This is a genomic window from Olsenella urininfantis (assembly GCF_900155635.1).
In the GTDB taxonomy this organism is placed as follows: Bacteria; Actinomycetota; Coriobacteriia; order Coriobacteriales; family Atopobiaceae; genus Olsenella_G; species Olsenella_G urininfantis.
In genome coordinates this window covers 371,479-486,456 of record NZ_LT732540.1, presented here as the reverse complement: position 1 = coordinate 486,456, position 114,978 = coordinate 371,479, and the positions used below count along the sequence as shown (strand labels likewise).

Genomic DNA, 114,978 nt, shown 5'->3' with positions numbered 1-114,978 from the left:
GGCCCCAACACGAGCATCCACGCCGGCGAGCGGGAGGCGATGCAGCGCAAGCGCTACCAAGACGTGACTGTGCGGCGATACCGCCCTGTCACGATTGACAACGAGCCGTCTCCCACGAGGGGCGACGACTGGCTCGAGTTGTGAGCGTCGGACAAAGCGTGAGAACCTCCCCCGGAGGAGAGGAGGCCCGGCATGTGCGTGAGGGTCAGCCCGCTCACGGAGGACAAGGCGCGGTCCGTGCTCGCCACGCGCGGCATCAGCAGCGGCCGCTCTATCCGTTACATAGAGGCACCGGACCCCACCCGCAACGCACGGCCGTCCGGTGCGCGGGTGCCTATCTATAATCCCGCTCCTGCCATGGGCACGGCCTCCACGCCCAACTAGCGATGCCTTGATTGGCTCGAGTGCGGGAGATCGTCATCAACGTCATCGCGAAAGCACACCCTGTGGATCCTCTTCGGATTCCCGATTCTGTACGAAATACCGAAGGGGGTCACCATTGTCTCGCTGATCCAGACGCGCCTGTGCTGCTTGAGTCCTGGACCGCACGCCTGATTCCTCCAGTGCCCACGCCGGTAGTGAACGGTTGGGGGCTCATGATGCCCGGCTCCGCGCGCTTCGTGCTCGCCTGCATCCCCAATTGTGACTCTCGAGACAGGGGTGACCGAGCGCACCGTCTTGCGCGGACGCGATTCGCTTCTCCGAGGAGCTCGCCTCTCCGGAGAAGCGTCTCCCCTCGTGACAAATCTGTCCGGACCGCTTCCTCGGACCTCTTTGCACGCGTTGACAATAAAGGACAGGAGCCTCCTCGCCCCCTCAACGTCGGCGCAATCCGTAAGGGAAGCCGTCTTGATAGAGTCCCCGTCCTCGAAGAACACGACATCCTCCACAATACAGACCGGGTAGGGAATCCTCGTGAGCGGCTCGGTGCAGCCCCTGCCCGCCCACCATACATTGTCATCGAATACAAAGAGGTGGGCCCGGTCCATGAGGTCCTCGAACCTGTCTTCCTTACGATGCAGGTAGATGTTGGCGAGCGCTGTCACCTTGCGCAGAACGCCCTGATAGGGCTTCACCTCCGCGTACCTGCCCGGATGCCTCGATACCTCCCTTTCGACCTCCTTGTCAACGTCCTTTTCGAGGAGCTTCCCCCTGACGTACTCGCGCACGTCCTCAGGATAACCTGAGAGGTACCTCTCCTCAAGCCCAGCCCTCCTGTTAGCGTTATGGTCGTCCGTGACGACCCCTCCGACGTTCCCTTGGGAATGAGAGAGTGACTGCTCGAGGGTGCTCTTCATGCGAGCGATATCCGGTTTTTCCTTTTTTGACTTACTGTTTGGCATGTGGGCGGGAGGGACAACGTACTCGATGGCCCTTCTACTCGGACGAGTGTGCTTGACAGTCTTTCCACTCGGGCGTATGCCATCGGACGACGTCTCGCGACGATCAGAGCCTTCGACGTGCTTAGGTGATCTGTTAGTCCTTATGCCGTCGAGGTAGAAGGTCCACTTAAGGTCATGCGCCCTCAGGATCTGGAGCATGGTCCGGTCACCCACATACTTGCCGTCGGTATCGTAGAGGTGGTAAACCTCGTCGAAAGGCTTGAAGGCATCCCACCGTGTGGGAGTACGTGGGGAAACCTCCCCCTCCGGTAGATGCGCAATATCCCTCGCGGTGACGTTGTGAAGCCACACCGTTCTGATGCCGTCGGTTGGCTCGACGGCGTCCCAGGGTAGAGAGGACGTTTTGCGCGCAGCGACCCTTGCCTCGAGGGAATAGCCGTTTTCGATCTCGTCCCACGTCATCCAGCCGAGGGAGCTCCCGTCCGAGTCGAGAAGCTCGTACTTATCCAGGCGGAAGAGCTCCTCCGCCGTGGTGTCATACCCTGCCGCCACTAACGCGTCACGTATCGAAATCAAGTTCGTCCCCCCGAATTGATGGTCCGAGCATTTCGTGCTTTTATTTTAGCTCTCACAGATTGCTGCTGGTCCATCTCGAGACCCGGGACGAGTCCACATGCTCATCCAGTTTAGCCGCCTTTGAACAGTAGTGTCGACGCCGGTCCTCAAGAGCTGTCCGCTCAGATGGGAGGTCAACATATGCATGAGGATCAACCCGCTCACGGAGAACGAGGTGCGATTCGTACTCTTTGCGCGCGACATGGAAGGCGACCAGGTCATCCGTTGCGTCGAGGCGTTGAACCCCACCATCCTGCAAACCCACGCGCCACGGAATTAACGCATGGCGGCACCAGGCACACGTGCAGGCCGCAGTCTTACGGCAATCAGACTCGCGTTGCTGCTGCGCATGGGGCTAAATCGCGATAAAACAAAACCCCGCATCCGCATTTCCGCAGATACGGGGATTATTTGTGGTGGGCGTTATAAGATTTGAACTTATGACCTCTTCCGTGTCAGGGAAGCGCTCTCCCCCTGAGCTAAACGCCCGAACATGTACCGCTGCACTTGGGGTCTCGCGCAGCGCGTTAGCTACTATAAACGATAGATTCGCCCCATGCAAGGGAGAATTTCGAGATCCGCGCAGATCGTCTTCTCTCCCCTGCCAGGCCGCCCGCAGCCGAGCCCTACAGCCCGGCCCACATGCGGTACATGCAGCGGCTGACCTGCTCCTCCCTGAAGCGAACCGTCAGGGAACAGGGGAACAGCCTATACAGAAGGCTCGCCAAGCTCAGGCAGTGCCAGTGACGCATGCGCCTCATTACTCTTCCCCACATTCCCTGAAGCCGGGACCCCCACCTCGAAGGGGAAGGTCCCAACACGGTTGAACGCGGCGATAAACATCCGAATGGCATTCGAGGGTGTAGTCCCGATCTGCTCGGTCGCCTGGAAGAAGCGGTCCTTCTCCGTAGGCATGACCTTCGCGACGATCGGGGTCATCTTGTCCTTCATGCGCTTTCCTAGATCCGTTTATGGCCCTGAGCCCACCCTCGGCGGGCTTCGTGCTGCGTTTAGAGTACGACTTAGTATAACTAGGTATTCTTTTGTCTTACCGCTCAAACCAAAGATAATCTACGACGCACGAATATGGAGAAGGTATTTCCGCACGCCAGCAAGCGGTAGCAAAAGAGGGACGAACGGCACGGCCCCTTGACCGACGTTCGTCCCTCGCATATCGGCACGCCTTCGGGGCTTGCCCCCTCCGGGCTCTACCTGTGCCTCTGTTGCCCCTGCTGGTGTCCCATGGGAACGCGTATCTCGCCCGCATGGACCTTTGTGCCCGACTTGCCCGCGCGCAGCCCTCCCAGACGCCTCACGAGGCGCCACCAGCGGTCGTGCAGAGTGCCATGCCCGCCCGAGCGCAGGCCCAGCAGGGGCACCGTCACCAGCGTGGGCAGGAAGTACTCCAGCATGCGCCACACCACGTATCCCGCCGCCACCGCTCCGTTGAACATCCCCGCAAAGAGGAAGGCGAAGCCCCCCTCCGCGCCAAAGGTCCCGCCCGGAAGGGGCACGGCCGAGGTGAGCAGCTCCAGCATGGACCCGCAGGCGAGGCAGGTCAGCAGGTTGGCAGGCTGGCCAAAGGCCCTCAGCACGAAGTACGGCAGCGCATAGAGGCAGCCCAGCTGCACCAGGGTGAGCGCCAGTGTGAGCAGCATGCCCGCCACGTTCTTGGAGGCTGTCTTGAAGCCCTCCGAGAAGTCCATCACCTGGCCGTTGATGACCTCATGCCAGTGATCGTAGTTCTTGAGCCTGCCGCGCCTGTTGAGGAAGTCCAGGATGGAGTTGCCCACCCTGGCAACGAAGCGCGGGCTGAGGCAGGCAAGCAGCAGCGCGCCAACCTCCAAGATCTTGAAGCCAAAGAGGAAAGCGCCCACCAGGAACACGTCCCCGTAGGTGTCCACGAAGTAGCCGTAGCGGAAGACCAGCATGATGGCCGCGAAGATGCCCTCGGCAGCCTCGTACACTATGAAGCGCGTGTACTGCAGGGCGCCGGCCCCTCCCACAGAGAGGCCCGCCCTGGTCAGGCGGAAAATCTGCGCGGGCGCGCCGCCGGCGCCGTTGGGCGTGAGGTTGGAGAAGAAGATGCCTGCCGCCTCCACGCTCATGAGGTCCCGAAGGCCCACCGGACAGCTTGGGTCCCCCACCACGGGCGTCACGTAGGCCAGGACGCCCAGCACGTAATACACCAGGTAGCAGACCATGCCAGCAACCACCCAGCTGCGGCTGATCCCGCCCAGGGCGGTCACGAACTCGTCTATCTGCCCCGTGAAGACGAGGTAGGCAAGGTAGGCCGCCGCGACCGCTGCCAAGAAGGCCACGCTCTTGCGCACGGAGCCGAAGCTCTCCCTCTCGGCATCGGCCTGGGCCTTGGGAACGGAGGCGGTGGCGGCGACCTTGACCTTGGGCACGTGCGGCTGAGAAGCGGGCCCCGCAGGTGTCGCGGGCGCCGGCCTGGCGGTGACGTCCTTGGGCGCCGCACTATGGGAAGACTCAGCCACGCTGCCCCTCCTTGGAGACGAAGCCACCACCTAGGCAGCGAAGTCCATCGTACACGACAACGCTCTGCCCAGGCGCCACGCGCCGCCGCTCTCGCTCAAACTCCAGGCTTGCCCAGGGGGCGTCGTGGCGCGCGTCTGGCTCCTGCGGAGAGACCCGCGCGTCCATGAGCTCGCCGGTGTGCCGGCAGCGCACCAGATAGTCGCCAGGCTCGGGTGCCTCCCCGGCTATCCAGCGCACGTCCTCCAGCTCGAGCGTGCGGCAGAGCAGCTCAGGGCAGTCGTGGTCTGCGCTCACGTAGACTCGGTTCTCCTCCACGTCCGTGCGCACCACGTAGCGCTTGGGGCCACCCCCCAGGTCAAGGCCCTTGCGCTGGCCCAGAGTGAAGAGGAAGGCCCCCTCGTGCTGCCCCAGGACCCTGCCCGTCTCCCACTCGACGACCTCACCTGCGCGCCTCTCGAGCGAGTCCAAGAGAAAGCTGCGGATGCCCACCTCCCCCACGAAGCAGATGCCGTCGGAGTCCGGCTTGCGCTCGATTCCCAGGCCCCTCTCGGCGCACATGCGCCTGACCTCGGCCTTGTCCCGTATGTCGCCCACGGGAAAGAGCGTGCGAGAGAGGACCTCCTCACCCACGCGCCAGAGGAAGTAGGTCTGGTCCTTGTGCTCGTCCTGCGCACGCAGAAGCCGTGTGCGCCCGCCCTCCGCACGGGTGCGGGCGTAGTGGCCCGTTGCCACGAGGTCCGCCCCCTCGGCAAAGGCCCGCTGGGCGAAGGTCCCAAACTTCACGGTCTGGTTGCACATGACGTCTGGGTTGGGTGTGTAGCCGCGGGCATAGGAGTCAACCAGGTAGTCCACCACGGTCTCCTTGTACTCCCGCTCGCAGTCCCAGACCTCAAGGGGAACTCCCAGCGTCACGGCCACACGCTCCGCGTCCGCAAGGTCGTCCGCCCAGGAGCACCTGAAGCCCGGAAGGTCCCGGCTCCAGTTGCGCATGTAGATGGCCCGCAGTTCATAGCCCTGCTCGATGATCAGGGCGGCCGAGAGGGCCGAGTCAACGCCGCCGCTCATCCCCAGAAAGACCGTCTGGCTCATCGCGCGCCACCCTCGCGGCGAAGGCGCGCGGACTCTGCGGCCATCCGCGCCTCCGTGAGCCCCAGCCTTGCCATCTCCCCAGAGACAGCGTCCTCGAGCGCCTCGGCCGCAAAGTCCAACTCCTCCTGGGTGCTGGGACGCCCCAGGGTGATGCGCAGGCTGCCCATGGCAACCTCCTCGGGCACCCCCAGGGCCGCCAGGACGTGTGAGACTCTCATGCGGCTGGCCGCGCAGGCAGAGCCCGTGCCCACGCTCACGCCGCGCCTCTCCAGCAGGATCACCAGGCGACGTGCCTCCAGCAGGGGGAAGCTCACGTGCAGCAGGTTGGGCAGGCGCCACTTGTCCTTGGACGGCCCTGCCACCCAGGCCCAGGGGAAGCGCCCAAGCAGGCGTACCTGGAGTCGGTTGCGCAGGCCGGAGAGTCGGGCAGCCTCCTCCTTGCGCAGCTTCTGGGCAAGCTCCAGCGCGCAGGCGAAGGCCACGGCCCCCGCCACGTTCTCGGTGCCGGAGCGCACGCCACCCTCCTGCCCCCCGCCCAGCACCAGGGGCCTCAGCACCACGCCGTCTGCGGCCCAGAGCAGGCCCACCTGCTTGGGACCGTAGATCTTGGCGGCAGAGAGCGTGAGCAGGTCCGCACCAAGGGAGCTCACGTTCACCGAGAGGAGCCCCGCCGCCTGCGAGGCATCCACGTGAAGCCAGATGGGACGACCCTCCCCTTCCCTGAGGCGGCGGGCCCTCTCGTCGCAGACGGCACGAGAGACCTCCCTCACGGGCTGTATGGCACCCACCTCGCCGTTGGCGAGCTCCAGGGAGACCAGGCCCACGCTGGCGTCCAATGCCGAGGCCACGTCCTCTGCGCGCAGGCGCCCGTCTGCCTGCACACCCAGAATCCTGTGCTCGCGAGAGCGCGCGCAGGCAAGGACGCTCTCGTGCTCTATAGAGTCCGTGAGGATGGCACCCTGCGACGAGGCCAGGGCCAGGTTGTTCGCCTCCGTGGCGCCGGCCGTGATGACCAGGTTGTCGGCGCGTGCGCCCAGGGCATGCGCCAGGCGCACGCGCGCGTCCTCGAGGTCTGCCTTGGCGGAGCGCGCCAGCGCGTAGGGTGCGGACGGGTTCCAGAAGCGCTCTCCCAGGTAGGGAAGCATTGCCTCTGCCACCTCAGGGGCCATGGGCGTTGCCGCGGCATAGTCCAGGTAGGACTCCATCAGCGCGCGTTCCCCTCGTCCATCAGGTCATGGCCCACCACCAGGTTCTGGAAGCGGTTGGCCATGAACTCGTCCGTGTAGTGCTCGTCTATCCAGCACTCGAAGCCGTTGCGGGCAGGGGCGCCCGCCTCGCGAGCTGCCCTGCGCTGGAAGCTGCTCACCGTCATGAACACGTCCAGCGAGAGATAGATGGCCAGCATGACCACGAATGCGACCTGGCGGTGCGTGAGCGGCTCCCCTACGAGGTAGAGAAGCTCCGGCATCACGTGCTTGGCCCAGACCAGCCCCAGAAGTCCCCACATGAGCAGGAAGCGCCAGGCAACCCATTGCGTTATGTGGTCAGGGAGGCCCAGGTAGGTCCAGGACTGGGCGTCGAAGAGGGCTTGCATCCCCCAGCCCGTGAGCTGCTCGAGGCCGCCGCCCACCAGGACGGAGGTCAGGAAGAGCTGGAGGTCAGTGGCACGGCTGCGGCGCTGGCAGAAGCTCAACAACGTGAGAAGCACCGCCCCCACCCCATAGAGCGGCGAGAAGGGGCCCCACACCAACCCCACGCGGCTCTGGGTGAGCCCCGCGGTGACGAACATCCAGACCTCCTCCAGGACCAGCCCCGCCACGGATCCGGCAACAAAGATGAACACCGCCTGATACCAGCCGAAGTCCATGCGGTCCAGGTACTCCTCCACGGCCAGGGCACGGGCGCGGTGCACCTCCTGGCGATACGTCCTGCCAAGACGCTCCCCGCGTAGGCGCGCCGCAACCGCCTGCTCGCTGAGCCTCCTGTGGTCAACGGCGTTCTGGAGGTCCCTGCCACGCCCAAGCCAGATCCAGAAGCTGCGCGCGGCCAAGAAGCCCAGGCGCAAGACCAAGAGCAGCACAAGCAGGGTGAGAACGCTGTAGAACATGCCACTCCTCTCCCGCATGGAAGGTCATCTTGAATGCCCAACTAGGATAGCGCATGGCCCCATGGGGCCCAAAAGGGGCGTCAGCTCTCCTCATTTGATGCACGACACCTACCTTGAGCTGGCAATTCCCAATAATTTCAAATTATTGGGAATTATTGCTTGCATCCTCGCTGAGCCTCACGTATATTATTCCTCGCGTTCGCGGGCTTGGCGCAGTTGGTAGCGCGCCACCTTGCCAAGGTGGAGGTCGCGGGTTCGAACCCCGTAGCCCGCTCCATGCGAACTCAAAGGCCGGTTTCGATCGGCCTTTTTCATACGGCGAGATGGCCAAGTGGTAAGGCAGAGGCCTGCAAAGCCTTTATCCCCGGTTCGAATCCGGGTCTCGCCTCCAACGAACGCAACAGGGACGCCCACTTCGGTGGGCGTCCCTCATTTTGCGCGGCGCATTGGCGTGGGGCCTAGGGCCAGGGGGCCTGGTCAGGATCGGTAGGGCCGGGCCCCAGAAGCTTCACTATGCGCACGCGCGTCCCGCGCCCGGCGGCGCGCCTCTCTATGGTCACGGAGTCTGCCAGCAGGCGCATCAGGCGTATGCCACGCCCACGCTCGCTGTTCTCGGACACGTCAGGGATACCGTCACCATCCGTCAGCTCAAACCCGCAGCCACAGTCCGTGACGTCCACCAGCACGCGGTCCGCATAGCACTCGAGCGCCACCAGGGCGCAGTCACAGCCGCCGGAGTGGTCCACGGCGTTGCCGATGGCCTCCCCCACCGCCAGCGTGAGGTCGAAGAGGGCATCAGGGGAAAGCCTCACGCGGCCCAGCAGCTCCTCGACGCGCGAGCGCGTGGCCGAAAGGTCATGGGGGTCTATGCGCACCACCCGATACCACAGGGGTACCGCGGAGGGGTCAAGCTCCTGCACGGCGGGGCGCGTCCCCACCCCCGAGACGGGTGCGAAGTCAACCAGGCGAGAGAGACGCAGGGAGCGCAGGACCCTCTCACTGGCATTGGTGATGGAGATGAGGCCGCCAGCCGCGCGCATGCGGCGGACCTCCCTGAAGACGAGGCCCATGCCCGCGGAATCTATGTAGCTGGCCTGCGCCATGTTGAGCACGATGCGCTTGCAGCCGCCGTCTATGATGCGGTCAAGCTGGTCCCTGACGCGCGCCACGGAGGCAACGTCAAGGTCCGCGTCAAGGGGAACCAGGGCTATGTCTGGACTGACGTTCATGCGGCTGTTGTACCCAAATGCCCGGACGCTAGTCGCATGCGGGCGCGTCCGCGGCGCCCAGGGCGTCAAAGCGCAGGCAGACCATGGCAACGTCGTCTTCCAGGCTGCGCCCGGTGAAGCCGTCAAGGACGCCCAGCATGCGGTCGAGGAGGCCGTCGAACCCTCGTGGCGCCTGGCTCATCACGGCGTCCCTCAGGCCATCCTCGCCAAAGAAGCTGCCATCCTGGGCACGCGCCTCGGTGGTGCCATCCGTGTAGAGCAGGAGCATGTCGCCCTCAGAAAGCCTCACGCGGCCGTTGCGGTAGCTCATCTCGTGGAAGGCGCCAACTACGCCGGACTGTACGTCCAGTGCCTCTATCTCGCCCGTGGAGGCCCTCACCAGGATTGCGGGAGGATGCCCTGCCGAGCAGTAGCTGAGCGTGGCCGTGCCCAGGTCCACCACGCCCACGAAGAGCGTGGCAAAGGTCTCCATGCGGGAGAAGCCCAGGAGGAAGTCGTTCAGCAGGCGCACCATGCGCGCGGGAGAGAGCCCCTGCCAGGAGTACGCCCCCAGCGCCGTCTTCACGGCCGCGGAGACCGAGGCCGCCTCGACCCCCTTTCCCGAGACATCGCCCATGATGACGCAGGCCCGCTGCCGGGGAAGGCGGATGAGGTCGTAGAAGTCGCCCCCGATGACGGCGGTGGCGGTGGCGGAGGAGTAGATGCCCTCCGCGGAGATGCCGGGCACCTTCTGGAGCTCGTTGCGCATGCCGGTCTGAAGCGCCTGAGAGATGCGCTGGTCCTGCCGGCGGGCCTCCTGGCCCAGGGAGAGCTCGCGCACGTCGCGCACCACCTCGCGCAGGAAGGCCAGCTCGAGGTCATCCAGGGGCTCCGCGTCCTCCGCCCTCAGGAGCAGGCAGCGCCTCCTGGCCCCCTGGAGCATTCCCAGGTCGAGGTAGACGCCCGCGTCAGGGACATTCCGCTCGCGCAGCCAGCCAGAGAGCTCCGGGCGCTCCGTGACGGGCTGCACCACGGACTCGGGGCCATCCTCCTCTACCGAGGCGGGCAGCAGCGCGGCGGGCAGGTCGAACGTGCGCCCGCCCAGCTCGAGCTCCAGCTGGGAGCTGCCACGAGAGGAGCGACGAAACACGCCCGGGATGACCTCCAGCTCCTGGCAGACGCGAGAGAGCATCTCCTCGAAGTGGCTGGCGTCAGCCCCGTCCTGGCCCATGAGCGCCTCTCGCAGGGAGGAGGCCACGTTTGCCAGATGGTGCTCCTTGCGCGAGCGCAGCGTGGAGAAGGCGCCGGCAAGCTGCACCGAGAGGTACTGGGCCACGGCGTCCAGAAGCTCGCTGTCCTCCCTGCGCGTGGGGTGCAGCTGCTCCCAGCCCACCTCCATGAGGGCAATGACGTGGCCGCCAAACCAGATGGGAACGACCACGAAGCTCGCGAAGGGCGGAAGCACCGAGGCGCGCACCCGATGCACCTCTTGCGTGCCCTCGTCCACCACGCTGCGCCAACTGAGCCGGCCCTGCCTCAGGTCCTGGCCCTCGGGCGGCAGCACGCGCGCCCTGAGGGCGCGCCCCGCACGAATGGCAAGTGCGTCTATGGTGCCACCCAGAGGTATGAAGCGGGGCACGCGGGCGCCCTTGAGGGAAGAGCTGGTGCCCCTCAGGTGGTAGCCATCGCGTTCGGCTATGTAGAAGACGGTGCCCGAGGCCTCCATGGTCTGGGTGATCTCCTCCAGCACACGCTCGAAGAGCACGCCCACGTCGCTGGAGTCCAGGGTGTCAAGGACTATGCCCAGGGTCCCCGAGAGCCGCCTGTTGGCGCGCGAGAGCTCCTCCACCAGGCGGTCACGCTCGCTGCGAGCGGCCTGGTCCATGTGGGTCTCGTGCGCCAGCAGAAGGTAGGTCTCCCCCGCCGAGGCTATGAGGTCGCACCTGAAGGTGAGCTCGAGCAAGCTGCCGTCTGCGCGCGAGAGGGAGACCCTGGATACCTGGCCGTCCAGGAAAAAGGGCAGGGACCTCAGGTCGTCCACCGAGAAGAGCGCGAGCACGCTTTCGCCCACGAGGCTCTCCCCCGCCACAAACAGCAGCGCATCGGCGACCTCGTTCGAGAGGAGGATCTTCCCCGCGGCGTCAAAGGCCAGCGCAGCATCGCTCGTCATGGCGAGGAAGCCCGAGAGGGCCGCGCTCACGCTGCGCTCGCCGATGCCATCCACCCTACGCACGATCGAGTTGCCTGCCATGGCAGTCGCCCGCCTTCATATAAGAAGAGGGCCTCCCGCAGGAGGCCCTCGAACCATCGTGGTGTCGGAGGCGGGACTTGAACCCGCACGACCTTTTAGTCAGTCACTAGCACCTCAAGCTAGCGCGTCTGCCAATTCCGCCACTCCGACATGGCTTGCTGCGTTGCAGCAAGGAGTACTATAGCATCCGCCTCTGGCCCGTGGCAATAACTTTTTTCGCCACTTTCCAAATTGGTTCTTTGCCCAGCTCAGATGGGCAGGACGGATGCACGGGAAGCTACTCCTTGGCCCAACCGATGTTCTCGGAGGGAGTGGTCTGCAGCAGCGAGGGACCCCAGTTGGCCAGGCCGGCCTTGCAGGCGATGGTGTCTGCGCCTGCGAACAGGGGGATGAAGGCATAGGACTTCAGGGCCTCCTTCTCGGCGGCGTTGAAGGCCTTCATCTGCTCCTTGTGGTCGGCCATGCCGGTGACGGCGAGGAACTTGGCGTCAAGCTCGGGCGAGCCGCAGTGGGTGAAGTTAGAGGAGCTCTCGGAGCCGAAGATCTGGCCGCCATTGTTGTAGGTGGCAGAGCCCGAGGACCAACCAAAGAGGAAGATGTCCCACTCGCCGCCCGTAAGGGTCTTGGAGAACTCGGAGGCGGGCTTGTTGTCGATGGTCAGGTTGATGCCTGCGTCCTTTGCCATCTTCTGGATCGCTGCGGCACGGTTCTTGGTGACGTTGGAGTCACCGATGGTCATGAAGGCGAAGGTGACCTGCTTGCCGTCCTTGGCGTAGTAGCCGTCGGAGCCCATCTCATAGCCGGCTGCCTCAAGGGTCTTCTTGGCGGCCTCGGCCTGGGCCTCGGCGGTGGTGTTGGCCGCGACGTCCTCAGGCAGGTTGTTGTCGTAGCCATCCATCCAGGGGCTGATCATCATCGAGCCCATGCGCTCCTCGCTCCAGTTGACCCCCTGGTAGACGATGCCGACGATGGTCTCGGTGTTGATGCACTGCATGAAGGCCTTGCGCACGGCCTCGTCCTTCAGCCCCTCGCGGGTGGTGTTGACCTCGATGACGGCGATGGACTTGGAGTGAGCGCGACGGATCTCGGTGTTCTCCATGCCCACGAAGTTGGAGAGCATCTCGCCAGAGCCAGAGGCACCCAGCTCGGTGGCGTCGATCTCGCCGTTCTTGAAGGCGTTGAACATTGCCTGGGAGTCCATCTGCTTGAAGGTGATGGACTCGAGCTTCGCCTCGTCACCCCACCACTTCTCGTTGCGCTTGAAGGTGATCTGGGTCTCGTCGAAGGTGTCGACGACGAAGGGACCGGCGCCCCACTCGTTGTGGACCTGCATGTTCCAGCCGTTGTTGAAGGTCTCGGGGTCCGCGGCGCTGGGGTGCATGAAGGCGACGAGGGCCTCGTAGGGGTAGTAGGGCTGGGAGAAGGTGATGATGGCCTGCTTGTCCGTCTCGCCCTTGACGACGCTCTCGATCTGCTGGTAGCCATCGGTGGTGGAGGGGGTGTAGGCCTCGTTGGTGCCGTTCGAGCACTTCCACACGGCCTCGATGGCGCGCCAGTCGATGGGGGTGCCGTCGTTGAAGGTTGCCTTCTCGGCAATGTTGACGGTCACGACCTCCTTTCCGTCAACCATCTCCACGGAGGAGGAGTCGATGAAGTTGGGGTCGGGGGTGAACTTGGAGCCGGTGGCGTCAAGCTGGAAGTTGCCCGGCATGTAGAGGCTCCAGAACCAGTTGATGTAGGTGGTGTTGCCGTTGACGCTGTAGTAGTTGAAGTCAGGGCCGACCTCGGTGACGGAGAGCGTCAGGGTGCCGCCGTCCTTGACCTTGTCACGGCTCAGGGGGTTGTTGTAGGTCTTGCCCTCCTCGGGCAGGGGAAGCTTGTCAAGGGGCGTGGTTGCGGGCGAGCCGTTCTGGGGCTCGACGTCAGTGACCGGGGCGCTCGTGCCGCCAGAGCCGTTGGATCCGCCGCAGCCGGCGAGCCCCAGTCCCGCGAGGGCGGCAGCGGTGCCGGCCATGCCCACAAACGAGCGACGGCTGATGATGTTCGAAATCATGTCTCCTCCAATGTTTCTGCGTTGCTTACGCATGCCATCGAGCATGCACCCCATCGGATGCTTGCTCTATTTTATTTCAAAAAGTTACAAAATGCCCGAGAGTTCTGTGAGCTGCATTCAAGTTGAAACGTTTTCGGCCAAAGCTGGCGGCGCGATTGGTAGCAATCGCGCCGCCAGCGGCAGTTCCTAGATGAGGGCGTCCAGCTCGTCCACGATTTGCGCAAGTCTTGCCAGCGCCTCGTCCACGGCCCTGCCCGAGGCCATGTCCACGCCAGCGCCGGCAAGAAGCTCCAGCGGAGGCTTGGAGCAGCCGCCGGAGAGGAAGCCCAGATAGCGCTCGCGGGCAGGCTCGCCCTCCCTCAGGATGCCCTCCGAGAGGGCCACGGCCGCGGCGAAGCTCGTCGCGTACACGTAGACGTAGTAGTTGTAGTAGAAGTGCGGGATGCGCGACCACTCCAGCGCGATCTCCTCGTCGGTCTCGAGCGCGGGGCCGTAGTAGAGGTCGTTCAGCGCACGGTAGCGCCTGCTGAGCGCGGCCGCGCCCGAGCCCTCCCCTGACATCGAGGCGTTGTTCGCGTCACGCTCGAACTCCGCGAACATGGTCTGGCGGAAGAGGGTGCTCTTGAACTTCTCGCAGAGGCTGTCCAGCAGGTAGGCGCGCTCGGCGTCGCCCTGGGCGTGCTCCAGCAGGTGGTGCATGAGCAGCATCTCGTTGGTGGTGGACGCCACCTCCGCCACGAACATCTCGTAGGGCGCGTAGCGCTGGGGCTGCGCCTTGCTCGAGAGGTAGGTGTGCATGGAGTGGCCCATCTCATGGACCAGGGTGAAGACGTCGTCCAGGGTGCCCATGAAGTTGAGCAGGATCAGGGGCGTGAGGCCACGACCGCCTGAGGAGTACGCGCCGCTGGCCTTGCCGGGCGTCTCGTACACGTCGATCCAGCGCTCGTCTATCGCCTTGCGCACCACCGAGAGGTACTCCTCCCCCAGCGGGGCCAGGGCCTCGAGCATGAGGTCGCAGGCCTCCTCAAAGCTGTAGTGGCGCTCGGGCATCTTGACGATGGGCACGTAGACGTCCCAGTAGCGCATCCTCTCCAGACCAAGGGCGCGGGCGCGCAGGGCCATGTAGCGGTGCATTGCCGGCGCGTTCCTGTGCGCGGATTCGATGAGCGAGTCGAAGACGGCCAGCGGCACCTCGGTGGGGGCAAGCGAGGCCTCCAGGGTGGAGACGTAGTTGCGGGCGCTGGCGAAGAACTCGAGCTGCTTCATCTGCGCCGTGAGGATGGCGGCGCTAGTGTTCCTCATCTTGCCGTAGGTGCCGTAGACGCTGTGGTAGGCGCTCTCGCGCAGCGCGCGGTCTTCCTTCATGAGCAGGGGCCCGTAGCTGCCATGAGTGACCTCGTGCTCCTTGCCCTCGGAGTCAAGAGCGGGCGGGAAGCTGAGGTCCGCGTCGTTCAGCATGGAGAAGCAGACCTCGGGGCTGGCAGCCATCTCCTGGGCCTTGGCCAAGAGCGCCTCCCGGGCAGGGTCCAGGACGTGGTCTGCCAGGGCGCGGACCTTGTCCAGGGCGCGGCGGTAGAGCGAGAGGCCCTCGACGTCCTGGCACCACAGGTCGAGCTTGTCCCCGTCAAGGGACAGCAGCGCGGGCTGGAACCAGGCGGAGGCCTCCTCCATGCGAGCGTAGAGGGAGCGCATCTGGCCCATCAGGTCCTGGAAGCGGCTCTCGCGCGTGTCCTCGTCCGCACGGCGTGCAACGTACTCGTAGAGGCGCTCGAAGCGCAGGGTCTGCTCGTCCTCGAAGCGCAGGTAGGAAAGGAGGTTCTCTCCGCTGGAGAGGGCCTTGCCCTCCCAGCCGGCGATGAGGGCCGGGATCTCCTGGGCCGCCTCGAGCTCGGCGACGCACGCCTCCTCGCTCGCGAAGTAGCTGCTGGTGTCCCAGACGTACTGCTGGGGGATGTCAGCACGGGACTTGTACTGCTCTGCCATGTGAGCCTCCGTTCGCGCAAGCTGCGCAGTCAAAAAGAGAGGGGGGCGGCCCGCGCGTGGCAGGGCCGCCCCCAGCTTATACCCAGAATGAGGGCACCCCTGCCCTACTTGCCCAGCGAGGGAAGGAGGCTGGACGAGGAGACCAGCTTGCCGTGCTGGTAGACCAGGCGCTCGCGGGAGCGCTCCACCTTGGGGTCGGGGATGGGGATGGCCGAGAGGAGCGCCTTGGTGTAGGGGTCCTGAGGGTTGGTGAAGACCTCCTCGGTATCACCCTGCTCCACGATCTTGCCCAGATGCATGACCGCGACGCTGTCGGAGATGTGACGAATGACGGCGAGGTCGTGGGCGACGAAGAGGTAGGAGATCTTGAGCTGGACCTGCAGGTCCTCGAGCAGGTTGATGATGCCGGCCTGGATGGAGACGTCCAGCGAGGCGATCGGCTCGTCGAGCAGCAGGACCTTGGGCCTGGTTGCCAGGGCGCGCGCGATGGCGATGCGCTGGCGCTGGCCGCCCGAGAACTGGCTGGGGAAGCGGTCTACGTAGTCGGGGTTGATGCCCACGAGGTGCATGAGCTCGCCGATGCGGCTGTTGATGTCCTTGGAGGACCACTTCTGCGCACGCAGGGGCTCGGCAAGCACGTCATAGATGGGCATGCGGGGGTCGAGCGAGCTCATGGGGTCCTGGAAGATGACCTGCAGGTCCTTGCGAACCTCGCGCCTCTCGCGGTTGTTCCTGAGGTCCGCGGTGTTGCGGCCCAGGACGGTGATGCTGCCGTGCTCGGGCTTGACCAGGTCCATGATCTGCATGAGCGTGGTGGACTTGCCGCTTCCGGACTCGCCGACCAGCGCGAGGGTCTCCCCCTCGTGCAGCCTGAACGAGACGTGGTCCACGGCCGTCATGGTGCCCCTCTCCCTGCGGATGAGGCCCTTGCCCTGTACAGGGAAGGTCTTGACGAGGTCCTTGACCTCAAGCACCACGGGACGCTGGTCGCGAGGGACCTCGGCCCACTTGGCGGGCAGGGGCTCGAGTTCGGGATAGACCTCCTGGAAGCTCAGGTGGCGGTCACGGATCTCTGCAAGCTTGTGGCAGCTCACCAGGTGACCCTCGGAGGCGTCGATGGGCTCGAGGGAAGGCTCCACCTCGAAGCACTTGCCGCTGGCCATCGGGCAGCGCGGCGAGAAGGGGCAGCCCTTGGGGATGGCCGCCAGCGAGGGCGGGTTGCCCTTGATGGGAACCAGGCGGTGCTCGGCGGCCATGTGGGGCTTGGGCACGGCGCCCAGAAGGCCCATGGTGTAGGGCTGGGAGGGACGCGCGAAGACGGTGTCGATGCTGGAGCGCTCGACGGCGCAGCCGGCATACATGACCAGCACGTCGTCTGCGGTGCCGGCGATGACGCCCAGGTCGTGGGTGATGAGAACCACGGCGGCGCCTGTCTCGCGCTGAGCCACGGCAAGGACGTCCAGGATCTGTGCCTGGATGGTCACGTCAAGGGCCGTGGTGGGCTCGTCGGCGATGATGACGTCAGGGTCGTTTGCGATGGCGATGGCTATGACCACGCGCTGGCGCATGCCGCCGGAGAACTCGTGGGGATAGGCGTCCAGGCGATCCTCGGGGTTGGTGATGCCGACCATGCGCAGAAGCTCGATGCAGCGGGCGCGCTGCTCCTGCTTGGTCATCTGGGGGTTGTGGATCAGCAGGGTCTCCGCCAGCTGCTCGCCGATGGTGAACATGGGCGTGAGGGCAGACAGCGGGTCCTGGAAGATCATCGAGATGGACTTGCCGCGGAAGGCGGCCATCTCCTCGTCGGACTTGCCCACGAGCTCCTCGCCGTCGAACTTGACGGAACCCGCGACGCGAGCGTTGTCGTCAAGGAGGCCGATGAGCGAGAGCGCCGTGACGGACTTGCCGCTTCCGGACTCCCCAACGATACCCAGGGTACGGCCGCGCCAAAGGTCGAAGTTGACACCGCGGACCGCGTCGACCCTGCCTGCCTCGGTGGCGAAGGAGACCTTGAGGTTGCGGACGCTCATGATGGGGTCGCCCTCGGGCGCCCCCTTGGGTCCGTTGCCCTCAAGCAGCTCGTAGCTGAGGATCTGGTCCTGGGGAACCCAGCTGCCCCTCGTGCTTTCGTTTGCCATCTCGGCCATATCTTGCTCCGTTACTTGTCGTCTGACGTTGCGACGCCGTCGAAGGTGGGGCGCCGGCCTGCTGTGCCTGGGCTAGTTGCTGGAATCATCCTCGTCTGCGTCATCCTCGACGCTGCCGGCCGCACGTGAGTACGGGTCGAGGGCGTCGCGCAGGCCGTCACCGATGAGCTGCATGCTCACGCAGAGAACGATAAGGACGACGGAGGGGATGAGGACGATCCAGGGAGCGGAGAGCATCGCCGAGGAGCCCTGGCTCAGGAGGTAGCCCAGGGAGGTGTCCGGCGCCTTGATGCCCAGCCCCAGGAAGCTGTAGGCGGTCTCGGAGTTGATGCCGCCGATGACGCCCAGGACGGTGTCCAGGATCAGGATGGAGCCCAGGTTGGGAATCAGGTGGCGGACGATGGTCTTGAGCGGGGAGACGCCCATGTACTTTGCGGCGCGGACGTAGTCCCTCTCGCGCAGCGAGAGGGCCATGGTGCGCAGGGTCCTGGCGTAGCCGATCCATCCGAAGGCGGTGAGGCCCACGATCAGCATGGCCCAGCCCTGGGTGCCACTTGCGGCACGGACGACCATGGCCACCAGCAGGAAGCTGGGGATGATGAGGAGCATGTCCAGGAGCCACATGCCTATCTTCTCTGGGATGCCGCGCACGTAGGCGATGGAGGTGCCCACCACGGCGGCGATGATGGTGGTGAGGATGGAGTAGATGAGGCCGATGGCGAGGGAGCGGCCCAGGCCATGGACGACGCTGGCGAAGAGGTCGAAGCCGCCGCCGTCGGTGCCAAACCAGTGCGTTGCATTGGGCGGGACGTTGAGCGCCGTGAAGTCCGGGTCCGTGTAGGTGAAGGGCGCAATGTGGGGGCCGAAGATAGCCAGCAGCGCCAGAAGTGCGAGGATGACAAGGCCCGTCATGGCGCTGCGCTGGCGCACGAAGCGCCTGCCGATGAGCGAGAAGTAGCCGATGCGCTTGACCTCGCCGATGCCCGAGGCGCCCATCTCATCCGCGAGAAGCTCGAGCTCCGCGTTAGTGAGCTGAGCCTTCTTGGGCTCACTGTCGGTAGAGCCTTCCTGCATGCCTTTTTCCTCCATGGGAGCGTCCTGCCTGATTTCGTCTGACATCGCGCTCTCCTTAGCTCATCTTGATGCGGGGATCGAGCGCTGCGGCGAAGAGGTCCGCCAGGAGCGCGCCCACCAGCGTGCAGGCCCCGCTGAACGCCGCTACGGCAACGGCGCCATGGATGTTGTTGTTGTTGATGCAGTTGATGAAGTACTCGCCCAGGCCATGGATGGCAAAGATCTTCTCGGTCATGACGGCGCCCGTGAAGATGCCGGCGATGGAGAAGGCCACGCTCACTGCTGTGGGGATCAGGGAGGCGCGCAGGGCGTGCTTGCGGATCGCCTGCTTGCGCGTGAGCCCCTTGGCACGGGCGGTACGCACGTAGTCGGCGTGCATCTCGTCAAGAAGGTAGGTGCGCTGGCCCAGGTGGTATCCCACGGAGCTGATGATGGTGAGGACGACGGTGGGAAGTAGGATGTGCTGCAGGAAGTCGAGCAGCGCCATGAAGGGGTTGGTGCCGTCGTAGCTGGAGAGGCCCGTCACGTAGAAGAGACGCGTCCCCGCAAGCTGGTTCACCTCTATGGCGAAGAAGACTATGAGGATGGCGAGGACCACCGTGGGCACGACCATGAAGAGCGAGGCCATGCCACCGAAGAAGCGGTCCTGCCACTGGTACTGCCGCTGCGCCGTGTAGACGCCCAGGCTCACGCCAACCACGATGGAGATGACGGTCGCCAGGGTCATGAGCTGCACCGAGGCAGCGAGGCGAGAGGACATCTCCTCGTTGACCGAGGAGCCCGTGGGGGTCTTGCCCCAGTCCCAATGCGTGGCGATGTTGCCCAGCCAGGTCTTGTAGCGCTCCAGAATGGGGGTCTTGTCATTGAGGTTGGTCGCGTTCAGCGAGGCCTCGATGGACTCCTGGGGAGGCCTGGGGGTGCGGGACTCGTAGTTCGAACGTGGACTCATGAAGGCAGATGCCAGGAAGTACGTAAGCGAGGTGGCCACAAAGATCATCACCATGTAGCTCAACACACGCTTGGCTATGTACCCGACGAATCGCGCCATGGACGCTCCTCACACTTCGTTTCGCGCGCCAAAGGGCATGCGGAGAACGTGATGCAATGCGCACACGTCCCTCTCCTCAAACCGCGCCACCGCCGTTCTCAACATTGGCAAAGCCCAACAGGGGCGCAAGCAGCGCGCCTCCCCTCCCGGGCCCCATGCAGACTGCAGGGGGACGGGCGGGCAGACACGCACGACAACCTACAAAATGTTACCACTTATTGAATGCCGGCAACATTTGGAGACATTCGTAACGACTTTCAAGGCCATTCGTGGGTCTCCCAAAAACGCACAGAGCAGGTGCTGAGGTCCTAGATGATCCCCACGGGGAAGGTGAGGGCGAGGACGCAGAGGCAGAGGCCGAAGGCGACGGCCGTGATGATGGTGAGGCGATCGAGGTTCTTCTCCCAGACGCCAGAGCCGGCGGCGGAGTTGTAGAGCGAGGAGGCAATCATGTCAGAGACGCCCGTGCCTTTGCCCGAGTGCATGAGCACCAGGATGATCGTCGCTACGGCAGACAGCGCCATGATCACGAGAAGGATTACGTTCAAAACGCCCACGTTGTAGCTCCTTTTACCGGGGATCTGCCCCACATGGGGACAAATCCGCTTCCACACACAGCGAAAAAGCATATCACAGCGCTCGCGGGCACAGGGCTAAGGCAACGCGCCCTCCCTGCCATCTCCGCAGGAAGAGCGCGTTGCGCAGGCGTTTGTGCCGAAGCGGGCTACATGACGACCTTCACCATGGCGGCGAAGGAGTCTGCCTTGAGGGAGGCACCACCGACGAGGGCGCCGTCCACGTCCTCCTTCTCGAGGAAGCCGGCTACGTTCTCGGGCTTGGCGGAACCTCCGTAAAGGATGCGTATGCCATCGGCGGTCTCCTGGCCGAAGACCTCGGCGAGGGTCTTGCGGATGGCCCCGCAGACCTCCTGGGCGTCATCTGCCGTGGCGGTCTTGCCCGTGCCGATGGCCCAGATGGGCTCGTAGGCGATGACGTACCGAGAGGGGTCGTCAATGGTCAGGCCGGCGGTGTCGGCCTTGATCTGCTCCACGACGAACTCCACATGCATGCCGGCCTCGCGAACCTCGAGGGACTCGCCGCAGCAGCTGATGGGCACGATGCCGTGAGCCATGAGGGCCTTGGCCTTCTTGTTGATGTCCTCGTCAGTCTCGCCGAAGTAGCCGCGACGCTCGGAGTGGCCGATGATGCAGTGCGTGGCGCCGATGTTGGTCAGCATGCCAGGGGCGGTCTCGCCGGTGAAGGCGCCCTTCTCCTCCCAGTAGACGTTCTGGGCACCCAGGGCAAACGGGGCGCTCTCCTGCTCGATGACCTCGGACACGCCCTTGAGGTCAACAGCCGGGGGGCAGACGACGACGTCCACGTCGCCGGTGCCGGCCTCGAGCTCCTTGGCGAGGCCACGGGCCAGGACGACGCCCTCGCTGTAGGTCTCGTTCATCTTCCAGTTGCCAGCGATCATCCTCTTACGCATCGAGAAGCGCCTCCACTCCGGGAAGGGCCTTGCCCTCGACGAGCTCCATGGAGGCCCCGCCGCCCGTGGAGATCCAGCTCATCTTGTCGGCCAGGCCAAACTTGTTGATGGCGGCAACGGAGTCGCCGCCGCCGATGATGGACGTGCAGTCGGAGGCCGCGATGGCGCGGGCCACGGCCTCGGTGCCCTTGGAGAACTGCTCGATCTCGAAGACGCCCATGGGACCGTTCCAGAACACGGTCTTGGCGGCCTTGACCGCCTCGCAGTAGAGCTCGACGGTCTTGGGGCCGATGTCCATGCCCATGCGGTCCTCGGGGATGGAGTCGGAGGCGACGACCTCGCCCTCGGCGTCCTCGCCAAAGTGGTCGGTGACCACGTTATCCACGGGAAGCAGAATCTTGCAGCCCCTCTCCTCGGCCTTCCTCAGCATCTCCGCCGCGCGCTCGATCCAGTCGGGCTCCTGCAGGGAGGTCCCGACGGTCTTGTAGCCCTTGGCGAGGAAGAAGGTGTAGGCCATGCCACCGCCGATGACGAGGGTGTCGGCGGAGTCGATCAGGTGGTCGAGGACACCGATCTTGGAAGAGACCTTGGAGCCGCCGACGATGGCGACGAAGGGACGCTCCGGCTCGGCGAAGATGGAGGTGAGGGTGTCGACCTCCTTCTCGAGCAGGAAGCCTGCCACGGCTGGTATGTGGGCGGCGGGGCCAACCACAGAACCCTGGGCGCGATGGGCCGTGCCGAAGGCGTCCAGCACGAAGACGTCACCGTAGCTGGCAAGCCTCTCGGCGACCTCGGGCTCGTTCTTCTTCTCGGCCTTGAGGAAGCGGACGTTCTCCAGGACGAGGATGTCACCGGGCTTGACGGCGGCGACGGCCTCTGCGGCCTTCTCGCCATAGGTGTCGTCCACGAACTTGACGTCGTAGCCCGTGAGCTCGGCCAGCTTGTCGGCCGCAGGCCTCAGGGAGAGCTCGGGCTCGGGGCCATCGCCCTTGGGGCGGCCGAGGTGGCTCATGAGCACGATGCCGGCGTTGTGCTCCTTGAGATACTGGATGGTGGGGATGGCGGCACGGACGCGGGTGTCATCCGTGACCACGCCGTCCTTCAGGGGGACGTTGAAGTCAACGCGCATGAGCACGCGCTTGCCGGCGACGTCAATGTCGCGGACGGTCTTCTTGGTGAAAGCCATGTGCACTCCTTCTCGGTGCTGGGAGGACAGAAAAGGGGTGCGACCACGGCCCTGGGACCTGTGGCCGCACCCCCTGGATGCCAAGTGGCTAGCTACTAGGCAACGAACTTCTCGAAGTACTTGATGGTGCGGACCATCTGAGAGGTGTAGGAGTTCTCGTTGTCATACCAAGAGGTGACCTGAACGAGGCTCTGGCCGTTGCCAAGGTCCTGGACCATGGTCTGGGTGGCGTCGAAGATGGAGCCGTGGGTCTCGCCGATGATGTCGCGGGAGACGATCATGTCCTCGTTGTAGCCAAAGGTCTCGGGGATGGTCTCGGCGTAGGCCTTCATGGCAGCGTTGACCTCGTCGGCGGTGACCTTCTTGTCAACGACGGCATAGAGGTTGGTGAGCGACCCGGTAGGCGTCGGGACGCGCTGGGCGGCACCGATGAGCTTACCGTTGAGCTCGGGGAGGACCAGGCCAATGGCCTTTGCGGCACCGGTGGAGTTGGGGACGATGTTCTCGGAGGCAGCGCGGGAGCGACGCTTGTCGCCCTTGCGCTGGGGGCCGTCGAGGGTCATCTGGTCGCCGGTGAAGGCGTGGATGGTTGTCATGATGCCGCTGACGATGGGCGCGAAGTCATTCAGGCCCTTGGCCATGGGAGCGAGGCAGTTGGTGGTGCAGGAGGCAGCAGAGATGATGTTGTCATCAGCGGTGAGCTGCTCGTGGTTGACGTTGTAGACGATGGTGGGGAGGTCATTGCCGGCAGGAGCGGAGATGACGACCTTCTTGGCACCGGCGTTGATGTGGGCCTGGGCCTTCTCCTTGGAGGTGTAGAAGCCGGTGCACTCGAGGACGACGTCGACGCCGAGCTCGCCCCAAGGCAGATTGTTTGCGTCCGCCTCCTTGTAGATGGTGATCTTCTTGCCATCGACCACGATGGAATCCTCGGTGGACTCGACCTTGTGGTCACGAGAGTAGTTGCCCTGGGTGGAGTCGTACTTCAGAAGATAGGCGAGCATGTCGGGCGAGGTGAGGTCGTTGATGGCGACGATCTCAGAACCCTCATGGCCGAACATCTGGCGGAAAGCCAGACGACCAATGCGACCGAAGCCGTTGATAGCAACCTTAACTGCCATTCTTTCTCCTTTCGCAAGGCCAACCGAGGCCGATCCCCAGACTGGCCATACACTTGCATGCGATTAGTTTACCCTCTTTTCGCTGAGTGGTATCCAACGCGGCGCATTCGGACCGAATTTGAGGCCCCGGGGATGAATTGACCACTCATGCGTGTGCAAATCGGGGTTATGGGCGCACGGTTGGGCACGGCGCGGCCAAGCGCGCACAACAAGATTCTGTCAGCAGCGAGCCAACTGGGCTTTTGCGGCTGAGGCAACGTCTTGTTGTCAAATACGGCCCAAATACGACAACAAGATGTCATGCGCCTCTCCCCCAACTGGAGTCTTGCAGACGGACGCGAAACTTGTTGTCACTGGCACGCCGAGAAGCGACAACAAAGCAACCGCAGGCATCAATCAACTGGGGCTTTATGGGTGGTTACAAAACTTGTTGTCACCAGCCACCCGAGAGGTGACGGGCTGTCGCACCAAGCGTGGCCGACAGGACCCCAAGAGGAGCTATCGATGCTTTCCGGGGGCCTTCTTTCCACCGCACGCCTCGTCGACGATTCTCTGCAGCCTGAGCACGCGATGGTACATAGCGCTCTTCGACGCCGGGGGAGTCAGCCTTGCGCCCAGGGCGGCAAGCGACATGTCTGGGTTTGCCCGCCTCATCAGACAGAACTCCCGCAGCGCCGGCGGAAGCGACCTGAAGCCCACGAAGCGCTCCGCATCGCTTATGAGCTGCAGCTGGTCCACGGCCGCCCCGCTCGAGCGTGCCTGGTTGGCAAGCTCGGCGTTCACCCTGCGGTTCACGTCGTTCTTGAGGGACTTCATGTGACGCACCCGCTCCACCACCTGAGCGCACCTGGTGGCGCCCATGGCCCTGAGCAGCACGACTATCTCGTCGAAGCTCTTGAGGTAGATGGCGTACGAGCCCCTTCGGTGATTGAGGCGCGCGCTCACGCCCAGGCCATCGAGCAGGCCCACAATCCCCGCGGCCAGCTCCTCCCCCGTCACGGCGATCTCGAGGTGGAAGTCTCCACGGGGGTCCGCGATGAAGCCCCCCGCCATGAAGGCGCCGCGAACGAAGGCCCTCCGGCAGCACTCCCGCTCCAGGAGCTGCATGGGAACGCCCGCCGAGAGTCCCTTTCCTGGAACGAGGATCCCCAGCCTCACCAGGTCCTCCTCGAGTTCGTCCTGCTCGGGGATCTCAATGAGGTAGTTCCTCGTGCGATGCAGGTTGGAGTGGCGCACCGTGAGCGGGGTCTCAAGGTCGAAGAGCTCGTGGGTCAGCTTGATCATGGTGCGCGCCACGGCGCCCGTCTCGGTCGATATGCGGATGGAATAGCGCCCCGAGCCATGGAAGGACATGGTGCCACAGACCCTCGTGATCGCCGAGAGCTGCGCGTATGAGCACTGCTCGCAGCTTCCTCCCACGCGGGAGAGCTCGTCTTTGACCTCTGCGGTGAATGACATCCTGGCCTAGCTCCCGTTCGCAAGGGAAAGGTCGCGGTGGGAGAGCGTCACGCGATACCCCCGCTCCTTGAGGTGCGCAGCCGTCGCGTTGGCAATGGCCACGGAGCGGTGCTGGCCGCCGGTGCAGCCCACGGCAATGGAGAGCTGGGACTTCCCCTCGGCGACATAGCCGGGCATGGCAACGTCCAGCAGCTGCTCCCAGGCCTTGAGGAAGGAGGCGGTCGTCTCGTTTCCCAGCACGAATTCACGTACCTTCTCGTCGTTTCCCGTGAGGGGTCGCATCTCGGGGTCGTAGAAGGGGTTGGGCAGGAAGCGCACGTCGATCATGAGGTCCGCCTCCACGGGCAGCCCATGCTTGAAGCCAAAGCTGAAGACGCGCACGTCCATGAGCTGCTGGTCCGCGAGCTCCGAGAAGGTGCGCCGGATTCGGTTCCCGAGCGCGGAGCTGCGCATGCGGCTGGTGTCTATCACCAGGTCGGCGTGGTCGCGTATTCCCTGGAGCTGGGCCCGCTCGCGCCTGATGGCGCTTTGCGTGCTCTGCCCCTCGACGGCCGCTGGGTGACGGCGGCGCGTCTCGTCGTAGCGCCGCATGAGCACCTCGTCGGAGGCGTCGAGAAACACCACCTTGCAGCTGATCTCGTGCTCCTCGAGGGAGCGGATGGCGTCTGACATCTCGTCGAAGAGCCCAAGGCTGCGCAGGTCGCAGGCCACGGCAAGGTGGCGCCCCACCCCAGAGTTGATGCCCACGACGCGCGCGAGGTCAAGCAGCAGTCGCGGGGGGAGGTTGTCTATGCAGTAGTAGCCCATGTCCTCGAAGACATGCAGCGCCTGCGTCCTGCCGCTTCCGGACATGCCGGTGATGATGACCACGTCAGGCACGCGGTCAAGCTCCGCGGCCGCGCGCATCTGCTGCTGGTTGGCATTTCCCATGAGCTGCTCCCCCACCGCGGCTAGCAGAGGCGCGTGCCGTTGGGTACGGGCCTCTCGAGCGTGGCGATGACGGAGGGGATGCCGTCGTCGTAGCCGATGTCCAGGAGCATGCCCTCGCTTGTCATCCCCGCCATCTTGCGTGGGGCCATGTTCACGAGGAAGAGGGTCTGCGTGCCCTGGATCTCCTTGGGGTTCTCGCGCTCCTCCTTCAGGCCCGTGAGGATGGTGCGCTGAAAGCTGCCGAAGTCCACCTGCAGCGCCACGAGCTTCTTGGAACCCGGCACGTCGTCCACGCTCACGATGGTGCCCACGCGCACGTCGAGCTTGTCCCAGTCGTCGTAGCCGATGTTGTCCTTGACGGGAGCCGCCATGGTGCCTCCTTTAAAGCGGGCGGGCGCGCGAGGTGCCCTCACGCCCGCCTCCAGCGTTAGCTCGATTGTACGGCTTTGGCGCGGCCTAGCCCTCGACGGCAGCCTTGAACCACTTGGTGAGGCTCGTGGGATGGGTGATCCCCGTGCCCACCACGGTCGCCCAGGCGCCCGCGGCCATCGCGGCGGCGGCGTCTGCCGGGGTGTGCACGTGCCCCTCGCAGATGATGGGGAGCCCTGGGAACTCGCTGGTTGCCTGCTGGAGCAGGGCGATGTCCGGGCCCTCGCCCAGGGTCGTCTCGATGGCGGGCTTGTTGTGCGAGAGCGTGGTGGAGACGAGGTCGCAGCCGCACGCGACGGCATCTCGGATGTCCTCGATGGTCATGCAGTCTGCCATGACCAGGGTCTCGCATTGAGCGCGCAGGTCCGCCACGGTCTGGGCGAAGCTGCGGCCGTCAGGCCTGGGCCTGCTGGTGGCGTCGATGGCCACCACGTCGGCGCCCGCGTTAACGCAGGCCACGGCGTGGCGCAGCGTGGGCGTGATGTAGACCCCCTCGTGGCCCTCCTTCCAGAGGCCGATGACGGGAACCTCCACGCGGCCCTTGATGGCGGAGATGTCGGCCAGCCCCTGGCAGCGGATGGCGGCGGCACCGCCCTCCTCGCAGGCCTGGGCCATCTGGGCCATGGTCTCGGGATGGCGCAGGGGCTCGCCGGGATAGGCCTGGACCGAGACGATCAGCTTCCCCTTGAGCGACTGCACCAGAGGTGATACGGGCATCGTGCCTCCTAGTTGTTGGCAAGCTCGGCATAGCCCGAGCGGATGACGTTCTCTGCGGCCCCGACGAGGGGGGCGTTGCCGCCAAGGTCCCCGGAGACGACGGGGGTCGAGGACACCGGCGGCATGACAGACTCGTTCCAGCCGCGCCTCATGGCGTCCTTCCAGGCGGATCCGCACTGGGAAACGGATCCGGAGAGGATGATGCGGTCGGGGTCGAGCATGTTGCACATGCTGCCGAGAACCTCTCCGATGGCGTGACCCGAGCGGGCCTCCGCGGCGATGGCCCTCTCGTCGCCCTGAGCCGCCAGCTGGTCGATGACGGCACCGTCCGCGGGGGTCCCGTCGGCACAGCTGGCGTCTCCTCCCAGCTCGATGAAGTGCTCGATGATGCCAGGGCCTGCGGCTATGGGCTCGAGGTGGCCGGTGGCCCCGCAGGAGCAGGGCACGCCCCGGGCGTCAGAGCAGGAGACGTGGCCGATGTGGCCAGCCTCGTTGTGGGCGCCCAGGAGTATGTGCCCATCGAGCACGAAGGCGCCGCCTATGCCAGTTCCGACGGCAACCACCAGGCAGCTGGAGCCACCCCTGCCGCCGCCCCAGCGAGCCTCGCCCAGGGCGTGGGCGTGCACGTCGTTCAGGACGCGGGCGGGAAGCCCGCAGGCGGTCTGGAGCTCCTGGCCCAGATGGGTCCCGCCCCAGCCCGGCATAATCTCGTTGGCATAGGTCACGTCGCCCGTGGCAGGATCGATGACGCCCGCGCTGGACACGCCGATGCCTTCGATTCGCACGTCACCCGCCGCCTCGATCACCCTCCTGGCGGAGGCGATGGCGTTGGCGAGGACCTGCGCTCCCCCCGCCTTCGCCTCGGTGGGCACCTTGGCGAAGTGCTCGATGGTAGGCTCGCCATCCTCGTGGATGGTGACAAGGGCGGAGGCTATCTTGGTTCCTCCGATGTCAAGCGCGACGACCCTCTTTGCTCCCATGTCGTTTCTCCCCTCTCGCATGTGCGACTACGCCTGGATGACCCCCGTGCTGACGAGCACCTGCCTGACGGCCTCGCGGTTCTCGCCCTCGAGGGGCTTGACGGGACGGGGCATGATGTCGTGGTCAATGACGCCCATGAGCTTGAGGGCGCACTTGAAGGCTCCCACGCCGCCGGCGTATCCCTGCACGCCCGTGGTCACGTCGAAGATGTGGGAGACCTCGTTGATCTGGTCCTGGATGGTCCTGACCGTCTCCCAGTCGCCAGCCTGGTAGGCGTCCCACTGCCTGACGTAGGGCTCGGGAATCACGTTGGAGAGGCCGGGGACGGAGCCATCCGCGCCGGAGAGGTACGCGCCATCGACCACGATCTCGTGGCCGGTGAGCAGGCTCAGGGGGTGCCCGGCCTTCTCGTTCTCCTGCACGAGGTAGCGGAAGCCGACGTCATCGCCCGAGGAGTCCTTGACGCCGGCCAGAACGCCCTCGCGCCCCAGCTTGACGGCGAGCTTCCAGGGGATCTTGGTGTGGACGCAGACGGGGATGTCGTAGGCGAAGATGGGCAGGTCTATCTCGTCGTGGAGAATGCGGAAGTGCTCCTCGACCTCGGCCATGCCGCCCAGGGCGTAGAAGGGGGCGGTTGCCACGATGGCGTCGGCTCCCAGCGCCTTGGCGCGCCGGGCATGCTCGACCACGCGGTCGGTCTCGGTGTCGATGCAGCCCACAAGCACGGGCACGCGGCCAGCGGCGATGCGCACTCCCTCGCGGACGATCTCGTCGCGGTGGGGGTCGCTGGAGAAGGCGACCTCGCCCGTGGAGCCCAGCAGGAAGAGACCGTGGACACCTGCGTCCAGCATGCCGTTGATCAGACGCTCGAAGGAGGGAACGTCCAGCTTGTGGTCAGGGGTGTCGGGGGTGACGAGGGGAGGGATGACTCCGCCGACCTTGAAGTCTGCCATGTGTGTCTCCTTGACTGTTGTTCGTCGTGCCGCCCCAGGGTGGAGCGCACACGAAATCATACGCGTGTCCTGAAGGGGCGTGCCCGAGCCAACCCGGACACGCCCCTTCATACGAGCCCGCTACTGGCCAAGCTTGGGATGCAGCAGCGAAGGGGCGGCTCCCAGGAGCGTCTTGGTGTAGTCGTCCTGGGGGTTGTTGAAGACCTCCTGCGCCGGCCCCTGCTCCATGATCTGGCCGTGGTTCATCACGATGATGCGATCGGATATGTAGCGCACCGTCTGGATGTCGTGGCTGATGAAGATCATGGAGAGGCCAAGCTCCTTCTTGAGGTCCGTGAGCAGGTTGAGGATCTGCGCGCGGACCGAGACGTCAAGGGCCGAGGTGGGCTCGTCGGCAATGATCGCGGAGGGCCTGAGCGACATGGCGCGCGCGATGGCGACGCGCTGGCGCTGGCCGCCGGAGAGCTGGCCGGGAAGCGCGCGCAGGGCGCTCTTGGGGAGACCGACCAGCTCCACGAGCTCGCCGATGCGCCTCTCCTGCTCGGAAGGGTCGCCCACACCGTGGACCAGCAGCGGGTCGAGCAGCTGGTCATGCACGACCATGCGTGGGTTGAGTGCCGTGGCGGGGTCCTGGAAGACCACGGAGACCACGCGGCCGATCTTCTTGCGCAGGTCTGACGTGCGCTTGGTCACGTCCGTGCCCGCGAAGTATACCTTGCCCGACGTGGGGGACTGCAGGCCGCACATCACGTTTGCGGTGGTTGACTTGCCGCAGCCCGACTCGCCCACGATGCCGATGGTCTCCCCCGGCATGAGCCTGATGGTCACGCCCTGGACCGCATGCACCAGGTTGGGATGGAAGATGGAGCCCGTACGGGTTCGGAAGGTGACCGAGATGTCATCGAGGAAGATGATCGGCTCCTGGGAGCTTGCCTTCTCCTGGGACATCTACCTCACCTCCTTGAGGGCCTCGAGGTACGGGGTGATGCCGTGTGACTCGAGGTAGTCGTCGGGAAGCTCGGAGAACAGGTGCGGGACGTCTCCGGGCAGCTGCTTGAGAACGGGGTGCACGTCGAGGCCCAGCGTGGGGTGGCTCGAGCGTGGCGCGAAGCGGTCTCCCTTGGGGAAGTCCTCGGGAGAGGGGACGGAGCCGGGCACCTGGTGCAGGCGCACGCCGGTCTTGGCGCCCTCCTCGATGGAGAGGACCGAGCCGAGGAGGCCGCGGGTGTACTCGTGGATGGGGTTGGTGAGCAGCTCCTTGGTCGGCGCCTGCTCGATGACCTGGCCCGCGTACATGACCGTGATCTCGGAGGCGACCTCGGCCACGAGGGCAAGGTCATGGCTCACGAAAATCATAGCGAAGCCAAGCTTGGCCTGGAGGTCGTTCAGCAGCTTGATGACCTGCTTCTGGACCGTCACGTCCAGTGCGGTGGTGGGCTCGTCGCAGATGACCAGGGATGGGTCGCGGGTGAGGGCCATGGCGATGAGCACGCGCTGGCGCTGGCCGCCGGAGAGCTCGTGGGGGTAGGACTCGAGGGTGCGCTTGGGGTCCAGGCCCACAAGCTCGAGGAGCTCCTCCGCAGACCGGGTGCCACCACGGTCAGTGAGCTGCTTCATCTGGGCAGAGATGAGCATGGAGGGGTTCAGGGACGAGAGGGCGTCCTGGTAGACCATGGCCAGCTCGGTCCCCAGGAGCTTGCGGTGCTCCTCGGGGGTGAGCTTGAGCAGGTCCTGCCCCCTGTAGATGATCTCTCCGGTGACGGTCTCCTTGGGATCGACCAAATTCATGATCGTCTTGGTGGTGATGGACTTTCCGCAGCCGGACTCGCCCACCAGCGCCATGCACTGGCCGGGGCGCACATCGAAGCTCACGTTGTCCACGACGTGCACGTCACCGTGGCTGAGGAAGCTGATGGCCAGGTTCTTGACCTGCAGCAGCGGCTCCACGCCATGGTCGGGGGCATGACGGTCCGTGCGGGCGAGCTCGACCTCGCGCAGGGCAGAGAGCCTACGCTCCAGCGAGTCCGCCTGCTCCGCATAGGCGCGCACGGGATCTGCCGCCAGGATGTCGTCCTCGCGGCGGCTCTCGGAGTCGCCCGTATCGACGGGGGCGCCGGGGGCGGCCGCCATGGCGTCTGTCAGGCCCTCGGAGAGGATGTTCAGGGCCAGGCAGGTGATCATGATGGCAAGGCCCGGGAAGAGCGCCTGCCACCAGCGGCCGGCAAGGACTCCTCCGCGGGCGTCTGCCAGGATGTTGCCCCAGGTGGGCGTGGGCTCGGTGATGCCAGCGCCGATGAAGGTGAGCGACGCCTCGAAGATGATGGCATCCGCCACCAGCGTCACGGTGAAGACCATGATGGGGGCGATGCAGTTGCGAAGGACGTGCTTCCACAGGATCCAAGGCGCACGCGCACCGGAGACGATGACGGCGCGCACGTAGTCCTCGCCGTACTCGCTCACCACGTTGGCGCGGACGATGCGCGCGATCTGGGGCGTGTACATGAAGCCTATCGAGAAGATGATCGACGGCACCGAGTTGCCCAGGATGGACACGAAGACGGCGGCCAGGGCGATGCCCGGGAAGGACATGATGATGTCCAGGATGCGCATGATGACCTCGGAGACCGCCTTGCGCGAGACGGCGGCAACGGCGCCGATGATGGACCCGAGGACGAGCGCCATCAGCGTGGCGCCAAATCCGATGATGAGCGAGTAGCGGCCACCATAGAGCATGCGCGAAAGGATGTCACGGCCCTTGTCGTCGGTGCCGAAGGGGAAGCCCCCGCCGGGCGCCTGGCGTGCCGTGAAGATCTCGATGGGGTCATAGGGCGAAAGCAGTGCGGCGAGGACCGCCGAGAGGGCAACCACCACAAGGATGACCAGGGCGATCTTGGAGCTCGCGCTCATCTTCTTCCAGCCGCCAAGGCGAGAGCCGCGCTTGGCCATCTCCTCAAGCTGCTGGGACTGTTCTCTTCTCTGGGTCAGCATGGCTACACCGTCCTGATCCTGGGGTTGATGAGGAGGTAGAGCATGTCAACCACGATGTTGATGATGATGAAGGAGAGGGCCACCACGATGACGACGCCCTGGACGAGCATGGTCTCGTTGCCCTGAATCCCCTCGAGGATGGCCATGCCCATGCCGGGAAGGTTGAAGATGGTCTCGATGACCACGGCGCCGCCCATGAGGTAGCCGATCTTGAGACCCAGCGTGGTGACGGGCGTGATGAGGGCGTTGCGGAGCACGTTGCGGCCGATGACCACGGCATGCGGGAGGCCGGCACCCTTTGCGGTCTTGACATAGTCGCGGTCGAGCTCCTCGACCATGGCGGTGCGCACGATGCGGGTCATCTGGCCCGTCAGGGGAACCGCGAGCGCCACGGAGGGCATGAGCATGCGGGCCATGTAGCCGCCGGGGTTGGCAAAGGGGTCGGGCAGCGGGCCCGAGGAGGGCAGCAGCTTGAGGTAGAACGAGAAAACCAAGATCATGAGGACCGCCAGCCAGAACGAGGGCGTGGCGAGGCCTGCGATGGAGAAGACGCGGATGACCTGGTCGGGCCAGCCATCGCGGTAGAGGGCAGCAAGCACGCCCAGCAGGAACGAGACAATCGCCCCGATGAAGAGGCCGATGAAGGTCAGCTGCATGGTCACGGGCAGGGCCTTCGCGACGCGCTCCCCCACGGAGTATCTGGCGGCGCCATAGGTGCCAAGGTCGCCGTGGAGCAGGCCGCCCATGTAGCGGACGTAGCGAACGGGCAGAGGGTCATCAAGACCGTGCGCCTCGTGGTACTGGGCCACCGCCTCAGGGGTCGCGCTCTCGCCGAGGGCGTTGTACGCCGGGTCGACCTTCGAGAACGACATGAGGAAGAACACGAGAATCGTGACACCAAGTGCCATGATCGGCAACGCGACCAGGCGACGACCGATAAGTCGCAGCAAATTGTTCACGAGCCCTCTCCCCTCTCATTGCTCCGGAACACTTGTAATGACAAAAACAGTATCTCACCTGAGAAGAAGGGCCCGGGCTTCTTTCGTGGATGCCCGGGCCCTCCCTTGCTGTCCGTGTGACTACTTGACGGTGGTGACGCCCGTGAGAGCGATGCCGGTGGTGCCGATGCCGGCGAAGTCAGCGGAGACCTTGACGCCGTCGCCGTTGGCGGTCTCGCGCCAAGAGGCGGTGGAGGTCTTCACCTGGAGAACAGGATACAGCGGCACGTTCTCGGCAATGAGGTCGAAGCAGCTGTTCCAGAGCTTCTGCTGCTCCTCTCCCTTTGCGGCGAGGGCGGAGGCCATGGTCTCGCTGAGCGTCTTCCACTCCGCGGACTCCTTCCAGGGGCAGCGCTTCTGCATCCAGGTGTTGTCGCCGTACCACCAGTTGAGCAGGAGGTCGGGGTCGGCGCCGAAGCAGGAGGGGTCGCCAGGGGCGAGCAGAAGGTCATAGGCCTCGCCGCCGTCGATGGCGGCGTAGGTCGCCGCGGAGGTGTCGGTCTGGATGGTTACCTTGAACCCCAGGGCGTCGAGGTCGTTCTTGATCTGCGTGGACATGGCGACAATGTCGTCCTTGTCCGTGGTGCGCAGGGTGACCTCGCCAGGAGTGACGCCGGACTCGGCGATGAGCGCCTTGGCCTTCTCGAGGTCGTACTTGTACACGACGGAGGCCTCGTGGTAGTTGGGGAACGCCTTGTCGTTGGGCAGGTAGCAGGAGGGTGCGGCGGCCATGCCGTTCATGGCGTTGGTGATCATCTGGTCGTAGTTCAGGGCGAACATGACGGCCTGACGCACCTTGACGTTATCCCAGGGAGCCTTGGCGACGTTGAACATCATGAAGCGGGTGCCGAAGCCCTGGACGGTGTCCACGCTCATGCCGGCGCTCTTGAGCTGGTCGATGGAGTCGGCGGGGACGGACTCGGAGATCAGCGTGGTGCCCTGCTGGGCGGCCGTCACGCGGGCGGTGGCGTCCTTCAGGACGTCGTAGCGGATGCTGTTGTCCTTGGCGACGAGCTCGCCGTTGTAGTTCTCGTTCGGGACGAGGGTGACGGTCGCGTCAGAGACCTCGCTGAACATCCAGGGGCCGGTGCCGGTGGGCTTGGCGGTGAGCTCCTCGTCGGTGGCGGCGGTGGGGACGACCTTGACGATGGCCAGGCGCTCCTTGAGCAGCGAGAAGTTGGGGACGGCGGTCTTGATGGTGACCGTCTTCTCGTCCTTGGCCTCGACGGAGGCGATGGGGGTCAGCATGGAGACGTAGATGTTGCCACTGGCGCTGGAGCGCTTGAAGGAGCTGGCAACGTCCTCGGCGGTGACGGCGGAGCCGTCGGAGAACTTGGCGCCGTCGCGCAGGGTGACCTCGAAGGTGGTGTCGTCGACCTTGGTGGGGTCGCCGGCGGCGAGGGCGGGGCGCGTGCTGTAGTCGTGGAAGTCAAGCTCGTAGAGCCCCTCGACGACGTTGAGATTGGCGCTCAGGGCGAGGGCGGAAGAAGTGGTGGACGGGTGGTAGTTCTGGGTGGCATAGGCGGTGCCGACCGTCAGCTCGCCACCACCAGCGGTGGCTGCCGCGCTGTCGGAGCCCGCCTCCTCCTTCTTGCCGCAACCGGCGAGGCCAAGGCCCGCCAGAGCCGCAGCGCCGCCGCCAAGGCCGAGGAACGAACGACGAGAAAGGTTCATGCTCATGAAATCCTCCATGTCTTGTGGTGCACTCCACGTATACGTGCCTTCGTGCGCCGCCCTTGCGGCACACCCCTTCACCGAGAAGGGTATGACATCCGCGCAACATGTTCGAAACCTTCTCCGCCCAGCGGCATGCAAGGCGGCACGGACGGACAAACTTGTAAAGTCAACTATCGAGTGATAGCGCTTTCTGAAACCGTGCGCACCCAGCCGTCGTCTCCAACTGCGAATATTTAATTTAGATTGTGAATAGAATGACCCGCGAGAAAAGCGCTCCCTACTCCTGGGCCGTCTGTGCCCTCTCGCCCTCCCAGGCGCGCAGCACGTCGAAGATCTCCTGTGCCATGCGCCCGTTTACGCCCCTCACGGCGGCAATGTCCTCGACGCTTGCCATCCTCAGGCGCTTCAGCGAGCCGAAGTGGGACATGATCGCCTTGCGGCGCTTGGGCCCCACGCCTCCCACCTCGTCCAATATGGACACGGTCTGCGCCTTGGTGCGAAGCTCACGGTGGAAGGCGATGGCGAAGCGGTGGCTCTCGTCGCGCACCTGCTTGATGAGGTAGAGGGAGGGAGACCCCGAGGGAAGGACGACGGGGGTCTCGTCCCAGGGCACGAAGACCTCCTCGTCGGACTTCGCCAGGCCGCAGACGGGGATGTCCAGGCCAAGCTCCGACAGCTGATGCAGCGCCGCGGAGAGCTGCGGCTTGCCGCCGTCAACCACCAGAAGGTCCGGGGCGGCCGAGGCGAAGCGCCCGTCTGCCATGTTCTTGGGGCTGTACCTGCGGCCAAGCACCTCCTCCATGGACATGAAGTCGTTGGCCTCGTCGAGCTCGGCACGGATCTTGAAGCGGCGGTACTGCGCCTTGTCGGGCCTCCCGTTGGTGAAGACCACCATGGAGGCCACCGTGAAGCTGCCATGCAGGGTTGAGATGTCAAAGCACTCGATGCGCAGGGGCAGCCGGTCCAGGGCAAGGGCGCTCTCGAGCTGCAGGAGCGCCTGGTTGGTGCGCTCGTCGGCGTATCCCGTGCGCACCATGTAGCGCATGAGCGCATGGCGGGCGTTGCGTGACGCCAGCTCGAGCAGGTGGCTCTTCTCACCGCGCCGGGGACGATGGATGCGGCAGAGGTGGCCGCGCTTCTCGCCGAGCCACTCCCCCAGAAGGCCCGCGTCCGCAAGCTCCACCGCCACGTCCACCTCGGCAGGGACGTCTGCGGTCTCGTCGTAGTAGCGCTTAATGAAGCCCTCCGTGAGCTCCTGCTCGTCCACGTCCGCGCCCTTGTTGAGGATGAACTCGCTGGAGCGCACCGTACGGCCCTCTCGGACCACGAAGACGCAGGCGCACGAGATGGTCTCCTCGCGGTAGATGCCCACCAAATCAAGGCTCACCTCGGAGGAGAACATGACCTGCTGGCTGTCGTCGAGCCCCTCGATGACGTCCAGGCGGCGCTTGATGCGGCCCGCCCTCTCGAACTCCAGGGCCGCCGCGGCATCGCGCATATGCCCCTCGAGCTCGCCGACTATGGCAGACCTTCTGCCCGAGAGGAACTGCTCCACCTGCCGGACGTTCGCCGCATAGCTCACGGTGTCTATCTCGCCGCAGCAGACTCCGGGCCCGCGGCCCACGTGGTAGTCGAAGCAGGGGCGGCCGCGCTTGGCGAGCACCATGTTGGCGACGGCCGCCTCGTCCGGATGCGACTCCAGGTAGCGACGCGCCCTCTTCCACTCCGCGCAGCTTGCGCTGCAGACGGGAACTGCCTTGCGCAGGGTGTCGATGGTCTCCCGTGCCGCCTGGGCGTCCGTGTAGGGACCGAAGTAGCGCGTGCCCTTGCGGTGGCGCTCGCGCGTGTACTTGATGGCCGGGAAGACGTCAGACATGGTGAGGGCGATGTAGGGGTAGCTCTTGTCGTCCTTGAAGTCCACGTTGAAGTAGGGGTGGTACTGGGCTATGAGGTTGCGCTCCAGGACCAGCGCCTCGTGCTCGGACTCGACCACGATGTAGTCGAAGCTGCGCACCACCTGCATCATCAGGGGGATCTTCATGCGGTCGTCGGTGAGGTTGACGTACTGGAACATGCGCGAGCGCAGGTTCTTGGCCTTTCCCACGTAGATGACCTCGTCGTGCGCGTCCTTCCACAGGTAGCAGCCGGGCTCCGTGGGCACGAGGGCCACCTGCTCGGCGAGGGTGGGCGCGCCCTCAGGGCCAACGCCGCCTTGGGGAAGGCTGTCCAGGGGAGGCACGGGAAAACCTACTCCCGACCGGTGACGGAGCGCAGCCAGCCACGCAGCGACTTGGCTCGCACGAGGGCGGCATAGCCCAGCTCCTTGAAGGCGATGTCCCTGTCGGGGGCCACCGGGGTGACCTCCTTGGCGAACTTCGTCTTGAAGGTGTTGAGACGAGCGAGCTCGGGGGTGAGGTCGCTGCCGATGCCCATCTGGTCGTAGCTCACGCAGCCCATGCGTCCCAGCTCGCAGCATTCGTAGTAGATGAGCCCGTCGGTCGCGAGGGCACGAGCCGCCTCGCCGCGAGACGCCCCGTAGTAGCGCACCGCGCTTGAGCCCGAGATGGTGGCGATGGTCCAGGTGATGAGCCTGCCGTCAATCCTGCCGGCAAAGAGGCGGCAGCGCCCGGGACCCAGGATCCGCAGCATGTTCTCGTACTCCGCGCAGGGCGCGGGCACGAAGTCGTCCCGCTCGGCGGTCTCGACCATGACCTCGTAGTACTCGTCGAAGGAGGCGCTGGCCCTCTCGGTCTCGTCCGCGAAGACCGCCTGGCACTCGCGCAGCGACTTGCGCACGTCACGACGGCCGCGAGGCTTCATGCGCGAGAGGATCTGCTCGTCTCCCCCGGTGAGGTCGATGACCACGGTCTGGTCATAGGGGTAGCTGGAGAGCGTCTGGTGGGTCTGGGGCAGCTCGCTCTTGACGCAGAGGCGGGCGAACACCTGGCGCTTGTCGCGCCCGCGCACGAAGTCCTGGATGGCGAGGATGGCCTTGCGCTCCTCTTCCGGGCCGGGCTCCTCGACCCAGACGGGTCCATGATGGGAGCGCAGGTAATGGTAGCCGTGGGTCTTGTAGTCCACGAACGAGATGAGCGCCTTGACCCTCTCGTCCTCGCCCTCGATCACGCAGCAGCCCCAGGGGGCGCGGCCCTCGACGGTCTCCTCGAGGCGAGACCACGCCTCGGTCTGCTCGATGGGAAGCGTGACGCCCAGCTCGAGCGCGACTTCCTCAAAGCGCTTGAAGGTGACCTGTCTCAGCTGCATGCATCGCTCCAAACCAACGTGGCCATATCTGTGGCACCGGGCACCGGACGGGCCGCAGGAGGCGGCCCGTCGGTCAATTGTACGACTGCGCCTGGGCGCGTCGGCAAATGCGCGGTAGCTCCAAAAGCTCCAGCGAGTGCCACGGGCTCTAGCGGCGGCGAAGGACGCGGGCGAGCATGGCCCGCATCGCCTCGCTCTCGGGAAGCCTGAGCAGTGCCGCCAGGCCATAGGTGACCAGGACCGCGGGCACGCCGGCACAGACGCAGTACAGGAGGCTCAGCTTCACGGACACGCCCCAGGGGCCCACCAGCTGGTTGAGGACCGCGAAGATGCCAGCGCCGGCCATCACGCCCGCCATGCCCAGAAACGTGGAGCGCAGGGTTGAAAGCAGCATGGACCTGAGTCCGAGCGCGCCCACCTGAGAGCGGACGTGCAGGAAGGTGACCACGTCCACCGCCAGGTAGAACAGGGTGGTTGAGAAGGCGACGCCGGCGAGGCCGAGCGCGTCCGTCAGCGTCAGGCAGAACACCACCTGCATAACCGACGCGACCACGATGGCAAATGCGAAGAACTTCATCCTCCTCAGGGCGGAGCATATCTTCTGGAGGTAGGTGCTGATCCCATAGAAGGGCAGGGAGACGGAAAGCCACTGCAGGTAGATCGTGGTGTCCGCAAGTCCCTGGGAGTCGAACTTGCCCGCCGCCATGATGGTGATGAGGCAGGGGGCGAAGAACACCAGATAGAGTGTGAACGGCACCAGCATGAAGATGATCCTCTCGCTGCCGTAGCGCACGCCCTCCTTGAAGGAGGCCATGTCGTCCGCAGCGGCGAAGTCAGAGAGCTCGGTGAACATCGCCACCGTGGTGGGGATGGCGAAGACCGAGTACGGCAGCACGTACCAGAGCCTGGCGTAATAGGCGATGGACGCCCCCGCGGCGCTCACCTGCAGCGAGCTGGAGGTCTGCACCGCAACCGTGGGAAATGACGCAATGGTGGCCACGAGGGTGGGGACGCCGATGGCGAGCGTCTCCCTGAGGGCCGGGTCCCGCCAGTCGATGTGGGGCCGCAGGACTATGCCATGCCTCCTCAGGCTGGGAAGCTGCATGACCACCTGAACCGCCACGCCAAGGGGGTTGCCGACGGCAAGCAGAAGCATGGCCAGGGCCGGGTTGCTCTGGGCGAAGACCGCATAGAAGACGAAGGAGAGCGTGCAGATCACGTTGTTGAAGATGGGCGCGGCATTGCTCCAAAGGTAGTCCCTCTCGGCGTTGAGGACCCCGGACACGATGGAAGAGAGCGCATAGAGCACGATCTCTATCACGAAGAAGCGGAAGAGGTAGACAGAGAGCCCGGCGTCGAACTCCGCGGTGGCCGAGAAGGACTGGGTCCAGATGATGGGGCCGGCCAGGACGAACGAGGCCACCGTGAGGACGCCCATGAAGAGCGTGACGATCGAGAGCAGGTTGGAGGCGTAGCGCGTTGCGCCATCCTGTCCCAGGCGCTTCTTGACCGACATGTACACCGGCAAGAACGCGGTCATGATCATGCCGCCCATGACCAGCTCGTACAGCTGGTTGGGCATGCCGTTGGCAACGGTGTAGGCACTTGCCAGGGCCGTTACGCCCAGCGCGTACGCCTGGCCCCAGGTTCGGAAGAAGCCCGTGATGCGGCTGATGATGACCAGGACGCTCATGAGGGCGGCCGAGCGGCTCACCGACTGCTGGTCCTGGGCCTTAACGGCGACGGGCGCCGCATCTGCGCGCGTCTCTGCCGCAAAGTGCCTACCGTAGCGATTGCCTATAGCCTGTGACATCTCAACCTCGCGAAGGCGCCCGCAAGGCCCGCAGGGGCCCGCATCAGGCACCAAGAAAGACCATGAGACGGCAGAGGGGCTCATCCATCTCGCAGCGGACATGCGTGCCTCTCGCGCGGCGCGGCCGCCACGAGGCTCCTCTGAGAGCCAGTCTATTGCATGGGCGGCAGACATGCCCCTCGGTGAGCCAGTTCATGGAAGAAGCAGCGGCCGCATGGCAAGGTGCGCGGCGAGCCGCTACCCTAGGGCAAAAGGTCCTGACAAGAGACGCGAGGTGGCACGCATGCGGGTTGACACGGTCCTTGAGGCAGACGTCCTGGTGGTGGGCATGGGCCTGGCGGGCAGCCAGGCGGCGCTTGCCGCGGCTCGGGCCGGGGCCCGCGTCCTGCTTGCCGGCAGCTTCCATGACTTTGGGGGCGCCAGCTTCCGGGGCGGCACCTGGGGCATGGGCCTGGTGGGACCCGAAAGTGAGCAGGACCAGGAGGAGTTTGCGCGCAGCATAGAGGAGGTGGGCTGTGGCATGGCCGACCCGGAGCTCGTGCGCACGCTGGTGGCGGGGATCCCCCGGGCCATACGGCGCCTCGAGGGCATGGGCGTCAGGCTGCGCAGGCCCACAAACGCAGGGGAGCGAGAGTATATCCCCTGCTTCGACCACAAGAGCCGCCTGTGGCGCGGCATCGAGCGGCCCTCTCTGCGCGAGGCGAGCGGGACGGCGCTTCGCGAGGCGGGCGTCGGCATCCTGCCCTCGTTTGAGCTTGTTGACCTCGCCTGCGAGGGCAACAGGGTGCAGGGGGCGCTGTTCCTGGACAAAGGGGCAAGCCCCGCGCGGCTTGTGCAGGCAAGGGCCGCCAGCACGGTTCTGGCCACGGGCGGCATGGCGGGCCTCTGGCGGGACAGCTTCGCACCCTCGGACAACAACGCAGCCGTGCAGGGGCTGGCACTCTCGTACGGCGCAGGCCTCGTAAACCTTGAGTTCGTCCAGATGATGCCCGTGATGCTCGAGCCGAGGCGCGGCATCGTGATCAACGAGAAGGCCCTTCGCTGGGCCAGGCTCACGGACGACGGAGGGGAGCTATTGGGCCCGTGCGCCCAGGCCGTACTGGACCAGCGCGCGACGCACGGCCCCTTCACCTCTCGCCTGCGGTCCAGGGAGTTTGACCTCGCCGTCTCTCGCGCGCACAATGTGCGGCTGCGCTACGAGGGCCTCCCCGATCCCCTGCCAGAGCTCATGCAGACCTACTGGGACTGGCTGAAAGGCCAGGGGGTGGGAGTTGACGACGAGCTGTCCATCGGCCTCTTCGCCCATGCGAGCAACGGTGGGGTCTCCATCAACCCTGATGCCTCCGTGCGGGGGATCGAAGGCCTCTTCGCCTGCGGGGAATGCACGGGCGGCATGCACGGCGCAGACCGCATTGGGGGCCTCTCGAGCGCAAACTGCCTGGTGTTTGGCCATGCCGCCGGCCTCTCGGCGTCCGCATGGGCAAACGGGCACCCGCTGGCCCGCGCGGGCCAGGCCGCCGTGGACGGGAGGGCCTGCCCACAGGCGGCAGAGCTCGGGGAAGGCATGAGGGCCCTCATGCAGGAAGGCTGCATGGCGCTCAGGAGCGAGGACTGCCTGCGGTCCACCATGGAGAGGCTCCTGGATCTGGGAGAACGGCTGCGTGAAGGCCTCCGGCCCAGCACCGACCTCCCGGAGATCGCCAAGGCCCAGGCGCTGCGCGGACAGCTTCTGGCGGCGCGCGCAAGCGTCCTTGCCATGCTACTCAGAAACGAGAGCCGCGGCCCGCACTACCGGGAGGACCATCCCGGCCAAGACCCCCGGCAGGCGCACGCCCGCACGCTGACCCTCAAGGACCTCCCCTCCCGCTAGCCTCTCGCCCGGCATGCGAAAGGGCGGGTGCGACTTTCAAAGTCGCACCCGCCCCGATCTTGCGCCTGGGCTTCTCGTCCCTAGATGGGAGAGCCGCCGCCGCAGAAGCCGTAGCACCAGTCGATGGAGCGCACGGTGACGCCCACGCTGTAGCCCTCCGCATGGACAACCTGGCTGCCACCGATGTACATGGCAACGTGGTAGGTGGTGTTGCCGCCATCGTACGAGTAGAAGACGAGGTCGCCGGGCTGCAGCTGGCTCACGGAGCTGACCCAGCGGCCGCTGGAGCGCATCCACTGGAACTGCCCGTAGCTATAGTGACCGGAGGTCAGGGGAATGCCCACGCCCGCCTGCCCCCAGGCGTAGTTGGTAAGGCCGTTGCAGTCCCAGTTGCTGCCGTCGTTGTCATGGCCATAGGGCTTGCCCACCTGGGCCAGCGCCGCGTTGACCGCAATGCTGCGCTGGTCGGAGGTTGCCGAGGAGGATCCGCCCCCACCCCAGTCGTCGGAGGAGCCGTTGTCGTTGCTGGAGCTGCCGCCGCCATCGTTCGAGGAGCTGCCACCGCCGTTGCCCGAGCTGTTGGAACTCTCGCCGCCGTTCGAGCTGTTCGAGCTGCTGGATGGCGAGTTGTCGGAGCCGTTGGGCTGCTGCTGGGCCTGCTCTGCGGCGAGAGCCGCCTCGGCCGCCTTGCGGGACTCCTCGGCAATGCGGGCACGCTCGGCCGCGAGGGCCTGCTTGACGTCATCGGAGAGCTGGTTCACGTAGGCGGCCATGTCGGACTCGGCATTGCGGGCACGCTGGGCCTCGTCGGACTTGCTGGCCACCAGCGCCTGCTGCTCGGCCTCCTTGTCCTTAAGCTCCTTCTGGTTTGCCTCGAGCTCCGCCTGGAGGTCCTGCACCTTCTTGATCTCCGCGGCCTCGTCCTTGGCAATCTTGTTGGCATAGAACAGGTTGGCGACCAGCTTGTCGAAGTTCTCGGAGTTCAGCACCAGGGAAAGCAAGCTGTTGCCCGTGTCGTTCTTGTACGAGCTTGAGATGTGCTCCGAGAGCGAGGACTGCGCCTCGGCAAGGTCCTTCTTGTTCTGCTCGATCTGGCCGGTGACCTCAGAGATCCTTGCCTGGGTCTGGTCAAGGTCATAGCTGGTCTTGCCCAGCTCGGCCTCGGCCTGGTCAAGGTTCCTCTGCAGGGAGTCGAGCTGCGCCTGGGCCGCCTCGAGCTTCGACTGGAGCTCTGCGGTGGACTCGTCAGCGTGGGCGAGGCGGGGGGCGATGGCGGGTGTGATTGCAAGGGCTGCGGCAAGCGCCACGGCAAGGGACCTATGTATCTGCACGCGGTGGTGATTATTCTGCATTTGCGCGCTCCAATCCAATCATAGTCGTCGGATATGCCTCATTTCCCGTGCATGTCTAGCCTAAAACGTACATCTTGCGAATGCAAACGGAATCAGGCCGGAAAGTGGCAGGTAATCCGCAGAACAGCAGCACGGATCGCGCGACTGTTCCTCGCCTTTTCGTACCTTGAGACGCTACCCGCCCTGCCTGGCGCAACTCACGGGCGCTGGCGCGAACACATTCGATGCCCACAAGCACCAAAAAGACTTTAAGATTTCTGCACCACCCTTTCCCCTGCAGGGAAAGGCCAGCTCCTGCCGCCCGCTCCCTCATGGGCGAGATGACTGAGGGAGAAGCTGGCGCACATCATTTCGCCCGAGGGAGGCTCGGAAAAACGAGGTTACGCGGCAAGGCGCTAGAATAAGGCCCGCATTCCCGCACGCACCTCCCTGGAATGGAGCGCAGGTTGAAGACGAATCAGACACGCACGGACATCCAGCCCGTGATCATAGGTGGCGACATCTCCTCATACCCCCTGGCCCGCGAGTTCCATGAGGCCTTTGGCGTCACCAGCATCTGCGTGGTGCCCGAGCCCCTCAAGATCATCGAGTACTCGAGCTTCATCGAGCACTACCGCACCAGGGACCTCAAGGCACAGGACATTCTGGGCGCATTGGAGGACATCGCCTCGAGGGACACCCACAGGCACGTCATCCTCATGGCCAACTCCGACGCTGCGGTGGCGGTGCTCGAGGAGGTAAAGGGCCTCCTCCCCGCAAACGTCATCTGCCCTTTGCCCCCGCATGACGTGATGGAGAGGGTCTCCAACAAGATCAGCTTCGCGGAGCTCTGCCGCGAGCACGGGCTGGGGACGCCCCACTCCGAGGTGGTGCACTTGGCCGGAGACGAGCCCATCTCCCCCACCAACGTGCCCTTCCCGCTCATTGCCAAGCCTGCCGTATCCTCGGCGGAGTACACGAGCCTCTACCAGAGGGGCTTCAAGAAGGTCTACTTCATCCAAGGCCAGGCCGAGCTCGACGAGCTCTGGGCAAACCTGCGAGCCGAGGGCTTTGTCGGGGACTTCCTGGTGCAGAAGCTCATCATGGGCGATGACAGCTACGTTGACATGATCACCGCCTACGTGGACCAGCGAGGCGAGGTGACCATGTTCGCCTCCGCACAGGTCCTTCTGGAGGACCACGCGCCCACCCTCTTCGGCAACCCCGTGGGAATGATCTGCCGTCCCATGCCCGAGCTCTGGGAGAGGGTGGGCGGGCTGCTCAAGGACATCGGCTGGCGGGGCTTTGCAAACTTTGACATGAAGCGCGACCCCGACACCGGCGAGGTCCTCTTCATGGACTTCAACCCACGCATCGGCTGCAACTCCTACTACATCTGCGCGGGCGGCATCAACCCCATGGAGGTGCTTGTCTCGGACCTGGTGGACCACAAGGGCGGAATCTCCCGCATCAGCCGCAAGGCCATCTACACGCGCACGCCCACGTCCCTTCTGCGCAGCTACCTCACCGACGGCACCCTCACGAAGGAGTTCGATGGCCTGGTGAGGGATGGCCTGGTGTTCAACCCCATGCGCTATCCCGGCGACGGGCTCAAGGCGCGCCTGATGGGGCTGCTCATGACGGAGAACTTCAGGCGCAAGTTCGCGCGCTACTATCCGAAGGTCACCGACACCGCGTTCTAGGAGCACGGCAGGGCCCCCCTCGATGTCTTCCCGCTTTGTAACGGCGACTTGCTGCCTAGCGGCGCAGGATGCGGTGCGCCAGCTGCTTGGCGGCGAACACCAGGGGGCGAACCGGCAGCGTAAAGGTACCAACCATCTCCTCCACGAAGCCGCCGAAGCCCTGCTTGAACTCAAGCAGGCCCCGGCCTGGGTCTTGCGGGTCGTCGAAGACGCCGTTGATGCCGTAGAAGTTATAGCGCGCGCACCCGCGCTCGATGCAGGAGAGCATCTGAGAGTGCTGGATCGCGGTGGCGGCGTAGAACTTGGCGTACTTGGGGTCGCTGCCCGAGAAGAGGTAGACGCACTCCCTCTCGTGCCAGGCGAAGGCGGCTGCTGCGGCTGGGATCCACTCGCCATCGTCTCTGATATAGGCCTTTGCGTCCTCGACCCGCCTGAGGGACGCCTCGTGCTTGGAGCTCATGTCGTCGAGCTTCTTCTGGACCTTCTCGGGCGTGCGGGCGGTCTGGAGGGACTTGGAGAGGGCCTCGCACTCCGCCTGGTACTCGTCGCGCTTCTGGATCCAGGACTCGAGGTACTCGCGCGAGTCTATGTAGGCGATGTTGAACTCTACGGCATCCGCCAGAGCATCGAACATGGCCTCGTAGTAGGAGGTCTCGTGGTTCTCGAAGCCCTGCTTCTCGCAGCTCAGCTCGCAGATGTCATGGAAGGTCCCCAGCTGGTCGCGGGTGGCACGCTGGACCTTCACGCCACTCGACAGCGCGATTCGAACGTTGCGCTTCGTGCTCTTGGCGTAGCTGGCAACAAGGCCCTTCTCGTCTTTGATGCCAGACAGGTCCTTCACGAAGCGCCAGCGCGGCACCGCGCCGTAGCCCGTGGTGAGGCCCTCGTGGATGTAGCCGGCAAGCGTCAGGGAGCTTACCGTCCGGTCGTCTGCCGGGCTACCCGGGACGGGCCGTCCATCAGCATTGCGCAGCTGGTAGACGACCTCGGGCGTGAGCTCCAGCTGGGAGGCGCCGGCCTCGCGGGCGCGCAGCCTGAGGGCGCGCAGGAAGAAGGAGAGGAGCTCCTGGTCGTGGTAGTCGCAGAGGGGACCGTCGTGCACCACGGCGAAGGTGGAGAGCCTGCTCTTGTGGACCTCCAACATGCCGGCTGCAACCAGCCTGCCCCCCTCACGCACGCCAAGGTACTCAAGCCGAGCGCCAAGGCTGGCCCTGAGCTGGCCCATCGCACTGCTCTGCTGGAAATTTCCCTGGGGGTGTTCCGAGCTGAATTTGTCGAAAACGGAGCGCTCGAGCGTCTCCAGAGTGAATGTTCGCATAATCTGTGTGCAGTGCCCTTTCCTTTGGGGTGCATTCATAGCACGAAGCGTAGCATGCGCCTGTGATATGTCTGTGCATGCTGGTTGGGGGAGCCCATGGCTTACAAGCTCGGTGTCATAGGGGGCATGGGCCCTGAGGCGACGCTCTACTTCTACGACGGGATCATCCGTCACACCAAGGCCCATGCCGACCAGGACCACATCGACATGGCCATACTGAGCCAGGCCTCCATGCCAGACCGCACCCGCGCCATACTCACGGGCGATGACGCGCTCCTGCTTGAGACCATGCGCTCAAACGCGGAGGCGCTCGAGCGACTGGGATGTGCCCACATCGCCATCCCCTGCAACACCTCGCACTTCTTCTTCGACAAGATCCAGTCGTTCACCAAGGTGCCCATCCTGCACATGCCACGCGAGGCGGCATGCGAGGCGGTTGAGACGCGTGGGGCAAGGCGGGTTGGCATCATGGGCACGGACGGGACCGTCCGCGCCGACATATACCGCCGGGAGTGCGAGGCCCTGGGTGCCCAGAGCGTGGTTCCCTCTCCCGAGCGCCAGGCCGACGTGATGTCGCTCATCTACGACGACGTCAAGGCAGGACGCCCCGCAGACATGGACAAGTTCGACCGCGTGATGCGGGAGTTCGACGAGCAGGGCTGCGACGTGGTGATACTCGCCTGCACCGAGCTCTCCGTCATCAAGCACAGCCACCAGATGCCCGAGAGGTGCCTGGACGCCATGGACGTGCTCATTCGCGAGGCCATCCTGAGGAGCGGGGCGGAGTACCGCTAGGCATCGCCTCTCAGCGCGTGATGTCCGCGAACGCAGCGCCTATGAAGGCTGCCAGGTCCGCTGGGCTCACCCTCAGCGAGAGGCCCCTCCTGCCACCCGAGATGCCGATCTTGTCGAAGAGCTGGGCCGTCTCGTCTATGAGAGTGGGAAACTGCTTCCTCATTCCAACCGGGGTGCAGCCACCACGCACATAGCCCGTCGTAGGCTCGAGTTCGCGCACGGGCAGCATGGCAAGGGACTTCTCCCCCACGGCGGCAGCCGCCTTCTTGAGATCGAGTTCCTCCGCAACGGGCACGCAGCAGACCACATGCCCTCCCGCCGGGGTCACCGTGACCAGCGTCTTGAAGGCCGTTTCGGGGTCCTCCCCCAGCATCTCGCTGATACGCACGCCCACCCCGCTCGAAAGGTCCTCGTCGTCCGTCTCGTAGCTCATGAGCTCGAAGTCGATGCCGCCGCGCTCAAGCTNAGATGTGTAAAAGAGACGGGCCTTCCGCATGCCCGCCACCAAGTGGCGGGCATGCGGGCCAATATAGCCTATCAAAAAGAAAAGAAGACCGACTGACCGCCACTTGGTGGCGGTCAGTCGGTCCGAGAGAAGCTAGGCCCTCGCCGCGCGGGCCGCCATGCGCGCGCGGTCGCGCTCGAGGATGGGCGCCAGGTAGCGGCCCGTGTGACTCTCGGCGACCTTGGCAACCTGCTCGGGCGTGCCATAGGCGACCACGGTGCCACCACCGTCTCCGCCCTCGGGGCCCATGTCCATGATGCGGTCAGCCATCTTGATGACGTCCAGGTTGTGCTCGATGACCAGCACGGTGTTGCCAGCGTCCACCAGCTTCTCGAGCACCTCGACCAGCATGCGCACGTCCTCGAAGTGCAGGCCGGTGGTCGGCTCGTCCAGGATGTAGAAGGTCTTGCCCGTCTGCTGGCGATGCAGCTCCTTGGCAAGCTTCACGCGCTGGGCCTCCCCGCCCGAGAGCGTGGTGGAGCTCTGCCCCAGGTGCACGTAGCCCAGGCCCACGTCGAAGAGGGTCTGGAGCTTGTTCTTGATGCGCGGGATGTTGGCGAAGAAGGCCAGGGCCTCCGTCACCGTCATCTCGAGCACGTCCGAGATGGTCTTGCCGTGGTAGCGCACCTCGAGGGTCTCTCGGTTGTAGCGCTTGCCGCCGCAGACCTCGCAAGGCACGTAGACGTCGGGAAGGAAGTTCATCTCGATCTTGATCTGGCCGTCACCCTTGCAGGCCTCGCAGCGGCCCCCCGGCACGTTGAACGAGAAGCGGCCGGCGCTGTAGCCGCGCGCGCGGCTCTCGGGGACGCTGGCGAAGAGGGCGCGCAGGTCGTCCCAGAGCCCGATGTAGGTTGCCGGGTTGGAGCGCGGGGTGCGCCCGATGGGGCTCTGGTCGATGTCGATTACCTTGTCGATGATCTTGCGCCCATCGGCGTCGAAGATGCCCTCGAGCTTCTTGTAGGGCCCCACCAGGCGCTTGGAGTTGTGCACGGCATTGGTGAGGGCGGGAGCCAGGGTGTCGGTGACCAGGGACGACTTGCCCGAGCCCGAGACGCCCGTGACCACGGTGAGCGTGCCCAGCTCCACCTTTGCCGAGACGGACTTGAGGTTGTTGGCAGTGGCGCCCGTGATCTTGAGCGCGCCGCGGCCGGGCCTGCGGCGCGCCGCGGGCAGCTCGACGAGCCTCTTGCCCGTGAGGTAGGCGCCCGTGAGGGAGTCGGGGTTGCCCATGATGTCTTCCGGCGTGCCCGCGGCGACCACGGCACCTCCCAACTCGCCGGCACCAGGGCCCATGTCTATGACGTGGTCGGCGGCGCGGATGGTGTCCTCGTCGTGCTCCACCACGATGACGGTGTTGCCCTGGTCGCGCAGGCGCCGGAGGGTGTCGATGAGGCGGTCGTTGTCACGTTGGTGAAGGCCGATCGAGGGCTCGTCCAGGATGTAGAGGACGCCCATGAGGCCCGCGCCGATCTGGGTTGCCAGACGGATGCGCTGCGCCTCTCCGCCTGAGAGCGTGGCGGCGGCGCGGCTCAAGGTGAGGTAGTCCAGGCCCACGTTGACCATGAAGCGCAGGCGGGCGATGACCTCCTTAACGATGGGGGCACCGATGAGGTGCTGGCGCTCCGTCAGCCGCAGGGCCTCGAAGTGGTCCAGCGCGGCCTTGCAGCTGAGGTCGCAGACCTGCTGGATGTTGAGGTCTCCCACGGTGACGGCCAGGTACTCGGGCTTGAGGCGCGCCCCGTGGCAGGTGGGGCAGGGCACCTCCCGGATGTACTTCTCGAGACGCGCCCTCATGGTCTCGCTGGTGGTCTCCTGGTACTTCTCGAAGAGTATGGAGCGCACGCCCGGGAACTTCGTGGACCAGTTGGTGTCGCGGCCATCGCGCGTGTGGTAGTCAACGCGAACGTTGGTGTCCCCCAAGCCGTCGAGCAGAGCGTTCTGGGTCCTCTTCTTGAGCCTCTCCCAGGGGGTGTCCGCGCTCTCGCCCATGTGGGCGCAGACCGCCGCAAGGATCTGGGGGTAGTAGTTGGAGTGCCCGAAGATCCCGCCGAAGGCGCCGTCTGCCACGGAGAGCTTGGGGTCCTCTATGAGCGCCTCCGCGTCCACGGTGCGCTTGGTGCCCAGGCCGTCGCAATCGGGGCAGGCTCCGTAGGGGGCGTTGAAGGAGAAGTCGCGCGGCTGCAGGTCATCTATGGAGTGACCGTGCTCGGGGCAGGCCAGGGCCAGGGAGTAGCTGAGCAGATCTCCCTCGCTGCCATCGGGGGCGTCGCGCTCGGGAAGGAGGTAGAAGCTCACGCGACCAGAGGCGAGGCGGGTTGCCGTCTCGACGGACTCGGCGATGCGGCCCAGGCTGTTCTCGCGGATCACCACGCGGTCCACCACGACCTCGATGGAGTGCTTGAGCTTCTTCTCGAGCCTGATCTCCTCGTCCAGCTCGCGTACCTCGCCGTCAACGCGCACGCGGCTGAAGCCCTCGTGACGCAGGTCCTCGAAGAGCTTGGCATACTCGCCCTTGCGCCCCAGCACCACGGGTGCCAGCACCAGGGCACGCCTCCCCTGCCCGGCAGCCAGGACCTTGTCCGCTACCTGGTCCGTGGTCTGGCGCTCGATGACGCGCCCGCACTCCGGGCAATGGGGGGTGCCGATGCGCGCATAGAGCAGGCGCAGGTAGTCGTAGATCTCTGTCACCGTGCCCACCGTGGAGCGGGGGTTGCGGCTGGTGGTCTTCTGGTCGATGGAGACCGCCGGCGAGAGGCCGTCGATGGAGTCCAGGTCTGGCTTGTTCATCTGGCCAAGGAACATGCGGGCATACGAGGAGAGGCTCTCCACGTAGCGGCGCTGGCCCTCGGCATAGATGGTGTCGAAGGCAAGGCTCGACTTGCCCGACCCCGAGAGCCCCGTTATCACGACGAGCTTGTCTCGGGGGATGGTGACGTCTATGTCACGCAGGTTGTGCTCGCGTGCCCCGCGAATGACGATGGACTCGGATGCCATGTGCTACCTCGATGTGTGCGTATGTCTGCGATTCAGTCGCATTTTCCTATACCCGACGAAGCGGTTGCCCAAACTTACCCGGCAACATTCTAGCCGAGATATAGAACACACGTTTGCCTCTTGGCGACGGACACAAAATGTGGACGATGCAGCTGGAGGGACCCGACTCGAGGCTAGCCAGAAATCAGCTGGCCAAGCGTCCGGAACGGCCAGGAGAAGGACTGGGCCATGGCGTCAAAGCCATCGAGCTGCTCTCGCACGGCGTCCGAGAACTGCGGGCGCGCCTCCGCAAGCCTCCTCAGGGCAGGAGCCGCATCTGGAGAGAGCGAGCCCAGGTAGCAGACATCAATCTCCTCGATGCTCCCGGAAAGATAGCCATCCACGTTGAACGACGCGATGCGACCGACAGGGTTGCAGAAGACGAAGACGATCCAGAGGGACACCACGACCGCAAGCGACAGGCGAAAGAGAGGGAGCCGTGGACGCAGCAGGCTGAGCGCCACCAGGGCAACGAGGGCGGCAATGGCAAGCATGCCGAGATAGGTGAGGGCGCGAAGCAGGCTCAGGCCATAGCAGCCCACATAGAGCCCCATGCGCCAGGCGGCGGACGCCAGCATGACAAGCGTGGCCGCAAGCAGCGCAAGCTGCAGCGCAAGCACTCCCGCGGAGCGCGGTGCATCACGCCTCAGACGCTGGCAGAAGAGCACGACAAGCAGGTTGACCGCAGAGACCGCCACCAGTTGAAAGAAGCCCGAGCGAGCGTAGGCGGCATAGCCCCCGTACATGGCGGTGGAGCTTGCCCCACCAAAGAGATAGGTGAACTGGATGGCCACGAACACCAGGTAGACGGAATCGATCAGGGCAAGGAAGCACGAGAGGGAAAGAGGGCTCACGGCAGGCCTCCACCCAGGCTTGGGGGCGGCAAGGTACCTGCCATGCCCATGGGCAAGCCCAAAGAGCAGGGAGAAGGCAAGCGGGCCCACCAGAAGGAGGCGCAGACCCCTCACAAGCCAGAGCTCAAGATCTCCCTCGAGCCAGGAGAAGGCGTCGCCCACCAGGCCCGAGAAGACCGCATCCGCGCTGGCCAGCAGAGGCACAACCAAGAGGAGCACGGCGGCCCCTGCCAGAAGTCCCAGCACCGCCGAGCGAATCCCCCGGCCGCCCTCTCCTGTGGAGGGGCGCAGAGAGAAGAGCATCCCCAAGTTTTTGAACTGCTCGCGCACAAAGAAGCCCAAGGCGCGCGCCACGCCACCCGAGGAAAGCATGGCCGCCTCATCACCACCCGCTAGCAGCGCAAATGCAAGCAGGCTGCATATCCCCAGCACAATGGCATTGAGAAGACGCAGCTGCGCGTTGAAGACCATGGCGGGAGCGGCGGCAAGGAGCAGGTTTGCCGCCATGAGGAGAAGCGCAGCCCTCCCCAGGCCCTTGATGCCACCGCGCAGAAGCAGGCATGCGACGAAGAAGCCCCAAAGGAGCAGCGTGGTGCCCAGCCCACCCAAGCCAAGAAAGAAGGCGGAGAGGACCATGGGCAGCTCGTCCACGCAAAGCGTCCAGAGGAACGCGAGGAGCGCGGCCACACCCAGGCAGAGCAGGTCCTTGGGGCCACCCCCCTTGGGCTGGTCGGGCTGGGAAGGCCGAGCGGGCGCGGAGCTTTGGTCAAGGCTTGGTCTTGGGGCCGGCGGGCAGCCCCCTTGCAAACGTTCGTCCATGTTGTTCAGCTTTCTGCTACAAGTCCTTTTCGGGCAGGTATTCCAGCAGGTCAGCGGGCTGACAGCCCAGCTCCCTGCAGATGGCCTCAAGGGTGGAGAAGCGGATGGCCTTGGCCTTGCCCGTCTTCAGGATGGAGAGGTTTGCCATGGTCACGCCCACGCGCTCCGAGAGCTCCGTGAGGCTCATGCGCCTCTCGGCAAGGACGAGGTCGAGTTTCACCTGAATGCGTCCCATGCCTACACCACCAGGTCGTTCTCGTCCTTGAGCTCGGCGGCGTTTGCGGTGAGCGCAGAGAGCGCCACGCAGACCACGGCCAAGGAGACGCTGAAGATAAGCGCCACCGAGAGGGACGCAACCACCGAGAAGACCAGGGGCTGCGCGCAGGAGATGTATGCAACGGCCGCAAGCAGCCACACCAGCACGTCAACCGCGGCAAGGTAGCCCATGAGGCGCAGGCGCGCCGCGTTCCCCTGGGTGAAGGCCTCGGCTTGCCCGATGGCGGAGAACAGCCTCCATGCCACGGCGGCAAGCACGACAAGGGGGAGCACACCCAGCGCAAACACGATGGCGGACCCCACGGGGACCACTCCCCTGCCCTCGATGGCCGGAATCACCATCACGGCCACCAGCAGACAGGCGGCAACGGCCAGGAGGTCTATGACCTTGAGCACGATGGACATCTCTCGCTTCGACATTGCACCACCCGTCCTTTCATGACTCTAGGATAGCAATGTCTTATCGAATTTCAATATGTATTTATCGTTTTTCGATAAATTTCATTGGAAGGACGAATGAGGCCATCCCCTCGCATGCAGCGTGCATGCATGCAGGCTCATCTGCAAGGGCCGCAGGGCGCCCTACCCCACCAGCAGCTTGAAGCAGATCTTCTTGAGGGAGGCCGGACCGCCGGCGCAGCAGCCCGGCTTGTGCGCCTCGGAGGGAGGCGTCACGCAGAACTCGCCCGCACGCAAGGTGACCCAGGACGTTCGGGCCCCGCCTTCTGGCTCGCCGTACAGTCCGAAGTCGTCCTGCTCGCTGAACTCCTGAATCGACTCGAGCTCCGCCACGGGAACCACGCCGATGCGCTCCTCTCCGCGGATACAGAGGTGCAGGTCCGCATAGCGGCGGTGTGCCTCGAAGTCCTTCTGGGAGGCATCCACGGTCTCGAACTCCATGACGTTGGCGAAGAGCGCGTCACCGTCTATGTCGTGCCTTCCGCAGGGAAGGCTCTCCAGGCCTTGCTCTCCAATCCAGGCGAGCAGACTCTCAAGCTGGGGAGAGGAGAGGTAGTTCTCAGAGACGTGACTCAGGGACGAGACGATCACACCCCACCTCCTTGTCGGTCTTCGTGCGGACAAGGCCGCTACGCGCGCTTGTAGCCCGTGATCATGGTCAGGACGAAGCAGGTTACGGTTGCCCAGGCAAAGAACTTGTGAGCCTTCATGAAAGCGTCCTCTCTCTTGGGCCGCAGATGGCGGCTTGCTGGCTTTCCCGAAAGTATAGACGCAGGAGTCCGTGCGTTGGGTCGTCTCGCTCACCCCTTGGGTAGAATCAAGCCAGTACATACGCCATGGCGGGCGTTCCCGCCGCCCCAAGGAGAGGAAATGCGGATGCCAGACATCGACGAGGAGGCGCTGAGGCGCGAGGTTGACGAGGCGCTGGGCCACCACAGTACCCAGGAGCAAGGCCCCAAGAGGTTCCAGCCCGAGGAGGGCTCGCACATAAAGCACGTGATCGGTGTCATCTCCGGCAAGGGGGGCGTCGGCAAGTCCCTGGTCACGGGCGCTCTTGCATGCGAGCTCAGCCGGGCCGGACACAAGGTCGCCATCATGGACGCGGACATCACGGGGCCCTCGATCCCCAAGATGTTCGGCCTCTCGGGCGTGCATGCCACCGCCTTCAACCAGAAGCTCGTTCCCGCACAGTCCGCGGGCGGCATCAAGATCATGAGCACCAACCTGGTGCTTGAGAACGAGACGGACCCCGTGCTCTGGCGCGGTCCCATGCTCATGGGCGCGCTGCGCCAGTTCTTCGAGGAGACCGCCTGGGGCGAGATCGACTACCTGCTGGTTGACATGCCTCCGGGAACGGGCGACGTTGCGCTCACCGTCTTCCAGAGCCTGCCCATCGAGGGCGTGGTCATCGTGAGCTCGCCTCAGGACCTGGTCCAGATGGTGGTGGGCAAGGCCGTGAAGATGGCCGCCATGATGGACGTTCCTGTGCTGGGCGTTGTAGAGAACATGAGCTACGTGGCCTGCCCCGACTGCGGCCGCAGGATCGAGCCCTTCGGACCCAGCCACCTGTCCGAGACCACCGAGGCCTTTGGCATCAAGGCCCTGGACACCCTTCCCATCGATCCCGCCATCGCCGCGAGCTGCGATGCCGGTGACTTCGAGAAGGTGCTCCCGGAGGGATTCGTTCCCAAGGCCCTGGCCGCCATCGGGGCCTAGGGCATGTCCCAGGGCAAGACAAGGGACAGGGCCTCGAGGGCCAGGCGTCGCGGGGCACTGCTTTGCGCCGCGGACGCAATCGAGCTGGCGCAGCACTATGACGTGGTTGTGCTGGGAGGAGGCGCTGCGGGACTCGTGGCGGGCATCTGTGCCGCAGAGCAGGGGGCGAAGGTCCTGGTGCTCGAGGCGGATGTGGAATGCGGGCGCAGCATCCTCGCAACGGGAAACGGCCGCTGCAACTTCGCGAACACCAACCTAGACCCCAGGCGCTACAACGACGCGGGCTTCGTCCGGGCGGCGTTTGGCGAGCGCGCGCTCGAAGACATCCTGGCGTTCTTCTCGGACTGTGGCCTTCGCTGGGTCCAGGAGGAGGACCGTCTCTACCCTCGCTCCCGGCGCGCGGCGAGTCTGCGCAACGTCCTCCTCGCACGCGCCCGGCGCGCAGGGGTGACCCTGGGCTGCGCTCGCAGGGCAGACGAGGCGAGGCGGACGGAGGACGGCTTTTGTGTGGGCTTCACGCAGGAGCTCCCAGAAGGCAGCGCACGTCGCGGCAGCCTGCGCTGCTCCTCGCTCGTCCTGGCATATGGAGGCACGGACGCCAGCGTTGCTGCGGGCCTGGGGCTTGAGCTGCACGAGAGGCGGCCCGTGCTCTGCCCGCTGTCCTGCGAGGACTCCCCTCTTCTGACGCTCGACGGAAGACGCGCCCAGGCGCGCGTCACACTCGTCCGAGAGGGGAAGCGGCTCTGGGACGAGGGGGGCGAGCTGCTCATCCGCAGCTATGGTCTCTCGGGAATCGTGATATTCGACCTCTCGCGCCGCGCACACGAGGGAGACGGGCTCCTCCTGGACCTTGCCAGCGAGCTCACGCATGATGAGCTTCTGGACCTGGTGGACCCCAAGCGCAGGGGACGTTTTGTTCCCGGCTGCCTGGACGGGGTGCTGGACCCGGACATCGCGTCTCTCCTCGAGGGTCTTGCATGCTCGAGCGAGGAGCTGGCAGGACTCGCGAAGGGCTTCCGCCTGCGCGCCCTGGGCACTGCCGACGAGACGCATGCCCAGGTACGACGGGGTGGGCTTGCCTGCTCGCAGTTCGCGGCGCAGGACCTCTCGTGCGCGAGCGCACCAGGCCTCTTCGCCTGCGGAGAGGCGCTGGACATAGACGCGGACTGTGGCGGCTTCAACCTGGCCTGGGCCTGGAAGAGCGGCATGCTTGCCGGCAGCGCCGCCGCAGGTCAGACGCTTGGCAAGGCATCACACTAGAAGAAGGCGTTCCCCATGCTTGAGCTCTCCAACATCCGCATTCCCCTGAACGGGCTGGACGGCAGCGACGGCCAGGAGGAGCGCGTCCTGCGCTCCCAGGTCATGAGGAGGCTGCACCTGCAGCCCGACGACCTCCTCTCGCTGGAGCCGCGCAAGCGCTCGCTGGACGCACGCAAGAAGGGCGACATCTTCTACACCTACAGCGTGCGGCTGCAGCTCAGGGGCGCGTCCAACGCAGAGCGCGAGCTCCTGTCCCGTCTCAGGCGCCGCCATGAGGACAGAAACCTGCAACTGGTCGAGGACGAGCGTTACCGACTTCCCGCCCGCCTCGAGACCAGGCTCGCCCAGCGGCCCGTTGTGGTGGGAGCAGGGTGCGCAGGTCTCTTCTGCGCGCTTGCCCTGGCCGAGGCAGGCCTTGAGCCCCTTCTGGTTGAGCGAGGAGAGCCCAGCGAGAGGCGCACGCGCGCGATCGGGCGCTTCAACGAGACGGGCGAGCTTGACTGCGAGAGCAACATACAGTTTGGCCTGGGAGGCGCCGGCACCTTCTCTGACGGCAAGCTCTCGACGGGCACCAAGAGCGTCGCGCACCGCTTCATCCTCGAGACCCTCGTCGAGGCCGGCGCCCAGCGCAAGATCCTGTGGGATGCGAAGCCCCACGTGGGGAGCGACGTTCTCCCCCAGGTGGTCAGCAACGTCTGCAGGCGCATCGAGGAGGCGGGAGGAGAGGTCCGCTTCTCCTGCCGCATGACGGAGCTGGGGATTTCCGGTGGGCGCGTGAGCTCCGTCACGCTCGAGCGGCGAGATGGCGCCGGCCTGGTAAGCGAGGAGCGCATTGCCGCCAGCAGCGTGGTGCTTGCCTGCGGGCACTCGGCGCGCGACGTCTTCGGCCTGCTCAAGGAGGCGGGGGTTGCCCTCGAGCGCAAGACCTTCGCCATGGGCGTGCGCATCGAGCAGCTCCAGGCAACCATCGACCGTGCCCAGTACGGGCAGTCCGCCGGGCACCCCGCCCTGGGAGCTGCGGCCTTCAAGCTGGTTGCGCACCTCGACTCCGGCCGCTCGGCCTTCTCGTTCTGCATGTGCCCCGGAGGATACGTCGTTGCCGCCGCCAGCGAGGAAGGGGGCGTGGTAACAAACGGCATGAGCCTCTCTGACCGCGCGGGCGCAAACGCCAACGCCGGCCTTCTGGCCAACGTGTTTCCGGGGGACCTGCCCGGGGACGACGTGCTGGCAGGCGTTGCCCTCCAGAGACGGTGCGAGCAGCGCGCCTTCGAGCTGGGGGGAGGCGGCTATGTGGCACCCGCCCAGCTCGTGGGTGACTTCCTCGCGGGGCGTAAGTCAGGCTGCGAGAGGAGCGTTGCCCCCACATACCCGCGGGGCGTGCGCTGGGGGTCCGTCGAGGGCTGCCTGCCAGACTATGTCAGCCAGACCCTGCGCGCGGCAATCCCGCAGATGGACCGCAGGCTGCATGGCTTTGCCCATCCGGACGGCGTCCTCACCGGCGTGGAGACCAGGTCAAGCGCGCCAGTGCGCGTGACGCGCGGAGAGGACCTCCAGTCCATATCGACAGGGGGCCTTTGGCCCTGCGGCGAGGGCGCGGGGTATGCGGGAGGCATCATGAGCGCGGCAACGGACGGGCTGCGCGTTGCCGAGGCCCTGGTGAGGAGCCTGAGGAGCAGCTAGGCCTCGCGAACGAGCTCCACGAGGCGGGCAAGCTCCTCGTCCTGCCCCATGCCCGTGAGGAAGGCGACGCCGTTGAAGGTGGGGACATCCACCCTCTCCTGCGTCTTCACGACGCTCACGTAGGCGGCGGCACCCTTGAGCACCTCATGCAGGGAGGCCACGTCTGTGGCAACGACCTGCGCCTCGACGCCCTCTGCCTCGAGCAGCTTGCGGATCTTGTTGGCAACGGCCTGGGAGGTGGCAACACCCGACCCACAGGCGACGACGATCTTTGCGGACATAATGCTTCTCCTCCTCGACTAGATGGGGTCACATCTTGACCCAAGTCTAGCCCAGGGTTACACCTGATCAGAAGGAATAGCACGAGAGCGACATCTCACAACCCGTCTCTTCGAGCGAACCTGGTTTTAATCTCTTGCGACAAGGGCTGTCCTCTCGCGAGATGCCATGGCATGGGTATCAGAGCGCGCTTCATGCCAGGTACCTCACCGACATCCTCAGCACACTTATGTAAGTTGAGTACCAATTTTCAGGAGTGAAAAAATGCGTTTAGCCGCGAGGATGTAATTTTGCTCCGCATAACGCATTGCCTCTTCGACCGAACCACACTCGATCACTGTAGGCACGAGCGCCGACACCCCATGTTCAAGCAAGATAGTTGCACTTGAATCCATAGATCCAACCAATGCGACGCAGGGCACTCCATGCCGATTGCAGCGTCGGGCAACGCCACTTATGACTTTTCCACGCACTGACTGCCCGTCAGCATGTCCCTCTCCAGTAATGCAAACGTCCACACCTTCGAGCAGCTCATCAAAATGCACAAGATCAAGGACGTATTCAATGCCCGAAACCATGTCAGCACCTAGAAAAAGACGCGCAGCCGCGCCCAAACCACCCGCAGCTCCCGCTCCAGGGTCACCCGACACATCAATGCCAAAGGTTTTGGCAAGAACCGAAGAGTAGGACTTCATGCCCTTCTCGAGCTCAGCAACAACCACCTCATCGGCACCCTTCTGGGGACCAAACACGCAAGAAGCCCCCTGCGGACCCACGAGGGGATTGTCGACATCACACATGACATGAAAATGAACTTGGGAGACACGCTCATCCATACCGGAAAGATCGATCGAACGCACGCGAATTAGGTCCTTGCCCCGGCCTGCCAGCTCTCTTTCATCAGCGTCAAGGAAGCGGGCACCCAGGGCACGCATTGCCCCCATGCCGCCGTCGTTGGTCGCGCTGCCGCCTATGGCAAGCGAGATGTCTGTAACTCCTCTGTCCAGAGCATCAGCAATTAGTTGTCCGGTTCCAAAGGTTGACGTAAAGCGAGGGTCACGCTGATTCGTCGAGAGAAGCGGAAGCCCTGACGCCGCGGCCATCTCGATGATGGCGCCGCCATTAGGCAGAAGACCATAAGATGCCTGTATATCTGCACCGCAAGGGTTCTTAACCATCACGTGCACCAACTCGCCGCCCAAGGCGTTCACGAGCGCCTCGACAGTCCCCTCCCCTCCATCCGCCACGGCAACCGAGCGCAAATCGACCTGTGCCCATTCGTCATGCGCCACCAGTGAAAGAAGCTCTGAGGCACGAGTTGAAGAAATACTTCCTTTGAAGGAGTCGGATGCAAAAAGCAAGCTAGGCATGAACAGTCCTTTGAATAAGCCAATCGACACAATGCACGGCATAACCAGTCAATGAGAGAACCGTGATGAATGACATGGGCCTCGTCAAACGTCAATCTGTGCCAACGCCCTCGTTGATTATGCGAGCTATTTCGGCCCGATCATCAGTCTCGCGAATCTTCTTGCGGAAATCGTCCTTGGTCAGGAGGACCGCCGTCTTGGAGAGAAGCTTGATATGAGTCGTACCCGCCTCAACGTCAGGCACGAGCAGAGCAATGAAGATGTCGCAGTCAATGTCATCGAAACTCGGCCACGCAACTGGATGAGTGTTCTTTACTACGATGACCGCAGCACGCTTGATGTTGGCACACTTGGCATGAGGTATTGCAAATCCTTCGAGCATGCCGGTCATATCAAGGCTTTCGCGATACTGGAATGCCTCGTAGACTCCGTTGGCATCGTCAGTAATGTCGAGCTCAGCAGCCCTGTTCGCAATGAAGCGAAGAACGCTGTCACGGTCTTCCAGACTCTGCCCAGAGAAGATGTTTGGCTCTTGAATAAAGTCGTGCACGGCCTTTCCTTTCCTTTCGAGCAGCCCTGACGAGGGGTCAGTGCAACGCCGTCAGTCCCCTCGTGTCCAGGGCATGACGATGGCGGTGGGATTGCAGGCTATCGGGCCATCTCAAGAATGCTGACAACATCGCTTACGCGAAGCTCCCTGAAGAAACCGCAGTGATCGCCACCACGAGCTTCAACGGCGCCCTGAGCCATGTGCCCGATCTCGTCATCAGTCGGGTTGATGCACTGGATGTGTTGTATGCCCAGGCGACAGAAGGCACGCAGGTACGCCATGAGCTTCTTCAGGCCGCCCTCGCCCGCCAGCGTGCTCGGCGAGAACTTCACGTTGAGCAGGGACCCGTTGGCGTCTCTCCAGTTGTCGAGCTTCGAGACGCTCATGAGGCTGGCGGTAGGCCCGCTCACGTCCCTTCCCAGCATGGGCGAGAGGCCGCCGTCGGCAAGCTGCTCGCCGGCATGGCGGCCGTCGGGCATGGCACCCACGGCGGCGCCCAGAGGGATGTGCGCGCTCACCGTGTACGAACTGGGCTGGAAGGTCCCCGAGAGCACGTTCTGGTACTTGCTCACCTCGCGACCGTAGTGGCGCAGGAAGCGCGTCGTCACCTCTCGCATAGACGACCGCCGCGAGCAGAAGGCCGCCATTGCGCGCAAGGCCTACGAGATCGTGGAAGACGGGCAGGTGGTGTTCCTGGACATCTCGTCCACCAACCTCTACCTTGCAGACCTCTTTGCCGAGGGGCCGAAGAGCGCGGTGGTGGTCTCCAACATGCTCGACGTTGTGAAGAGGGTTGCCGCAGGGAAGAACGTGGTGGCGGAGTGCCCCGCAGGGAGGATGAACCTGGAGCTCTTTGGCCTCGTTGGGTCAAAGACCGTGCGAGATATTGCGCGCATCCGCTTCGACCTGGCATTCCTTGGAACCCTTGAGATAAACGTGAACGATGACAGCGTCTCCACCTTCGACATGGAGGACGGTGCCGTGAAGCAGACCGCACTCGAGGGCAGCGTGCGCAGCTACCTCGTTGCAGACTCGCACAAGTTTCGCGCCAGAGGCAGCTACCGCTACGCCCGCATCAGCGACTTTACGGGCATCATCACCGACTCCGGCGCTGGCGCGCAGGCCCAGGCGCTCGGAGAGCTTGGAGTGGACCTGCTCTAGCGCCAGGCACAACCCCCTAGTGCTTCCTGCGACCCTTGTACCTGCGACGGGTGGCGTGTGCGCTCCCCTTGCGGTCCGTCGCCTTCAGGCGGTCTATGACGTCCTGCGCGCTTGAGCCCTCGAGCTGGGAGCGCAGGGCCACGATCTGGTCGCGCAGGCGAGCGGCCCGCTCGAAGTCCATGTCTGCGGACGCCTGGAGCATCTCGTCCTCGAGCGACCCCAGCACGCGCGAAAGCTCCTCCTTGGGAAGGGTCTCGAGCTCGCTTGCCAGCGCCTGGGCCATGTCCTCGCCGGCCTGCCCGGATGCCTCGCCCGCGGGCCCTGCCGCCGTGAGGAACTCCCCGTTCACGCGCGACTTGCCCCCAAGCGTAGCCGATGCCTCCTCGATGAAGCTCGTGACGTCCGTGATGGACTTGCGAATGGTCTGCGGCGTGATGCCATGCTCCTCGTTGAAGGCCTCCTGCAGGGCGCGGCGGCGGGCCGTCTCGTCCATCGCTATGCGCATGGAGTCCGTGATGGAGTCCGCATACATGATGACCTTGCCCTGGGCGTTCCTGGCCGCGCGGCCCATGGTCTGGATGAGGGATCGGCGGTTTCTCAGGAAGCCCTCCTTGTCTGCGTCCAGGATGGCCACGAGGGACACCTCGGGGATGTCCAGCCCCTCGCGCAACAGGTTGATTCCCACAAGCACGTCAATCTTGCCCAGGCGCAGGTCGCGGATGATGGCTATGCGGTCCAGGGTGGCGGTGTCCGAGTGCATGTAGTTCACGCGCACGTTGGCGTCCAGGAGGTGGTCGGTGAGGTCCTCCGCCATGCGCTTGGTGAGGGTCGTCACCAGCACGCGCTCCCTGCGCGCCACGCGCTCGCGGATCTCCTCCAAGAGATCGTCTATCTGACCCCTCACGGGACGAAGCTCCACCAGGGGATCGAGCAGGCCCGTGGGGCGGATGATCTGCTCCACCTCCCGCTGGGTCACACCCTCCTCGTAGTCTCCTGGAGTCGCCGAGACGTAGATGAACTGGGGTACGCGCCGCTCGAACTCGTCAAAGCGCAGCGGACGGTTGTCAAGCGCCGAGGGCAGGCGGAAGCCATGGTCCACGAGGGTGATCTTGCGGGCGCGGTCGCCCTCGTACATGCCACGGATCTGGGGCACCGTGACGTGGCTCTCGTCGATGATACAGAGCATGTCGCGAGGGAAGTAGTCAATCAGGGTGTAGGGCGGCTCGCCCGCGTGGCGTCCGTCCATGTGGCGCGAGTAGTTCTCGATACCTGAGCAGTAGCCCATGGTCTCGAGCATCTCGAGGTCGTAGGCGGTCCTCTGCGAGAGGCGCTGGGCCTCAAGGACCATGTCGTTGTCCTTGAGCTCCCGCACGCGCCCCTCAAGCTCCTCGCTGATGGTCTTGATGGCGTGTGTGACCTTGGGCCTCTCGGTGACGTAGTGGGACGCGGGCCAGATGGGCACGGCATCGAACTCGCGGACCAGTTCCCCGGTCACGCTGTCGATTTCCGCGATGAGCTCGACCTCGTCGCCGAAGAAGCTCACGCGCAGGGGGTTCTCCGCATAGGGCGGGAACACGTCCACGGTATCCCCGCGCACGCGAAAGGTCCCGCGCGAGAGGTCGTAGTCATTGCGGTCGTACTGGATGTCTATGAGCTCCCGCACGAGGTCATCACGCTCGAGTGGAACGGACTTGTCCACGTTTGGGGCCAGACCCGCATAGTCCTGCGGGCTGCCGATGCCGTAGATGCAGCTGACCGAGGCGACCACGATGACGTCACGGCGGGAGAGCAGGCTCGAGGTCGCCTGGTGGCGCAGCTTCTCCACCTCCTCGTTGATGGAGGCGTCCTTCTCGATGAAGGTGTCCGTCTGCGGCACGTAGGCCTCGGGCTGGTAGTAGTCGTAGTACGAGACGAAGTAGACCACCGCGTTGTTGGGGAAGAGCTCCTTCATCTCGCTGGCAACCTGGGCGGCCAGCGTCTTGTTGGGCTCCATGATCAAGGTAGGCCTCTGCACGGCCTCGATGGTCTTTGCCATAGAGAAGGTCTTGCCCGAGCCCGTGACGCCCAAAAGCGTCTGGTAGCGCAGGCCCTCCTCGACGCCTTGCGAGAGCCTCTCTATGGCCTGGGGCTGGTCCCCGGCGGGCTCGAAGTCCGAGACCACCTGCAGGCGCTCGCTGCCTCGCTCCATGCCGAAGCGCCTGAGCTCCGCCCCAAAGCGCTCCTGCGCGGCAGGCGTCCCCGCCAGCGGCTCGAAGTTCACGCTCTCGCCCTCGTCCGTCATGAAGCCGCGCTGCTCCGCAGAGGAGCCTTCCTGACTATCCCACGCTGAGGCCACTCTGGCACTCCTTTGCCCCCCCAAGTTGTTTGGAACAAGTGTACCCAAAATCAGGGTGGCCGCGAGCCCTACGAGGAGCTGGAGATGCCTCGCGGGTACAGCTCCTCGTAGCGGGCCTGGGCATCCTTCACCCTCGCGAGGTAGGCGGCCGTCTCGGCGTACCTGATGCTGGACGAGAGGTCCCCACCACCTGACAGCCAGTCTCCCACGGAACCCACGCCCGCGTTGTAGGCGGCGATCACCTCGTCCTGGCTGGACAGAGCACGCTGAAGATATCCCAGGTAGGCCACGCCATACTCGATGTTGGTGTCGGGGTCCGTGAGTCGCTGCGGGTCGAAGCTCGCACGGTCCACCAGTCCCAGGCCGGCCACCTCCTCGGCAGTCTCAGGCATGACCTGCATGAGGCCCAGGGCGCCTGCCGTGGAGCTGGCGTCGCTGTTCCAGTTGGACTCGCACTTGATCACCGCGCAGACCAGGTACGGGTCAACGCCATGGCGAGCCGAGGCCGCCTCGATGCGCTCCGCATGCTCGACGGGATAGAGCAGGTTGCGCAGGAGGCTCGCCGGCGCGCTCTGGGCAAAGAGCGTCAGGGCGCAGACGGCAAGCATCGCAAGAATGGGCAGAACCCTGAACCAGCGGAAAAAAGACGTGCGTCTCATAGGGTGACCCCTCCCCTCTTCTGCCATCCCTGGCCCTCGCGCTCATCCCACCACGAGCGCAGCCGAAAGAGAAGCTCCTCGGCATCGCCGTCGTTCGGGATGACGGTATCGGCATGCGCCTCAAGGTATGCGTCGCTTGGCTGGCCCGCCAGCCTACGCTCATAGTCCCGGGCGTCCATGCCGCGTCCAAGGGCGCGCTGGCGGCGCAGGAGGGGGTCCGCACGGACCCACACGAGCTCATCCGCCAGGCCGCGCAGATCCTCCACGCGGTCAAGCAGGGGGACCTCCACCACGCAAACCGCAACGGAGCGCCCCTCCAGCTCCCGGAGCCTGCGCAGGAGGAGCCCCTTGATATGCGGCAGCTCGATGCCTTCCAGAAGCCGCGCCTGCCCTGCGCTCTCGAAGGCGCGCTGGGCCAGCAGCCGTCGGTCCAGGGAGCCACTCGCAGGGTCGAGCAGATCCTCGCCAAACGCGGCAGCGACCGAGCCCACGCAGGGCCCGCCCGGCGCAAGCACCTCTCGCGAGAGCTGGTCCATATCGAGCCGAACGGCCCCGAGCCTCTCCAGCTCGCGAGCGGCCGTGGACTTCCCCGAGGCCGTGCCCCCCGTCAGAAACAGAACGTACATGCAAGTCTCCCCTTCTCGAAGGCTCGCATGGCGAGACTAGCTCTTGGTCTCGAACTTCTGGTGGCACTGGGGGCAGGAGACCCTGATCTTCCCCTTGCCGCGCGGAACGCGCAAGCGCTTGTGGCAATTGGGGCAGAGCACGTGCTTGTACTGCCGGGCCTCCGCAAGAGCCGCCCGAGGGTCGCGCAGCCAAGGTCGCGCAGGGCCCAGGAGCTCGAGGAACTGCTCGTTCTCCTTCCTGCGCGCGGCGACGCGGGCAGAGGCCATGCGGAAGAGGGCGTAGGCGAGGATCGCCAGCACCAGGGCGGACAGCCAGGCCTGACGGGCGAAGAGGTTGACCAGCAGCAGGGCAACCGCCAGCCAGGAAGAGAAGGCAGCCAGCTCGTCGTAGCCGTTTCGCCCCCTCAGAAGCTCGCTCAGCCTGCTCTGAATCTCGTCCCTCTTCATATGCCCGTCCTCTCGCTCTCGCCTCTCGTCTGACACTAGGCTGCCCGTTTTGCGCCCCAGCCATACGCCGGGGCGCCATGGGACACAGAAGGGCGATTCTACTTCAAGCCCTCGCCCATGAGGTAGGCGCGGCAAAGCTGGGCGCAGCCGATGATGGCGTCAACATGGCAGCGCTCGCGGCCGTGCGTGTTGAGGCAGGCCATGCCAAAGGCACCGCTCTTGATGTTGGCGCCCAGCGCGTAGGCCGCGTTGGCATCCGTCGAGTAGCGGTAGCACACCTGCATGTTCCACTTCTTGGGGTCGCAGGCCTTCTGGGCGCAGCGGGCCAGCTGGTTGGTGAGCTCCCAGTCGTAGGGACCGCGGTGGTCGGCAGCGATGACGCCCACGTGATGCTCGTCGGCGTCGTAGTCAGGGCCGATAAGGGTGATGTCCAGCGCAACGTACTCGCTCACCTCGGAGGGCACGTACGCGCCACCGTGACCGATCTCCTCGTAGATGGGGAAGGCGAAAAGCGTGTCGAAGGCGGGACGCAGGTCCTCCTCCTTGAGCCAGCTCAGGGTGTCGATGAGCACGGCGACGGCAGCCTTGTCGTCGATGTGGCGGCTCACGATGTAGCCGTTCTCGAAGGTCTCGAACTGGGGGTCTATGGAGACGATCGAGCCCTCGCTCACGCCCAGCGCGCGGGCGTCCGCGGGGGACTTCACGTCAGCGATCAGGGAGACGCTCATGTGGTTCTCGTCGCGCTCCACGGTGCGGGCGTCATCGAAGACGTGCGTGGAGTGGCTGTTACAGATGACCTGCCCCGACACCGCGTTGCCATCGCGGCAGATCACATGGCAGGTCTCGCCCTCGATGGAGTGGTAGTTGACGCCCCCAAGCTGGCGGACGCGCAGGGTGCCATCCTCGTTGAAGCCGCGCACGATGAGCCCGATGGTGTCCAGGTGGGCGCCTACACAGACGGTCTTGGAGGAGTCCTGGCCCTTCACGCGCACGTAGGCAGTCGCCTTGTTGTCCGTGAACATCTCGTAACCCATGCCCTCGAAGGTCCTCCTGAGGTACCCGTGGATCAGCGGGTAGTAGCCCACCGGGCTGTCAACCGCCACGAGGTCCCTCAGCTCGCTCACGAGTCCGGCCCTGTCAATCTGGTATGCCATGTTGCTCTCCTTGTCCTGGAATCGCAGTGCTTGCCTTGCCACCCTTCGGTGGCGGCCTTTGCTATGCCTGAGGCCTCGAGTAGAGCGCCACGAGCTCCTGGAGCATGTCCACCATGGCCTCGAGCTCGGGCACGGGCACGAACTCTCGCACGCCGTGCGCGTTGTAGTAGCAGGCAGAGAGGTTCGCGCAGGGGAAGCCGCGGAAGCTCAGCTGCGAGCCGTCCGTGCCGCCGCGCATGGGAATGCACCTCATCTCCTGCCCTATGCTCGCGTAGGCCTTTCGGGCATTCTCGATGAGATGCGCGTACTCCGGGCGGCAGACCACGTCTGCCAGGTTGTGATACTGGTCGCTGGCCTCCACGGTAAGGACCTCGCTGCCCATGGCCTGGTTCACCAGCGCGGCGGCGAGGCGCATGGTCTCCTTGCGCGCCTCGACCTTTTCCTGGTCGTGGTCGCGGATGATGTAGTCTGCGGCAGCCTCCTCGCAGTTGCCGCTCATGCGCTCCAGGTAGTAGAAGCCGTCGTAGCCCTCGGTGTACTCGGGCCTCTCCTGTGCGGGGATGAGCTGGTGGAAGCGCATGATGGCCTCCGAGGCGTTGATCATGATGCCCTTGGCCGTGCCCGTGTGCACGGAGAGGCCGCGGGCGCGCACCTTGACCTCCGCGGCGTTGAAGGTCTCGTAACAGAACTCGCCCAGGGGCCCGGCGTCTATGGTGTAGCCGTAGGGAGAGCCGAAGCGCTCGAGGTCGAGCAAGGCGGCGCCATGCCCTATCTCCTCGTCAGGCACGAAGGAGAGGGCGAGGCGTGGGTGCGGGAGGCGTGGGTTCTCCCTCAGGCGTGCCAGCAGCGAGACGAGCATGGCGATTCCTGCCTTGTCGTCTCCGCCCAGAAGAGAGCTCCCGTCGCTGCAGATGATGTCCCAGCCTGCCATGTGCTCCAGCTGCGGGTTGGTCTGGGGGCTGACGGCCACCTCCTCGCCGTCACGGCCGCGCCCAATGACCAGCCTGCCCCCCTCGTAGCGCCTGATCTGGGGCGTGACCACGTCCCCCCAGGACTGCCAGGCGGTGTCGATGTGGCAGCAGAAGCCCAGCGCGGGCAGGTCCTGGGCCTCCTCGGATGCCGGCCAGTGCGCGACGACGTAGGCATGCTCGTCCACGCTCACGTCCTCTGCCCCCAGCTCGCGCAGGTCCTCCGCCACAAGCTCGGCCATGGCAAACTGGCTCTTGGTCGAGGGGACCGAGTCTGCCGTCAGGGGGTCCGACTGGGACGCCACCCTGCAGTAGCGCATAAACCTATCTACGACGTCGCTCATTGCTGCTTCCTCTCTTCCCTGTAAGTCCTGGCGGCCGAGACGAACGCGCGCCAGAGCATGAAGTCCCTCTTGTTGTGGTGCCAGCTGTACTCGGGATGCCACTGCACCCCCAGGACGAAGCGCTTCTGCGCAAGCTCGATGGCCTCGACGATTCCGTCCGTGGCATACGCGCCCACGCTGATGCCCCGGCCAAGCTTCCCCGCGCACTGCTCGTGGGCAGAGTTGACCTGCAGGATCCTTGCGCCGCCCACGCAACGCGAGAGCAGTGTGCCGGCCACGACCTCAACCTCGTGCGCGGGTCTGTTGAGGTCGCTCAGATGCTGCCAGTGGCACATGCCGGGACGCGTGGGCGCCTGGTAGACGTCTTGGGTCAGCGTGCCGCCGCAGGCCACGTTGAGCAGCTGCTCGCCGCGACAGATGGCAAAGAGCGGCTTGTCTGCCGCAAGCACCATCTCGACCAGGGGAAACTCGAGGGCGTCCCTCTCTCGCGCGAGCTTCTCCTCGCTGATGGGCGGCTCTCCCCAGCGCGTCGAGTCGACGTTATGACCACCGGGGAGGTTGAAGCCGTCACAGAGATCAACATATGCCGAGATGAGCTCCCGGTCCTTGGTGATGGGCAGCATGACCGGCATGCCCCCCGCAGCGATGATGGCGTCGAACTGCAGCTTGTTGAGGGACTCCCCCAGCACCCCATCGTCCTCGGGCGTCCAACGAGGCGTCACGGCAATAAGCGGGCGGGCCCCCTCGGCTGTGGCCGCGACCTCCAATTTCTCTTCGCACATGAAGCGATGCACTCTCCCGGTAGCTTGCTGACCTGCAGACCCATGCCGAGCCGTGACGGCGGCGCGGGCACTTCCCCAATGACTCTACTACCGTGGGGCGCCAGCACGCGCACCGTTATGCAATCGCAATCGTTTTGTCTTTTTTCTCGGGTCATTGTTCTGCGCATGCGCCGCCCACCTGCCCTGATGGCGCAATTTCCCGTGGAGGGATTGACGGGTGGCATGCAGGGTAAAATGAGGTTCACGCCCCATCGGCGACCTATCGAAGGGATTGAAACCCATGAGCACACCCACCCTGCCATCACTCAGCCGCCGCAGCTTCCTGCGCGGAACCCTTGGCGCAACGGTCGCCGCAACGAGCGCCGGCCTCCTGGCGGGCTGCGCCGGAGGCGACGGAGCGAAGGATTCCGCCGTCAAGCGCCTGCGCTTTGGCGTCAACAACCCCAAGGTGACCCTGGACACGCAGAAGACCTCGAGCGACGTAGGGGTCTCCGAGGCCGTGGCCGAGGCCCTGATCAACCTCGACCCAGAGACGCAGGAGCTCTTCCCCGTGCTGCTCAAGGAGCTCCCCAGCGTCTCGGATGACGGGCTGACCTACTCATTCGAGCTGAAGGAGGGCGTCAAGTTCCACAACGGGGAGACGCTCAAGGCCTCTGATGTGAAGTTCACCCTGACCCGCATGTTTTTGCCCGCCACCAAGGCGACCTCGACGGACTCCTATGTCTACATCGAGGGTGCCAAGGAGGTCATGAACGGGAGCTCCACCGAGCTCGCTGGCGTCGAGGTCCAGGACGACACGCACTTCACCATCAGGCTCACGCAGCCCTACTCCACCTTCACCGCCATGCTCGCCCAGTTCTACGCCGTCATCTACCCCGAGAGGGCCTGCAGCGAGGCTGGGGAGTCCTGGGGCTCGGGCACCAACTTCATAGGCACCGGCCCCTTCAAGATCAGCTCCAACGACGACAGCACCGAGTGCGTGCTCGTGGCATTCGAGGACTACCATGGCGGGCGTCCGGGCCTTGACGAGGTTGACTTCGTCTACATCGACGACGCCAACACGCGCATGATGAACTACAAGAACGGCGACATAGACCTCGCCTTCATCGACCGCGACCTCATGGGCCAGTACAAGGAGGACCCCGAGGTCAAGGACCAGATCGTCTACTACACCCCTGGGTCTTGCCAGTTTGTAAACCTCAACCAGAAGAACGAGTACCTCGCAGACGTGCGCGTGCGCGAGGCGCTCTCCCTGGCCATCAACCGCGAGGAGATCTGCTCCACGATTCTCGCCGGCTGCGCAAAGCCCGCCAGCTGCTTCCTTCCCGAGTCCTGCACCGGGCACGACAGCAGCCTGGAGGTCCTTGAGTACAACCCCGAGAGAGCAAGGGCCCTTCTCGCCGAGGCGGGTGCCGAGGGCATCACGCTCAACGCGCAGGTGCGCTCGCAGGACCAGAAGATCATGGTTGCCCTGCAGGACTCCTGGGCAAAAATCGGCGTTACCTGCAACGTGACGGTCATTGACAACGGCGTTTGGGCCGACTCCCGCAAGAACGGGGACCTCGTGGTCACCACCGTCACCTGGTCCACGCTCTCGTTCCAGGGCATCGAGCACATGGGCTCCTACTTCAGGAGCGACCGCGCGGCGCAGAAGTCCTCCTTCTACGCCAGCGACGCCTTTGACGCGCTGGTGGACGAGGCGCGCCAGACCGTGAACGACAACGACAGGGTCATAGACCTCACCAAGCAGGCCGACAGGCAGCTTGTTCGCAGCGACTGGGCCTGCCTTCCCATCGACTGGCCGCAGATGCCCTATGCGCTCAAGCCTGAGTTCTCGGGCCTCAAGGTGCTGGTGAACCCGCTCTTCGGCGGAGTCAGCGTCAAGGCGTAGCCGTCGGGGGTCCGCGGGGCCGCCACCATCCGCCGTTCGCTCTCGTCCGCCCACCTCGCCGCACCTGGCAAGGTGGGCGGATTCGTGCCTTCTCCTCGCGGAGAGCAGATTTCCGCACATCGACACACCCCAGGCCGCCCTGCGGGTGGGTCGATGCGACCCTTGCACCTCTCCACGACACCACCCTGCGTGTTGGCCCACCGCTGGCCGTGGCGACGGTGGGTCAACACGCTATTTTGGGCGATTGTGGACGCAAGCTGGCGTTTTTACCCACCCAAGTCGCCCCTCCGGGTGGGCGAATGCGGGCTTTGGGGCTTCACGCGGCGTCAAGCTGCGCGTCCGCCCATCCCAGAAAGCCACTCGGGTGGGTGAACACGACACCCGAGGAATCTGCGGCACACCGGGCGCACATTTGCTCACCCCCCAACATGGCAGTCCCAACAATCGACTCGTTTCGAGCCTGGATGCGGAAGAAAACTTGGGGTGATTCTGACACAGATTCTCTCCTGACTGCCAGCGACGCGCGCCTCCGGCTCCCGCTTTTGTGCCAGGCAGCCGCAAGCAAAAGTACATCGCCAGGTTCTCAGGGAATTTCCTACCGCTGACCAGAACTTTTGCAACGCGGCTTCTTTCCTCTCCTGCGGATGGCAGCTACGCTCCTCCCACTCGCGACAAAGGAGGAGAAATGGCGATCTATCTGAGTCACAACAGCGCGTACCACTTCTGGCTCTCTGCGAACGAGAGGAAGGTGTCCATGCTGCACCACGCGCTGCACCACACGCTTTCGGATGCGGAGCACACGAAGCGCGCGGTCGTCAGCGCGGGAATGCACGCGACAGACCAACCCGACGGCCCGATTCACCTTCTGAGCTCGGGAGAGAGGAGCAAGGAGGTTGGTGGCGTCTTTCGCCATGCCTGGCGCGGCACCATTCCCAGCAGGGCCTTTGTGAGGGTCTCTCCCGAGGTATACGTGAGCACCCCAGAGTTCTGCCTGCTTCAGCTCGCTGGGAAGCTCAGCGTCCTCGAGCTGGTCATCGCGGGAACTCGTCTCATGAGCTGCTTTCGCATGGAGGGTCCAACGCTCGAGAGGAGGGCTCCGCTCTGCAGCCGCAGCTCCCTGCGGCGCGTCCTCGATGAGGTGGGAAGCTCGTACGGCTGTAGGAAGCTGCAGAAGGCCCTGCGCTGGATGAGCGAGAACGCGGCGTCACCGATCGAGGAAGACGGAGCTGTCCTCTTTGCCCTCCCCCAGCGCTATGGAGGCTACGACCTGGGTCCCTTCTCCGTCAACCATCGCATACCGACTAACGGCATCGATCAGCTTCTTCTGGACAGACCAGACAGGAGCTTCTTCTCGGTCGACTTCTATTGGAGCCAGCGCATGCTGGGGCTTGAGTACTACGGGCGCTGGCATGGCGAAGGGCGGCAGGCGCGCAAGGACCAGCTGCGACTGAACGCGCTCAAGACGCTGGGGCACAAAGTGCTCGTCTGCGAATACAGCGACCTCAGCAAGGCGGACGAGTGCGCGGTACTCGTGTCACAGATTCGAGAGATCCTAGGGAAGGAGGTGGACTGCGCACAGGAAGAGGAGGCGCTTCTCCCACGAAGAGAGCTCAGGACGATGCTCTTTGGCACCAACCCGTTTAGTGTGTAGCAAGCCAAGATGGGCGGATGCCCGCCAAGGAGACCCAGGCGGGTGGGTCAATGCGCGGGTTGCGCTTCTGCAGGAGAGAAAACAGCGCGTTGACCCACCAAAAATGCCTGTTTTGATGGGTCAACGCGCAAAAGAACGATGTTTTCTAGCGAGAGGGCCGTATCTGCCCACCTCGGGGAAGGAACCTCACCGAAGCGAGAATGCCCTCCTACTTTGCCGCAACGCTCACGCCCACCAGCTGGCGCTCCGCCTCGCTCAGGGCATCGTCGAAGAGATGGCAGGCGCAAAGGTGGCCCGGTTCAACCTCGCGCAGCTCAGGCGCACGCTCGCTGCACACCTTCATGCACTTGGGGCAGCGCGTGTGGAACACGCAGCCCGAGGGCGGGTTGGTGGGACTGGGCACGTCTCCCTCGAGGATCCTCTTGTCCTGGATGCGCTCGTGGCGGATGCGAGGGATAACGTCGAGAAGGGCCTGCGTGTAGGGATGCAGCGGCTTGGCGAACAGCGCCTCCTTGTCGGCAAGCTCCATCTCGTGACCCAGGTACATGACCATGACCGTGTCCGAGATGTGCTTGACCACCGAGAGGTCGTGGCTGATGAAGATGTACGAGAGGCCCAGCCTGTCCTGAAGCTGCTCCAGCAGGTTGATGACCTTTGCCTGCACGGACACGTCCAACGCCGAGACGGGCTCGTCACAGACCACGATCTCTGGCTCGAGAACGATGGCGCGGGCGATGCCAATGCGCTGGCGCTGGCCACCAGAGAACTCGTGCGGGTAGCGGTACTTGAAGGCCAGGTCAAGGCCGACCGCCTCCATGACCTCCTCGACGCGGGCGTCGCGCTCGGCGCGCGTCTTGTAGGTCCCGGCGATGTCGATGGGCTCGGCGATGATGTCCGCCACGGTCATGCGCGGGTTGAGCGAGCTGTAGGGGTCCTGGAAGATGAGCTTCATCTTCTGGCGGGCCTTGGTGAGCGCCTCGCCAGAAAGGGACGTGAAGTCCTCCTCGCCCAGAAGCACCTTGCCCTCGGTAGGCTCGGTGAGGCGCAGGACGCACTTGCCCGTGGTCGACTTGCCACAGCCGGACTCTCCCACGATGGCAAAGGTCTCGCCACGGTGCAGCTCGAAGGAGACGTCCTCCAGCGCGTGCACGTAGTTGGCGGCCTTGCCAAAGAGCCCCTTCTTGATGGGATAGCGCTTGGTGAGGTGCTCGGCCCTGAGGACGACCTCGCTCATGTCCCTGTTCTTGCCCATGGTCTACTCACCCCATTCCTTCGTGTACTTCCAGCAGGCCACCCTGTGGTTCTCGTCTCCGTCAACCGCCTCCATCTGCGGGACGCGAGCGCGGCAGATGTCCTTGGCAAAGGGGCAGCGGGGATGGAAGGGGCAGCCGGTTGGCATCTCGCTCAGCATGGGGACGTTGCCGGGAATCGCATAGAGCGTGTCCACCGAGGAGTCCAGGGAGGGAATGGAGTCGATCAGCCCACGCGAGTACGGGTGCAGCGGGTTGGTGAAGAGCTCGGGAGCAAGGGTGTACTCTACCTTGTGTCCCGCATACATGACCAGCACCCAGTCCGCCATCTCGGACACCACGCCCATGTCATGCGTGATGAGCATGACGGCGGTGCCCAGCTCCTCGCGCATGCGGTCAATGAGCTGCAGGATCTGGGCCTGGATGGTCACGTCGAGCGCCGTGGTGGGCTCGTCGCAAATGAGCAAGGAGGGCTGGCAGGCAAGGGCCATGGCAATCATGATGCGCTGGCGCATGCCGCCGGAAAGCTCATGAGGATAGCTCTTGAATACCTTCTCGGGAGCGGGAATGCCCACGAGCTTGATCATCTCCAGCGCACGTGCGTCGGCATCCTGCTTGCTCATCTCGGGGTTGTGGACGAGGATGCCCTCCCTGATCTGACGTCCCGCCGTCATGACGGGGTTGAGGGAGGTCATGGGCTCCTGGAAGATCATGCCGACCTTGTTGCCACGGTAACCGCGCATCTCCTCGTCGGAGAGCCCGGTCATGTCAACGCCCTCGAGCTCGATGGAGCCGCCGGTGACCTTCGCGGGGGGCTGGGGCAGAAGGCCCATGATGGAAAGGGCCGTCATCGACTTGCCGCAGCCGGACTCGCCAACCACGGCGAGCGTCTCTCGCTTGCGCATGTCGAAGCTCAGGTTGGTGATGGCGGGCAGCTCGCCGTCCTCGGTGAAGAGCGTGACGTCCAGCTCCTTCACCTGCAGCAGCAGCTCGTGGTCGCACTCGCGCTCAAGCTTCTGCTCCACAAGCTGCTGGCCCAGCTCGCGCTCGGCACCCTCACTGAGGAAGTCGGAGGTGGTGCGATGCTTCTTCTCTTCGGTCATCTGTCCTCCTCCTACGAGCGCATCTTGGGGTCGAGGGCGTCACGCAGGGCGTCTCCCAGCAGGTTGAAGGCCATGACCGTGATGATGATGGCAACTCCGGGGATGACGCTGTAGTAGGTGTTCGACTGGATGTAGGGCTGCGAGGACGAGATCATCTGCCCCCAGCTCGCCATGGGGGGCTGCACGCCCAGGCCCAGGAAGGACAGGGACGCCTCCGAGAGGATCGCGCTGGGGATGCCCAGCGTGGAGACCACGATGAGGGTTGAGATGCAGTTGGGGAGCAGGTGCTTCATGATGATGCGCCAGCTCTTGCCACCCGAGAGGATGCAGGACTGAATGTACTCGGAGCTCTTCAGGCGCATGACGTCGCCGCGCACGAGGCGGGCCGTCGAGGTCCACATGAGCAGGCCGAGCGCCACGTAGAGGTTCACGAGGCCAGGCCCCATGACGAACATCACCACGATGGCGAATAGCAGGAAGGGGAAGCTCGAGAAGACCTGGATGGCGAAGGAGACCACCGCGTCCACCTTCCCACCAAAGTATCCGGCGAAGACTCCTGAGAGGAAGCCGATGATCAGCGAGATCCCCTGGGCGACGACTCCCACGGAGAGCGAGATGCGGCACCCGTAGATGACGCGCGAGAGGATGTCACGGCCGAACTCATCCGTGCCGAAGGGGTGGACCCCACCAGGAGCCGCCAGCATATTGGTGAGCTCCTGGGCGTCAGGGTCATAGGGGGCGAGCACGGGGGCGAAGACCGCCACCAGAATCAGCACGACGACGATGGCGAGGCAGAGCATGCCCAGCTTGTTGCGCTTGAAGATGTTCCACGAGACCGCCCAGTAGCTTGAGGCGCGCTTCCTGCCCGTCTCCCTGCGCTCGTCCTCACGTGCCTTGGCGCTGTCGGCGGCAATGCGCTCCGCCTCCTGGACCTTGCTGTCACTCTTGTCGCTTGAAAGAAGAGCCATTACTCCGAAGCCTCCCCTCCGAGTCGGATGCGCGGGTCAACGACGGCATAGAGAATGTCGACCGCAAGATAGACCACGACGCAGATGATTGCGATGTACATGACGCCGCCCTCGATGAGGGGCAGGTCTCGGGCATTGATGGCATCAAGCAGGAGCTTGCCCATGCCTGGCATGGCGAAGACCGACTCGATCAGGATGGAGCCGGTGAAGATGTCTCCCAGCTGCGTGCCCGCGATGGTGATGATGGGGATGAGGGCGTTGCGCAGGCCGTGGCCCAGGATGATGGCCCAGCGCTTGAGGCCCTTTGCCTCGGCCGTGCGCATGTAGTCCTGATTGAGGACGTCGAGCATTGAGGTTCGGGTGACGCGCGCGATGGAGGCGGCATAGCGCGTCCCCAGCGCGATGGTGGGCAGCACGAAGCTCGCGGCCGTCTTCACGCCCGAGAGCGGGAACCACTTCAGGTTCAGCGCGAAGATGATCTGGATGATGATCGCCATCCAGAACGACGGAGCCGAAATGCCGAAGATGGAAAGGGTCATGAGCGTCCTGTCCACCCACTTGCCGTGGTAGACGGCGGCCAAGATGCCCACCGCCAGGCCCAGGACCAGCGCGAAGAGGTAGGCGAACCCAGCGAGGCGGACGGTGACGTTGAGCGCGGTGCCCATGAGCATGGTCACGCTCTTGTTCTGGGTGTAGGACGTGCCGAAGTCGCCGCGCATCATATTGGCGAACCAGCTGCCGTACTGCTCGGGCACGGGACGGTCAAGGCCCATGTTATGCCTGACCTGCTCGATGGTCTGCTCGTCGGCCATATCGCCCACCATGACCCGGACGGGGTCGCCCGGGACGATGTTCAGGACGAAAAACGTGATCGCAGAGATGCAAATGACCACGCCCAGGGCCTGCAGGATTCTCTTGATGAGAAAGTCCCTCATTCGGCCTCTCCTCTCTTGCGCGCAGGGCGCGCCGCCCCCCTCGCGACCCGCCGTTCACTTGTGCTCGGAGGGACGGCGCGACCCGCGCGCTGTCCCTCCGACAACTTGGACCCTGTGAGCGCCGCCCTCTTGCCGGGCGACGGGCAAGGACGCTATGCCTCGGGGTTGTAGTCGTCCTTGGTGGTGTCGATGTCAACGTCAATCATGTGGTAGATGAGGTTGCCCACCTTGGCGCCCACCACGTAGTCCTTGGCCACGAACTGGCCCTTGGGCCAGTACAGGGGCAGGGTGGCGTAGTCCTGACGGGTCAGGATGTCATCAGCCTGCTTGTAGAGGTCCGCGCGCTTGTCGCCGTCCTGCTCGACGCGGGCGTCAGAGACCAGCTTGTCGAACTCGGGGTTGTTGTAGAACGAGGACTTCTTCGCGGCGTTGGCGCTGTAGAAGTAGGTGTACATGTGGTTGTCGGCGTCTGCGTAGAGCGGGAACCAGCCCAGGGCCGTGACCTGCAGGTTGCCGTCAGACCAGTCGGACGCCCAGACACCGTTGTCCTCCACCTGAACGTCCAGGCTGACGCCCACGGCAGCCCAGTAGGACTGGATGGCAACCATGTACTTCTGGCTGAGACCCGCGCGGACCTTGCAGGTGAGCGAGAGGCCCGAGACGCCGGCTGTGGCAAGGAGCTGCTTGGCCTGGTCGGGGTCGTAGGGAAAGGCGGAGGCGGACTTGTCATGGCCCGGGGTCTGTGGGGCGAGCCAGCCGGACGCGGCGGTGCCTGCGCCAGAGAGGATGGTGTCCACGATCTCCTGGCGGTTGATGGCAAGCGAGAGCGCCTTGCGGACGTTCACGTCCTGGAGCGCTGCGTCATTGAGGTTCAGGTTGACGAACTGGACCCCCAGCTGCTCGTAGGAGGTGATGAGGTCCTTGACGTCAGGGTCGTTCTGGCATTGCTGCAGCAGCGTGGAGTCAAGATCGCAGTAGTCGATGTCGCCATTCTTGAAGGCCATCAACTTGGTGTTCAGGTCGTCGAAGAAGATGTAGCGGAGCTCGTCGAGGGCGGGCTCGCCATCATGGTACTCGGCGAACTTCTCAAGGACCACCTCGGTGGTGTCGTCGTTGGAGACGACCTTGTACTTGCCGGAGCCGATGCAGTTGGTGCCAGAGCCCCAGGAGTCTCCCGCCGCCTCGCAGGCAGCCTTGGGGAAGATGTGGGCATAGGAGAGGCCCAGGTTGCTGACGAAGGCGACCATGGGCTCGGTGAGGGTGAAGGTGAAGTGCCTGTCATCCTCGATGGTGAGGCCTGCGAGCTCGGTGGCGGTGCCGGCGAGCATCTCCGTAGCGCCCTTGATCTTGTCGTACATGTAGGTGGACTTGCCGCCCGTGGCGGGCAGGAACATCCGCTCGAAGGAGTACTTGACGTCCGCGGCGGTCATGGTGGTGCCGTCGTGGAACTTGATGCCCTCCTTCAGTGTGCAGTGCAGGGTCACGCCGTCGTCCTCGAAGGAGGGGATGTCTGTGAGGAGGACGGTCTCGAGCTTGTTGTCCTCGTTCCAGCGGAGAGGGGCCTCGAAGATCGAGTCTGCGATGGAGGAGGAGCCGGCGTTGGTGGACTTCTGCATGTCCAGGCCCTGCTTGGCGTTGGACTGGCCGAACCTGAGCACCTTCTTGACGTTCTCGCCCTTTGCGGCGCTGCCGCCACCGCAGGCAGACAGCATGGAGGATGCGGCAACGCCGGCTGTCGCGACGGCGGAGCCCTTCAGGAAGCTGCGGCGGCTCAGGGGGTTCTCCATCATGTTCGTACCTTTCTCACGAGGTATCTTGATACGCCGGCGAAAGAGACGGCGATTTAAGTCAGATACTATGAGCGATAAAGGTCCTCAGTGGAGCGTTTCGGGGCATACGGAAACTGGAGTGAAATATAGGTGCACGACGCCTACACATGCCCCATTCCCATGCAAGAGGCGGCCCGGGCCATGGCCCGGGCCGCCTGCCATACGGGTCAGCGCCGCGCGGCGGCTACTTGTCCGCCTCCCGCAGAGGCTCGGCATCCTCGGGAAGGCCTTCCTCCAGCGGCCTGGGCCTGACGCCCTCGTCCGCCGTCTCGGAATGCTCGGGGACGACGGCATCCGACACGTCCGGGACGCTGCGCCCCTCGACGGGAGCGATCTCCTCGGCAGGCTCGCTCTCCTCGACGTCCTCCCTCTCGTCTACGGAGTCGTCCTCCTCGGCCGGGCCGTGCCCGTCACCAGGGTCGTCGTGAGATACGAGGCTCTTGAACTGGTAGGTCCTCCCATGTATGGTCACCGTGCCGTCCGCATGGAACCCGATGCTCGAGAGAGGCACGGCCGGAAGCGAGAGCAGCGCCTCGTCGAACTCGTCGGCAGTCATGCCGTACTCCGCGCAGTACCTCTCGACGATCTCCTCGTCGCTCATGCCCACGTTGGGGTCGGCAGGCGCCTCCTCGATGGGGATGCCGGGATAGCGGCCCTCGGGGTTGCGGGAGACGGGGTCACAGCTTCCGTCGCTGTAATACGCTAACCAGCGGGAGCCGTCGTGGACCACGCGCGTAACCGTCTTCTCCCCCGCGTGTCCGCCTCCCCCCTCGGAGCCGCCATTTCCTCCGTGGCCTGCGTCTCCGCCATTGCCGGGCTGCACGATCTCGGCGCTGCTGCCCCACCCGTCGCTTCCCTCGGGCCTTGCCTCGGGATGCTCGACGAGGTACTTCAATGTCGCCACGACGGACTTGGCGTCATGCCCTCCGAACGGGCCGTCCGCATACTTGCAGAGCTGGATGATGGTCTTTATGGACACGTAGTGGTAGTGGTCGTGATGAGGTATGACGAAGCCCTTCTCGTTGTCATACCTGACGGTGTGGATGACGTTTCCGTACGTTATGTCCTCCAGCGGCACGAGCATTTCCGCCTTCACGTCCTCGTAGGCAAAGAGCTCATCCTTCTGCAGGGGGTCGAAGTGATGGCCCTGGTTTTCGTCGTACTCGCTGACGGGAACCCCAGGATAGAGGGGGGACGGGTCCGTGTACGAGACGCTCTCGCTCCCGTCCGCGTGATGCAGGTGCCAGTGGTCATCATGGTGCTCTATGCTCACGACGCGCTTGGGGTCGTTGGGGTCTTGCTCCACGGGCCCCTCGGGAGACGCCGGGTCGTGGGTGCCCCCGCCGTGGGTGCCCTCGTACTCCCCTATCGTGATGCCCGGGAAGGCCGACGAGGGATCGTCGTGGGTCACGTACTCCGTGCCATCGGCGGTGTAGGCATGGTAGTGATCGCCATGCCTGAGGATGCGCACGATCGGCTTGCGGGACAGCTCGTCGATCCCCACCACCTGGACGAACCCGTGGTGATGGTGGTCCGAGGACCCCCCTCCTCCCTGGTGGTCGTCGTGATGCTCGACGTGGGACGCCTCGTGCGTGCCCCCCTGCTGGCCGTGAGACCCATGGCTTCCCGTGTACTCTCCCACCGTCACGCCCGGATAGAGGCCGCTGGGGTCCTCGTAGCTGATGAACTCCCGACCGTCGGCCAGGAGGATGTGCCAGTGGTTGCCGTGGCGGAGGATGCTGACCACGTCGCTGCCGCTGACGTGCCTCAGCTGGTCTGCGGACACCACGCTGGCAGTGTTGGTGAGCTGGGAGATGTTCGACGCCTTGCTGGGGTCGCTGTACGTGATGATCTCCCGGCCGTCCTTGGTGAACACGTGCCAGTGGTCGCCGTGCTTGACGATGCGCGCTATCTCGTCGGCAGAGACCGCGGGGGCGTCGATGAGCACCTCGGTGGTCTCGTCCTTGGCGTACGAGGTCTTCCTCTCGGCCCCTTTGGCCTGGACCGCCGCGTCGGGGGCCACCCCGGCAGACGTGCCAGGGCGAATCCCCGCCTGCGACAGGCCCGCGGCGACGGCGCAGGCGGCGAGGGCGCTGGCCACACCTATGCTGAGCTTCTTCATATTCCTCCACACCTTACTTTCTCTTGACGAACATGGCCACTGACAGGCCCAGCACCGCGATCAGCACGATCACGGATCCGGGCTTGAGGTTTTGGTAATAGGAGACGACCAGCCCCACGTGGACGAAGATCACGGAGAGCACCATCGACAGCAGCAGGGTGCCACGATAGCTGCGTGCGAACTGCATGGCGCAGATCACGGGAATGACCAGGAGCGACGAGACGATCAGCGACCCTATGGTCTTTGCCGCGATGGAGACCGTGATTGCCACAAGGAAGGAGAAGGTGAAGTTGAGCCTCCTCTCGTCTATGCCCATGAGCGACGCCGCCGTGGGGTCGAAGACGCTCAGGTAGAGGCGGTCCCGCATGAGGAGGTACACCACCAGCACCACGGTGGCCACCGCGATCACCAGCAGGAACTCGACATCGCCTATGGTCACTATGGAGCCGAAGAGATACGAGCTGATGGAGTTGCTGCTTCCCGTGAGGCTGGTGAAGATGCCGGCCAGACCGATGGATGCCGCAAGCACGATGACCGTGGATATCTCCTGATAGGACCTGAGACGGGAGCTGATGGCCTCTATGCCGAGGCTCGCCACGACGCAGGCGATGACGGAGCCCAGGAGCGGGTCGAAGCCGAAGCACAGGCCGACGGCGACGCCCGCGAGCGAGGCATGGGCAAGGGTGTCGCCCATCATGGAGAGGCGCTTCAGGAGAATGGGCAGGCCTATGAGGGGCAGGATGGTGGCCAAGATGGTGCCCACCACGAAGGCGCGCCGCATGAAGTCGTATTCGAGCATCCCTACCTCGCACCTCCCTGCCAAAGATCGCGCGGCAGCTCCTCGAGCCGCCCCCTCGCCAGGCGAAGGGCGCGGTCCACGTACCCCGCAGCCTCCGAGAGGTGGTGGGTGACGAGGACGACAGACTTGCCCTCGTTGGCCATGCCCCGCAGCAGACGGTAGAGCTCCTCCGAGAAGCGCTGGTCAATGCCTGTGGTGGGCTCATCGAGCAGGATGAGGCGGGCGTCCTTGAGCAGGGCGACGAGAAGCCCCACGCGCTGCAGCTGGCCTCCGGAAAGCTCTCCCAGGCGCCGGCGCTGATGGCCTTCCAGGCCGACCCGCGCAAGAAGCTCCCCCACGTCCGCGTCCACCCCCAGAAAGCGGCAGTGGACCCGCAACAGCTCCTCTATGGTTGTGGGAAAGTGCCGGTACCCACGCAAGGCGTCCTGAGAGACGTAGGCCACGTCAGCATGGTGCGCGTCCCGCGAGATGTCATCCCCAAAGAGGCGCAGGGACCCGGACTGGGGCATGACCCGGCCCAGCACGAGCTCCATCAGGGTCGACTTGCCGGCTCCGTTCTCACCTACCAGGGCAAGCAGCTCCCCCTCCTCCAGCGTCATGCTCAGGCCCGAGAGGACCTCCCCATCCTCGTACGAGAAGCGAAGGTCCGATATCTCGAGGACGACCTCAGCCATTGAAGGATCCCATCAGGGCGGCGAGGTTCTCCTCCATGAGCTGCAGGTAGCCACGCTCCTGCTCCTCGCTGGTGAGGCTCTCCATGGTGTAGAGCGTCGAGGTCTTGGTCCCCGTGTTCTTGGCGAGGGTCTCGGCAACCTTTGGCGTCGCCTTTCCCTCGAAGAAGATGGTGGTGATGCCATGCTGCCTGACGAAGTCGGCGATGGTGCTCAGCTGGTTCGCGGAGGGCTCGTCCTCGGGGGAGATGCCCGTGACCGCGACCTGCCTCAGGCCGTAGTCATGCGCAAGGTAGTTGAAGGCGGCATGCGACACCACGAAGTAGCGCCTGTCCGCGGGGACCTGGGAGAGCTCGCGCTCGAACTTCTCGTCCAGCCCCTTGAACTGAGCGAGGGCGGTCTCGTAGTTGGCCTGGTAGAAGTCGCGGTTTGCTGGGTCTACCTCGCACACCTTGTCCAGGATGCTCTTGAGCTCGAGCTGGGCGTTGCGCACGCTGAGCCAGGTGTGCGGATTGACGCTGGAGTGGTCGTCACCCAGGGTTCCCGCGCCCTCCAGCAGGGTCAGTCCCTGGGACAGGTCAAGGAACTTGTCGTCGCTCTTGGCGCTCGCCTTGAGGTCGTCTATGAAGGCCTCCATGCCGGCCCCGTTGTACACGATGAGGTCGGCCTGGGAGATCTTGGCCATGTCGCTGGTCTGCAGCTCGAAGTCATGGGGCTCCTGGTTGCCCTGGATGATGCTGCGGACCTCCATCTTGTCGCCCACGATGCGCTCGGTCAGGTCCTTGACCGGAAAGAAGCTGGCGTATACCACGGGCCTCGTGCCGGGCGTCCCGGAAGGCGCCTGGGACGCCTGGGTCTTTCCGCAGGCCGCTATCGTCAGGGCCAGGACGCACGAAAGCGCCAGGCCAAGGCAAGTCCTCAACTGCTTTTTCTGCACTGCTGCTCCCTACTCTTGCGTTTCCTTACTTGAAATCGGACGTGTATTTCAAATTCGAAGTCAGTTAAGGTTAACACTCTATAGGGGCGACCGAACAGAAAAAATTAGCTGGAAAGGTGTTTTCGCCAAAAAAGGGCCCGGAAGCCATGCTTCCGGGCCCCCAATCATCTGAGGCTGGTTTCGGGCAACCGTGCGAGGCTACTCCTCGGAGGCCTCTGCGACCTCGGCATCCTCGACGATCTCCTCGGGCTGCTCCGCGGAGACCTCCTCCTCGGGCTTGTCCAGGGGCTTGACCTCAACCTCGACGCCCAGCGTCTCAGCGGCGGCCTTCATGGAAAGGGAGATGCGACGACGATCGAGGTCAATCTCCATGACCTTCACCTGGACGGTGTCGCCCACGGCGCAGACCTGTGCGGGAGCGTCGACGTGCTGCTTGGCCATCTCGGAGATGTGCACCAGGCCCTCCACGCCATCACCAAGGTCAACGAAGGAGCCGAAGGTGACGAGCTTGGTGACGGTGCCCTCGACGATGGCGCCCACGGGGTACTTCTTGACGAGGGTGCGCCAGGGGTCCTCGGTGGTCTGCTTGAGACCAAGGGAGATGCGCTCGCGGTTGAGGTCCACGTCCAGCACCTGAACCTCGACCTCCTGGCCGACCTTGACGACCTCGGAGGGATGGTTCACGTGGTTCCAGGAGAGCTCGGAGATGTGGATCAGGCCATCGATGCCGCCCAGGTCCACGAAGGCGCCGAAGTCCACGATGGAGGAGACGGCACCCTTGAGGCGCATGCCGGGCTGGAGCTTGGAGAGGATCTCCGAGCGCTCGGCCTTGCGGGCCTCCTCGAGCACGATGCGACGGGAGAGGACGACGTTGTTGCGGTTGCGGTCCATCTCGATGACGCGGGCCTCGATGCGGGTGCCCATGTAGGCGCCAAGGTCCTTGACACGACGGAGGTCAACGAGGGAAGCGGGCAGGAAGCCGCGCAGGCCGATGTCGAGGATGAGACCACCCTTGACGACCTCGATGACCTCGCCTTCGACGTTCTCGCCGGCGTTGAACTTCTCCTCGATGCGGTTCCAGGCGCGCTCGTACTCGGCACGCTTCTTGGAGAGGATCAGGCGACCCTCCTTGTCCTCCTTCTGCAGGACGAGGGCCTCGATGGTGTCGCCGAGGGCAACGACCTCCTCGGGGTTGATGTCCTTGCGGATGGAGAGCTCGCGGGAGGGAATGACGCCCTCGCTCTTGAATCCGATGTCCAGCAGAACCTCATCGTGCTCGATCTTGACGACGGTGCCCGTCACCAGATCGCCCTCATCGAAATCGGTGATGGTACCGTCGATGAGGCTGTTCATCTCCTCGTCCGACACGTCATCCAGGGAGAAGATGGACGAGTTTTGAATCTCACTCAAAGGTGGACCCCTTTCGAAAAACGGGGCCCCGATCTACATGATCGCTGCCTAGGGCGCTCGGCAAAGGCGTCGCGCAATTGGAAACTTACATGCTCTCGGGGGCCGACAGATACAGTTGCACGGCCATCATAACCATGCATTTGACAGAATAGCCGTTCTCTGCTCCTAATTTCAAGGCTCATGCGCAGGATAGAACCCCTTTTGTGGAGAAATCTACTCAAGCGCCGCGCGGCTTTATGCCGAGCGCGTCAAAAGGGGCCGAGAGGGCGGGGCGAAATCCCGAAGCGCTAGAATCACGCCAGTATGCCAACGCGTTCCGAGGAGTGCCCATGACGACCGCCGAATATGAGAACCACCTGCAGATACTGCGCGAGGAGCTCGTCTGCGCGCTCGGCTGCACCGAGCCCATCGCGGTTGCCCTGGCCGCCTCCCTGGCCGCGGCGGCGCTGGGGGAGCTCCCCCAGCGCCTTGAGGTCCGCTGCAGCGGAAACATCATCAAGAACGTGAAGAGCGTGACCGTCCCCAACTCGGGCGGCCTGCGCGGCATAGAGGCCGCGGCCACGCTGGGCGCCGTTGGAGGCAGGCCAGACGCCGCCCTCGAGGTGCTCCAGTCGGTGCGACCCGAGCACATAGGGAAGGTCGTCTCCCTTCTCGGCCAGGAGGGATTCTGCAACGTCGAGCTCGCCGAGGACGTCCCCAACCTCTACGTCCGCGTCGTCGCTCACGCGTCGGGACACGACGGCGTGGCCTGCATCGAAGAGCGTCACACCAACGTGTGCGAGCTCACCCGAGACGGCGTGGCAACCACGGTGGCAGGAATCTCGGCCTGCCCCTCCCCCGCCAGTGCCGCGGCGGACGCGGGCTCCGCTGCCGACCGCTCGGCCATCAGCCTTGCCTCCGTGTGGGAGTTCGCCCGCGAGCTCGACCTGGCTGACGTGGACGAGCTCATCAGCCGCCAGATTGAGCTCAACCAGACCATCTCCAACGAGGGGCTCACGGGCAGGTGGGGCGCCAACATTGGCTCGACTCTCCTAGCCAGTCGCCCCAACGACATCTCATGCAAGGCACGCGCCTCCGCGGCGGCGGGGTCCGACGCCCGCATGAGCGGCTGCCCCTTGCCCGTGATGATCTGCTGTGGCAGCGGCAACCAGGGCATCACCTGCTCGCAGCCCGTCCTCGAATACGCGCATGAGCTCTGGGCAGGCCACGAGGAGCTGGTCAGGGCCGTGGTCCTCTCGGACCTCACTGCCGTGCACGTGAAGTATTTCATTGGCGAGCTCTCCGCCTTCTGCGGGGCCGTCTCCGCCTCCTGCGGAGCAGGCGCGGGCATCTGCTACCTGCGCGGCGGCTCCTTCGCCCAGTACGAGGCGACCATCGTGAACACCCTGGCCAACGTGGGCGGCATCGTGTGCGACGGGGCCAAGCCCTCATGCGCGGCCAAGATATGCGCAGCGGTGGACGCCGCCATCCTCGGCTGCGACATGGCCCTGGCGGACGACAACTTCCTTGCCGGGGACGGTCTCGTGGGCAAGAACGCCGAGGAGACCATCCGCTCCATGGGCTACGTGGGCAGGGTGGGCATGCACCCCACGGACGTGGAGATCTTGAACATCATGATCGGCAAGACTGACGTCTCGGGCAGCTAGCGGCCCGTGGGGGGTGGCAGGATGCGACGTGACAACTGGAGGGAACCCAACAAGCCCTTCGAGGGCCCCCTGTGGTGGGAGGACGTCGAGTCGTCCGGACCCACCTCGAAAGGAGGCAGCCCCAGGCGCAGGCGCGGCTGCCTGGTGCAGCTGCTTGCCGCCGTCGTCTGGCTTGCCGCCATCTGCCTGCTACTTGTTGCCGTCCGCACGCTTCTGGGACTCTAGCTGGTCCCAATGACGCGATAGCCCGCCTCAAGGACCTTCTCCGTGCAGGCGTCGAGGTCTATGGGCTCCTTCGAGAGCACATGCGCCACGCGCCCGTCCAGGTCCACCCTCGCCCAGTGGCCTTCCAGGCTGTTCAGCGCGTTGGCCACGTTTCTCGCACAGCGCTCGCAGCTCATTCCCGAGATGAGCAGGCTCGCCTGGTAGGGATAGTGGCTCTCGTCCGCATCCGCTATGCGGACCGGCCTGAAGCCCTTGCCCCTGGGCATGGCGTCTCCCGAGCAGCAGTCACGCCTTCCTGTCGCCGTACCAACGGCGCGTCTCACGCCCACTGCGAGCAGCAGCGCCACAATTGACAGGATGATCACGTTTGCAAGCATCTCGTGGCCTTCCGTCGGCATCAACGTAATGGGCATTTTACCCATGGCTAACTATACCCTTTTGGTGGCTGGAGCCTCGGGTTCGGGCGCTCACCCACCGCTGGGGCCGCTGTGGGTGGGTCAATGCGCATCTTCTGCTGGTCACAGGTCGAGAGCTGCGCGTTCGCCCACCGTTTCGCCCTCCCAGGGTTGGTCAATGCGCGCTCGAAGGCCCTTACCGGCCGAAAAGGTGCATGTCTGCCCACCGGCGGCCGGAAGGCCACTGCTAGCCCTCGAAACCCACGTCCTCGAGAAGCGCGCCCGCAAGTCCATCCGCAGCGGAGGTGGCAAGCTCGTCGCAGCGCTCGTTGAGCGCGGTCCCGGCGTGTCCCTTCACCCAGTGCCAGCTCAGCCTGTGCGGCTTGCCCGCACGCAGCAGGCGCTTCCAGAGGTCGGGGTTCTTGACAGGCTGCTTGCTGGCCGTCTTCCAGCCCTTCTTGAGCCAGCCCCAGACCCAGCCCTTCTCGAAGGCGTTGACCACGTACTGGGAGTCCGAATGAATCTCGACCTCGCAGGGCCGCCTGAGCTGCTCTAGCCCCGCGATCACGGCAAGGAGCTCCATGCGGTTGTTGGTGGTGCGGGCGAAGCCCTGCGAGAGCTCCCTGGTATGGACCTTGCCCGCAGGGTCGACGTAGCTGAGCACCGCTCCGTAGCCGCCAGGTCCCGGGTTTCCCCGAGAGGAGCCGTCCGTCCAGAGCACCACGTGCATGAGAGGCTTCTCGACAGCCCCGCTGCCGGACGGCGCGGACGCCGCGTGCGTCAGCCCCTCATGCTCTCGGGCAAATTCCTCGAAGCTTGCCACTACTTCGCCTCCGCCCAGTTGGCACCATACGAGACGTCCGCTATCAGCGGGACCCGCAGCTGGACCACGCCCTCCATGGTCTCCTTGACCAGCTGCGAGAGCGCCCCTATCTCGTCCTCGGGGACCTCGAAGTCCAGCTCGTCGTGAATCTGTAGCACGAGCTTGGAGCGCAGGCCCTCCTCGCGCAGGCGCTCCGCGACGCTGATCATCGCGATCTTGATGATGTCCGCGGCGCTGCCCTGCATGGGATGGTTCATTGCGGTTCTCTCGGCAAAGCTGCGCAGCTGGAAGTTGCGGCTCGTAATGTCGGCGGTGTGGCGGCGCCTCCCGTACATGGTGGCGGTGTAGCCCTTCTGGCGGGCCTGCTCCACACAGAAGTCGAGGTAGGCACGGACGCCAGGGTAGGCCTCGAAGTAGCGGTCGATCATCTCCTGGGCCTCGCCGCGCGGTATCTTGAGGGAGCTTGCCAGCCCAAAGGCCTGCTGGCCGTAGACGATCCCGAAGTTGACGGCCTTGGCGCGGCTGCGCAGGGCGGGCGTCACCTCCTCGACCGGCACGCCGAAGACGCGCGCGGCCGTGGCGGCATGGAAGTCCGCACCGGAGTTGAAGGCCCCCACCAGATGCTCGTCGGCCGAGAGGTGGGCCAGCAGCCTGAGCTCGATCTGGGAGTAGTCGCAGGCGAGGAACACCGAGCCCTCGGGCACCGTGAATGCGGTGCGGACGCGATGCCCCAGCTCGGAGCGGGTGGGGATGTTCTGCAGGTTGGGGTCCGAGCTCGAGAGGCGCCCCGTTGCGGCAACGGCCTGGTTAAGCGTGGTGTGAATGCGACCGTCGCGGCGAACGTCCGCCGGCAGCGCGTCAAGGTAGGTGCTCTTTATCTTGGCCCGCTCCCGGTAGTCCAGCACGGCGCGCACACGGTCGTCCCGCGAGGCAAGGTCCTCCAGCGTCTTGGCGTTGGTGGAGTAGAAGCCCTTCTTGGTCTTCTTCAGGCCAAAGGTCGAGAGGCCCCACACGTCGAAGAGGATGTGCGAGAGCTGCTGGGGGGAGTCCAGGTTGAACTCCTCCCCCGCCTCGGCCTTGATCATGGAGACCATGGCGTCGATCTCCGCGCCAAGGTCCGCGGACTGCTCGCGCAGCACCGCCTCGTCCACATGAAGCCCGCAGCGCTCCATGGCAAGCAATACCTTGAGCAGGGGCATCTCAAGCATGGAGAAGAGCTGGTCTGCGCCCTCGTCCGCCATCGCCCTCGCAAGGTCGCCCCTCAGCTCGCGCGCAAGCCAGCAGTCAATGGCTGCCTGGGGGAGCTCGTCGCTCGCCTTGCCGGCCACCACGCCCAGCCGGTCGCTGGCAAGGCCCGCGGGATCATAGGAGCTGCGGTCGCTTTCCAGCAGGTAGGCCGCCACGCTCAGGTCGAAGATCCTCTCGCTGTCAAGGGATTCGAGGTCCAGGGGCGCAGGGTCTGCGGAGTCCATGGGAAAGACCAGGTGCAGAAGCGCCTTGAGGTCGGGCGAGACCAGGCGCCCTTCCTCTGCAAGGCGCAGAACCGCTGCCGAGGCAGGATCGCCCTCAAGCCTCACGACCCCCTCCTCGAAGCAGAGCCAGACGGCAGGTGCCGGGCTCCCCTCGAAGAGCGATGCCTGGCCGCGCTTCTGCGACACGGGCTCCAGCACCCCAGAGACCCAGCTGGCAGCCTCGATGGCAGACGTGAGAAGGGCATCGGCCCTCTCGGCGGCAAGCAGCTCTGGAAGCTCGGGTCGAAGCTGCCCCCCATCAGCCGAGGCATGTGCGCCCGCAAGCTTCAGGATGCGCGCCGTCATGCCCGTGAAGCCCAGGCTGCCAAAGGCGGCACTCACCTCTGCCGGGTCGAAGGTGGGGAAGCTGGCGCTTTCCAGGTCCACATCCAGCGGCGCGTCCGTGCGAATGGTGGCAACCCTGCGGCTGAGGAGGGCGTCGTCGATGTGGGCGCGCAGGCTCTCCCCCATCTTGCCCTTCACCTCGTCCGCATGGGCGATGACCTCGTCCAGGGAGCCGTACTGGACGATGAGTGCGGACGCCTTCTTGGGACCGATGCCGGGCACGCCGGGGATGTTGTCCGACGAGTCCCCCTTGAGGCCGTAGAAGTCGGGCACGAGCTCGGGCGTGATGCCGTGGTAGAGGTCGTCCACGCTCTCGGGCGTCATGACGGCCACGTCCGAGGTGCCCTTCCTAGTGGAGACGATCTTCACGTTCTGGGTCGCAAGCTGGTACATGTCGCGGTCCCCCGTGACCAGGAGCATCTCGTAGCCCGCCTCCTCGCCGCGACGCGCCAGGGTGCCCAGGATGTCGTCGCCCTCCCAGCCGGCAAGCTCCACCACGGGGACGTCCATCGCGCGCAGAAGCTCCTTGACCATGGGGAACTGCTCGTGCAGGTCAGGGTCCATGGGAGGGCGCTGGGCCTTGTACTGGGGCAGCATGTCCATGCGCACCTGGGGCCTGCCCTTGTCGAAGGCGCAGATGACGCCGTCGGGCTGGAAGCTCTCCACGAACTTGATGAGCATGTTGAAGAAGCCGAAGAGCGCGTTGGTGGCGCGGCCGTCGGGGGCGCTCATGGGCTGACGGATGGCGTGAAAGGCGCGATGCATCAGTGAGTTGCCGTCGATGACGGCGATGGAGCGACGGGCGTCGGCGGGCTTGGAGTCGAGTTCAGGCATGTTTGTGCATCCCCATCTGTAGCGCTTCGTGTACTGAGGACAATTGTAGCGGGGGCACCCGAATGGCCGTAGCCAGACAGGTGCCCCCGCAGTGGGCACGGCGCGAAAGCCACAGATGCCTAGGCCACAGGGTTCTCCGCGACGGCCTTCATGGCAACGGCGCCCAGGTAGTTGACGGGCTGGCAGAAGTTGGGCTGGAAGAAGAAGTCGAAGCTTGCCAGCTGGTCGATGGTGTTGTGGTTGTGGATGGCGATGGAGACGGCGTTGGCCGCCTGAGACACGTCGTGCCTGCAGGCGAACTGCGCTCCCTTGACCTCGCGCGTCTGGGGGTCCCAGGTGAGGATGCAGGTCACGGGCTCGGTGGTGAGCATGAAGTCAGGGCGGAAGTCCTGAACGAGCGTGGTTGACGCCAGCTCGATGCCACGCGCCTTGCCGCCGGCCACGGTCAGGCCGCAGGCAGCCAGCGAGAGATCGTAGAGCTGCACCGCCGAGCTTGCCTGAGTGCCCAGGTATGCCTGGGTGGGACAGACGATGTTCGCACCCACCAGCAGGCCCTGCCTCACCGCATTGGTAGCCAGGGGAATGTAGTCCGCCTTGCCCGTGGGGTTGTAGAGGACGGTGGCGGAGTCGCCCGCGGCAAGGACGTCCTGGCTGGGCTCGCCGCACGGCTCGCCCTTCTCGTCCAACAGGGTCGCTCGCATATAGGGGTCAACCTTGATGGCACCGTTGGGGAGCATGTCCAGCTTGCCTGAGAAGAGGTCGGTTCGGGGCAGGAAGCCGGCGGCCATGATGAGGTACTCCACGCGCCTCCTGACGCCACCGGAGGTGACGGTGACGCCCTCCTCGTCCGCCTCGATACCCTCGACCATCTGGCCCAAGGCAAGCTCCACGCCATGGGAGCGGTAGTCCTCCTCCACCAGGCTGGTGATTCCCTCGTCGAAGTTCTTGGCCAGGGCGCGCTCAAGGCCATCGATGAGCGTGACCTTGGCCCCCATGAGCGAGACCTGCTCGGCGAGCTCGGCGCCGATGTAGCCGGCGCCGACCACGGCCACGGACTTGGCGCCGGCCATCTTCTCCTTGATCAGCTTTCCGTCATCCCAGTTCTTGCAGCGCAGGACGCGCCCTCCCCCAAGCCCCTCTGCCAGGCCGGGAATGGGAGGCAGCGCAGGCTTGGAGCCGGTGGTCACCACGATCTTGTCGAAGGAGAGGACCTTCTCCTCTCCCGTCTGCAGGCTGCGGTAGCTGAGGTCCTTGCCCACGAGGTCAACCGAGGTGACGTCGGTGCGCATGTGCATGTGCGCGCCCAGGGAGGAAAGCTCCTCGGGAGAGGAGTAGAACATGCGCCTGGGATCGGACACGTGGTTGCCCACCCATAGCGCGATGCCGCAGGAGAGGAAGGACAGGGTGTCGTTGCGCTCGAAGACGTGGACGTCCCAATCGGGATGTTGGGCCAGAATCGACTTCGCGGCGAAGGTGCCCGCATGGGTGCACCCCACGACGGCCACCGTCATGGCATCCTTGACCTGCTCGCTCTTCTCTTCCATGCCTTCCCCTCTCATAAAGGTGAAACCCGATGCGATTATGTTAGTTCATCAATATCATTTTGTCTCGGCAATTTGGGGCCTGCAGGGGCAAGTCGTGAATTTTCATCTTGTGTGGCGTTCACGCCCGCTTAACAATGGGCAGGTAGTGTAAGTTGCGGTACGGGCCGCGCGCGACGCGCGCAACAGCAGCATGGCGCCCGAGGGCGCGACGAAACTGGGGGTAGCATGGGCAGGGACAGGGTATCCGAGCTGTACGGCAGCCTGGTCTTCACCGATGCGGACATGCAGGACAGGCTCCCCAAGCCTACGTACAAGGAGCTGCGCCGCACCATAGACGGAGGCATGCCCATAGACCTGGACATCGCCAACGAGGTCGCGCACGCCATGAAGGACTGGGCGCTCGAGCGCGGGGCGACGCACTTCACCCACTGGTTCCAGCCCCTCACGGGCATCACCTCCGAGAAGCACGACAGCTTCATCTGCCCCAAGGACGACGGCAGCGTGCTCATGGCCTTCTCGGGCAAGGAGCTGGTGCAGGGCGAGCCTGACGCCTCGAGCTTCCCCAACGGCGGCCTGAGGGCCACCTTCGAGGCGCGCGGCTACACCGTCTGGGACCCCATGAGCCCCGTGTTCATCAAGGACGAGGTGCTCTGCATCCCCACCGCCTTCATCTCCTACACGGGCGAGGCCCTGGACAAGAAGACGCCGCTGCTGCGCTCAGAGGTGGTCCTGGAGCAGCAGGCCAAGCGCGTTCTCGCGCTCTTCGGCAAGGAGCCTGCCCGCGTGGTCACCACCTGCGGTCCCGAGCAGGAGTACTTCCTCATCAAGGAGGAGGACTTCCAGGCCAGGCCCGACCTCATCCTCACCGGGCGCACCCTCTTCGGCTGCGAGCCGGCCAAGGGCCAGGAGCTGGAGGAGCACTACTTCGGCGCCATCCGCCCGTCGGTCAACGCCTTCATGAAGGAGGTGGACGACGAGCTCTGGAAGCTGGGCATTCCCGTTCGCACCAAGCACAACGAGGTGGCGCCCTGCCAGCACGAGCTTGCCCCCATCTTCGAGCAGGGGTCGCTTGCCATTGACGACAACCTCCTCACCATGGAGAAGCTCAAGCTGCTGGCCACCCACTACGGCCTCGCCTGCCTGGAGCACGAGAAGCCCTTCGAGTACGTGAACGGCTCGGGCAAGCATGACAACTGGTCTTTGTCCGCCGACGGCGAGAACCTCCTGGAGCCAGGCGACAACCCAGAGGACAACCTGCAGTTCCTGGTGTTTCTCGCCTGCCTGGTCTCTGCCGTGGATGACCACGCCGACCTCCTGCGCGCCAGCGTCGCCTCGGCAGGCAACGATCACCGCCTGGGCGCCAACGAGGCTCCCCCCGCGATCATCTCCGTCTTCCTGGGCGACGCCCTCTCTCCCGTGGTCGACGCCCTCATCAAGAAGGAGCACGCCAGCTCGCGCGACCGCGAGCAGATAGACCTGGGCATCCCGGCGCTGCCCGACATCCTGCGCGACAACACTGACCGCAACCGCACGAGCCCCTTCGCGTTCACGGGCAACAAGTTCGAGTTCCGCATGTGCGGCAGCCAGCAGAACCTCTCGGACGCCAACGTGGTGCTCAACACCGCCGTTGCCGAGCAGTGCGACCGCTTCTGCGACTACATCGCCAAGCGCGTGAAGAGGCCCGAGGACTTCCACATGATCGCCATGCGCTTCGTGCGTCACAGCTTCCGCGACCACCAGCGCATCATCTTCGACGGCAACGGGTACGCGAACGAATGGGAGCAGGAGGCGCAGAGGCGCGGGCTGGCCAACCTCAAGACAACTCCGGACGCCCTGCCCTGCATGGTGAACGAGGAGAACATTGCCTTCTTCGAGAGGTACAAGGTCCTGAGCGCCTCCGAGTCACGCGCGCGCTACGCCGCCGCGGCAGAGCAGTACGCGAAGCTCATCAACATCGAGGCCAACACCATGGTCTACATGGCACGCCACATGTACCTGCCCGCGCTCTTCAACTACTCGGGAGACCTCGCCACCTCCATCGCCACAAAGGCGGAGATCGGCGTGGTGAGCCGTGCCGAGCGTGCGACACTTGACGCCCTGACCGAGGGCATCGACACCATCTACGACACCGTTGGCGAGCTGGAGGCAAAGAACGACGCGGCGAGGAGCGTATGCGACTGCCGCGAGCAGGACGAGCGCTACCGCGACGAGGTCCTTCCCTGCATGTCCAGGCTGCGGGCGGCCGTGGACGGCATGGAGAGGATCTGCGGGCACGACTGGTGGCCCGTTCCCAGCTACAACAAGATGCTCTTCTGGGTGTAGGGCGGAAAGCGATGCGCGAGGTGCAGAAGTCGCTCGACGTCACGAGCGGCGTCATCTGGAGGCAGCTGCTCACGCTTTGCATCCCCGTTCTCCTCTCGTCCCTCTTCCAGCAGACCTACGCGCTCACCAACACCTGGATGGTGGGCCGCTTCGCCGGCAAGCAGGCCCTCGCCGCCATCCAGGCCACCGTCACCCTGAACGACCTGGTCGTCGGCTTCTCCCTGGGCATCGGCGTGGGCTGCGGCGTGGTGGTGAGCCAGTACTTTGGCGCGCACGACAGCAAGAAGGTGTCGCGCGCCGTCCACACCGCCCTGGGCATAGCCCTGGCAGGAGGCGTCTCCTTCTCCGTCCTGGGGCTGTTCTTCGTCGAACGGGTGCTGCGGGCCATGGGCACGCCGGCCGACATCCTTGGGCAATCTCTGCAGTACGCCCACGCCTACATGTCTGCCCTGGTCTTCTCCATAGTCTTCAACACGGGATCTGCCCTTCAGCGGGCCGTGGGAGACACCCGCACCCCCTCGCTCATCGTCGCGGGCACCTGCGTGGTGAACGTGGCGCTGGACCTCGTCTTCGTGGCATGGCTGCAGATGGGGGCGCTGGGCTGTGGCATCGCGACCGCCAGCTCGCTCGCCGTCGGTGCCCTGGTCACGCTGTGGCAGCTCACGCGCACCAAGGAGGCCTGGGGAGTGCAGCTGCGCAGCATACGCATAGATCCGTCGATGGCCTGGCTCATGGTGAAGACGGGGCTGCCCCTGGGCGTTCAGACCGCGGTCTATGCGGGCTCGAACATCATCATCCAGTCCAACATCAACTCGTTTGGCTCCGACGCCATCGCCGGATGGGGCCTGGCCACGCGGCTCGAGGCGCCCGTGTGGATGATCTCCGAGGCCCTTGGCTCCTCCGTCACCACCTTCGCCGCCCAGAACTTCGGGGCGAGAAACATTGACCGCATGCGTCAGGGCCTCAGGAGCTCCCTGCTCATCACCCTGCTCATCGTTGGCGGGGTGGCAGCCCTCACCGTCTCGGCCTGCGAGGCCTGCGGCTACTTCTTCGTGGACGACCCGAGCGTCGTGGGTTTCTCGACCCTGGTCATCCGCTACATGGGGCCGTTCTACCTCTTCTACTCCCTCATGGACAACTTCGCCGGAACCATCCGCGGGGCGGGCGAGAGCTTCCGGCCCATGCTCCTGACCATACTGGGGACCTGCGCCTTTCGCCTGGTCTGGCTGCTCGCCTTCGTCCCAATGAACCACACGCTGGAGGCGGTGCTGCTCAGCTACCCCGTCAGCTGGGTGCTCACTGCGGCGCTCTTCGTCACCTACTACCGCTTCGGCCACTGGCTGCGACACGCCGAGGAGCACGAGGCCGAGAGGGCGCTGGGCTAGGAGAGGAAGGCCTTCAGGCCGATGGACATGAGCACCACGCCCGAGTAGCGCTCAATCACGCCGGCGGCAAGGCCGCCGAGCACATGGCCCAGGAGCGGCATGAGCGCCTGAAACGCCCCGAAGCAGAGCGGCATGAGCGCCAGGCGGCGCATCCTCTCCCCCGAGTAGACGAACGAGTTCGAAATGGTGACGGCGAAGGCGTCCGCCGAAAGCGCGACGCCCAGGACAAGCATCTCTATGACTGACACGCAGCTCCCCCAAGCTCCGAAGTGTGTCCGTGCATTCTAGGGCAACGACGGTCGCGGCGAGGGCACGAGCCGAGATGTGCAAATCCTGTCGGAGCTACAATGGAGCATCGAGAACCCGGCGAGCCGACAGGAGCTGACATGCCCGCACTCATTACGCATCATCTCTTCGGCGAGGAGGCGTCCCTGCTCATGCCCGCAGGACTCCTTTCGGGGCAGGAGGAGAAGCTTGCCTTCCTCCTGGGAAACCAGGGCCCCGACCCCTTCTTCTTTCGCTTCTCCACGCTCCCCAGCCTGAGCTCGTCCTGCTACAGGCTGGCGCATCTCATGCACGACGAGCGCATAGTCGAGGCCTTCCTGGCACTTCGCGACGGCGTGAGCCACCTGCGTGAGGAGGACAAGGAGGTGGGCCGCGCCTTCGTTCTGGGCATGCTCGCCCACTACACGCTGGACAGCCGCGCACACCCCTTCGTGTATGCTCAGCAGGCGGCGCTCATAGAGGCAAACCCCGAGCTAGAGGGAGCCGAGAACGAGGTCCATGCCCTCATCGAGAGCGACCTGGACGTATGGATGCTCTGGAGCATGCGCCATCAGACCGTGGCGCAGAGCGCACCGTCCGCGCGCCTCGACCACACCCAGCGCACGACACGCGTGGCAGGTGCCCTGCTCTCCCAGCTTGCCTGGCAGGTGTACGGAATCTCCATTGACGCGTTCGAGTACGATGCCTGCGTAAACGACTGCCGCCTGATCTACCAGGTGATCGAGCCCGCGGGCTCTCCATTGGGCCGAGGCATGGGCCTGCTCGAGACCACCCTGCGCCAGCACTCGCAGCTCATGGCGCTGGCCCACCGCGTGAGCGAGAGCGACGAGTGCCCCGCCTGCAACCTCGAGCACCATGTCTGGGCAGACCCCTCGAGCGGAAAGAGGCGCCAGGAGAGCTTCCCCGACCTCTTCTTCCGCGCCCTCGAGGTCTGGAACGAGATGGTAAAGGCCCTGGCCGCAGGGGACGAGCGGGCCCTTCGCGAGCTGGTGGGCAAGGTCAACTACGACGGCCGCCCCACCCAGGGGCGCTAACCGGAGGCCACAGGCAGGCCCCCTCGGGGGACGCGCTACGCGCGGCCATCTTCCCCCTTCTTGCGCAGGTTGCCCTTGCGCGCGAGGTAGTCGGCGGACGTGAGCTGCAGGCCCTCTCGGCGCTGCCTGCGCCTCTGCTCCAGGAAGTCATGCTCCCTCTGCCGGTATGCCTCGCGGTGCTCCTCCACGACCTCCTGCAGGCTCGCCTCGTGCCGGGTCACCTCGAGGACCGCGCCCACCGCGTCGGCCTCGTCCACCACGCGCACCAGCGAGGTGATGACGGGGATCACCAGCACGCTGAGGGCTGCCGCCGTGACGAGCACCGAGGCGTTCTGCGAGCTCATGACCCCCGCCTCCACCGATTCCGAGGTGACGGCAACCACCAGGGGCAGCGCCATCGCACAGTATGCCGCAATGGAGAAGAGCTCGCGCCAACCCAGGTCGCGCGTCTTGGGGTCAAGGTGCAGCGAAAGCGCCACCATGACCCCGCGCCCGAGATGACAAAGAAAGCGGGTTGGAAGAAGCCGTTCGAGATCACGTCTATGTGCTCCTCCATGTCCTCGTTGCCCTCGGGGAAGAGCGCTCGCAGGATGAACCCCGCGGCGAAGGCGCCAAGGACGATGTCGAAGTCGAAGTACGAGGCGGCCAGGAGCAGGAGCACCAGGATGGCCGACACCATACGCAGCAGGGGCTGCGAGGCATGGCCCACGTCATTGACGAGAAAGCTCCAGAAGCGCGCGCCTATGCGCTTGACCCGCTTGGAGAAGCCCAGCACCAGAAGGCACACCAGGCCGAAGATCGCAAAGCTCACCAACGTGCCCTCGAGGGAGCGCGAGGAGAGAAGGAATGACATGGCCACCACCGGAAGCAGCTCTCCCATGGCCCCGTGCACGGTGATGATGCGTCCCACGCGCGTGTCCGTGAGCCCGCGGTCGCGCAGGATGGGTGCCAGGGTCCCGTAGGCGGTGGTGGTCATGGCGATGGAGAGCGCGATCCACGACGCTGGTTCGGAGACGCCCAGGTTGGCGAAGAGCGGAACCAAGGCGCTTCCCACCGCAAAGGACGCAAGCCACGAGGCGCCCGCGACGCGGCCAGCGTGTCCCACCAGGTCGCGGGGGTCTATCTCATATCCCGCCTTGAGGAATAGAAAGCCCAGGCCAAGGTCGCCCACCAGGACAAGCGCGGCGCTCGAGGTGTTGATGACCCCCATGCCGTGGGAGCCCAGGATGGCCCCGGCAAAGACCAGGAAGACCACCTCGGGCACCGCCCTGCCGTGAACGAGGCTCGCCAGGAACGGCGCCAGCGTGGTCACGGACAGGATGACGAAGAGCGAGAAGAGAATCGAGTTCATGGGACCTCCTAGGCAAGGCCGCCCTCGGCGTCGGGGACGGGAGGCACGCCCGTCTCGAGGATGCGCTCGAGCGACTCCTCGTCCAGCACCGGCACGCCCAGCTGCTGGGCCTTTGCGAGCTTCGAGCCCGCGGCGGCACCCGCCACCACGAAGCTCGTCCTCTTCGAGACCGACCCCGACACCTTGGCGCCAAGGGCCTTGAGGGCGTCTCCGGCTTCCGTGCGGCTGTGCCTCTCGAGCGTGCCCGTGAGAACGAAGGTGAGGCCCTCAAGGGTCTGGGGACGCTCGCTCCCTCGGCCGAAGTCGGAGTCCTCGAGGCTCACGCCCGCCTGGCGCAGCCTCTCGACCACGGCCACGTTCTCCCTCACTGAGAAGAACGCGCGCACGGAGGAGGCGATCTTGGGCCCGATGCCCGCAATCTGCGAGATGTCCTCCTCGCTTGCGTCCGCGAGCGCCTGCATGCTGCCGAAGCTGCTCGCCAAGAGGGCGGCAACGTTGACGCCCACGTGGCGTATGCCCAAGCCGAAGAGGACGCGCGCGAGGCCACGGCCCCTGGACTCCTCCACCTGAGCCATGATCTTTCCCGCAATGGTCGGCCCCACCAGAATCTGGTCGCCCTCCAGGTGGTCCTTGCTGCTCGTCTCGTAGCGCCTGCCGGTGCCAACGCCTGCGAGGGCCTCCGCGTCAAGCTTGTCGTAGAAGTCGGCGACATCGCTCAGCAGGCCCTGCCCCACAAGACGCCCCACGAGCTCGTCCCCCAGACCGTCGATGTCCATGGCCTTGCGGCTCCCCCAGTGGATGAGGCGCTCCGTTGCCTGGGACGGGCAGTCGATGGACACGCAGCGATATGCCACCTCCCCCTCCTCGCGCAGGACCGGGCTGCCGCAGCTGGGGCAGTGCGTGGGCATGGACCAGAGGGGTCGCGCGCGGTGCAGCTCCAGCAGCTCGCCGCTGGTGACAGGCCCCACCACCTCGGGGATGACGTCTCCCGCCTTGTGCACCAGGATCTCATCCCCCACACGAACGTCCTTGCGGCGCACCTCGTCCACGTTGTGCAGGGTCGCTCGGGCGATGGTCGAGCCGGCAACCACCACGGGATCAAACTCCGCCACCGGTGTCAGCACGCCCGTGCGCCCCACCTGCACGCGAATCTCCCTCAGGGTGGTGACCTTCTCCTCGGGAGGGAACTTGAAGGCAATTGCCCAGCGCGGGGCCCGAGCCGTGAAGCCCAGGCTGTCCTGGCCAGCGAAGGAGTCCACCTTCACCACCACGCCGTCGATGTCGTAGTCAAGGTCCCCTCGACGCCCCAGGGCGTCGAGACAGAAGTCGTGCACCTCCCGCGAGCTGGTCACGCGGACGGCATGGTCGTTCACATGGAAGCCGCAGGAACGCAGCCAGTCGAGGAAGGAGTGCTGGCTGTCCACCTCAAGCGGACCCTCGTCCGCCACGGCGTAGACGAAGGTCTCGAGGTCACGGTGGGCCGTGACCCTTGCGTCCTTCTGGCGCAGGCTGCCTGCGGCGGCGTTACGGGGGTTGGCAAAGACCTGCTCTCCCGCGGCATCTCGCTCCTCGTTGAGCCGCACGAAGCTGTGCTTGGGCATGTAGACCTCGCCACGCACCTCGATGCTGTGGCCGAAGCCGCCACCGTCGACTCTCGCAAGGCCCGCCCGCGAGAGGGACCTGGGCACGTCCTTGATGGTGAGCACGTTTGAGGTGACGTCCTCGCCCGTGCTGCCGTCGCCGCGCGTGGCCGCGCGCAGGAACTGGCCGTCTTGGTAGGTGAGCGCCACGCCCAGACCGTCTATCTTGAGCTCGCAGGTGTAGGCCACGGGGCTCTCGGGGGTGGCTCCCAGGGCCTCGTCCGTGCGAGCCAGCCACTCGTCCAGCTCGGCGAGGTCCATGGCGTCATCGATGGAATACATGCGCCGGGCATGGGCCACCGGGGCAAACTGCTCGGACACGAACCCGCCGACGCGCTGGGTGTAGCTCTCGGGCGAGACGAGCTCGGGATGCGCGTCCTCTATCGCCTGCAGCTCGCGCAGAGCGCGATCGAACTCGGCGTCCGTCATCTCGGGGTCGTCGAGGGCGTAGTACTGGTAGGCGGCATGCGTCAGGATGCGGTTGAGCTCGACCACCCGTGCGGCCGGCGTCTGCGCGCGAGGGGCTTCCGCAGGCCCGCCCTGCGGCTCGCCGAACAGCGACATCTGTGATTCCTGCACGTTCTCGCTCATGCGTCTCTCCTTGGGGCCCGCACCATCACCATGGCCTTCCATCATAGAGTCAAGCCGCCAAAAAGAGATGCCGCCGACCGCAACAGCGCGCACTCCCCATGCGTCAGGGCGATGGGGATGGTGTATCCTCTCCACGTGTCGGTTTCCGTTGGCCAAGGGCGGCCTCGGGGACACAGAGGGGGAATGCGCGATGACCACATGGACGGCAGGGTCTCTGGACCACTAGAGCTGCATGGCACACATGCCGCGGCCTTCATGACACATGCGCATCTCAGGTAGATGCCTGACATTTCCCCAGGAGAACTCCCATGCATTTCATCAAGGAACTCCGTCGCTGCAATGGCGACGAGCGCGCCTTCATACTCTCGGCGCTCTTTCTCATCATGGCCTTCCAGGCCTCGTACTTCATTGGCATCATTGGCCAGGCAACCTTCTCGCTGAGCGCGGGTCCTGGCCTCGTCTCGCTCCTGACCCTCTCCTACAACGCCAGCATGCTGGCGGGAAGCGTCGTGGCGGGCATAGCAATAGACCGCGTGGGGCCTCGCCAGACTCTGATCTGCTCTCTGGTGGCGGGCATCGTCTGCTCGCTGGCAACCTGGCTCCTGCCACCCAGCGCGGCGCTGCTCATGGGAAGCTCGCTTGCCCTTGGCGCCGTCTGGGCATTTGCGGGAGGCACGCTGAGCGCCTTTGCGCCCTACCTCACCAATGACCAGGGGCGTCTCAAGCAGGTGAACAGCCTGGTGGACAGCATCTCGGGGGCGGCGAGCGTCCTGGGCCCTGGCCTGGGAGGCCTGGTTGCCAGCCTCAGCTCCGCGTCGGCGGTGTTTGCCCTGATGGGGCTTGCCCTGCTCGCCTCGCTGGCCTTTGCCCTTCAGAGCCACGAGAGGATCCGCTCGCACGTCGAGAGAAGGCAGGGACCCTCGGCCGCCGGGGACGGTGTGCGCGAGTTCGCAGAGGGGCTGCGCACGGTGCTCTCCTCCCACGAGCTCAGGCTCATCCTTGCGATCTGCTTTCTTGGCTACTTCGCCTTTGGGGCCTTCGACTCGTTGGAATCCGTCTTCTACCGAGACGTCCTGGCGCTGGACGAGGCCTGGATGGGCTGGCTGTCCATGATCGGCGGCGTGGGCTGCATGCTGGGTTCCATGGCGCTGCTTCGCATCCCCAAGGAGCGTCTCAGCCTGCTGCTCCTGGCGGCGACGCTCCTCCTGGAGGGGCTGGGGTGCCTGCTCTATGTGGGGACCGACCAGCTTTGGTGCGCCGTGCTGGGCCAGCTTGTGGTGGGACTGGGCAGCGGCATGTCCATGCCCGTGCATCACACCCTGGTGCAGTCGCGCTGCGACATAGGGCAGATAGGCAGGGTGAGCAGCGTCATCCGCATCGGCATCATGAGCTCGGGCGTGATCCCCCTGCTTGCTGCCCCAGCCCTGGCGGACGCCTTTGGAGCCCAGGGCGTGCTCATGGGAGCCTCGCTCATGGTCACGCTCGTCGCCTGCGGGTTCGTGCTGCGCCTGCGCGGGACGAAGGCCTCCCGGGCCGGCCGGGCATAGCCCTGGCCGGCCCGGGAGGCCTCAGCCCATCTCTCGCTAGGCGATGGAGATCACCGTGTAGCCAGCGTCGGCCACGGCCTTCTCAAGGGCCTCATCCCTCACGAGAAGCCCCGCGTCCAGGGTGGCGGACTTGTCCCCGAGCGAGACCCGCACATTCTCGACACCCTTGACCGCCTCAAGCGCCTCCTGCACGTGTGCCACGCAGTGGTTGCACATCATGCCCTCGATGGACAGTTTCTTCGTCTTCATTTCCTTGCTCCTTCCTTCCTCCCCGGAGGGAGAATCGAATCCTGGCTGTGCGGTGGCCGGGGCTACGGAGGGCTTCCACCCGAAGAGCCTGAGCGCGTTGCTCACTACGAACACCGACGAGAAGCCCATGGCCGCGGCCCCGATCATGGGGTTGAGGGAGATGCCCAGGGGCATCAGGGCTCCCATGGCAACGGGGATGCAGATGGCGTTGTAGAACAGCGCCCAGAAGAGGTTCTGGCGGATGTTCCTCATGGTGGCCCGGGAGAGCTCGATGGCAGTTGCAACGTCGGCGGGGTCCGAGCGCATCAGCACGATGTCGGCGGACTCGATGGCGACGTCCGTGCCGGCGCCGATGGCGATTCCCACGTCGGCACGGGCGAGTGCGGGGGCATCGTTTATGCCGTCGCCCACCATCGCCACCTTCAGCCCCGTCCCCTGCAGCTCGCGCAGCTTCTCCTCCTTCTGGCCAGGTAGCACGCCGGCAACCACCTCGTCCACGCCAACCTGGCGTGCGACGACCGCCGCCGTCTGTGGCTGGTCGCCCGTGAGCATCACGCTGCGGATGCCCATGCCACGAAGGCGGGCGACCGCGGCAGCGGAGCTTGCCTTCACGTTGTCCGCCACGCCCACGACGCCCAGGGTCTGCCCGTCGGCGGCGAAGAAGAGGACGGTCTGGGCGCGACCCGCCATCTCGTTCGCCTCGCCCTGCAGCGCAGAGATGTCCACTCCCCGCCGCCCCATGAGGCGGGCATTGCCCGCAAGCACGTGATGGCCCGCAACGTCTGCCTCAAGGCCGCCGCCAGCAACCTGCTCGAAGTTCTTGACCTCGGCCTCGCTGGCGATGTTGTGCGAGTCGGCGTAGGAGCATATCGCCTCCGCCAGAAGATGCTCGCTCTTGCGCTCCAGCGCCGCGGCAAGCCCCATGAGCTCGTCCTCCTCGACGCCATGGGCAAGCCGCAGGCCCATCACGCGAGGACGGCCCTCGGTGACGGTTCCGGTCTTGTCAAGCACCACGACGTCCAGGCCACAGGCCTCCTCAAGCGCCTCGGCGCTCTTGATCATGATGCCGTTCGCGGCACCGCGCTCCGTTCCCACCATGATGGCGGTGGGCGTCGCCAGCCCCAGCGCGCAAGGGCAGCTGATGACGAGCACGGACACGGCGTGGTTGAAGGCTGAGGCAAAGTCCCCCGGAGCAAGGACCAGAAGCCAGGCAAGCAGCGTAAGCAGCGAGATGGCCATGACCACGGGCACGAAGACGCCCGCGATCCTGTCCGCCTGGCGCTCGATGGGGGCCTTGCTGCTGGTGGCCTCGTCCACCAGGCGGATGATGCCCGCGAGGGCCGTGTCCTGGCCAACCGCGGTGACCTCCATGACAAACCAGCCGCCGCGCGAAACGGTGGCCCCCGTCACCTGGCTGCCCACCGACTTTTCCACCGGAAGCGACTCTCCCGTGATCGCCGACTCGTCTATGGAGGCAAAGCCCTCCTCCACAACGCCGTCAGCAGGCACGGACTCCCCCGCGCGCACCACCACGCGGTCTTTCGGCTTCAGCTGGGACGTGGGGACGCGCAGCTCGCGCCCGTCCCGCAGAAGCGTCGCCTCCTGGGGCGACAGGTCCATGAGCGTGCTGATCGCGCTGGTGGTACGACCCTTGGCGCGCGCCTCGAAGAACTTCCCCAGGGTGATGAGGGTCAAGATCATGCCTGCCGAGTCAAAGTAGAGGTCGTGGAACGCCGCGTGCGCGCCCACGAGGTCCGACCGTCCCAGAGCGAAGGCCATCTGGTACAGGTTTGCAACGCTGTAGGCGAAGGATGCGGCAGAGCCTATGGCGATGAGCGAGTCCATGTTGGGCGACAGGTGAAGAAGCGTCTTGAAGCCCATGACGAAATAGTGCCGGTTGGCGAAGAGCGTGGGAACGCAAAGCAGCAGCTGCGTGAGGGCACGGGCCATCATGTTCTGCTCCCCCGCCAGCGCAGGCGGCAGGGGCCAGGAGAGCATGGGGCCCATGGCGAGATAGAACAGGGGCAGCGAGAATGCCAGCGAGACCATCAGCTGACGCCTCTTCTCCCCGATGGCTCTCTGGGCGGAACGCCTGGGATCCACGAATCCGCCCGCCGAGGCAGAGCTGGAGGCAGTCTCGCCTTGCCCCTCGGCTACCGGCACGCCAGCGCTGCGCGGCACGGCGGCGTAGCCTGCCTTGTCAACGGCCGCGCTCACGGCTGAGAGCGTGGCGGGCCTGCCGTCATAGCTCAGCTCCATCGAGTTCTTGAGCAGGTTCACGCTTGCCGAGCGGACGCCCGGCACCCTCTCCGCAGCCTTCTGCACGCGCGAGGAGCATGCCGCGCAGGTCATGCCCGTGACGTCGAAGGTCTCCCTGGCTGCATCCTCTTCCATCACATGAACTTCCTAAAGAGGTCCATGACCTCATCGACTACCTCCGTGTCACCCGCCTGAATGCGCTCAACCACGCAGGTCTCAAGATGGTCCTTCATGAGCTCGCGCGAGATCGCCCTCACGGCAGACTCGACGGCCGCGAGCTGCATGAGCACGTCACCGCAGTAGCGGTCTTCCTCGACCATGACCTTGATGCCACTGAGCTGGCCCATCGCACGGTTGATGCGCCTGCCGACGTCCCGCTTGAGCCGCTCGCTGCGGGGGGTCTGCTTCTTGTGCGCGCAGGAGACGCAAGCATCTTCCGCCATGGGCGCTCCTCTCGTCTGTCTTCCTTTAGTACCCCTTGGGGGGTATTAAATCTGACTTTGTTATACCCCTAAGGGGCATCAATTGCACGAGTGGCACACCCCCAATGACCTCAACACACAAAAAGGCGCCATACCGTAGCTCTTGTCCCACTTTCTGGGTGATTTCGCCGAAAAAGTGGGACTAGGCTACGGTATAGCGCAAGGGCCGCGGGGACACGCAGCGCCCGAGGGGTGCGCGGCACAGGGCTATGAGAGGGTCGAGCCGCCCTTGTCGTTGTTCTGGCGCTGGCCGTAGATCTGCTCGAGGTAGTCGTAGAGCTGGTCGGTGGTGATTCCGTTCTTGCCTCCGCCGTTGCCGCCGTCATCCAGCGTGCGGTTCTTCTGCTGCTCGGCCTGAAGCGCCTCGTCGGAGCCCAGGGTCACCATGAAGGTCTGCTCCTGGCTTCCGCGGCGCACCGTGACGGCGACCTTCTCGCCGATGGAATGGGAGCGCACGCTCAGTATCATGCCGTCCGCAGAGGTGATGGCCTCGCCGTTCATGGCCGTGATCACATCCCCCTTCTTGATGCCCGCCTCCGCGGCGGGACCGCCCTCGGTCACGGACGCCACGTATGCCCCCTGGTTCACGGGAAGGTTGTTGCGCAGGGCGTTCTGGGCGTTCACGGTCTGCATGGTGAGGCCGATGTAGGCGTGCGTCACGGTCTCGCCGGCGATGATCTTGTTGGCGACGCTCACGGCATAGTTGCCTGGGATGGCGAACCCTATGCCCGCGAACGACTGCGTGTCGGACGAGTAGAGCGTGGATATGCCCACCAGCTTGCCCTCCGAGTTCACAAGCGCGCCACCTGAGTTGCCAGGGTTGATGGCGGCGTCCACCTGGATCAGGTTGGTGTAGAGCGTGGCTCCCGAGCTGCTCTCAAGCAGCTGGTTGCGCGTGAGTGCGCTCACGATTCCCGCGGAGACGGACTGGTCAAGGCCGAAGGGGCTGCCGATGGACATCACCCAATCCCCCACCACGAGGGAATCGGAGTCGCCCACCTCCATGGGCGTCACCTTGGTGTCCCCCAAATCGACATGAAGAACTGCGAGGTCGCTGGAGGCATCGGTGCCCACGAGCGTGGCGTCGAAGCTCTTGCCGTTGATGGTCACCGAGATCGCCGTGGCGTCCTTCACCACGTGGTAGTTGGTGATGATGTTGCCCTTGTCGTCCAGAACGACGCCAGAGCCCAGCCCAGAGCCCTTGGCGGTGCTCACGTGCACCGACGCGACGGAGGGCAGCGCCTTGGCCGCAACGGCCTTGGCAACGTCGACGTTCTCTCCGCTCGCGGAGATGGAGACGGTCTGGCCGGCGGCGCTGTCGGTGGTGCGGATGATCTGCGTGCCGCCTATGACGCCGGTGGCCCTCAGGCCAAGCACCAGGGCCCCTGCCGCGATGACGCCGGAAAGCCCGCCCACGAGGACGTTCCTGACGGGGTGCCCTCCACGGCCGCCCCCGGCTCCGCCTGGCGCTTCCGCCGAGGTGGCTCCCTCGCCAGCCTCCTCGCGCTCGATGCGTGCCCGCACCTGCGTGGGCGCCTCGTGAGGATCTTGCGGCGCCTGCGGGGCCACGTCCGTCCGGCGCTCGGGGAAGGGAGGAAGCCCGCTCTTGTTGTTATCCATGCTCATGCACCTCTTTAGGGAAGGTGGGCAGCCATTGCCCGCCATACACTGACAACTCGACTGTACCAATTGGCATGGCAGCCCTCCCTCGGCCGCGTTGTCATGCACGCGAGGGAAACAAGACTTTCCGCTTTCTGAATGGGTCCGTCCGCGCCCGAGGGGCGCACGGGTCGCAGGCTACAGCTTGAACAGGTAGCCCACGCCCCTGACGGTGACGATGTGCGCCGCGACCTGGGGACCCACCTTGGAGCGCACGCGTCGTATGTGCACGTCCACCGTGCGGGTGCCACCGCAGTACTCGAAGCCCCACACACGATGCAGCAAGGTCTCGCGCGAGTAGGCGCGCGAGGGGTGCGTCGCCAAAAAAGAGAGCAGCGAGTACTCCATGAGGGTGAGGTCAACGGGCTGCTCGTCTATGTAGACCTGATAGGTGGCCAGGTTGATCGTCATGTTGTCAATGGTGACGATGTCAGCCGGGGCGCTCTCCTCGCCCGGCCAGAGGAGCAGCGCGCAGCGCACCTCAAGCTCGGCCTGGCCAGAGCTGCTGAGGATGAAGTCGTTCCTGCCCTGCGAGGGAAGGCGGAGCTTGGCCAGCTTGCTCTCTTCCTGGATGACCAGCACGGGAATGAAGCCGTTGTCGGAGACGTAGGAGTCGACGGCGGCAAGCGTGTCCTGGCCGAGCCCCTCGCCGTCCAGGATCACGAGGTCAAAGCTGTGGCCTGAGTTGATGGCCTGCGAGAAGGTCTCTGGGGAGCTTGGCAGGATGGACACGTCGAGCGTTCGCTTGAGCTCGCGCATGCGCTCTATGTAGCGCGATGTCCTGGCCACCAGCAAGATGTTCTTGTGATGCATCCCCACTCCCAACCCCAGCCCCCTGCGGGGTGCAGCTATCCAAATGGATAAAGTTGCTTTAGAGATTAGCACAAATCGAGGGAGCCCCTGAAAAGGGGCTCCCTCGGGACGTGCCGATGCGAGCAACGGGCGCGGGCCGGCCGGCTCAACGAATGCTGCCCAGGAACTCCTTGGTGCGCTCCTCCCGCGGACGATCGAAGACTTCCTCGGGCAGGCCCTGCTCAACCACTACGCCACCCTCCATGAAGACCACGCGGTCGGCCACATCGCGCGCGAAGCCCATCTCGTGGGTCACCACGATCATGGTCATGCCGCTGTTGAGGGCGAGGTCGCGCATGACCGCCAGCACGTCCCTCACCAGCTCGGGGTCAAGTGCGGAGGTCGGCTCGTCGAAGAGCAGCACCTTGGGATGCATCGCCACGGCGCGGGCGATGGCGACGCGCTGCTGCTGGCCCCCCGAGAGCTGGGGCGGCTTGAAATCCGCCCTGTCCGCCATGCCCACGGCGGCGAGCTGGGCGAGCGCCTCCCCCTCCGCCTCCTCCTTGGACCTCCTCAGCACCCTCGTCTGGCCGATCATGACGTTCTCCTTGGCCGTGAGGTGCGGGAAGAGGTTGAAGTTCTGGAACACCATGCCAAGGTCGCGCCTGAGCAGGGTGGTGTCCGTCTTGCTGGAGCCCGTTATCTCCCTGTCGTCGATCAGGATGTGGCCGGCGGTGGGGGACTCAAGAAGGTTGATGCAGCGCAGCATGGTTGACTTGCCCGAACCCGAGGGCCCCAGAACCACCACGATCTCACCGTTCCAGACGTTGAGATTCACGTCGCGCAGGACGGGGGTTCCCGTGAAGGTCTTGTTCAGGTGCTCGATGCGAACCACGGGATGCTCGCCCTCCACGAAGCGGTGGCGCGAGAGGCTCAGGTCATGCTCCCAGGCCAGGCGCGCGGCTTCCTCGGCCTCAAGGGCCTTTGGCACCAACAGGCCCCTGGAGGAGGACTTCAGGCTAGCGGACATTGCTCTCGCCTCCAATGGAATCGATCGTCTCGACGCTCAGCGAACCCTTCCCGTCGCCCTTGGGACGCGGCCCCTGTCCGGCCTCCGCAGCGGAGAGGCGCTTCTCCACAATGCCCACCACCTTGATGAGCGGGAGCGTGACCATGAGGTAGTAGATGGCGGCGGCGATGTAGGGCGTGATGTTGCCCGTCACCGTGGTCAGGTTTTTGGAGAACATCATGAGCTCCATGACGCCAACCGACGAGAGCAGCGAGGTGTCCTTGTACGAGGTGATGAAGTCGCTGGTCACCGTGGGTATCACACGTCGCACCGTCTGGGGGAGGATGATCCAGAGCATGGTCTGCATCCTCGTCATGCCCAGCGAGAGGGCTGCCTCGTACTGCCCCTGGGGAATGGACTGTATGCCCGCGCGGTAGATCTCCGCCTGGTAGGACGAGGAGTTGACGGCGATCACGATGACGCCCAGGAGGGTGTTGTCTATGTTGATCCCCAGCATGGGCAGGCCGAAGAAGGCCACATAGATCTGCAGGAAGAGCGGCGTTCCGCGCAGAACGTTGATGTAGAAGGACGAGAGGCCCCTGAGCAGGGGGTTTCGTGAGATGCGCATGAGCGCGAACGCCAGACCCAGGAGGATGGCGAAGGGATAGGCCGCCGTCACCACCAGAAGGCAGAGCAGCCAGCCCTGGAAGAGCGAGGCGAAGGAGGTCACCAGCAGCTGGGGCTTGAGGAACATTCCCAGGAAGGGCACGGAGTTCCACGCCTCGACCCACTGCTGGCCATCCAGCCAGCCGACCACGCGCTGCACGGCAGTGTTCTCCTCCACGCTGATGGCCGGAGAGTCCTCGAGCCTTCCCTGTCCTCCCGAGGCGGTGACGTAGGAGCCCGACACCACGTAATCGCCGCCTGCGGAAGGAAAGCTCATTCCGCTCACCTCGAGGCGCAGGAGCGACCCCGCGGCAACGGGGACCGAGAAGCTCACCGTCACCGAGCTCGCCTCGGGCCTGGCCGTCCCTTCTACGCCTTGGCGGTCGAGCCCCTCGAGAACGGTCACGCGCGTGCTTGACCCCTCGAAGCTCGAGCCCTCTGGCAGCTCGAGCGTCACGGACGAGACCCCCTCCGCGACGTTGACGGTGCCCTCCCAGGTAAGGCGGGTCTCCCGCCCTCCCAGCGCCGCAGAGCCGCCGTCCTCGTTGGGGCGGGCGGTAGCCTTCCGCACCACTATCCCGGTGTCAGGCGCCTCCGCCGCGGCAAGGGCCGGCTCGGCACGTGGCCCGAAGGCGGCCGCGGTCAGGACCAGCGCGCACAAAAGCGCCAGCCAGCCCCTCGGCAGCACATGGCGTGGCCACACCCCCCGTTGGCCCGAGCGATCCTCTGGCTGAGTCATGTCTTCCCCCTCACATGGCATACGCCGCCGGGACAAACGTCAGGGCAGCACCCGCATCCCCTCATTCATGTGTTTAAATCTAGCTCTATTGACCTCTCTTTTTGACTATAGAATCAATCATTTAATAATTTTTTGCATACAAAGGCGCCACCCCTTCCGAGGTGGCGCCTCATCGCAAGCGCATGCGCCAGGTTCGTTAGAGACCCGCGTAGTAGGTGCGCCTCTCCCAGTCGGTGACCACGGAGCTGTACTCCTGCCACTCGCGGCGCTTCTCGCTCAGGAGGTAGTCGAAGATGTGGCCTCCCAGGGCCTCTCGCATGAGCTCGCTCTCCTGGAAGCGGTCGATGGCCTCCCCAAGGGTGCGCGGAAGCCTCTGGACGCCGGCGGCGGAGAGCTCGGCGCACGTCATGTCCTCGGGGTTGCGCGTCAGCTCCTCGGGCATGGGGAGTCCCTCCTCAATGCCCTTGAGGCCTGCGGCCAGCGTGACGGCGAGCGCGAGGTAGGGGTTGGCCGTGGGGTCGGGGCTGCGCAGCTCTATGCGGCAGGACTGGTGCTTGCCGGGCTTGTGCGTGGGGACGCGCACCAGGGTGGTGCGGTTCTTTCGTCCCCAGGTGGTGTAGACGGGGACCTCCCCGTTGCTCACCAGGCGCTTGTAGGAGTTGACCGTCGGGTTGGTGACCAGGCAGAACTCGGGCGCGTACCTGAGGATGCCGGCGACGTAGTGCTGGGCGAGCTCGGAGAGGTGGGCCGGATGGCTCGTCTTGGGGGCCCAGAAGAGGTTGGTGCCCTCGTGGTCGAAGAGCGACTGGTAGAGGAACATGCCAGACCCCGAGACGTCCGTGAGGGGCTTGGGCATGAACGAGGCCATCATGCCGCTGGCGTAGGCCTGCTGGCGGATGACCAGGCGCGCCGTGAGGATGTTGTCCGCGCAGGTGAGCGCCTCGGCATAGCGCAGCTCGATGCCGTTTTGCGAAGGCGCGTTGGAGTGGTAGCTGTAGGCGACGGGAATGGACATCTTCTCGAGGTTCAGCGTGGTCTGGCGCCTCAGGTCCGTTGAGGCGTCAGAGGAGGTGAAGTCGAAGTAGCCCGCGTCATCCAGGGGGATGGGAACCTCCCTGCTGTCCTTGTCAAAGTAGAAGTACTCCAACTTGGGTCCCACGTTGAGCACGTAGCCCCTCTCGTCCGCAATGCGGAAGAGGCGGCGCAGGCAATTGCGGGGGTCGCCCTCGAAGGGCTCGCGCGAGGGAGTGTAGGTGTCACAGAACATGCGGGCAACGCCGTGCTCCTCGGGGCGCCACGGCAGGACCTGGAAGGTGGTGGGGTCCGGGAAGGCCAGCATGTCCGACTCCTCCTGGGGGACGAAGCCTTCCACCGAGGAGCCGTCGAAGCCCACGCCCTCCTCGAAGGCCTCCTCCAGGTCCTCGGATGATATGGAGAACGACTTGAGGTTGCCAAGGACATCTGTGAACCACAACCGGATGAAGCGCACGTTGCGCGTCTCTACCGTCCTCAGGACGAAGTCTACGTTCCTGTCTTGGCTCATGAAATCCTCCTAGCATGTACCGGTCTTGGGCCATGAGAAGACCAATGATGAACGGTAGCATGACACAGAGAAGTTTCACCACTGTTTCCACTCTGCCCGCAGCGGCAAAAGCAATCGGCGACAGGTCGGGCGAGCTACTCGTCCCTCTCGGCGGCAAGCGCCCTCTCGACGTCGGTCAGCATGCTCTTGGCGGCCGAGCAGCCGGACTTCCCGCCGCCATGCGAGCCGCAGCCTCCCGAGGACCCGCAGTCATGGCAGTCCCCCCTGCCGCTCACGAACGAGCGGACGCACAGTGCCAGCGCCAGCAAGACGCCGGCAACGATCACGAAGTCGATGATGCCCATCTTTGCCTCCCGCAATAGTTAGCNCTGCGCGCAACGGCCACAAGGCGGATGCCCCTCTCGCCCAGGGCGGGCGACAGGGCGCGCAGCAGCTCGCACAGGCGTCCGCGCTCGCGGCCGTCCGAGTCGGGACAGCGAAACGAGAAGATGGCGGCGGGCTTGACCCCCGCGATCACGCCCGCGCAGGCCCGCACGAAGCAGGCGACGAATTCATGGGCAAGGGAGCTGAGCTCCTGGTCGCAGCCATCGATGGGATGCCTTTCGCAGCTCACCGACAATGCGCTCTGACTGCCCATTCCCCGGACCTCGCTCTCTTCTCGGCTAAGAAAAAGGCGCCGCCGACGCAGGAAAGGGGGGACGTCGGCGGCGCTCGAAGACCTGTTCGCTCGCGGGGAGAGGGTCCGCTTGCGCCAGGTAGGAGTAAACGATGTTGCTAGCGCAGGTTGTAGAAGGCGCCGGTGCCCGCGAAGTCCGCAGACTCCTGGAGAGCGTCCTCTATGCGCAGGAGCTGATTGTACTTTGCCACACGGTCGGAGCGGGCAGGCGCACCCGTCTTGATCTGGCCGGCGTTGGTGGCAACGGCGAGGTCCGCGATGGTGGTGTCCTCGGTCTCGCCGGACCGGTGACTTACGATGCAGGTGTAGCCGGCCCTCTGGGCGGTCTGCATGGCCTCGAGCGTCTCGGTCAGGGTGCCGATCTGGTTCACCTTGATCAGGATGGCGTTCGCGGCGCCAAGCTCGATGCCCCTCTCGAGGCGAGAGGTGTTGGTGACGAAGAGGTCATCGCCCACCAGCTGGACCTTCTTGCCCAGGCGCTCGGTGAGCCTCACCCAGCCGTCCCAGTCCTCCTCGGCAAGGCCATCCTCGATGGAGACGATGGGGTACTTGTCGACGAGCTCCTCCCAGTAGTCGACCATCTGATCGCTGGTGAGGCTGCGGCCCTCGCCCTTGAGCTCGTAGAGACCGGTCTCCTTGTCGTACACTTCGCTGGTGGCGGGGTCCATGGCGAACATGAAGTCCTTGCCAGGCACGAAGCCGGCCTTCTGCACGGCATCCATCAGGTACTCGAAGGGCTCGGCGTTGCTCTTGAGGTCGGGGGCAAAGCCGCCCTCGTCGCCCACGCCGGTGGAGAGGCCCGCGTCCTTGAGCACGCCCTTGAGGGTGTGGTAGACCTTGGCGCTCCAGGCCAGAGCCGTCCTGAAGTCAGGGGCGCCTACCGGCATGATCATGAACTCCTGGAAGTCAACGTTGTTGTCTGCGTGAACGCCACCGTTGAGGATATTCATCATGGGCGTGGGCAGGGTGTGGGCGTTGATGCCGCCAAGATAGGCGTAGAGGGGCTGGCCGGCAGAGACCGCGGCGGCGCGGGCCACGGCGAGGGAGCAGCCCAGAATGGCGTTGGCGCCCAGCTTGGCCTTGTTGGGGGTTCCGTCAGCCGCAATCAGCGCCGCGTCCACGGCGCGCTGGTCTGCCGCGTCCAGCCCAACGATCGCCTCGCGGCACTCCTCGTTCACGTGGGCGACGGCGTCCAGGACGCCCTTGCCCATGTAGCGGTCCCCATCGCCATCACGAAGCTCAACGGCCTCGAACTCGCCGGTGGAGGCCCCGGAGGGAACGATCGCGCGCCCCACAGAGCCATCAACCAGAGCAACCTCCACCTCGACGGTGGGGTTGCCGCGGGAATCCAAAACCTCGCGTCCGTAGACGTCAAGAATCTCACTCATAGCCGACCCCTCTTTCTCCTGCGCGGTCCCCCGACCGCAAGCGGCCACGTTCAGTCAAGGAGGGCTCTCGCCCTCGCGTTCTAGTTTCTGCGATGCAGGCAGCGAGCGTCTTTGGGCTAACTGCTGTGTGCGAGAAGAATGTACACCACGGTTAACTTAAATGCCAGACGAATTTCCCTCGCATGGCAGAAAAGAAGCCCCTCCCTCCCCTCTTCATTGCCAGCACCCGCCTTCATCTGCTCGTTCTTAGACCACTCGCTCAGCATTCCCTCACAATGCCTTCATAATCAGCTCGACGCAACTTACCCACATGCCCCGCTCCGTTTTCCTGGCCTGCGTCACGTCTGCCGAACCAGCGAGCGACGCAAAGCCTCCAAGCAGGCAAAACGTATAAGCTTGGCTTAGGATTGGCGCGTTGGCCCCCTGGGGCCCCGCACGAGGTCTGGAGCGGTCATGTCCCTGAAGTTCTGTCCTGAATGTGGGTCACCCCTTGCGGAGGGACAGCTTCGCTGCGAAAACTGCGGCGGGTGCCTGGAGGAATGGGTGAGCGGCGGCATCACCCGCCTTGAGGCTCAGCAGGAGGGCGAAGGCAGCGAGACGCCCGAGGAGGACGGCGGCGAGGGTGAGGCCCCAGAGCAGGGCAGCCCGGAATCGGGCGAGGAAGGCGCCCAGGCAGAGGAGCGGGAGGCATCCGACGAGAGGGTGCCCGACGCGGGCCCCATCGACCTTATCGGCCCCTCCGACGTCATGCGGCCCCTTCCCATGGACGTCAGCAGGCCCGAGCGCCACCTGACCGACGACTGGTCTCATGACCGGCGCATCATTGCCGCATTGGGCGGCATCGTGCTCGCGGTGCTCGTGATAGTCCCCCTCGTCATGGGCAGCTGTCACGTGAGCTTCAATGACCCGCAGGCCTCCCACGTGGTGCCGGGAGGCTACCGAGAGGACGGGGAGCAGAAGGTCCAGCCGGCAAAGGGAGACGAAGGCCAGGGGCAGCCGTCCGGGCCCGAGGAGAGCGAGAGCCCCGAGGAGCAGCACGCCCACGACCTCGCACGCGAGCTCCTGGGGACGCTCGATGGGCTCGCCCAGCGCGTGTCCGCAGGAGAGCAGGTCTTTGAGGACAGATACCTCTCGGAGAGCTGGCAGGAGAGGGCCGACGCCTCAACGGAGGCGGACGAGCTCGCGCAGGAGCTGCGCGAGGCATATGCCGCCGCGGAACAGACCAAGATCGACCCCGGCTCCAAGTACTACGACCAGTTCCTGCTCCTTCTACGCTGTCACTGGGACCTCGTCGAGCGCATGGACCTGGTGCAGCGGCTCTGGGAGCGCGACCTCTGGTACACCCGCCCCGACCTCCACGTGGAGGAGATCAGACAGCCGCGCTACGAGAGCATCGACGAGGGGCAGGCGGACACCAGGGCAAGGCTGGACTTCGCCAGGAACTACGCCCAGATCTCGCTCTAGGGCCTGCGTCAGGAGAGAGTCACCGCGCGTCAACGACCTCGGCGGCCCTCTCCCAGAGGCTTTGGCACAGCGCGCGGGGAAGCTCTCTGTAGCCCTCCCCCGCAATGCCTCCGCCCTCGAGGAGCCTGAGCTTCTCGGCTCGCGACATGTGGTGTATGCGCCACTCGAGCTTCCCCGCGCAGGACCTCCCCTCGGCCTCCCAGGCGCCCTCGAGAGAGATCACCTTATGGGTGCGCGTGTAGCGCGCGGCAAGCCTGCCCTGCGAGAGGTGCTCCCGCAGGCGACGGCAGACGTCGGTGCATATGCCCGTGTAGATCGAGCCGTCCTCGCAGCCCAACATGTAGACGTAGTAGCGCACCGGGCCGCCGGCCTCCCCCATCAGGCGCCGTCCGATGCGACGGGGCCAGCCTCGCCCCAGGAGATGGGGGCGCCCAGCCGCGCCAGGACGCGGCAGAGCTCGCGCAGGCCCCCGGGGGCCGCCTCGCGTCCAAAGGCAGAGGCGCCGAGGCCCGCCCCGGCAAGCTCCAGGGACCAGCCCCAAGCGTCCAGGGAGCAGCCTCCACAAGAAGGGCCACCATCGTGCCAGGCGCCGAGGTCCAGGGCGCCCACGCAGGAGCGAAAGCCCGAAAGACCCTCCCATGAGACGCTTGCCAGCTGCCTGGCACGCTCCAGCCCTCGCGAGAACCAGAGGCCGTAGAGCCCCTCCTCGTCCCTCCCCAGGAAGAGCTCGAAGCTGGCATCCACATCCAGGCCGCGCCCCACGCGTAGGTGGAAGAGGGAAAGGCCCTCCAAAAGCCCGGGCAGACCGTCCGGCAGGGCATCCTCCAGCAGCGTGAGCTGGGAGCTGGGAACGCGCAGGGAGTAGTCGTCCGCCAAGGGGTCTAGGAGCCCCACCTCGCAGACCCCGTCAGTCTCCCCAAACACGCTGCCATAGCCTCCCGTGGCAGCGACGTGCACGAGGCTATCCCTCTCCAATGCGACCCCCACAGCCGAGCGCCCACGGCGCAGCCGGATACTGTGGCTAGCTTAGCGCAGGCGGGGAGCCTGACGTCCGCGAGGCTTCCTGACCTTGGAGGTGCTCTCCATCATGGTGCGCACCGCCTCGCGCACGTTGGCGGGAGTGCGCTCGTAGAGCTCGAAGAACTCGTAGTAGGCGTCCTCCATCAGGTAGGGCATGACGGGAGAGGGCGTGCCCTCGTAGCCAAAGATGTCATTGGGCGAGCAGCCCAGGCAGCGGCAGAGGGGGACGACGTAGCAGCCTCGCAGATCGTTTCGCCCCGTCTCCCAGGC

At 65.0% G+C, this 114,978-nt stretch carries 96 protein-coding genes and 4 tRNA genes (1 of these 100 only partly in view); 19 read left to right on the top strand and 81 right to left on the bottom strand.

The features are described 5' to 3' along the window. The first annotated feature begins 192 nt into the window (after positions 1-192). On the top strand, positions 193-384 hold the full coding sequence (locus CZ375_RS02175) for a hypothetical protein (RefSeq protein ID WP_077597680.1): 192 nt from the start codon (positions 193-195) through the stop codon (positions 382-384). Here the strand turns inward: CZ375_RS02175 and CZ375_RS02170 are convergent. From CZ375_RS02170 to CZ375_RS02140, 7 genes are all read right to left on the bottom strand, one after another. Continuing rightward, complete coding sequence (locus tag CZ375_RS02170; protein WP_143803053.1) at positions 381-1,919, bottom strand: AcrVA2 family anti-CRISPR protein; 1,539 nt, start codon at positions 1,917-1,919, stop codon at positions 381-383. The genes CZ375_RS02175 and CZ375_RS02170 overlap by 4 nt on opposite strands. A gap of 453 nt (positions 1,920-2,372) precedes the next feature. Next, a tRNA-Val gene (locus CZ375_RS02165) sits at positions 2,373-2,447 on the bottom strand. A 219-nt stretch (positions 2,448-2,666) separates the two neighbouring features. Further along, complete coding sequence (locus tag CZ375_RS02160; RefSeq protein WP_077597678.1) at positions 2,667-2,909, bottom strand: type II toxin-antitoxin system RelB/DinJ family antitoxin; 243 nt, start codon at positions 2,907-2,909, stop codon at positions 2,667-2,669. Between the two features lie 257 nt (positions 2,910-3,166). Next, a complete protein-coding gene (locus CZ375_RS02155; protein WP_077597677.1) occupies positions 3,167-4,459 on the bottom strand; it encodes a lysylphosphatidylglycerol synthase transmembrane domain-containing protein in 1,293 nt (430 codons plus the stop codon). Then, positions 4,452-5,549 (bottom strand): tRNA 2-thiouridine(34) synthase MnmA, encoded by a 1,098-nt coding sequence (gene mnmA, locus CZ375_RS02150; protein WP_077597676.1) that lies wholly within the window; start codon positions 5,547-5,549, stop codon positions 4,452-4,454. The genes CZ375_RS02155 and mnmA overlap by 8 nt, the downstream gene beginning before the upstream one ends. Then, a complete protein-coding gene (locus tag CZ375_RS02145) occupies positions 5,546-6,754 on the bottom strand; it encodes a cysteine desulfurase family protein (protein ID WP_077597675.1) in 1,209 nt (402 codons plus the stop codon). Before CZ375_RS02145 ends, mnmA begins: the two co-directional genes overlap by 4 nt. Continuing rightward, entirely contained in the window at positions 6,754-7,656 is a 903-nt protein-coding gene (locus CZ375_RS02140) for a putative ABC transporter permease (protein WP_077597674.1), read from the bottom strand. Before CZ375_RS02140 ends, CZ375_RS02145 begins: the two co-directional genes overlap by 1 nt. Positions 7,657-7,857: 201 nt before the next feature. Here CZ375_RS02140 and CZ375_RS02135 point away from each other — a divergent pair. Continuing rightward, positions 7,858-7,933: transfer RNA gene (locus tag CZ375_RS02135), tRNA-Gly, on the top strand. A gap of 40 nt (positions 7,934-7,973) precedes the next feature. Further along, a tRNA-Cys gene (locus CZ375_RS02130) sits at positions 7,974-8,047 on the top strand. Between the two features lie 67 nt (positions 8,048-8,114). On the opposite strand, the gene CZ375_RS02125 is transcribed toward CZ375_RS02130, so the two are convergent. The 25 genes from CZ375_RS02125 to murJ all read right to left on the bottom strand — a co-directional run bounded on the left by CZ375_RS02125 (position 8,115) and on the right by murJ (position 39,424). Further along, on the bottom strand, positions 8,115-8,885 hold the full coding sequence (locus CZ375_RS02125; RefSeq protein ID WP_077597673.1) for an anti-sigma factor antagonist: 771 nt from the start codon (positions 8,883-8,885) through the stop codon (positions 8,115-8,117). Positions 8,886-8,913: 28 nt separating this feature from the next. Next, on the bottom strand, positions 8,914-11,115 hold the full coding sequence (locus CZ375_RS02120) for a GAF domain-containing SpoIIE family protein phosphatase (RefSeq protein ID WP_077597672.1): 2,202 nt from the start codon (positions 11,113-11,115) through the stop codon (positions 8,914-8,916). A 59-nt stretch (positions 11,116-11,174) separates the two neighbouring features. After that, positions 11,175-11,265: transfer RNA gene (locus CZ375_RS02115), tRNA-Leu, on the bottom strand. A gap of 127 nt (positions 11,266-11,392) precedes the next feature. Beyond that, complete coding sequence (locus CZ375_RS02110; RefSeq protein WP_200799678.1) at positions 11,393-13,168, bottom strand: ABC transporter family substrate-binding protein; 1,776 nt, start codon at positions 13,166-13,168, stop codon at positions 11,393-11,395. Between the two features lie 186 nt (positions 13,169-13,354). Further along, positions 13,355-15,151 carry an oligoendopeptidase F gene (gene pepF, locus CZ375_RS02105; RefSeq protein ID WP_077597671.1) on the bottom strand — a complete coding sequence of 599 codons (1,797 nt, stop codon included), beginning with the start codon at positions 15,149-15,151 and terminating at the stop codon, positions 13,355-13,357. A 104-nt stretch (positions 15,152-15,255) separates the two neighbouring features. Next, the gene (locus CZ375_RS02100) at positions 15,256-17,298 is read right to left on the bottom strand and encodes a dipeptide ABC transporter ATP-binding protein (protein WP_077597670.1); all 2,043 of its coding nucleotides are present in this window, start codon (positions 17,296-17,298) and stop codon (positions 15,256-15,258) included. A 72-nt stretch (positions 17,299-17,370) separates the two neighbouring features. Further along, a complete protein-coding gene (locus tag CZ375_RS02095) occupies positions 17,371-18,417 on the bottom strand; it encodes an ABC transporter permease (protein ID WP_200799677.1) in 1,047 nt (348 codons plus the stop codon). Between the two features lie 10 nt (positions 18,418-18,427). After that, the gene (locus CZ375_RS02090; RefSeq protein WP_077597669.1) at positions 18,428-19,420 is read right to left on the bottom strand and encodes an ABC transporter permease; all 993 of its coding nucleotides are present in this window, start codon (positions 19,418-19,420) and stop codon (positions 18,428-18,430) included. Between the two features lie 308 nt (positions 19,421-19,728). Further along, complete coding sequence (gene secG / locus CZ375_RS02085) at positions 19,729-19,977, bottom strand: preprotein translocase subunit SecG (protein WP_200799676.1); 249 nt, start codon at positions 19,975-19,977, stop codon at positions 19,729-19,731. A 167-nt stretch (positions 19,978-20,144) separates the two neighbouring features. After that, positions 20,145-20,909: a triose-phosphate isomerase gene (gene tpiA, locus CZ375_RS02080; RefSeq protein ID WP_077597667.1), complete on the bottom strand. Its 765-nt coding sequence runs from the start codon at positions 20,907-20,909 to the stop codon at positions 20,145-20,147. Beyond that, a complete protein-coding gene (locus tag CZ375_RS02075; protein ID WP_077597666.1) occupies positions 20,902-22,095 on the bottom strand; it encodes a phosphoglycerate kinase in 1,194 nt (397 codons plus the stop codon). Before CZ375_RS02075 ends, tpiA begins: the two co-directional genes overlap by 8 nt. 95 nt (positions 22,096-22,190) lie before the next feature. Next, positions 22,191-23,216 (bottom strand): type I glyceraldehyde-3-phosphate dehydrogenase, encoded by a 1,026-nt coding sequence (gap, locus tag CZ375_RS02070; RefSeq protein WP_077597665.1) that lies wholly within the window; start codon positions 23,214-23,216, stop codon positions 22,191-22,193. Between the two features lie 498 nt (positions 23,217-23,714). Continuing rightward, positions 23,715-24,674: a DNA-binding protein WhiA gene (gene whiA / locus CZ375_RS02065; protein WP_077597664.1), complete on the bottom strand. Its 960-nt coding sequence runs from the start codon at positions 24,672-24,674 to the stop codon at positions 23,715-23,717. A gap of 6 nt (positions 24,675-24,680) precedes the next feature. Next, positions 24,681-25,604 carry an RNase adapter RapZ gene (gene rapZ / locus CZ375_RS02060; protein WP_077597663.1) on the bottom strand — a complete coding sequence of 308 codons (924 nt, stop codon included), beginning with the start codon at positions 25,602-25,604 and terminating at the stop codon, positions 24,681-24,683. Positions 25,605-25,624: 20 nt separating this feature from the next. Then, entirely contained in the window at positions 25,625-25,975 is a 351-nt protein-coding gene (locus tag CZ375_RS02055) for a tRNA-binding protein (protein ID WP_077597662.1), read from the bottom strand. A gap of 85 nt (positions 25,976-26,060) precedes the next feature. Beyond that, positions 26,061-26,750, bottom strand: coding sequence for an N-acetylmannosamine-6-phosphate 2-epimerase (locus CZ375_RS02050; protein WP_077597661.1), 690 nt, complete (start codon positions 26,748-26,750; stop codon positions 26,061-26,063). 8 nt (positions 26,751-26,758) lie between these two features. Then, positions 26,759-27,730, bottom strand: a complete 972-nt coding sequence (locus CZ375_RS02045; protein WP_077597660.1) for an ROK family protein — start codon at positions 27,728-27,730, stop codon at positions 26,759-26,761. 27 nt (positions 27,731-27,757) lie between these two features. Further along, on the bottom strand, positions 27,758-28,684 hold the full coding sequence (locus CZ375_RS02040) for a dihydrodipicolinate synthase family protein (protein WP_077597659.1): 927 nt from the start codon (positions 28,682-28,684) through the stop codon (positions 27,758-27,760). 120 nt (positions 28,685-28,804) lie between these two features. After that, positions 28,805-29,632, bottom strand: a complete 828-nt coding sequence (locus CZ375_RS02035; protein ID WP_077597658.1) for an ABC transporter ATP-binding protein — start codon at positions 29,630-29,632, stop codon at positions 28,805-28,807. Continuing rightward, entirely contained in the window at positions 29,633-31,672 is a 2,040-nt protein-coding gene (locus CZ375_RS02030; protein ID WP_077597657.1) for a dipeptide/oligopeptide/nickel ABC transporter permease/ATP-binding protein, read from the bottom strand. Positions 31,673-31,674: 2 nt separating this feature from the next. Then, on the bottom strand, positions 31,675-32,631 hold the full coding sequence (locus CZ375_RS02025; RefSeq protein WP_077597656.1) for an ABC transporter permease: 957 nt from the start codon (positions 32,629-32,631) through the stop codon (positions 31,675-31,677). Between the two features lie 120 nt (positions 32,632-32,751). Further along, positions 32,752-34,362 carry an ABC transporter substrate-binding protein gene (locus tag CZ375_RS02020; protein WP_077597655.1) on the bottom strand — a complete coding sequence of 537 codons (1,611 nt, stop codon included), beginning with the start codon at positions 34,360-34,362 and terminating at the stop codon, positions 32,752-32,754. 262 nt (positions 34,363-34,624) lie between these two features. Continuing rightward, on the bottom strand, positions 34,625-36,586 hold the full coding sequence (uvrC, locus tag CZ375_RS02015) for an excinuclease ABC subunit UvrC (protein WP_077597654.1): 1,962 nt from the start codon (positions 36,584-36,586) through the stop codon (positions 34,625-34,627). An 8-nt stretch (positions 36,587-36,594) separates the two neighbouring features. Beyond that, positions 36,595-37,611: a lipid II:glycine glycyltransferase FemX gene (locus tag CZ375_RS02010; protein ID WP_077597653.1), complete on the bottom strand. Its 1,017-nt coding sequence runs from the start codon at positions 37,609-37,611 to the stop codon at positions 36,595-36,597. Positions 37,612-37,759: 148 nt separating this feature from the next. Continuing rightward, positions 37,760-39,424: a murein biosynthesis integral membrane protein MurJ gene (gene murJ, locus CZ375_RS02005; RefSeq protein WP_077598721.1), complete on the bottom strand. Its 1,665-nt coding sequence runs from the start codon at positions 39,422-39,424 to the stop codon at positions 37,760-37,762. A 283-nt stretch (positions 39,425-39,707) separates the two neighbouring features. On the opposite strand from murJ, the gene CZ375_RS02000 reads away from it, so the two are divergent. Next, positions 39,708-41,294: an FAD-dependent oxidoreductase gene (locus tag CZ375_RS02000; protein WP_159438340.1), complete on the top strand. Its 1,587-nt coding sequence runs from the start codon at positions 39,708-39,710 to the stop codon at positions 41,292-41,294. Positions 41,295-41,374: 80 nt separating this feature from the next. Here the strand turns inward: CZ375_RS02000 and CZ375_RS01995 are convergent, their stop codons facing one another. Next, positions 41,375-42,646: a C40 family peptidase gene (locus CZ375_RS01995; protein WP_077597651.1), complete on the bottom strand. Its 1,272-nt coding sequence runs from the start codon at positions 42,644-42,646 to the stop codon at positions 41,375-41,377. Between the two features lie 446 nt (positions 42,647-43,092). On the opposite strand from CZ375_RS01995, the gene CZ375_RS01990 reads away from it, so the two are divergent. Further along, on the top strand, positions 43,093-44,328 hold the full coding sequence (locus CZ375_RS01990; RefSeq protein WP_234966806.1) for a carboxylate--amine ligase: 1,236 nt from the start codon (positions 43,093-43,095) through the stop codon (positions 44,326-44,328). A gap of 55 nt (positions 44,329-44,383) precedes the next feature. On the opposite strand, the gene CZ375_RS01985 is transcribed toward CZ375_RS01990, so the two are convergent. Continuing rightward, positions 44,384-45,646 carry an aminoacyltransferase gene (locus tag CZ375_RS01985; protein ID WP_159438338.1) on the bottom strand — a complete coding sequence of 421 codons (1,263 nt, stop codon included), beginning with the start codon at positions 45,644-45,646 and terminating at the stop codon, positions 44,384-44,386. Positions 45,647-45,742: 96 nt separating this feature from the next. On the opposite strand from CZ375_RS01985, the gene cuyB reads away from it, so the two are divergent. Beyond that, the gene (cuyB, locus tag CZ375_RS01980; protein ID WP_077598720.1) at positions 45,743-46,441 is read left to right on the top strand and encodes a cysteate racemase; all 699 of its coding nucleotides are present in this window, start codon (positions 45,743-45,745) and stop codon (positions 46,439-46,441) included. Positions 46,442-46,451: 10 nt separating this feature from the next. Here the strand turns inward: cuyB and ybaK are convergent, their stop codons facing one another. The 6 genes from ybaK to CZ375_RS01950 all read right to left on the bottom strand — a co-directional run bounded on the left by ybaK (position 46,452) and on the right by CZ375_RS01950 (position 52,978). Beyond that, positions 46,452-46,937: a Cys-tRNA(Pro) deacylase gene (gene ybaK, locus CZ375_RS01975; RefSeq protein ID WP_077597648.1), complete on the bottom strand. Its 486-nt coding sequence runs from the start codon at positions 46,935-46,937 to the stop codon at positions 46,452-46,454. 102 nt (positions 46,938-47,039) lie between these two features. Then, positions 47,040-49,940: an excinuclease ABC subunit UvrA gene (gene uvrA / locus CZ375_RS01970; RefSeq protein WP_077597647.1), complete on the bottom strand. Its 2,901-nt coding sequence runs from the start codon at positions 49,938-49,940 to the stop codon at positions 47,040-47,042. 173 nt (positions 49,941-50,113) lie between these two features. Next, a complete protein-coding gene (locus CZ375_RS01965) occupies positions 50,114-51,652 on the bottom strand; it encodes a DUF4153 domain-containing protein (RefSeq protein ID WP_077597646.1) in 1,539 nt (512 codons plus the stop codon). A 16-nt stretch (positions 51,653-51,668) separates the two neighbouring features. Next, positions 51,669-51,887: a helix-turn-helix domain-containing protein gene (locus CZ375_RS01960; protein ID WP_077597645.1), complete on the bottom strand. Its 219-nt coding sequence runs from the start codon at positions 51,885-51,887 to the stop codon at positions 51,669-51,671. Positions 51,888-51,889: 2 nt separating this feature from the next. Further along, a complete protein-coding gene (locus CZ375_RS01955; protein WP_077597644.1) occupies positions 51,890-52,348 on the bottom strand; it encodes a DUF2975 domain-containing protein in 459 nt (152 codons plus the stop codon). Between the two features lie 162 nt (positions 52,349-52,510). Further along, positions 52,511-52,978 carry a NanQ anomerase/TabA/YiaL family protein gene (locus CZ375_RS01950; protein WP_159438337.1) on the bottom strand — a complete coding sequence of 156 codons (468 nt, stop codon included), beginning with the start codon at positions 52,976-52,978 and terminating at the stop codon, positions 52,511-52,513. A gap of 285 nt (positions 52,979-53,263) precedes the next feature. Here CZ375_RS01950 and CZ375_RS01945 point away from each other — a divergent pair, with 285 nt between their 5' ends. From CZ375_RS01945 to CZ375_RS01935, 3 genes are read left to right on the top strand one after another with little or no spacing between them, the layout of a single operon-like run. Further along, the gene (locus CZ375_RS01945) at positions 53,264-54,103 is read left to right on the top strand and encodes an Mrp/NBP35 family ATP-binding protein (RefSeq protein WP_077597642.1); all 840 of its coding nucleotides are present in this window, start codon (positions 53,264-53,266) and stop codon (positions 54,101-54,103) included. A gap of 3 nt (positions 54,104-54,106) precedes the next feature. Next, on the top strand, positions 54,107-55,363 hold the full coding sequence (locus tag CZ375_RS01940; RefSeq protein ID WP_077597641.1) for an aminoacetone oxidase family FAD-binding enzyme: 1,257 nt from the start codon (positions 54,107-54,109) through the stop codon (positions 55,361-55,363). A gap of 15 nt (positions 55,364-55,378) precedes the next feature. Further along, positions 55,379-57,043, top strand: coding sequence for an NAD(P)/FAD-dependent oxidoreductase (locus CZ375_RS01935; RefSeq protein ID WP_077597640.1), 1,665 nt, complete (start codon positions 55,379-55,381; stop codon positions 57,041-57,043). Here CZ375_RS01935 and CZ375_RS01930 read toward each other — a convergent pair. The 4 genes from CZ375_RS01930 to CZ375_RS01915 all read right to left on the bottom strand — a co-directional run bounded on the left by CZ375_RS01930 (position 57,040) and on the right by CZ375_RS01915 (position 59,859). Beyond that, on the bottom strand, positions 57,040-57,324 hold the full coding sequence (locus tag CZ375_RS01930) for a PTS sugar transporter subunit IIB (protein ID WP_077597639.1): 285 nt from the start codon (positions 57,322-57,324) through the stop codon (positions 57,040-57,042). The two genes, CZ375_RS01935 and CZ375_RS01930, sit on opposite strands and share 4 nt — an antisense overlap. A gap of 225 nt (positions 57,325-57,549) precedes the next feature. Further along, entirely contained in the window at positions 57,550-58,692 is a 1,143-nt protein-coding gene (locus tag CZ375_RS01925; protein WP_077597638.1) for a glycerate kinase family protein, read from the bottom strand. A gap of 91 nt (positions 58,693-58,783) precedes the next feature. Further along, positions 58,784-59,242, bottom strand: coding sequence for a PTS sugar transporter subunit IIA (locus CZ375_RS01920; RefSeq protein WP_077597637.1), 459 nt, complete (start codon positions 59,240-59,242; stop codon positions 58,784-58,786). A 98-nt stretch (positions 59,243-59,340) separates the two neighbouring features. After that, on the bottom strand, positions 59,341-59,859 hold the full coding sequence (locus CZ375_RS01915) for a glycine radical domain-containing protein (RefSeq protein ID WP_077597636.1): 519 nt from the start codon (positions 59,857-59,859) through the stop codon (positions 59,341-59,343). On the opposite strand from CZ375_RS01915, the gene CZ375_RS01910 reads away from it, so the two are divergent. Then, positions 59,858-60,403, top strand: a complete 546-nt coding sequence (locus CZ375_RS01910) for a DeoR/GlpR family DNA-binding transcription regulator (protein ID WP_077597635.1) — start codon at positions 59,858-59,860, stop codon at positions 60,401-60,403. The genes CZ375_RS01915 and CZ375_RS01910 overlap by 2 nt on opposite strands. A gap of 16 nt (positions 60,404-60,419) precedes the next feature. Here the strand turns inward: CZ375_RS01910 and uvrB are convergent, their stop codons facing one another. The 7 genes from uvrB to CZ375_RS01875 form a co-directional block, all read right to left on the bottom strand. After that, positions 60,420-62,684: an excinuclease ABC subunit UvrB gene (gene uvrB / locus CZ375_RS01905; RefSeq protein ID WP_077598719.1), complete on the bottom strand. Its 2,265-nt coding sequence runs from the start codon at positions 62,682-62,684 to the stop codon at positions 60,420-60,422. Positions 62,685-62,806: 122 nt separating this feature from the next. Further along, positions 62,807-63,397, bottom strand: coding sequence for a lytic transglycosylase domain-containing protein (locus CZ375_RS01900; RefSeq protein ID WP_077597634.1), 591 nt, complete (start codon positions 63,395-63,397; stop codon positions 62,807-62,809). Continuing rightward, positions 63,394-64,023, bottom strand: coding sequence for a dephospho-CoA kinase (gene coaE, locus CZ375_RS01895; RefSeq protein WP_077597633.1), 630 nt, complete (start codon positions 64,021-64,023; stop codon positions 63,394-63,396). Before coaE ends, CZ375_RS01900 begins: the two co-directional genes overlap by 4 nt. 36 nt (positions 64,024-64,059) lie before the next feature. Further along, entirely contained in the window at positions 64,060-64,506 is a 447-nt protein-coding gene (locus CZ375_RS01890; RefSeq protein WP_234966804.1) for a hypothetical protein, read from the bottom strand. Between the two features lie 62 nt (positions 64,507-64,568). Continuing rightward, positions 64,569-65,624, bottom strand: coding sequence for a M20/M25/M40 family metallo-hydrolase (locus CZ375_RS01885; protein ID WP_077597631.1), 1,056 nt, complete (start codon positions 65,622-65,624; stop codon positions 64,569-64,571). 61 nt (positions 65,625-65,685) lie between these two features. Further along, positions 65,686-66,936: a peptidase T gene (gene pepT, locus CZ375_RS01880; RefSeq protein WP_077597630.1), complete on the bottom strand. Its 1,251-nt coding sequence runs from the start codon at positions 66,934-66,936 to the stop codon at positions 65,686-65,688. Beyond that, a complete protein-coding gene (locus tag CZ375_RS01875) occupies positions 66,933-67,718 on the bottom strand; it encodes a gamma-glutamyl-gamma-aminobutyrate hydrolase family protein (RefSeq protein WP_077598718.1) in 786 nt (261 codons plus the stop codon). Before CZ375_RS01875 ends, pepT begins: the two co-directional genes overlap by 4 nt. Positions 67,719-67,998: 280 nt before the next feature. On the opposite strand from CZ375_RS01875, the gene CZ375_RS01870 reads away from it, so the two are divergent. Both CZ375_RS01870 and CZ375_RS01865 read left to right on the top strand, forming a co-directional pair. Further along, positions 67,999-69,609: an ABC transporter substrate-binding protein gene (locus CZ375_RS01870; protein WP_077597629.1), complete on the top strand. Its 1,611-nt coding sequence runs from the start codon at positions 67,999-68,001 to the stop codon at positions 69,607-69,609. 685 nt (positions 69,610-70,294) lie between these two features. Then, complete coding sequence (locus tag CZ375_RS01865; RefSeq protein ID WP_077597628.1) at positions 70,295-71,260, top strand: hypothetical protein; 966 nt, start codon at positions 70,295-70,297, stop codon at positions 71,258-71,260. 208 nt (positions 71,261-71,468) lie between these two features. Here the strand turns inward: CZ375_RS01865 and CZ375_RS01860 are convergent, their stop codons facing one another. The 10 genes from CZ375_RS01860 to rpsA all read right to left on the bottom strand — a co-directional run bounded on the left by CZ375_RS01860 (position 71,469) and on the right by rpsA (position 83,284). After that, positions 71,469-72,512, bottom strand: a complete 1,044-nt coding sequence (locus tag CZ375_RS01860; RefSeq protein ID WP_077597627.1) for an ABC transporter ATP-binding protein — start codon at positions 72,510-72,512, stop codon at positions 71,469-71,471. Positions 72,513-72,515: 3 nt separating this feature from the next. Beyond that, positions 72,516-73,613: an ABC transporter ATP-binding protein gene (locus CZ375_RS01855; RefSeq protein ID WP_077597626.1), complete on the bottom strand. Its 1,098-nt coding sequence runs from the start codon at positions 73,611-73,613 to the stop codon at positions 72,516-72,518. A gap of 11 nt (positions 73,614-73,624) precedes the next feature. Further along, the gene (locus CZ375_RS01850; protein ID WP_077597625.1) at positions 73,625-74,581 is read right to left on the bottom strand and encodes an ABC transporter permease; all 957 of its coding nucleotides are present in this window, start codon (positions 74,579-74,581) and stop codon (positions 73,625-73,627) included. Further along, on the bottom strand, positions 74,581-75,516 hold the full coding sequence (locus tag CZ375_RS01845; RefSeq protein ID WP_077597624.1) for an ABC transporter permease: 936 nt from the start codon (positions 75,514-75,516) through the stop codon (positions 74,581-74,583). The genes CZ375_RS01850 and CZ375_RS01845 overlap by 1 nt, the downstream gene beginning before the upstream one ends. A 152-nt stretch (positions 75,517-75,668) precedes the next feature. Continuing rightward, positions 75,669-77,306, bottom strand: coding sequence for an ABC transporter substrate-binding protein (locus CZ375_RS01840; protein ID WP_077597623.1), 1,638 nt, complete (start codon positions 77,304-77,306; stop codon positions 75,669-75,671). Between the two features lie 223 nt (positions 77,307-77,529). Then, positions 77,530-79,467, bottom strand: coding sequence for a hypothetical protein (locus CZ375_RS01835; protein WP_077597622.1), 1,938 nt, complete (start codon positions 79,465-79,467; stop codon positions 77,530-77,532). 13 nt (positions 79,468-79,480) lie between these two features. Next, positions 79,481-80,266 carry a metal ABC transporter permease gene (locus CZ375_RS01830; protein WP_077597621.1) on the bottom strand — a complete coding sequence of 262 codons (786 nt, stop codon included), beginning with the start codon at positions 80,264-80,266 and terminating at the stop codon, positions 79,481-79,483. A 2-nt stretch (positions 80,267-80,268) separates the two neighbouring features. Then, entirely contained in the window at positions 80,269-80,940 is a 672-nt protein-coding gene (locus CZ375_RS01825; RefSeq protein WP_077597620.1) for a metal ABC transporter ATP-binding protein, read from the bottom strand. Beyond that, positions 80,933-81,874, bottom strand: a complete 942-nt coding sequence (locus CZ375_RS01820) for a metal ABC transporter solute-binding protein, Zn/Mn family (RefSeq protein ID WP_077597619.1) — start codon at positions 81,872-81,874, stop codon at positions 80,933-80,935. Before CZ375_RS01820 ends, CZ375_RS01825 begins: the two co-directional genes overlap by 8 nt. Positions 81,875-82,072: 198 nt before the next feature. After that, positions 82,073-83,284: a 30S ribosomal protein S1 gene (gene rpsA, locus CZ375_RS01815; protein WP_077597618.1), complete on the bottom strand. Its 1,212-nt coding sequence runs from the start codon at positions 83,282-83,284 to the stop codon at positions 82,073-82,075. 329 nt (positions 83,285-83,613) lie between these two features. Here rpsA and CZ375_RS01810 point away from each other — a divergent pair, with 329 nt between their 5' ends. Together CZ375_RS01810 and CZ375_RS01805 are read left to right on the top strand one after the other, a co-directional pair. Further along, on the top strand, positions 83,614-84,930 hold the full coding sequence (locus CZ375_RS01810; RefSeq protein ID WP_077597617.1) for an L-cysteine desulfidase family protein: 1,317 nt from the start codon (positions 83,614-83,616) through the stop codon (positions 84,928-84,930). A 21-nt stretch (positions 84,931-84,951) separates the two neighbouring features. Further along, complete coding sequence (locus CZ375_RS01805; RefSeq protein ID WP_077597616.1) at positions 84,952-85,155, top strand: hypothetical protein; 204 nt, start codon at positions 84,952-84,954, stop codon at positions 85,153-85,155. On the opposite strand, the gene CZ375_RS01800 is transcribed toward CZ375_RS01805, so the two are convergent. The 4 genes from CZ375_RS01800 to CZ375_RS01785 all read right to left on the bottom strand — a co-directional run bounded on the left by CZ375_RS01800 (position 85,152) and on the right by CZ375_RS01785 (position 90,607). Continuing rightward, the gene (locus CZ375_RS01800; protein ID WP_077597615.1) at positions 85,152-85,532 is read right to left on the bottom strand and encodes a heavy-metal-associated domain-containing protein; all 381 of its coding nucleotides are present in this window, start codon (positions 85,530-85,532) and stop codon (positions 85,152-85,154) included. The genes CZ375_RS01805 and CZ375_RS01800 overlap by 4 nt on opposite strands. A gap of 265 nt (positions 85,533-85,797) precedes the next feature. Next, positions 85,798-86,280 (bottom strand): ribonuclease HI, encoded by a 483-nt coding sequence (rnhA, locus tag CZ375_RS01795; protein WP_077598717.1) that lies wholly within the window; start codon positions 86,278-86,280, stop codon positions 85,798-85,800. Between the two features lie 92 nt (positions 86,281-86,372). Continuing rightward, positions 86,373-89,063 carry a DNA polymerase I gene (polA, locus tag CZ375_RS01790; protein WP_077597614.1) on the bottom strand — a complete coding sequence of 897 codons (2,691 nt, stop codon included), beginning with the start codon at positions 89,061-89,063 and terminating at the stop codon, positions 86,373-86,375. Between the two features lie 119 nt (positions 89,064-89,182). Next, complete coding sequence (locus CZ375_RS01785) at positions 89,183-90,607, bottom strand: FAD-dependent oxidoreductase (protein ID WP_097677368.1); 1,425 nt, start codon at positions 90,605-90,607, stop codon at positions 89,183-89,185. Positions 90,608-90,832: 225 nt separating this feature from the next. Here CZ375_RS01785 and CZ375_RS01780 point away from each other — a divergent pair, with 225 nt between their 5' ends. Both CZ375_RS01780 and CZ375_RS01775 read left to right on the top strand, forming a co-directional pair. Next, the gene (locus tag CZ375_RS01780; protein WP_077597613.1) at positions 90,833-92,929 is read left to right on the top strand and encodes a glutamine synthetase III family protein; all 2,097 of its coding nucleotides are present in this window, start codon (positions 90,833-90,835) and stop codon (positions 92,927-92,929) included. Positions 92,930-92,940: 11 nt separating this feature from the next. Continuing rightward, the gene (locus CZ375_RS01775) at positions 92,941-94,314 is read left to right on the top strand and encodes an MATE family efflux transporter (RefSeq protein WP_077597612.1); all 1,374 of its coding nucleotides are present in this window, start codon (positions 92,941-92,943) and stop codon (positions 94,312-94,314) included. Here the strand turns inward: CZ375_RS01775 and CZ375_RS01770 are convergent. Next, positions 94,311-94,562, bottom strand: coding sequence for an MntP/YtaF family protein (locus CZ375_RS01770; RefSeq protein WP_077597611.1), 252 nt, complete (start codon positions 94,560-94,562; stop codon positions 94,311-94,313). The two genes, CZ375_RS01775 and CZ375_RS01770, sit on opposite strands and share 4 nt — an antisense overlap. A gap of 138 nt (positions 94,563-94,700) precedes the next feature. Between CZ375_RS01770 and CZ375_RS01765 the strand changes: the two genes are divergently transcribed. Beyond that, a complete protein-coding gene (locus CZ375_RS01765) occupies positions 94,701-95,633 on the top strand; it encodes a zinc dependent phospholipase C family protein (RefSeq protein WP_077597610.1) in 933 nt (310 codons plus the stop codon). 35 nt (positions 95,634-95,668) lie between these two features. Here the strand turns inward: CZ375_RS01765 and CZ375_RS01760 are convergent, their stop codons facing one another. The 3 genes from CZ375_RS01760 to ligA are packed head-to-tail and all read right to left on the bottom strand — an operon-like array spanning position 95,669 to position 99,215. Next, positions 95,669-95,977, bottom strand: coding sequence for a hypothetical protein (locus tag CZ375_RS01760; RefSeq protein WP_077597609.1), 309 nt, complete (start codon positions 95,975-95,977; stop codon positions 95,669-95,671). Next, on the bottom strand, positions 95,974-96,984 hold the full coding sequence (locus CZ375_RS01755; RefSeq protein WP_077597608.1) for a cation:proton antiporter: 1,011 nt from the start codon (positions 96,982-96,984) through the stop codon (positions 95,974-95,976). The genes CZ375_RS01760 and CZ375_RS01755 overlap by 4 nt, the downstream gene beginning before the upstream one ends. An 8-nt stretch (positions 96,985-96,992) precedes the next feature. Beyond that, complete coding sequence (gene ligA, locus CZ375_RS01750; RefSeq protein WP_077597607.1) at positions 96,993-99,215, bottom strand: NAD-dependent DNA ligase LigA; 2,223 nt, start codon at positions 99,213-99,215, stop codon at positions 96,993-96,995. A gap of 308 nt (positions 99,216-99,523) precedes the next feature. Here ligA and CZ375_RS01745 point away from each other — a divergent pair, with 308 nt between their 5' ends. Further along, positions 99,524-100,762 (top strand): MFS transporter, encoded by a 1,239-nt coding sequence (locus CZ375_RS01745; protein ID WP_077597606.1) that lies wholly within the window; start codon positions 99,524-99,526, stop codon positions 100,760-100,762. 36 nt (positions 100,763-100,798) lie between these two features. Here CZ375_RS01745 and CZ375_RS01740 read toward each other — a convergent pair whose 3' ends face one another. The 9 genes from CZ375_RS01740 to eno form a co-directional block, all read right to left on the bottom strand. Continuing rightward, positions 100,799-103,405, bottom strand: a complete 2,607-nt coding sequence (locus tag CZ375_RS01740; protein ID WP_077597605.1) for a heavy metal translocating P-type ATPase — start codon at positions 103,403-103,405, stop codon at positions 100,799-100,801. Then, on the bottom strand, positions 103,405-103,713 hold the full coding sequence (locus CZ375_RS01735) for a metal-sensing transcriptional repressor (protein ID WP_077597604.1): 309 nt from the start codon (positions 103,711-103,713) through the stop codon (positions 103,405-103,407). The genes CZ375_RS01740 and CZ375_RS01735 overlap by 1 nt, the downstream gene beginning before the upstream one ends. Positions 103,714-103,959: 246 nt before the next feature. After that, positions 103,960-105,378, bottom strand: coding sequence for a S1C family serine protease (locus CZ375_RS01730; protein ID WP_234966802.1), 1,419 nt, complete (start codon positions 105,376-105,378; stop codon positions 103,960-103,962). A gap of 171 nt (positions 105,379-105,549) precedes the next feature. After that, positions 105,550-106,224, bottom strand: coding sequence for a winged helix-turn-helix transcriptional regulator (locus tag CZ375_RS01725; protein WP_077597602.1), 675 nt, complete (start codon positions 106,222-106,224; stop codon positions 105,550-105,552). Between the two features lie 145 nt (positions 106,225-106,369). Then, positions 106,370-107,233 carry an amino acid ABC transporter ATP-binding protein gene (locus tag CZ375_RS01720; RefSeq protein WP_077597601.1) on the bottom strand — a complete coding sequence of 288 codons (864 nt, stop codon included), beginning with the start codon at positions 107,231-107,233 and terminating at the stop codon, positions 106,370-106,372. Beyond that, positions 107,223-108,617 carry an amino acid ABC transporter permease gene (locus tag CZ375_RS01715; RefSeq protein ID WP_234966800.1) on the bottom strand — a complete coding sequence of 465 codons (1,395 nt, stop codon included), beginning with the start codon at positions 108,615-108,617 and terminating at the stop codon, positions 107,223-107,225. The genes CZ375_RS01720 and CZ375_RS01715 overlap by 11 nt, the downstream gene beginning before the upstream one ends. 196 nt (positions 108,618-108,813) lie before the next feature. Next, on the bottom strand, positions 108,814-110,160 hold the full coding sequence (locus CZ375_RS01710; RefSeq protein ID WP_077597599.1) for a glutamine synthetase family protein: 1,347 nt from the start codon (positions 110,158-110,160) through the stop codon (positions 108,814-108,816). A gap of 134 nt (positions 110,161-110,294) precedes the next feature. Continuing rightward, the gene (locus tag CZ375_RS01705) at positions 110,295-110,504 is read right to left on the bottom strand and encodes a hypothetical protein (RefSeq protein ID WP_077597598.1); all 210 of its coding nucleotides are present in this window, start codon (positions 110,502-110,504) and stop codon (positions 110,295-110,297) included. Positions 110,505-110,934: 430 nt separating this feature from the next. Continuing rightward, positions 110,935-112,224 (bottom strand): phosphopyruvate hydratase, encoded by a 1,290-nt coding sequence (eno, locus tag CZ375_RS01695; RefSeq protein ID WP_077597596.1) that lies wholly within the window; start codon positions 112,222-112,224, stop codon positions 110,935-110,937. A gap of 453 nt (positions 112,225-112,677) precedes the next feature. Here eno and CZ375_RS01690 point away from each other — a divergent pair, with 453 nt between their 5' ends. After that, on the top strand, positions 112,678-113,688 hold the full coding sequence (locus CZ375_RS01690; protein ID WP_143803050.1) for a zinc ribbon domain-containing protein: 1,011 nt from the start codon (positions 112,678-112,680) through the stop codon (positions 113,686-113,688). A 19-nt stretch (positions 113,689-113,707) separates the two neighbouring features. Here the strand turns inward: CZ375_RS01690 and CZ375_RS01685 are convergent, their stop codons facing one another. The 3 genes in view from CZ375_RS01685 to CZ375_RS01675 are tightly spaced (at most 51 nt apart) and all read right to left on the bottom strand, a layout consistent with a single transcriptional unit that may run on beyond the window. Further along, entirely contained in the window at positions 113,708-114,067 is a 360-nt protein-coding gene (locus CZ375_RS01685; RefSeq protein ID WP_077597594.1) for a GIY-YIG nuclease family protein, read from the bottom strand. Continuing rightward, a complete protein-coding gene (locus CZ375_RS01680; RefSeq protein WP_143803049.1) occupies positions 114,067-114,663 on the bottom strand; it encodes a hypothetical protein in 597 nt (198 codons plus the stop codon). The genes CZ375_RS01685 and CZ375_RS01680 overlap by 1 nt, the downstream gene beginning before the upstream one ends. Before the next feature lie 51 nt (positions 114,664-114,714). Next, on the bottom strand, positions 114,715-114,978 hold the 3' portion of the coding sequence (locus tag CZ375_RS01675; protein WP_077597592.1) for a helix-turn-helix transcriptional regulator. It continues 105 nt past the right edge of the window; only the last 264 of its 369 coding nucleotides appear in the window; the start codon falls outside the window, past its right edge; it ends in the stop codon at positions 114,715-114,717.

Excerpts from the sequence above, each read along its gene's own strand:
- CZ375_RS02175 (WP_077597680.1), top strand. The coding sequence starts at position 193 with ATGTGCGTGAGGGTCAGCCCGCTCACGGAGGACAAGGCGCGGTCCGTG.
- CZ375_RS02160 (WP_077597678.1), bottom strand. The coding sequence starts at position 2,909 with ATGAAGGACAAGATGACCCCGATCGTCGCGAAGGTCATGCCTACGGAG.
- mnmA (WP_077597676.1), bottom strand. The coding sequence starts at position 5,549 with ATGAGCCAGACGGTCTTTCTGGGGATGAGCGGCGGCGTTGACTCGGCC.
- CZ375_RS02145 (WP_077597675.1), bottom strand. The coding sequence starts at position 6,754 with ATGGAGTCCTACCTGGACTATGCCGCGGCAACGCCCATGGCCCCTGAG.
- CZ375_RS02140 (WP_077597674.1), bottom strand. The coding sequence starts at position 7,656 with ATGTTCTACAGCGTTCTCACCCTGCTTGTGCTGCTCTTGGTCTTGCGC.
- CZ375_RS02125 (WP_077597673.1), bottom strand. The coding sequence starts at position 8,885 with ATGAACGTCAGTCCAGACATAGCCCTGGTTCCCCTTGACGCGGACCTT.
- CZ375_RS02120 (WP_077597672.1), bottom strand. The coding sequence starts at position 11,115 with ATGGCAGGCAACTCGATCGTGCGTAGGGTGGATGGCATCGGCGAGCGC.
- CZ375_RS02110 (WP_200799678.1), bottom strand. The coding sequence starts at position 13,168 with ATGATTTCGAACATCATCAGCCGTCGCTCGTTTGTGGGCATGGCCGGC.
- pepF (WP_077597671.1), bottom strand. The coding sequence starts at position 15,151 with ATGGCAGAGCAGTACAAGTCCCGTGCTGACATCCCCCAGCAGTACGTC.
- CZ375_RS02100 (WP_077597670.1), bottom strand. The coding sequence starts at position 17,298 with ATGGCCGAGATGGCAAACGAAAGCACGAGGGGCAGCTGGGTTCCCCAG.
- CZ375_RS02095 (WP_200799677.1), bottom strand. The coding sequence starts at position 18,417 with ATGTCAGACGAAATCAGGCAGGACGCTCCCATGGAGGAAAAAGGCATG.
- CZ375_RS02090 (WP_077597669.1), bottom strand. The coding sequence starts at position 19,420 with ATGGCGCGATTCGTCGGGTACATAGCCAAGCGTGTGTTGAGCTACATG.
- tpiA (WP_077597667.1), bottom strand. The coding sequence starts at position 20,909 with ATGCGTAAGAGGATGATCGCTGGCAACTGGAAGATGAACGAGACCTAC.
- CZ375_RS02075 (WP_077597666.1), bottom strand. The coding sequence starts at position 22,095 with ATGGCTTTCACCAAGAAGACCGTCCGCGACATTGACGTCGCCGGCAAG.
- gap (WP_077597665.1), bottom strand. The coding sequence starts at position 23,216 with ATGGCAGTTAAGGTTGCTATCAACGGCTTCGGTCGCATTGGTCGTCTG.
- whiA (WP_077597664.1), bottom strand. The coding sequence starts at position 24,674 with ATGTCATTCACCGCAGAGGTCAAAGACGAGCTCTCCCGCGTGGGAGGA.
- rapZ (WP_077597663.1), bottom strand. The coding sequence starts at position 25,604 with ATGGGAAATGCCAACCAGCAGCAGATGCGCGCGGCCGCGGAGCTTGAC.
- CZ375_RS02055 (WP_077597662.1), bottom strand. The coding sequence starts at position 25,975 with ATGGCGGCTCCCGTCAAGGACAACATCGGCTACGACGACTGGGACAAG.
- CZ375_RS02050 (WP_077597661.1), bottom strand. The coding sequence starts at position 26,750 with ATGCCCGTATCACCTCTGGTGCAGTCGCTCAAGGGGAAGCTGATCGTC.
- CZ375_RS02045 (WP_077597660.1), bottom strand. The coding sequence starts at position 27,730 with ATGGGAGCAAAGAGGGTCGTCGCGCTTGACATCGGAGGAACCAAGATA.
- CZ375_RS02040 (WP_077597659.1), bottom strand. The coding sequence starts at position 28,684 with ATGGCAGACTTCAAGGTCGGCGGAGTCATCCCTCCCCTCGTCACCCCC.
- CZ375_RS02035 (WP_077597658.1), bottom strand. The coding sequence starts at position 29,632 with ATGTCCCAGGAGAAGGCAAGCTCCCAGGAGCCGATCATCTTCCTCGAT.
- CZ375_RS02030 (WP_077597657.1), bottom strand. The coding sequence starts at position 31,672 with ATGCTGACCCAGAGAAGAGAACAGTCCCAGCAGCTTGAGGAGATGGCC.
- CZ375_RS02020 (WP_077597655.1), bottom strand. The coding sequence starts at position 34,362 with ATGGAGGATTTCATGAGCATGAACCTTTCTCGTCGTTCGTTCCTCGGC.
- CZ375_RS02010 (WP_077597653.1), bottom strand. The coding sequence starts at position 37,611 with ATGCAGCTGAGACAGGTCACCTTCAAGCGCTTTGAGGAAGTCGCGCTC.
- murJ (WP_077598721.1), bottom strand. The coding sequence starts at position 39,424 with ATGTCACAGGCTATAGGCAATCGCTACGGTAGGCACTTTGCGGCAGAG.
- CZ375_RS02000 (WP_159438340.1), top strand. The coding sequence starts at position 39,708 with ATGCGGGTTGACACGGTCCTTGAGGCAGACGTCCTGGTGGTGGGCATG.
- CZ375_RS01995 (WP_077597651.1), bottom strand. The coding sequence starts at position 42,646 with ATGCAGAATAATCACCACCGCGTGCAGATACATAGGTCCCTTGCCGTG.
- CZ375_RS01985 (WP_159438338.1), bottom strand. The coding sequence starts at position 45,646 with ATGCGAACATTCACTCTGGAGACGCTCGAGCGCTCCGTTTTCGACAAA.
- cuyB (WP_077598720.1), top strand. The coding sequence starts at position 45,743 with ATGGCTTACAAGCTCGGTGTCATAGGGGGCATGGGCCCTGAGGCGACG.
- uvrA (WP_077597647.1), bottom strand. The coding sequence starts at position 49,940 with ATGGCATCCGAGTCCATCGTCATTCGCGGGGCACGCGAGCACAACCTG.
- CZ375_RS01965 (WP_077597646.1), bottom strand. The coding sequence starts at position 51,652 with ATGGACGAACGTTTGCAAGGGGGCTGCCCGCCGGCCCCAAGACCAAGC.
- CZ375_RS01960 (WP_077597645.1), bottom strand. The coding sequence starts at position 51,887 with ATGGGACGCATTCAGGTGAAACTCGACCTCGTCCTTGCCGAGAGGCGC.
- CZ375_RS01955 (WP_077597644.1), bottom strand. The coding sequence starts at position 52,348 with ATGTCGAAGCGAGAGATGTCCATCGTGCTCAAGGTCATAGACCTCCTG.
- CZ375_RS01945 (WP_077597642.1), top strand. The coding sequence starts at position 53,264 with ATGCCAGACATCGACGAGGAGGCGCTGAGGCGCGAGGTTGACGAGGCG.
- CZ375_RS01940 (WP_077597641.1), top strand. The coding sequence starts at position 54,107 with ATGTCCCAGGGCAAGACAAGGGACAGGGCCTCGAGGGCCAGGCGTCGC.
- CZ375_RS01935 (WP_077597640.1), top strand. The coding sequence starts at position 55,379 with ATGCTTGAGCTCTCCAACATCCGCATTCCCCTGAACGGGCTGGACGGC.
- CZ375_RS01930 (WP_077597639.1), bottom strand. The coding sequence starts at position 57,324 with ATGTCCGCAAAGATCGTCGTCGCCTGTGGGTCGGGTGTTGCCACCTCC.
- CZ375_RS01925 (WP_077597638.1), bottom strand. The coding sequence starts at position 58,692 with ATGCCTAGCTTGCTTTTTGCATCCGACTCCTTCAAAGGAAGTATTTCT.
- CZ375_RS01915 (WP_077597636.1), bottom strand. The coding sequence starts at position 59,859 with ATGCGAGAGGTGACGACGCGCTTCCTGCGCCACTACGGTCGCGAGGTG.
- uvrB (WP_077598719.1), bottom strand. The coding sequence starts at position 62,684 with ATGACGGACGAGGGCGAGAGCGTGAACTTCGAGCCGCTGGCGGGGACG.
- CZ375_RS01900 (WP_077597634.1), bottom strand. The coding sequence starts at position 63,397 with ATGAGACGCACGTCTTTTTTCCGCTGGTTCAGGGTTCTGCCCATTCTT.
- coaE (WP_077597633.1), bottom strand. The coding sequence starts at position 64,023 with ATGTACGTTCTGTTTCTGACGGGGGGCACGGCCTCGGGGAAGTCCACG.
- CZ375_RS01885 (WP_077597631.1), bottom strand. The coding sequence starts at position 65,624 with ATGGCATACCAGATTGACAGGGCCGGACTCGTGAGCGAGCTGAGGGAC.
- pepT (WP_077597630.1), bottom strand. The coding sequence starts at position 66,936 with ATGAGCGACGTCGTAGATAGGTTTATGCGCTACTGCAGGGTGGCGTCC.
- CZ375_RS01875 (WP_077598718.1), bottom strand. The coding sequence starts at position 67,718 with ATGTGCGAAGAGAAATTGGAGGTCGCGGCCACAGCCGAGGGGGCCCGC.
- CZ375_RS01870 (WP_077597629.1), top strand. The coding sequence starts at position 67,999 with ATGAGCACACCCACCCTGCCATCACTCAGCCGCCGCAGCTTCCTGCGC.
- CZ375_RS01865 (WP_077597628.1), top strand. The coding sequence starts at position 70,295 with ATGGCGATCTATCTGAGTCACAACAGCGCGTACCACTTCTGGCTCTCT.
- CZ375_RS01860 (WP_077597627.1), bottom strand. The coding sequence starts at position 72,512 with ATGGGCAAGAACAGGGACATGAGCGAGGTCGTCCTCAGGGCCGAGCAC.
- CZ375_RS01855 (WP_077597626.1), bottom strand. The coding sequence starts at position 73,613 with ATGACCGAAGAGAAGAAGCATCGCACCACCTCCGACTTCCTCAGTGAG.
- CZ375_RS01850 (WP_077597625.1), bottom strand. The coding sequence starts at position 74,581 with ATGGCTCTTCTTTCAAGCGACAAGAGTGACAGCAAGGTCCAGGAGGCG.
- CZ375_RS01845 (WP_077597624.1), bottom strand. The coding sequence starts at position 75,516 with ATGAGGGACTTTCTCATCAAGAGAATCCTGCAGGCCCTGGGCGTGGTC.
- CZ375_RS01840 (WP_077597623.1), bottom strand. The coding sequence starts at position 77,306 with ATGATGGAGAACCCCCTGAGCCGCCGCAGCTTCCTGAAGGGCTCCGCC.
- CZ375_RS01835 (WP_077597622.1), bottom strand. The coding sequence starts at position 79,467 with ATGAAGAAGCTCAGCATAGGTGTGGCCAGCGCCCTCGCCGCCTGCGCC.
- CZ375_RS01830 (WP_077597621.1), bottom strand. The coding sequence starts at position 80,266 with ATGCTCGAATACGACTTCATGCGGCGCGCCTTCGTGGTGGGCACCATC.
- CZ375_RS01825 (WP_077597620.1), bottom strand. The coding sequence starts at position 80,940 with ATGGCTGAGGTCGTCCTCGAGATATCGGACCTTCGCTTCTCGTACGAG.
- CZ375_RS01810 (WP_077597617.1), top strand. The coding sequence starts at position 83,614 with ATGACGACCGCCGAATATGAGAACCACCTGCAGATACTGCGCGAGGAG.
- CZ375_RS01805 (WP_077597616.1), top strand. The coding sequence starts at position 84,952 with ATGCGACGTGACAACTGGAGGGAACCCAACAAGCCCTTCGAGGGCCCC.
- CZ375_RS01800 (WP_077597615.1), bottom strand. The coding sequence starts at position 85,532 with ATGCTTGCAAACGTGATCATCCTGTCAATTGTGGCGCTGCTGCTCGCA.
- rnhA (WP_077598717.1), bottom strand. The coding sequence starts at position 86,280 with ATGCACGTGGTGCTCTGGACGGACGGCTCCTCTCGGGGAAACCCGGGA.
- polA (WP_077597614.1), bottom strand. The coding sequence starts at position 89,063 with ATGCCTGAACTCGACTCCAAGCCCGCCGACGCCCGTCGCTCCATCGCC.
- CZ375_RS01785 (WP_097677368.1), bottom strand. The coding sequence starts at position 90,607 with ATGGAAGAGAAGAGCGAGCAGGTCAAGGATGCCATGACGGTGGCCGTC.
- CZ375_RS01780 (WP_077597613.1), top strand. The coding sequence starts at position 90,833 with ATGGGCAGGGACAGGGTATCCGAGCTGTACGGCAGCCTGGTCTTCACC.
- CZ375_RS01775 (WP_077597612.1), top strand. The coding sequence starts at position 92,941 with ATGCGCGAGGTGCAGAAGTCGCTCGACGTCACGAGCGGCGTCATCTGG.
- CZ375_RS01765 (WP_077597610.1), top strand. The coding sequence starts at position 94,701 with ATGCCCGCACTCATTACGCATCATCTCTTCGGCGAGGAGGCGTCCCTG.
- CZ375_RS01760 (WP_077597609.1), bottom strand. The coding sequence starts at position 95,977 with ATGAGCTCGCAGAACGCCTCGGTGCTCGTCACGGCGGCAGCCCTCAGC.
- CZ375_RS01755 (WP_077597608.1), bottom strand. The coding sequence starts at position 96,984 with ATGAACTCGATTCTCTTCTCGCTCTTCGTCATCCTGTCCGTGACCACG.
- ligA (WP_077597607.1), bottom strand. The coding sequence starts at position 99,215 with ATGAGCGAGAACGTGCAGGAATCACAGATGTCGCTGTTCGGCGAGCCG.
- CZ375_RS01745 (WP_077597606.1), top strand. The coding sequence starts at position 99,524 with ATGCATTTCATCAAGGAACTCCGTCGCTGCAATGGCGACGAGCGCGCC.
- CZ375_RS01740 (WP_077597605.1), bottom strand. The coding sequence starts at position 103,405 with ATGGAAGAGGATGCAGCCAGGGAGACCTTCGACGTCACGGGCATGACC.
- CZ375_RS01735 (WP_077597604.1), bottom strand. The coding sequence starts at position 103,713 with ATGGCGGAAGATGCTTGCGTCTCCTGCGCGCACAAGAAGCAGACCCCC.
- CZ375_RS01730 (WP_234966802.1), bottom strand. The coding sequence starts at position 105,378 with ATGAGCATGGATAACAACAAGAGCGGGCTTCCTCCCTTCCCCGAGCGC.
- CZ375_RS01725 (WP_077597602.1), bottom strand. The coding sequence starts at position 106,224 with ATGCATCACAAGAACATCTTGCTGGTGGCCAGGACATCGCGCTACATA.
- CZ375_RS01720 (WP_077597601.1), bottom strand. The coding sequence starts at position 107,233 with ATGTCCGCTAGCCTGAAGTCCTCCTCCAGGGGCCTGTTGGTGCCAAAG.
- CZ375_RS01715 (WP_234966800.1), bottom strand. The coding sequence starts at position 108,617 with ATGACTCAGCCAGAGGATCGCTCGGGCCAACGGGGGGTGTGGCCACGC.
- CZ375_RS01710 (WP_077597599.1), bottom strand. The coding sequence starts at position 110,160 with ATGAGCCAAGACAGGAACGTAGACTTCGTCCTGAGGACGGTAGAGACG.
- CZ375_RS01705 (WP_077597598.1), bottom strand. The coding sequence starts at position 110,504 with ATGGGCATCATCGACTTCGTGATCGTTGCCGGCGTCTTGCTGGCGCTG.
- eno (WP_077597596.1), bottom strand. The coding sequence starts at position 112,224 with ATGAGTGAGATTCTTGACGTCTACGGACGCGAGGTTTTGGATTCCCGC.
- CZ375_RS01690 (WP_143803050.1), top strand. The coding sequence starts at position 112,678 with ATGTCCCTGAAGTTCTGTCCTGAATGTGGGTCACCCCTTGCGGAGGGA.
- CZ375_RS01685 (WP_077597594.1), bottom strand. The coding sequence starts at position 114,067 with ATGGGGGAGGCCGGCGGCCCGGTGCGCTACTACGTCTACATGTTGGGC.